General features: G+C 36.1%; 104 protein-coding genes and 8 tRNA genes (2 of these 112 only partly in view). 47 read left to right on the top strand and 65 right to left on the bottom strand.

Annotated features, from left to right (window positions below):
• Together AC3FI7_RS22315 and AC3FI7_RS22310 are read right to left on the bottom strand one after the other, a co-directional pair.
• Positions 1-863, bottom strand: partial view of a DUF5458 family protein gene (locus tag AC3FI7_RS22315; RefSeq protein ID WP_142724625.1) — the 5' portion only. It extends 499 nt beyond the left edge of the window; 863 of the gene's 1,362 nt are visible here — the first part of the coding sequence; its start codon is at positions 861-863; its stop codon lies beyond the left edge, outside the window.
• Positions 864-883: 20 nt separating this feature from the next.
• Positions 884-1,330, bottom strand: a complete 447-nt coding sequence (locus AC3FI7_RS22310; protein ID WP_228451261.1) for a type VI secretion system contractile sheath small subunit — start codon at positions 1,328-1,330, stop codon at positions 884-886.
• 354 nt (positions 1,331-1,684) lie between these two features.
• On the opposite strand from AC3FI7_RS22310, the gene AC3FI7_RS22305 reads away from it, so the two are divergent.
• Positions 1,685-2,731, top strand: coding sequence for a hypothetical protein (locus AC3FI7_RS22305; RefSeq protein WP_142724627.1), 1,047 nt, complete (start codon positions 1,685-1,687; stop codon positions 2,729-2,731).
• Positions 2,732-2,795: 64 nt separating this feature from the next.
• On the opposite strand, the gene AC3FI7_RS22300 is transcribed toward AC3FI7_RS22305, so the two are convergent.
• The 4 genes from AC3FI7_RS22300 to AC3FI7_RS22285 all read right to left on the bottom strand — a co-directional run bounded on the left by AC3FI7_RS22300 (position 2,796) and on the right by AC3FI7_RS22285 (position 12,230).
• Positions 2,796-4,892 (bottom strand): M13 family metallopeptidase, encoded by a 2,097-nt coding sequence (locus tag AC3FI7_RS22300; RefSeq protein WP_491460943.1) that lies wholly within the window; start codon positions 4,890-4,892, stop codon positions 2,796-2,798.
• A gap of 380 nt (positions 4,893-5,272) precedes the next feature.
• On the bottom strand, positions 5,273-7,330 hold the full coding sequence (locus AC3FI7_RS22295; protein WP_142724629.1) for a M13 family metallopeptidase: 2,058 nt from the start codon (positions 7,328-7,330) through the stop codon (positions 5,273-5,275).
• A gap of 161 nt (positions 7,331-7,491) precedes the next feature.
• Entirely contained in the window at positions 7,492-10,890 is a 3,399-nt protein-coding gene (locus tag AC3FI7_RS22290; RefSeq protein WP_491460942.1) for a trifunctional glycoside hydrolase family 18/polysaccharide deacetylase/glycosyltransferase family 2 protein, read from the bottom strand.
• A gap of 89 nt (positions 10,891-10,979) precedes the next feature.
• A complete protein-coding gene (locus AC3FI7_RS22285; protein WP_491460941.1) occupies positions 10,980-12,230 on the bottom strand; it encodes a CinA family nicotinamide mononucleotide deamidase-related protein in 1,251 nt (416 codons plus the stop codon).
• A gap of 113 nt (positions 12,231-12,343) precedes the next feature.
• On the opposite strand from AC3FI7_RS22285, the gene AC3FI7_RS22280 reads away from it, so the two are divergent.
• The gene (locus tag AC3FI7_RS22280) at positions 12,344-12,817 is read left to right on the top strand and encodes a DUF7832 domain-containing protein (protein WP_491460940.1); all 474 of its coding nucleotides are present in this window, start codon (positions 12,344-12,346) and stop codon (positions 12,815-12,817) included.
• A gap of 83 nt (positions 12,818-12,900) precedes the next feature.
• Here the strand turns inward: AC3FI7_RS22280 and AC3FI7_RS22275 are convergent, their stop codons facing one another.
• Together AC3FI7_RS22275 and AC3FI7_RS22270 are read right to left on the bottom strand one after the other, a co-directional pair.
• A complete protein-coding gene (locus AC3FI7_RS22275) occupies positions 12,901-13,443 on the bottom strand; it encodes a lipocalin family protein (RefSeq protein WP_142724633.1) in 543 nt (180 codons plus the stop codon).
• Positions 13,444-13,515: 72 nt separating this feature from the next.
• The gene (locus AC3FI7_RS22270; RefSeq protein WP_491460939.1) at positions 13,516-14,250 is read right to left on the bottom strand and encodes a LytR/AlgR family response regulator transcription factor; all 735 of its coding nucleotides are present in this window, start codon (positions 14,248-14,250) and stop codon (positions 13,516-13,518) included.
• Between the two features lie 189 nt (positions 14,251-14,439).
• Here AC3FI7_RS22270 and AC3FI7_RS22265 point away from each other — a divergent pair, with 189 nt between their 5' ends.
• The 6 genes from AC3FI7_RS22265 to AC3FI7_RS22240 all read left to right on the top strand — a co-directional run bounded on the left by AC3FI7_RS22265 (position 14,440) and on the right by AC3FI7_RS22240 (position 19,925).
• Entirely contained in the window at positions 14,440-14,688 is a 249-nt protein-coding gene (locus tag AC3FI7_RS22265; protein ID WP_491460938.1) for a hypothetical protein, read from the top strand.
• 88 nt (positions 14,689-14,776) lie between these two features.
• Positions 14,777-15,028, top strand: a complete 252-nt coding sequence (locus AC3FI7_RS22260) for a hypothetical protein (RefSeq protein ID WP_291903899.1) — start codon at positions 14,777-14,779, stop codon at positions 15,026-15,028.
• Between the two features lie 211 nt (positions 15,029-15,239).
• Entirely contained in the window at positions 15,240-16,547 is a 1,308-nt protein-coding gene (locus AC3FI7_RS22255) for a radical SAM protein (RefSeq protein WP_491460937.1), read from the top strand.
• On the top strand, positions 16,537-18,723 hold the full coding sequence (locus tag AC3FI7_RS22250) for a peptidase domain-containing ABC transporter (protein WP_491460936.1): 2,187 nt from the start codon (positions 16,537-16,539) through the stop codon (positions 18,721-18,723). The genes AC3FI7_RS22255 and AC3FI7_RS22250 overlap by 11 nt, the downstream gene beginning before the upstream one ends.
• 12 nt (positions 18,724-18,735) lie before the next feature.
• On the top strand, positions 18,736-19,089 hold the full coding sequence (locus AC3FI7_RS22245; protein WP_491460935.1) for a WG repeat-containing protein: 354 nt from the start codon (positions 18,736-18,738) through the stop codon (positions 19,087-19,089).
• A gap of 8 nt (positions 19,090-19,097) precedes the next feature.
• The gene (locus AC3FI7_RS22240) at positions 19,098-19,925 is read left to right on the top strand and encodes a GLPGLI family protein (protein WP_491460934.1); all 828 of its coding nucleotides are present in this window, start codon (positions 19,098-19,100) and stop codon (positions 19,923-19,925) included.
• 6 nt (positions 19,926-19,931) lie between these two features.
• Here AC3FI7_RS22240 and AC3FI7_RS22235 read toward each other — a convergent pair whose 3' ends face one another.
• A complete protein-coding gene (locus AC3FI7_RS22235; RefSeq protein ID WP_491460933.1) occupies positions 19,932-21,725 on the bottom strand; it encodes a tetratricopeptide repeat-containing sensor histidine kinase in 1,794 nt (597 codons plus the stop codon).
• A gap of 133 nt (positions 21,726-21,858) precedes the next feature.
• Here AC3FI7_RS22235 and AC3FI7_RS22230 point away from each other — a divergent pair, with 133 nt between their 5' ends.
• The 3 genes from AC3FI7_RS22230 (at position 21,859) to AC3FI7_RS22220 (ending at position 24,956) form a co-directional block, all read left to right on the top strand.
• Positions 21,859-22,776, top strand: a complete 918-nt coding sequence (locus AC3FI7_RS22230; protein WP_491460932.1) for an SIMPL domain-containing protein — start codon at positions 21,859-21,861, stop codon at positions 22,774-22,776.
• Between the two features lie 111 nt (positions 22,777-22,887).
• On the top strand, positions 22,888-23,562 hold the full coding sequence (locus AC3FI7_RS22225) for an SIMPL domain-containing protein (protein WP_291903927.1): 675 nt from the start codon (positions 22,888-22,890) through the stop codon (positions 23,560-23,562).
• A gap of 203 nt (positions 23,563-23,765) precedes the next feature.
• Positions 23,766-24,956 carry a VWA domain-containing protein gene (locus AC3FI7_RS22220; protein ID WP_491460931.1) on the top strand — a complete coding sequence of 397 codons (1,191 nt, stop codon included), beginning with the start codon at positions 23,766-23,768 and terminating at the stop codon, positions 24,954-24,956.
• 67 nt (positions 24,957-25,023) lie between these two features.
• On the opposite strand, the gene AC3FI7_RS22215 is transcribed toward AC3FI7_RS22220, so the two are convergent.
• Positions 25,024-26,229, bottom strand: a complete 1,206-nt coding sequence (locus AC3FI7_RS22215) for an NAD(P)/FAD-dependent oxidoreductase (protein WP_491460930.1) — start codon at positions 26,227-26,229, stop codon at positions 25,024-25,026.
• 114 nt (positions 26,230-26,343) lie between these two features.
• Between AC3FI7_RS22215 and AC3FI7_RS22210 the strand changes: the two genes are divergently transcribed.
• Positions 26,344-26,724, top strand: a complete 381-nt coding sequence (locus AC3FI7_RS22210; protein WP_142724641.1) for a SpoIIAA family protein — start codon at positions 26,344-26,346, stop codon at positions 26,722-26,724.
• 78 nt (positions 26,725-26,802) lie between these two features.
• Here the strand turns inward: AC3FI7_RS22210 and AC3FI7_RS22205 are convergent, their stop codons facing one another.
• The gene (locus AC3FI7_RS22205; RefSeq protein ID WP_142724642.1) at positions 26,803-28,008 is read right to left on the bottom strand and encodes an MFS transporter; all 1,206 of its coding nucleotides are present in this window, start codon (positions 28,006-28,008) and stop codon (positions 26,803-26,805) included.
• Between the two features lie 172 nt (positions 28,009-28,180).
• On the opposite strand from AC3FI7_RS22205, the gene AC3FI7_RS22200 reads away from it, so the two are divergent.
• Positions 28,181-29,080, top strand: a complete 900-nt coding sequence (locus AC3FI7_RS22200) for an AraC family transcriptional regulator (RefSeq protein WP_491460929.1) — start codon at positions 28,181-28,183, stop codon at positions 29,078-29,080.
• A 224-nt stretch (positions 29,081-29,304) separates the two neighbouring features.
• Here AC3FI7_RS22200 and lipA read toward each other — a convergent pair whose 3' ends face one another.
• The gene (gene lipA / locus AC3FI7_RS22195) at positions 29,305-30,171 is read right to left on the bottom strand and encodes a lipoyl synthase (RefSeq protein WP_002981042.1); all 867 of its coding nucleotides are present in this window, start codon (positions 30,169-30,171) and stop codon (positions 29,305-29,307) included.
• A gap of 115 nt (positions 30,172-30,286) precedes the next feature.
• Between lipA and AC3FI7_RS22190 the strand changes: the two genes are divergently transcribed.
• Positions 30,287-30,919: a hypothetical protein gene (locus AC3FI7_RS22190; protein ID WP_491460928.1), complete on the top strand. Its 633-nt coding sequence runs from the start codon at positions 30,287-30,289 to the stop codon at positions 30,917-30,919.
• A gap of 58 nt (positions 30,920-30,977) precedes the next feature.
• Here AC3FI7_RS22190 and AC3FI7_RS22185 read toward each other — a convergent pair whose 3' ends face one another.
• A complete protein-coding gene (locus AC3FI7_RS22185; protein ID WP_491460927.1) occupies positions 30,978-31,538 on the bottom strand; it encodes an RNA polymerase sigma factor in 561 nt (186 codons plus the stop codon).
• Positions 31,539-31,804: 266 nt separating this feature from the next.
• On the opposite strand from AC3FI7_RS22185, the gene tyrS reads away from it, so the two are divergent.
• On the top strand, positions 31,805-33,100 hold the full coding sequence (gene tyrS, locus AC3FI7_RS22180; RefSeq protein ID WP_343660748.1) for a tyrosine--tRNA ligase: 1,296 nt from the start codon (positions 31,805-31,807) through the stop codon (positions 33,098-33,100).
• A 199-nt stretch (positions 33,101-33,299) separates the two neighbouring features.
• Here tyrS and AC3FI7_RS22175 read toward each other — a convergent pair whose 3' ends face one another.
• Positions 33,300-33,806 (bottom strand): outer membrane protein, encoded by a 507-nt coding sequence (locus AC3FI7_RS22175; RefSeq protein ID WP_142724647.1) that lies wholly within the window; start codon positions 33,804-33,806, stop codon positions 33,300-33,302.
• 184 nt (positions 33,807-33,990) lie between these two features.
• Here AC3FI7_RS22175 and AC3FI7_RS22170 point away from each other — a divergent pair, with 184 nt between their 5' ends.
• Both AC3FI7_RS22170 and AC3FI7_RS22165 read left to right on the top strand, forming a co-directional pair.
• A complete protein-coding gene (locus AC3FI7_RS22170) occupies positions 33,991-35,985 on the top strand; it encodes a sensor histidine kinase (protein WP_491460926.1) in 1,995 nt (664 codons plus the stop codon).
• Positions 35,975-36,613, top strand: coding sequence for a response regulator (locus AC3FI7_RS22165; protein ID WP_142724649.1), 639 nt, complete (start codon positions 35,975-35,977; stop codon positions 36,611-36,613). Before AC3FI7_RS22170 ends, AC3FI7_RS22165 begins: the two co-directional genes overlap by 11 nt.
• 46 nt (positions 36,614-36,659) lie before the next feature.
• On the opposite strand, the gene AC3FI7_RS22160 is transcribed toward AC3FI7_RS22165, so the two are convergent.
• Positions 36,660-37,091 (bottom strand): hypothetical protein, encoded by a 432-nt coding sequence (locus AC3FI7_RS22160; protein WP_228451263.1) that lies wholly within the window; start codon positions 37,089-37,091, stop codon positions 36,660-36,662.
• A 246-nt stretch (positions 37,092-37,337) separates the two neighbouring features.
• Between AC3FI7_RS22160 and AC3FI7_RS22155 the strand changes: the two genes are divergently transcribed.
• The 3 genes from AC3FI7_RS22155 (at position 37,338) to AC3FI7_RS22145 (ending at position 39,940) form a co-directional block, all read left to right on the top strand.
• On the top strand, positions 37,338-37,976 hold the full coding sequence (locus tag AC3FI7_RS22155; RefSeq protein ID WP_491460925.1) for an alpha/beta hydrolase: 639 nt from the start codon (positions 37,338-37,340) through the stop codon (positions 37,974-37,976).
• A 112-nt stretch (positions 37,977-38,088) separates the two neighbouring features.
• Positions 38,089-39,408: a PDZ domain-containing protein gene (locus AC3FI7_RS22150; RefSeq protein ID WP_491460924.1), complete on the top strand. Its 1,320-nt coding sequence runs from the start codon at positions 38,089-38,091 to the stop codon at positions 39,406-39,408.
• A gap of 4 nt (positions 39,409-39,412) precedes the next feature.
• Positions 39,413-39,940 (top strand): hypothetical protein, encoded by a 528-nt coding sequence (locus AC3FI7_RS22145; protein WP_491460923.1) that lies wholly within the window; start codon positions 39,413-39,415, stop codon positions 39,938-39,940.
• Here the strand turns inward: AC3FI7_RS22145 and AC3FI7_RS22140 are convergent.
• Positions 39,933-40,961 carry a L,D-transpeptidase gene (locus AC3FI7_RS22140; RefSeq protein WP_491460922.1) on the bottom strand — a complete coding sequence of 343 codons (1,029 nt, stop codon included), beginning with the start codon at positions 40,959-40,961 and terminating at the stop codon, positions 39,933-39,935. The two genes, AC3FI7_RS22145 and AC3FI7_RS22140, sit on opposite strands and share 8 nt — an antisense overlap.
• Before the next feature lie 301 nt (positions 40,962-41,262).
• On the opposite strand from AC3FI7_RS22140, the gene AC3FI7_RS22135 reads away from it, so the two are divergent.
• The 3 genes from AC3FI7_RS22135 to AC3FI7_RS22125 all read left to right on the top strand — a co-directional run bounded on the left by AC3FI7_RS22135 (position 41,263) and on the right by AC3FI7_RS22125 (position 46,495).
• Complete coding sequence (locus AC3FI7_RS22135) at positions 41,263-42,312, top strand: helix-turn-helix transcriptional regulator (protein ID WP_491460921.1); 1,050 nt, start codon at positions 41,263-41,265, stop codon at positions 42,310-42,312.
• A 135-nt stretch (positions 42,313-42,447) separates the two neighbouring features.
• Positions 42,448-45,294, top strand: a complete 2,847-nt coding sequence (locus AC3FI7_RS22130) for a TonB-dependent receptor (protein WP_491460920.1) — start codon at positions 42,448-42,450, stop codon at positions 45,292-45,294.
• 19 nt (positions 45,295-45,313) lie between these two features.
• A complete protein-coding gene (locus AC3FI7_RS22125) occupies positions 45,314-46,495 on the top strand; it encodes a phosphatidylinositol-specific phospholipase C domain-containing protein (RefSeq protein WP_491460919.1) in 1,182 nt (393 codons plus the stop codon).
• Positions 46,496-46,575: 80 nt separating this feature from the next.
• Here the strand turns inward: AC3FI7_RS22125 and AC3FI7_RS22120 are convergent.
• From AC3FI7_RS22120 to AC3FI7_RS21940, 37 genes are all read right to left on the bottom strand, one after another.
• Positions 46,576-46,649, bottom strand: a tRNA-Asp gene (locus AC3FI7_RS22120).
• Positions 46,650-46,934: 285 nt separating this feature from the next.
• A complete protein-coding gene (locus AC3FI7_RS22115; RefSeq protein WP_142724658.1) occupies positions 46,935-48,095 on the bottom strand; it encodes a DegT/DnrJ/EryC1/StrS family aminotransferase in 1,161 nt (386 codons plus the stop codon).
• A gap of 12 nt (positions 48,096-48,107) precedes the next feature.
• The gene (locus AC3FI7_RS22110) at positions 48,108-48,710 is read right to left on the bottom strand and encodes an acetyltransferase (RefSeq protein WP_142724659.1); all 603 of its coding nucleotides are present in this window, start codon (positions 48,708-48,710) and stop codon (positions 48,108-48,110) included.
• Positions 48,711-48,729: 19 nt separating this feature from the next.
• Positions 48,730-49,335 (bottom strand): sugar transferase, encoded by a 606-nt coding sequence (locus AC3FI7_RS22105; RefSeq protein WP_142724660.1) that lies wholly within the window; start codon positions 49,333-49,335, stop codon positions 48,730-48,732.
• Positions 49,328-50,425 (bottom strand): glycosyltransferase family 4 protein, encoded by a 1,098-nt coding sequence (locus AC3FI7_RS22100; protein ID WP_491462106.1) that lies wholly within the window; start codon positions 50,423-50,425, stop codon positions 49,328-49,330. Before AC3FI7_RS22100 ends, AC3FI7_RS22105 begins: the two co-directional genes overlap by 8 nt.
• A gap of 704 nt (positions 50,426-51,129) precedes the next feature.
• Positions 51,130-52,254 carry a hypothetical protein gene (locus AC3FI7_RS22095; protein WP_491460918.1) on the bottom strand — a complete coding sequence of 375 codons (1,125 nt, stop codon included), beginning with the start codon at positions 52,252-52,254 and terminating at the stop codon, positions 51,130-51,132.
• A complete protein-coding gene (locus tag AC3FI7_RS22090; RefSeq protein ID WP_491460917.1) occupies positions 52,251-53,333 on the bottom strand; it encodes a glycosyltransferase family 4 protein in 1,083 nt (360 codons plus the stop codon). The genes AC3FI7_RS22095 and AC3FI7_RS22090 overlap by 4 nt, the downstream gene beginning before the upstream one ends.
• Positions 53,308-54,573 (bottom strand): hypothetical protein, encoded by a 1,266-nt coding sequence (locus AC3FI7_RS22085; RefSeq protein WP_491460916.1) that lies wholly within the window; start codon positions 54,571-54,573, stop codon positions 53,308-53,310. Before AC3FI7_RS22085 ends, AC3FI7_RS22090 begins: the two co-directional genes overlap by 26 nt.
• Positions 54,554-55,570: a glycosyltransferase family 2 protein gene (locus tag AC3FI7_RS22080; protein ID WP_491460915.1), complete on the bottom strand. Its 1,017-nt coding sequence runs from the start codon at positions 55,568-55,570 to the stop codon at positions 54,554-54,556. Before AC3FI7_RS22080 ends, AC3FI7_RS22085 begins: the two co-directional genes overlap by 20 nt.
• On the bottom strand, positions 55,560-56,555 hold the full coding sequence (locus AC3FI7_RS22075; RefSeq protein WP_491460914.1) for a polysaccharide pyruvyl transferase family protein: 996 nt from the start codon (positions 56,553-56,555) through the stop codon (positions 55,560-55,562). Before AC3FI7_RS22075 ends, AC3FI7_RS22080 begins: the two co-directional genes overlap by 11 nt.
• 10 nt (positions 56,556-56,565) lie before the next feature.
• A complete protein-coding gene (locus tag AC3FI7_RS22070) occupies positions 56,566-57,966 on the bottom strand; it encodes a lipopolysaccharide biosynthesis protein (protein ID WP_491460913.1) in 1,401 nt (466 codons plus the stop codon).
• 38 nt (positions 57,967-58,004) lie between these two features.
• Complete coding sequence (locus tag AC3FI7_RS22065; RefSeq protein ID WP_491460912.1) at positions 58,005-59,297, bottom strand: nucleotide sugar dehydrogenase; 1,293 nt, start codon at positions 59,295-59,297, stop codon at positions 58,005-58,007.
• A 24-nt stretch (positions 59,298-59,321) separates the two neighbouring features.
• Positions 59,322-60,290, bottom strand: a complete 969-nt coding sequence (locus AC3FI7_RS22060; protein ID WP_491460911.1) for an SDR family oxidoreductase — start codon at positions 60,288-60,290, stop codon at positions 59,322-59,324.
• A 2-nt stretch (positions 60,291-60,292) separates the two neighbouring features.
• Positions 60,293-62,629 (bottom strand): GumC family protein, encoded by a 2,337-nt coding sequence (locus AC3FI7_RS22055; protein WP_491460910.1) that lies wholly within the window; start codon positions 62,627-62,629, stop codon positions 60,293-60,295.
• Between the two features lie 3 nt (positions 62,630-62,632).
• On the bottom strand, positions 62,633-63,343 hold the full coding sequence (locus AC3FI7_RS22050) for a polysaccharide biosynthesis/export family protein (protein WP_491460909.1): 711 nt from the start codon (positions 63,341-63,343) through the stop codon (positions 62,633-62,635).
• Positions 63,344-64,461: 1,118 nt separating this feature from the next.
• Positions 64,462-64,535, bottom strand: a tRNA-Asp gene (locus AC3FI7_RS22045).
• A gap of 32 nt (positions 64,536-64,567) precedes the next feature.
• Positions 64,568-64,641 (bottom strand) — tRNA-Asp (locus AC3FI7_RS22040).
• A 32-nt stretch (positions 64,642-64,673) separates the two neighbouring features.
• A tRNA-Asp gene (locus AC3FI7_RS22035) sits at positions 64,674-64,747 on the bottom strand.
• A 32-nt stretch (positions 64,748-64,779) separates the two neighbouring features.
• Positions 64,780-64,853: transfer RNA gene (locus AC3FI7_RS22030), tRNA-Asp, on the bottom strand.
• Positions 64,854-64,982: 129 nt separating this feature from the next.
• Positions 64,983-65,300 carry a thioredoxin gene (trxA, locus tag AC3FI7_RS22025; RefSeq protein ID WP_027374941.1) on the bottom strand — a complete coding sequence of 106 codons (318 nt, stop codon included), beginning with the start codon at positions 65,298-65,300 and terminating at the stop codon, positions 64,983-64,985.
• 82 nt (positions 65,301-65,382) lie between these two features.
• Positions 65,383-66,558 carry a cysteine desulfurase family protein gene (locus AC3FI7_RS22020; RefSeq protein ID WP_142724672.1) on the bottom strand — a complete coding sequence of 392 codons (1,176 nt, stop codon included), beginning with the start codon at positions 66,556-66,558 and terminating at the stop codon, positions 65,383-65,385.
• A 2-nt stretch (positions 66,559-66,560) separates the two neighbouring features.
• Complete coding sequence (locus AC3FI7_RS22015) at positions 66,561-67,031, bottom strand: hypothetical protein (RefSeq protein WP_343661584.1); 471 nt, start codon at positions 67,029-67,031, stop codon at positions 66,561-66,563.
• A 24-nt stretch (positions 67,032-67,055) separates the two neighbouring features.
• Positions 67,056-67,643 (bottom strand): HAD-IB family hydrolase, encoded by a 588-nt coding sequence (locus AC3FI7_RS22010; protein WP_142724674.1) that lies wholly within the window; start codon positions 67,641-67,643, stop codon positions 67,056-67,058.
• A 4-nt stretch (positions 67,644-67,647) separates the two neighbouring features.
• A complete protein-coding gene (locus tag AC3FI7_RS22005; protein WP_142724675.1) occupies positions 67,648-68,373 on the bottom strand; it encodes an SDR family NAD(P)-dependent oxidoreductase in 726 nt (241 codons plus the stop codon).
• A complete protein-coding gene (locus tag AC3FI7_RS22000) occupies positions 68,373-69,692 on the bottom strand; it encodes an FAD-binding oxidoreductase (protein ID WP_491460908.1) in 1,320 nt (439 codons plus the stop codon). The genes AC3FI7_RS22005 and AC3FI7_RS22000 overlap by 1 nt, the downstream gene beginning before the upstream one ends.
• The gene (locus AC3FI7_RS21995; RefSeq protein ID WP_142724677.1) at positions 69,689-70,576 is read right to left on the bottom strand and encodes a decaprenyl-phosphate phosphoribosyltransferase; all 888 of its coding nucleotides are present in this window, start codon (positions 70,574-70,576) and stop codon (positions 69,689-69,691) included. Before AC3FI7_RS21995 ends, AC3FI7_RS22000 begins: the two co-directional genes overlap by 4 nt.
• Before the next feature lie 107 nt (positions 70,577-70,683).
• Complete coding sequence (locus tag AC3FI7_RS21990; protein ID WP_142724678.1) at positions 70,684-71,373, bottom strand: YiaD family glycine zipper/OmpA-like lipoprotein; 690 nt, start codon at positions 71,371-71,373, stop codon at positions 70,684-70,686.
• A gap of 26 nt (positions 71,374-71,399) precedes the next feature.
• Positions 71,400-71,891, bottom strand: a complete 492-nt coding sequence (locus tag AC3FI7_RS21985; protein WP_142724679.1) for a lipocalin family protein — start codon at positions 71,889-71,891, stop codon at positions 71,400-71,402.
• Between the two features lie 125 nt (positions 71,892-72,016).
• Positions 72,017-73,699 (bottom strand): S8 family serine peptidase, encoded by a 1,683-nt coding sequence (locus AC3FI7_RS21980; protein WP_343661580.1) that lies wholly within the window; start codon positions 73,697-73,699, stop codon positions 72,017-72,019.
• An 85-nt stretch (positions 73,700-73,784) separates the two neighbouring features.
• Positions 73,785-74,408: a WbqC family protein gene (locus tag AC3FI7_RS21975; protein WP_172617081.1), complete on the bottom strand. Its 624-nt coding sequence runs from the start codon at positions 74,406-74,408 to the stop codon at positions 73,785-73,787.
• Between the two features lie 60 nt (positions 74,409-74,468).
• Positions 74,469-76,115, bottom strand: a complete 1,647-nt coding sequence (gene lepB / locus AC3FI7_RS21970) for a signal peptidase I (RefSeq protein ID WP_491460907.1) — start codon at positions 76,113-76,115, stop codon at positions 74,469-74,471.
• A 135-nt stretch (positions 76,116-76,250) separates the two neighbouring features.
• A complete protein-coding gene (gene dapB, locus AC3FI7_RS21965; protein ID WP_142724683.1) occupies positions 76,251-76,952 on the bottom strand; it encodes a 4-hydroxy-tetrahydrodipicolinate reductase in 702 nt (233 codons plus the stop codon).
• A gap of 62 nt (positions 76,953-77,014) precedes the next feature.
• Complete coding sequence (locus AC3FI7_RS21960; protein ID WP_142724684.1) at positions 77,015-77,653, bottom strand: DUF5683 domain-containing protein; 639 nt, start codon at positions 77,651-77,653, stop codon at positions 77,015-77,017.
• Positions 77,654-78,544, bottom strand: a complete 891-nt coding sequence (locus tag AC3FI7_RS21955) for a ParB/RepB/Spo0J family partition protein (RefSeq protein ID WP_002981266.1) — start codon at positions 78,542-78,544, stop codon at positions 77,654-77,656.
• A 70-nt stretch (positions 78,545-78,614) separates the two neighbouring features.
• The gene (locus tag AC3FI7_RS21950) at positions 78,615-79,388 is read right to left on the bottom strand and encodes a ParA family protein (protein ID WP_002981269.1); all 774 of its coding nucleotides are present in this window, start codon (positions 79,386-79,388) and stop codon (positions 78,615-78,617) included.
• A gap of 164 nt (positions 79,389-79,552) precedes the next feature.
• Positions 79,553-80,404, bottom strand: a complete 852-nt coding sequence (locus AC3FI7_RS21945) for an energy transducer TonB (protein ID WP_491460906.1) — start codon at positions 80,402-80,404, stop codon at positions 79,553-79,555.
• Between the two features lie 731 nt (positions 80,405-81,135).
• On the bottom strand, positions 81,136-82,422 hold the full coding sequence (locus AC3FI7_RS21940; protein WP_002981272.1) for an adenylosuccinate synthase: 1,287 nt from the start codon (positions 82,420-82,422) through the stop codon (positions 81,136-81,138).
• A 212-nt stretch (positions 82,423-82,634) separates the two neighbouring features.
• On the opposite strand from AC3FI7_RS21940, the gene AC3FI7_RS21935 reads away from it, so the two are divergent.
• From AC3FI7_RS21935 to AC3FI7_RS21920, 4 genes are all read left to right on the top strand, one after another.
• Positions 82,635-83,423, top strand: a complete 789-nt coding sequence (locus AC3FI7_RS21935) for a hypothetical protein (protein ID WP_491460905.1) — start codon at positions 82,635-82,637, stop codon at positions 83,421-83,423.
• Between the two features lie 14 nt (positions 83,424-83,437).
• Positions 83,438-83,887, top strand: coding sequence for a hypothetical protein (locus tag AC3FI7_RS21930; RefSeq protein WP_491460904.1), 450 nt, complete (start codon positions 83,438-83,440; stop codon positions 83,885-83,887).
• A 120-nt stretch (positions 83,888-84,007) separates the two neighbouring features.
• Complete coding sequence (locus AC3FI7_RS21925) at positions 84,008-84,937, top strand: alpha/beta fold hydrolase (RefSeq protein ID WP_491460903.1); 930 nt, start codon at positions 84,008-84,010, stop codon at positions 84,935-84,937.
• On the top strand, positions 84,934-85,485 hold the full coding sequence (locus tag AC3FI7_RS21920; RefSeq protein WP_142724689.1) for an AAA family ATPase: 552 nt from the start codon (positions 84,934-84,936) through the stop codon (positions 85,483-85,485). Before AC3FI7_RS21925 ends, AC3FI7_RS21920 begins: the two co-directional genes overlap by 4 nt.
• A 138-nt stretch (positions 85,486-85,623) precedes the next feature.
• Here AC3FI7_RS21920 and AC3FI7_RS21915 read toward each other — a convergent pair whose 3' ends face one another.
• The gene (locus tag AC3FI7_RS21915; RefSeq protein ID WP_491460902.1) at positions 85,624-87,213 is read right to left on the bottom strand and encodes an ABC-F family ATP-binding cassette domain-containing protein; all 1,590 of its coding nucleotides are present in this window, start codon (positions 87,211-87,213) and stop codon (positions 85,624-85,626) included.
• Between the two features lie 195 nt (positions 87,214-87,408).
• Here AC3FI7_RS21915 and hpt point away from each other — a divergent pair, with 195 nt between their 5' ends.
• The 6 genes from hpt to AC3FI7_RS21885 all read left to right on the top strand — a co-directional run bounded on the left by hpt (position 87,409) and on the right by AC3FI7_RS21885 (position 92,609).
• A complete protein-coding gene (gene hpt, locus AC3FI7_RS21910; RefSeq protein WP_142724774.1) occupies positions 87,409-87,963 on the top strand; it encodes a hypoxanthine phosphoribosyltransferase in 555 nt (184 codons plus the stop codon).
• Between the two features lie 117 nt (positions 87,964-88,080).
• Positions 88,081-88,659 (top strand): adenylate kinase, encoded by a 579-nt coding sequence (locus AC3FI7_RS21905; protein WP_142724691.1) that lies wholly within the window; start codon positions 88,081-88,083, stop codon positions 88,657-88,659.
• A gap of 55 nt (positions 88,660-88,714) precedes the next feature.
• Positions 88,715-89,698, top strand: coding sequence for a GTPase ObgE (gene obgE / locus AC3FI7_RS21900; protein ID WP_002981284.1), 984 nt, complete (start codon positions 88,715-88,717; stop codon positions 89,696-89,698).
• Positions 89,699-89,897: 199 nt separating this feature from the next.
• Positions 89,898-90,389, top strand: coding sequence for a DUF6438 domain-containing protein (locus tag AC3FI7_RS21895; protein ID WP_002981286.1), 492 nt, complete (start codon positions 89,898-89,900; stop codon positions 90,387-90,389).
• Positions 90,390-90,483: 94 nt separating this feature from the next.
• Complete coding sequence (locus tag AC3FI7_RS21890; protein ID WP_491460901.1) at positions 90,484-91,113, top strand: porin family protein; 630 nt, start codon at positions 90,484-90,486, stop codon at positions 91,111-91,113.
• Positions 91,114-91,301: 188 nt separating this feature from the next.
• The gene (locus tag AC3FI7_RS21885; protein ID WP_142724695.1) at positions 91,302-92,609 is read left to right on the top strand and encodes a DEAD/DEAH box helicase; all 1,308 of its coding nucleotides are present in this window, start codon (positions 91,302-91,304) and stop codon (positions 92,607-92,609) included.
• 59 nt (positions 92,610-92,668) lie between these two features.
• Here AC3FI7_RS21885 and AC3FI7_RS21880 read toward each other — a convergent pair whose 3' ends face one another.
• The 7 genes from AC3FI7_RS21880 to AC3FI7_RS21850 all read right to left on the bottom strand — a co-directional run bounded on the left by AC3FI7_RS21880 (position 92,669) and on the right by AC3FI7_RS21850 (position 99,700).
• Positions 92,669-93,430 (bottom strand): TatD family hydrolase, encoded by a 762-nt coding sequence (locus AC3FI7_RS21880; protein WP_491460900.1) that lies wholly within the window; start codon positions 93,428-93,430, stop codon positions 92,669-92,671.
• Position 93,431: 1 nt separating this feature from the next.
• Complete coding sequence (locus tag AC3FI7_RS21875; protein WP_491460899.1) at positions 93,432-93,962, bottom strand: DUF4269 domain-containing protein; 531 nt, start codon at positions 93,960-93,962, stop codon at positions 93,432-93,434.
• Positions 93,963-94,913, bottom strand: a complete 951-nt coding sequence (locus AC3FI7_RS21870) for a GSCFA domain-containing protein (RefSeq protein ID WP_491460898.1) — start codon at positions 94,911-94,913, stop codon at positions 93,963-93,965.
• 76 nt (positions 94,914-94,989) lie between these two features.
• Positions 94,990-95,961: a polyprenyl synthetase family protein gene (locus AC3FI7_RS21865; protein WP_142724699.1), complete on the bottom strand. Its 972-nt coding sequence runs from the start codon at positions 95,959-95,961 to the stop codon at positions 94,990-94,992.
• Between the two features lie 101 nt (positions 95,962-96,062).
• Positions 96,063-97,205, bottom strand: a complete 1,143-nt coding sequence (locus AC3FI7_RS21860) for an inorganic phosphate transporter (RefSeq protein WP_291904055.1) — start codon at positions 97,203-97,205, stop codon at positions 96,063-96,065.
• Positions 97,206-97,218: 13 nt separating this feature from the next.
• Positions 97,219-97,857 (bottom strand): DUF47 domain-containing protein, encoded by a 639-nt coding sequence (locus AC3FI7_RS21855; RefSeq protein WP_002981301.1) that lies wholly within the window; start codon positions 97,855-97,857, stop codon positions 97,219-97,221.
• A gap of 151 nt (positions 97,858-98,008) precedes the next feature.
• Positions 98,009-99,700, bottom strand: coding sequence for a DEAD/DEAH box helicase (locus AC3FI7_RS21850; RefSeq protein WP_142724701.1), 1,692 nt, complete (start codon positions 99,698-99,700; stop codon positions 98,009-98,011).
• A gap of 227 nt (positions 99,701-99,927) precedes the next feature.
• Between AC3FI7_RS21850 and AC3FI7_RS21845 the strand changes: the two genes are divergently transcribed.
• From AC3FI7_RS21845 to AC3FI7_RS21810, 8 genes are all read left to right on the top strand, one after another.
• The gene (locus tag AC3FI7_RS21845; RefSeq protein WP_491460897.1) at positions 99,928-101,238 is read left to right on the top strand and encodes a TolC family protein; all 1,311 of its coding nucleotides are present in this window, start codon (positions 99,928-99,930) and stop codon (positions 101,236-101,238) included.
• A 3-nt stretch (positions 101,239-101,241) separates the two neighbouring features.
• Complete coding sequence (locus tag AC3FI7_RS21840; protein ID WP_491460896.1) at positions 101,242-102,519, top strand: efflux RND transporter periplasmic adaptor subunit; 1,278 nt, start codon at positions 101,242-101,244, stop codon at positions 102,517-102,519.
• 56 nt (positions 102,520-102,575) lie between these two features.
• Positions 102,576-103,325 (top strand): ABC transporter ATP-binding protein, encoded by a 750-nt coding sequence (locus tag AC3FI7_RS21835; RefSeq protein ID WP_142724704.1) that lies wholly within the window; start codon positions 102,576-102,578, stop codon positions 103,323-103,325.
• A gap of 23 nt (positions 103,326-103,348) precedes the next feature.
• Complete coding sequence (locus tag AC3FI7_RS21830) at positions 103,349-104,578, top strand: ABC transporter permease (RefSeq protein WP_343661560.1); 1,230 nt, start codon at positions 103,349-103,351, stop codon at positions 104,576-104,578.
• Positions 104,579-104,703: 125 nt separating this feature from the next.
• Positions 104,704-105,369 (top strand): DUF2461 domain-containing protein, encoded by a 666-nt coding sequence (locus AC3FI7_RS21825; protein WP_142724706.1) that lies wholly within the window; start codon positions 104,704-104,706, stop codon positions 105,367-105,369.
• A 268-nt stretch (positions 105,370-105,637) separates the two neighbouring features.
• Complete coding sequence (locus tag AC3FI7_RS21820) at positions 105,638-106,432, top strand: FkbM family methyltransferase (RefSeq protein ID WP_491460895.1); 795 nt, start codon at positions 105,638-105,640, stop codon at positions 106,430-106,432.
• A 9-nt stretch (positions 106,433-106,441) separates the two neighbouring features.
• Positions 106,442-107,941 carry a lipopolysaccharide biosynthesis protein gene (locus tag AC3FI7_RS21815; RefSeq protein ID WP_491460894.1) on the top strand — a complete coding sequence of 500 codons (1,500 nt, stop codon included), beginning with the start codon at positions 106,442-106,444 and terminating at the stop codon, positions 107,939-107,941.
• Between the two features lie 73 nt (positions 107,942-108,014).
• Complete coding sequence (locus AC3FI7_RS21810) at positions 108,015-108,698, top strand: TMEM175 family protein (protein WP_172617082.1); 684 nt, start codon at positions 108,015-108,017, stop codon at positions 108,696-108,698.
• A gap of 3 nt (positions 108,699-108,701) precedes the next feature.
• On the opposite strand, the gene AC3FI7_RS21805 is transcribed toward AC3FI7_RS21810, so the two are convergent.
• From AC3FI7_RS21805 to AC3FI7_RS21790, 4 genes are all read right to left on the bottom strand, one after another.
• Complete coding sequence (locus AC3FI7_RS21805; protein WP_491460893.1) at positions 108,702-109,745, bottom strand: hypothetical protein; 1,044 nt, start codon at positions 109,743-109,745, stop codon at positions 108,702-108,704.
• A 138-nt stretch (positions 109,746-109,883) separates the two neighbouring features.
• On the bottom strand, positions 109,884-110,738 hold the full coding sequence (locus AC3FI7_RS21800) for a glycosyltransferase family 2 protein (protein ID WP_491460892.1): 855 nt from the start codon (positions 110,736-110,738) through the stop codon (positions 109,884-109,886).
• Between the two features lie 89 nt (positions 110,739-110,827).
• The gene (aspA, locus tag AC3FI7_RS21795) at positions 110,828-112,228 is read right to left on the bottom strand and encodes an aspartate ammonia-lyase (protein WP_291904076.1); all 1,401 of its coding nucleotides are present in this window, start codon (positions 112,226-112,228) and stop codon (positions 110,828-110,830) included.
• A gap of 72 nt (positions 112,229-112,300) precedes the next feature.
• The gene (locus AC3FI7_RS21790) at positions 112,301-113,326 is read right to left on the bottom strand and encodes an N-acetylmuramoyl-L-alanine amidase (RefSeq protein ID WP_343661555.1); all 1,026 of its coding nucleotides are present in this window, start codon (positions 113,324-113,326) and stop codon (positions 112,301-112,303) included.
• 135 nt (positions 113,327-113,461) lie between these two features.
• Between AC3FI7_RS21790 and AC3FI7_RS21785 the strand changes: the two genes are divergently transcribed.
• From AC3FI7_RS21785 to AC3FI7_RS21760, 6 genes are all read left to right on the top strand, one after another.
• Positions 113,462-113,546, top strand: a tRNA-Ser gene (locus tag AC3FI7_RS21785).
• 14 nt (positions 113,547-113,560) lie between these two features.
• Positions 113,561-113,635 (top strand) — tRNA-Pro (locus AC3FI7_RS21780).
• Between the two features lie 42 nt (positions 113,636-113,677).
• Positions 113,678-113,751 (top strand) — tRNA-Arg (locus AC3FI7_RS21775).
• Between the two features lie 51 nt (positions 113,752-113,802).
• The gene (locus tag AC3FI7_RS21770; protein ID WP_142724715.1) at positions 113,803-114,072 is read left to right on the top strand and encodes a GIY-YIG nuclease family protein; all 270 of its coding nucleotides are present in this window, start codon (positions 113,803-113,805) and stop codon (positions 114,070-114,072) included.
• 259 nt (positions 114,073-114,331) lie between these two features.
• A complete protein-coding gene (locus AC3FI7_RS21765) occupies positions 114,332-114,916 on the top strand; it encodes a Crp/Fnr family transcriptional regulator (protein WP_142724716.1) in 585 nt (194 codons plus the stop codon).
• Between the two features lie 55 nt (positions 114,917-114,971).
• Positions 114,972-115,343, top strand: partial view of an MBL fold metallo-hydrolase gene (locus AC3FI7_RS21760; RefSeq protein WP_142724717.1) — the 5' portion only. It continues 312 nt past the right edge of the window; the window shows 372 of its 684 coding nt (coding positions 1-372); it begins with the start codon at positions 114,972-114,974; its stop codon lies beyond the right edge, outside the window.

Genomic DNA, 115,343 nt, shown 5'->3' with positions numbered 1-115,343 from the left:
GCAGCTACCTGAGACATCAGAGTTTTGTGGATTTTTCCGGCTAACGAAGTGGAAGGTGGAAGTTCTACATTTTCTTCTTCTCCTACTTCTTCTGCTTTACCACGTCCTACCAGCCAGTTACATGTCATAATAACATTACTTCTGTGGAGTTCTCCTCCTGTAAGGTTTGCAGAGTGAAATAAATCTACCACATCATCCGGTTTGTCAAGGTTGGCGAAGTCTGTAACCATCATTACTTTGTTTTCGTTACAGATCTTTGCCCATTTCTCAATGACCTTATTGGATCCTAAATATCCCGGTATTGCCAGGATTGAATAGTTGTCTCTAAGGTCAAGACGGTCGTAGTAGTTTTTAAATTCTTCAGAAATGGCATCGATGAACAGGGGATTATCCAGATCGGAAACCTGCTCAAGGCTGGCATTTACGATACTTACGTTATCCACTTTATCCAATTCTGTATTTTTGTAGAATTGCGCTACTGTTCTGTAGTTGGTTTCCAGCATACGAACAGCATCCAGTGTGCTTTTTAAGTTTTTCTTCAGATTCTGATCGGCCTGCTGTGCTTTGTTTTTGCACGTTTCTGCCATTTTATCAGCTGATTCTTTACCCTCTAAAAGGCTTACCCAAAGATTGATCTTCTGAAGAAGCTCTTTTCTTTCGTCTGCTTTATTGCTATCGTTCAGGAAGATTTCTTTTCTTGCCTTTCTTGTTGGGTTCATATTGGCAATACCGTCTACGACGGATTCAACAAAGCCAAATCCTCCCATTTTATTGAGCTCTGCAAGCGGGTTGCCTTTCGGCTGTCCTGCATGTTGCTGCTGCCCCTGCTGCTGGCTTTCCTGTGCCTGTAATTTGCTATCCATGATTCAATGTAAGTCTTTAATTATTTTTCAAGTTCTTGTGCCACTTCTTTCAATACTTCTATGAACGCTGCTCTGGTCTGATCGTTCTCCAGCATGTTTCGTAGAATTTTGTTAGTTTTCAGCTGACGTACAATTTTATTGTACTGCTCCTGTTCCATGCTCAGCTGCTGCAGATAATCTGACTTCTGAGTAAGGCTTTTAGGGGTAAAGTCTCCAAGATTTTGAAAACGGAATTCCTCTTCTACTATTCCCCCATCTTCTGTCTCGTGCTGTACCGATACTGAAGGCTGGAAATGTTTGAAAACATCTTCCACTGTTTTTAATCCTGTTATGACTTCAGGGGTATAAGACTCTTCTGTTGTAAGCTGGCTTACTATCAGTGATTTATTTTCCTGGATTTCCTGGATAGCTTCATTAGCGTCTACTTTTACCTCGTTTCCGCCAACACCATAATTAAACATTGCCATATTATTGTTATTTTGAGATTTACTATTTTGGTTTGGATCTGTCTTTGAATAATTTACATACGAATCAAATAAATTACCAATCCAATGTTTAAATTTAAAAAAAAACTGTAACATACAAAATTTTACTAAGATTTTTCTTGAGTCATCAAAATTTACTACCATTTATCTGACATAAAATCATCACATTACGATGTCACTAAGCTATGAAAAAATAAATAAAATCTTCCAAGAAAAAATAAAATAAAAATTTTGTTTCCTTCGCTTTTATACAAAAGTATCAAATGAACTTTAAAATAAGAATTCCTCAGACGTTACAAAAAATATTCATTATATTTAAACAAAGCGAACAGCGTCATGAAAGATGTAAAAATAGCATTCAGAAAACCCATATTTCCAGTTTCAGAAGCATTACATCAATATCTGGAAAAATATAACAGAACGACCAAGATCAGGTTCCTGTATGAAGACCTCCTGAGGTTCAGCGACAGTGTGAGTATCCTGGATAAAGATGGCAAGGATACTTTGTGGCTTGGGGTATTATATTCTGAATATGAGTTTAAAGAAATAGAAGCTAATCTCAATAAAATTTATACTCTCCTTCATTCTGATGGAGATATTGCTACCTTACCATATCTGAAAGTGGATACCATTGATTTCTGTACCTTCGGAAACTCTAAACCGTTTCGGATCCGGGTGAGAAATATACTTAATGATAATTATACGTATTTTTATATTAAACAGGCGGATGCCTCCCGGATATTCGGACTGGAGCTTGAAGATCTGCTTTCTCCCAACAGAATCAACTTTCTGGTGTATAAAAATACATTGATTGAAGAGCATATTTTAGGAATTCCCGGAGATGTTTTTATTCAAAAGCACCTGCCCAATTGTACGGAACTGGAAAAAGCACAGATTTCCAAGGAATTTGTAAAGTTCAATGAGCGCTGTCTCATTGGGCTCCTGGGTGACATGCGCTCTTACAATTATGTTGTTATTCCAATACATGATTTTGACCAGGTGATTTACAGAATTCGCCCCATTGATTTTGATCAGCAGACTTATGAAGGAAATCTGAAAGTCTACCTTCCTCAGTATTTCAAAGAAAACAATCAAATGGTCAATATGGTTCTGGAAAAACTGAAACCCAGCTCTATAGAACAATACCGTAAGGAAGTCCGTTCACAGATCGTAAAAAGAGTAACCAGCAGTAAAAACAGATTTGATGAACTGATTTCTATTATGAAAAAAGACAATATTGCACCGGAAACCAATGTTATAGAATTAAGAACGGCCTTGCAGAAACTTACTTATGATGTCAATTTCAAATACTGTAAAACCATGGGTGACATTATGGAAACCGGAATAAAATTTGTACTAAGGAATTACAAGAGAGAATATTAAGAAAAGAAAATCCATCTCAAACAATAAGAGATGGATTTTTCTTTTCTAACAATTTCAGGTAAAATTACCAGATTTTTATTCTGTCCTGAGGAGCTTTATACATTTTGTCTCCCGGTTTGATATCAAATGCTTTGATGAATGAGTCCTGATTTACCAAAGGACCGAAAGCTCTGAACATTCCCGGAGAGTGTGGATCTGTTTTCACCTGGTTGATCATATACTGATCAGTCGCTTTAGTTCTCCAAACGGTTGCCCAGCTCATAAAGAATCTCTGATCCTGAGTGAAGCCACTGATTTTTCCAGGATTTCCTTTATCTTTTAAATACATCTGAAGTGCATCATAAGCTACTGCTACCCCTCCTAAGTCACCGATGTTTTCACCACTTGTAAATTTACCGTTCACGAAGCTGCCCTTTACGGGTTCATAAGCACTGTACTGCGCTGCCAGCTGCCCCACTTTTGCATCAAAGTTCTTACGGTCAGCATCTGTCCACCAGTTATTCAGGTTACCATCCCCATCGAAACGGGAACCACTGTCATCAAATCCATGAGAAATCTCGTGACCGATAACAGCTCCGATACCACCAAAGTTCACGGCTGCATCTGCTTTAGGGTTATAGAAAGGTGGCTGAAGAATAGCTGCCGGGAATACAATTTCATTGTTTGATCCGCTATAGTAAGCGTTTACAGTTTGTGGAGACATTCCCCATTCTGTTTTGTCAACCGGTTTTCCTACTTTATCCAGACTTCTCTGATACTGCCATGCTGCTACATTCTGAAGGTTAGAATAAAGCGTAGCACCATCTTTTGGAGATTCCACCTTCAGTTGGGTATAATCTTTCCATTTATCAGGATATGCGATTTTCACAGTAAACTTGGATAATTTTTCCTGAGCTTTTACCTTAGTTTCAGGAGACATCCAGTCTATATTCGCAATATGTGTTTTGAATGATTTTAAAAGATAATCAATATACGTTTCCATCTGCTTTTTGGCCTCAGGAGTAAAGTATTTGTCTACATACAGTTTTCCGAAAGCTTCACCAAGAACACCATTCACAAGAGTAAGCCCTCTTTTGTTCATTGGACGCTGTTCTTTTTGTCCCTGTAAATATTTAGCATAGAAATCGAATCTGATCTGCTCTAAGCTGTCATTCAGATTGCTCGCATTTCCATTAATAATATGATATTTCAGATAGTCTTTCAGCAAAGGAAGGTTTTTCTGTGTAATAAACTGATCCATATTCTGGTAGTACTTCAGCTCTCCGATGATCACCCTATCTGTATTTACGCCTGCATCTTTCAGGTATTTTGCCAGATCTACATTTTTAACCACACCTGATAACTCTGATACGTTTTTAGGATTATATCTTAAATTGGCATCTCTGTTCTGCTCAAGCGTCAGCAAATAATTCGCAAGCTGTTTTTCAAAGTCCACTACATTCTGCGCCGCCTGGGTATTATTTTTGTATCCCAATACTCCGAATAGCTTCCCGACATACATCTGATATTCTGCCAGTGTTTTAGTATTGGCATCATTTACTTTCTGATAGTAATCTCTTCCCAGGCCCAAATCCGGACCACCAAGATACACCGCATTCATATTGGAATTCTTCATATCAGCGCCTACCCTCCATCCGTAGAAGGAATTATCTCCTAACCTCGTAGCCTCTAAAAGGTATTTCTGAAGATCATTAAGATTTTTAATGGCATCTACTTTGGCAAGATCCGCTTTGATAGGTGTAAGACCTTCTGTATTTCTCTTATTGGTATCCATAAAAGAAGCATACAGATTCTGAATTTTCTGCCCTTCTGATCCGGCTGGATAGGTTTCTGTAAGAATTTTATTCAGGATATCCAATGAAGCATCATCCACATTTTCTCTCAAAGCATTGAAAGATCCCCAGTTTGCTTTATCGGAAGGAATCTGAGTCGTTTTCACCCAGTTTCCATTCACATAGCTAAAAAAGTCATCCTGCGGACGGACACTTGTATCCATGTATGACAAATTAATCCCCTCCTCTTTTGCTTCTTCTTTTACCGGCTCAGCTATGGTCACTGTAGCTTCGGTTTTATTCTCTGTCTTTGCAGTCTTTGCTGCACCACACGAATTAAGAAATACAATGCCTGAAAGGGCAAGTATTCCAATATTTAGCTTTTTCATTAAAGATAATTTTTGATTTTACACAAACTTCTCAAATATACAAACTTTAATGATATGTAATGAATGATATTTATATATGGGTGAAAATTGGAGATTTAGATTTAGATTAAAAGTTTAAGGTTTAAAGTTCATAGTTTAATGTTTGGTGCTATTGGGTGGACCACCCCGTCAAAAAATTCTTTGAATTTTTGCCACCCCTCCAAGGGAGGGGAATGATGGAAGACGTTATTATAACTATTATCCCTTCGATTCGTCTCACAATCCCTATTACTTTTTACTTATTACCTATTTTCCCTAATCCCTAAAATCTGCTACCTATCATCTATCACCTGCTACCTCTAAAAAAAACAAAACCGCCCATTGCTGAGCGGTTATTATTGTTACCAGATTTTGATTCTGTCTTCAGGAGCTTTGTATAATTTATCTCCTTTTTTCACGTCGAAAGCTTTGTAGAAGGCATCAACGTTGATCAGCGGACCAAAACTTCTGAAATATCCCGGAGAGTGCGGGTCAGTTTTCACCTGGTTGATCATATATTTCTCACTTGATAATGTTCTCCAGACTGTTGCCCAGCTCAGGAAGAATCTCTGATCCTGGGTAAATCCACTGATTTTACCTGGATTTCCCTTATCTTTTAAATACATCTGAAGGGCATCGTAAGCGATATTTACCCCTCCTAAGTCAGCGATATTTTCACCGTTTGTGAAAGTACCATTCACAAAAGTTCCTTTTACCGGCTCATATTTATCATATTGAGAAGCAAGCGCTTTTGTTGCTTTTTCAAAATTAGCCTTATCTTCCGGAGTCCACCAGTCTACAAGATTACCGTCTGCATCGAACTGTGCTCCTGAATCATCAAATCCGTGGCTCATTTCGTGTCCGATAACCGCACCGATACCTCCAAAGTTCACTGCAGCATCAGCTTTAGGATTGAAAAATGGCGGCTGAAGAATAGCTGCAGGGAATACAATCTCGTTGTTCACCGGGTTGTAATAAGCATTAACAGTTTGTGGTGTCATTCCCCATTCTGTTTTATCAACCGGCTTACCTATCTTAGCCAGATCTTTGTTATACTGCCATTCAGCAATATTCTGAAGATTCTTGTAAAGGCTTCCTCCTTTAGCTTCAGAAATGATATTTAATTTTGAATAATCTTTCCATTTATCAGGATAAGCAACTTTTACGGTAAACTTGTTCAGCTTCTGCATTGCTTTTTCTTTAGTAGTAGAAGACATCCATGCTAAGTTATTGATATGAACGGCAAAGCTTTTCTTCAGATAGTCGATCAATTCTACCATCTGAGCTTTTGCTTCAGCAGGGAAATATTTCTCAACATATAATTTACCGAAAGCCTCTCCTAAAGAACCGTTGATCAGCTCATAGCCTCTTTTGTTAAGAGCTCTTTGTTCCTGCTGCCCTCTAAGGTATTTACCATAGAAAGCAAATCTCATATTTCCTAAGTTTTCACTTAAGTAAGCAGCACTTCCGTTGATCATGTGGAATTTCAGATAATCTTTTATAACAGAAAGATTCTGAGCATTTACCAGTTTATCAAAGTTTTTGTAGTATCCTAATTCACCGATGATTACTCTGTCTGTATTTACACCAACTTTTTTAAGATACCCCGGGATATCTACACCTTTAACAAGACTGGAAAGTTCAGCCATTGTCTGAGGGTTGTACTGAAGGGTATTATCTCGGCTCTGTTCGTTTGTAAGGTAAGTATTGGCAATGCTTTTTTCGTAATTAACGATACTTTTTGCTGCTTCATCAGCATTTTTATATCCTAATTCTTTTAACATTGAAGCTACATATTTCTGATATTCAGCAATAGCTTCTGTATTTTTCTCATTTACTTTCTGATAGTAATCTCTTCCCAGACCCAATGAAGCATTTCCTAAGTAAACAGCATTCATTTTAGAATCTTTAAGATCCGCATCAACACCCCATCCGTACAAAACATTCTCTCCGTCTTTTGTTACAGATACCAGGTAGTTCTGAAGGTCAGCCATATTTTTAATGGCATCAATTTTATTCAGGTTTTCCTGGATAGGTTTGATTCCATCTGCATTTCTCTTCTGCATGTTCATATAAGTAGCATAAAGATCCTGGATCTTTTTACCTTCACTTCCATCTGCAAATTTATCTTTCAGAAGGGAGTTCAGGATGGTCATGGAATTGTTATCCGTATCCTCAGCCAGTTTGTTAAAGCTTCCCCACGTTGGTTTATCCGATGGAATTTTGGCTGTTTTCATCCATGTTCCACTCACATAGTTGTAAAAGTCATCCTGAGGACGTACTGAAGTGTCCATCAGGCTAAGGTCTAAACCTTTGTCTGTGTTGTTCACTGCTACTTTAGCAGTTTTAGCTTGTGCGCTCATCGTAGTCTGAGTACAGATCCCTGCTATTAAAAACAAAGAAAGCGTTATTTTTTTCATTATGATAACAATTTATAGAATATGTATTATTTATTTCGAATTTGTTACTTTTCGGAAAAACAAATTTAAATAAATAAGTTGGAAGCTGGAAGTTATGAAAATCATAAGGAATGGTAATACCATCTCTACAATAACGTCCAGCTTCCATCCTCCAGCTTTATCTAAGAAGTCACGATCTCTTTTACATTCCCGGTTCTTTTCAGGAATCCCCAGGACTGCATTTCTCCTTTCAGGGCTTTTCTTAAACTCTTAAACAGCACAATATACATCAGCCATCTGTATCCGAACCTCTGAGGAATAATATACAGGAGATTGATTAACTTTTCCCGCTGTATAATGAATGCAATCAAAGCTAAAGAAGCATCCACCAAAAGGAAGATCAAATAATAACTGAATATTTTGTCTCCGTTTCCGGACAGAATTCCAAAGAACATAATCACATCTGCCAGTGGCGAAAAAAACGGTATAATGTACTGGAATAATAAAATATTCGGCATTGCCCAAAGTCCCAATCCTTTATATTTAGAATTCAGGAAAGTCTGTCTTTGTTTCCAGAACATCTGCATGATACCATAGGTCCAGCGGAAGCGTTGTTTTAAAAACTGTTTTACAGTTTCCGGAGCTTCAGTCACTGCAATGGCTCTGTTTTCGTTTGCCACCGTATATCCTGCTTTCAGTATTTTCACCGTAATATCACAGTCCTCTGCCAGGGTATCAGATGAATAGCCTCCTGCTTCAATAATTACAGATCTTTTAAATGCACCGATGGCCCCCGGAATTACGGTAATGGCATTAATGTGAGCATACGCCAGTCTGTCAAAGTTCTGACTCGTAGTATATTCTATAGACTGCCATTTCGTAAGCCAGTTTACAGCGTTTCCTACTTTCACATTTCCTGCAACAGCGGCAATTTTTTCTTCAGGATTTGAATTTAAAAACCTTGCAATAAGATATTTTACGGCATCCTGCTGCAGTTTGGTATCTGCATCAATACACACTACATATTCTGCATCCGTCTGCGAAATTCCGAAGTTCAGGGCAGTAGCTTTCCCGCCGTTTCCTTTGGTAAGGATTTTCAGTTTCGGATGATCAGGAAATGCTGCTTTTGCTTTTTCATAAGTAGAATCTTTACTTCCGTCATCTACCATAATGATATTAAAATTCGGGTACGTCTGCTTCAACAAATTTTGCAGAGACGAAACAATATTGACTTCCTCATTATAGGCAGGTACGATAATGGAAACTTTCGGATAGGATTCAAGAACCGGAAATCCACCTAATTTTTTTTCTTTTTTTCTTTCTTTAAAAGCCCAATATGCCATGAGTAATAATCTGATCAGTCCCAGCACAATAAAAATGGTAAATAATGCTACCAGAAAATGGCTTATTCCATAGATCACAGTAGCCAGCACAAGATTGAGCTGCATAATGTAATATGATTTTGTTTTAGGAACTTCAGGCATCAGTTCATTTCTGCTTTTATGCAGAATACTGGTAAGATTGGTAAAATGATATCCTTGCTTCTGAAGGGTCGGAATCAGAATTTTTAAAGCTTTTACTGTTTCTTCTCTGGTATCCCCGCCTGCATCGTGAAGAAGAATGATATTCCCTCTTTCCTGTTTGATACCTGCCATGACACGTTTTACAATTTCATCTGCCTTTATTCCCGGCTGCCAGTCTTCAGGGTCTATGTTTTCCCCAATATCCAGATAGTTTTGCTGTCTGGCCAAAGCCACCGGAATGATCTCCTCGGAAGTGGTGGGTTCAGAGTCTGCATTGTATGGGGCTCTGAACAAAATTGTACTGTGCCCTGTCACACACTCTATCAGCAGACGGGTAAGTTTCATTTCAAGCAACGCCCTTTCCGGGCTTACTTTTGCCACGTTTTCATGGGTAAATGTATGGTTTCCGATCTCGTGGCCTTCACGGTAAATTCTTTTAACCAGAGGAAGATTCTTTTCTGCATTTAATCCTACCAGGAAGAATGCTGCCGGAACATGATATTTGGACAATACATCCAATACCTGTGGTGTATATGTTTCATCCGGGCCGTCATCAAAAGTAAGAACAAGCTCTTTCTGAGGAGCACTTCCATATTTTTTTACTTCGTAAGAGCTTGGATAGGTAATATAATTTTCGTCTGTGATAATTTTCTCTTTCGGATCAATTTCAAGTGCAATTTTTCCGTCGTGAGGGGTATTCAGAACATCCAGTACTTCTCCATCTCCTATATAATCCACCATGGTTTGTCCCTTTACATTTTCCAGCGTTTTCAAATTCAGTCTGGAAAGTCCGGCAAACGTAAGATCCTTATCATAGAAATTCCATACTCTGCTGTCCTCACTTCCCAGCCTCCACAGCGCAGTTCCTGCCAACGGATATTCTGAGGAGAAACGCATAGTATTGAAAATAGAAGCTGCATCGTTGAAAAATACAGTGTGGGTTAAATTTTTAGAATCTGTGTAAGAATAATTTAAATTGAATGTATTGTCATTAAAGTCAATAACCGCTTTACTGGCACTGGCCTTTGTAATGGCCTGCATATAGGTTACAGAGGTATTGTCATCCGTATTGGAACTCCAGTCATAACCATAAGCCCCCAATCCCAGGATGATTTTTTGCGGAGCGGTTTGTTTTACAATTTTACCGGTCTGTTCTTCGATCCATTTTTGGGAAGATACCGGACCGGCGTCACTTCCTGCAGAATATTCATCATAAGCCATCAGAACAAAATAATCTACATAAGGATTCAGTCTTGGGATGCTGTAATCATCATTATCTGTCATGATATCCATTGTCACCAGCAGCTGATTCTTTTTGAAGGTTTCTGAAAGCTCTTTCATAAAAGCGATCAGATTTTCATCAGAATTCAGGTTCATATCCTCAAAGTCAATATTGATTCCTTTGAAATGGTATTTTTTACACTGCTGGGTAATCTTTTGAATCAGTTGTGTTCTTTTGTGCGGATCATTAAGAACTTTTACCAGTCCTTCTGAACGGAATTCTCTGTCGAAGTTGTTACTGAGCATCGGCATAGCAGCCACTCCTGTTCTTTTGATCACTTTGTAGCCTTCCGGGTCTACATTGGTTTTCAGATCACCTGTTTTGGGGTCAATGAAAAACCATTCCGGAAAAACAAGATTGACGTGTCTGATATTTCGTTTCAGGGACATAAGAGACTGAGGATCCCATGCCACATAAAATGCAGACCTGATTCCTCCCGGAAACTGAGTCCAGTTCCGGTTCTGATTCTTATATCTTTCTGCTCTTGCCTTCTCAATTTTATCAAGATTGGTATGAATGTTTTTTTCAGAAATAAAGTTTCTGAAACCTTTATATTCTTTGGAGATTTTATTCTCCTGAAGGTAAGGTTTATTGGCTGTAATAACAGCTTTATAATCCTCTTTAAAAGGGATTTTAGGACTTCTGTCCAGGGTCATCATCAGTCCCAAAGCAAGCAGAAGCAGTATTCCTACAAAGATAAAAATACGGCTTCCCCACTGTACACTTTTCCAGCGTTTTTTGCTGTTGGTCTGAAAAATCTGTTTGGAATTTTCCACGATTTTAAAATTTTAATGAATGGTTTTCAAAAAGTGTGAAAAACTATATTAAAATTAATTAAAAAAAAATTAAAAAGAAGGATGTTCATTTAACCGTTTACAAGTAGGCTCACCAGATCCTGAATCACTTTTTGGGAAACAAAATTCATAAAGTCCACTCTTTCCAGATGAGGCATATACAGTTTGGATGTTACCTCATGATCTTTGACCCTTATGGTGTAATACACTGTTCCTATATCTTTTCCGTCTTCTCCTTTTCCCGGTCCGGCAACGCCGGTTGTGGAAAGAGAAATATGGGTTTGAAACAATTCCTGACAGCCTTTTGCCATTTCCCTGGCTACCTGCTCGCTGACCACTGTAAATTGGTCTACTGTTTCTCTGGAAACATTTAAAATTTTTATCTTTTTTTCTGTAGCATAAGCTATCATCCCACCCAGGAAATATTTTGAACTGCCGGATACTGAAGCGATCATTTTGGCAAGCTCTCCTCCTGTACAGCTTTCTGCAGTAGAAATTGTCAGATTTCTTTCCGTGAGCATCTCTGCCAGAATATTTTCAATTTTATCCTCAGACACCGCAATGACATGTCCTTCTACCAAAGGAAGCAATTTCTGGATTTCTTCTTCTGTCTGTTGTTTCAGCAATTCTTCATTCTCCCCGGAAGCTGTAAGACGAAGCTTTACACGGGTTCCTACGGGGAGATAAGACAGTGCTATATTTTCAGGTAGCGCCAGTTCCCAGTCTTCAATGGTATCGGCGAGAATGCTCTCAGGAATTCCAACCACGGAAACAATCCTTGTATGAATATAATGAAGCCTGAATCTTTTCTGCAGATAAGGAATGATCTGATCCTTTATAAGCGGCTTTACCTCGTAAGGAACCCCCGGAAGGCTGTAGCACAGTTTTCCGTCCTGTTCCATCATCATGCATGGCGCGGTTCCGTAATGGTTTTGAAAAACGATGGATTTGGTAGGAACAAAAGCCTGCTCCCTGTTTCTTTCGAGAATTTCTGACCGTCCCCTTCTTTCCATATAGTTTTTAAGGTGGTTGAACGTCACCTCATCCAGCGCAATTTCATCATCGAAATATTCAGCCAAAGCCTTTTTGGTCTTGTCATCTCTGGTTGGTCCAAGCCCTCCTGTCGTAATGACTAAATCGCCAGTTTCAAAGGCAGTTTTCAATGCATCTTTAATGGTTTCAATTTCGTCTGAGATCGTAAGAATCTGAATAACTTTTATTCCTATATTTTTAAGTTCCGTGGCAATAAAATTAGAATTGGTATCTACCGTGTTTCCGGAAAGGATTTCATCACCAATAGTAATCAGAACAGCTTTTTCCATATATTTTCTGTTGAAAAAAATTCTATGCAAATGACGGAAAATTATATGTCAGCAGCAATATAAATTGATTTTTTCTATTTTTGACGGAATTATCTAAAACTACAATAATAATTATGTCTAAATATGATGATGCTTCATGGCATTATGGCGGTGATTTTCCTGAAGGGCTTCCTCAGAAAAACGGAGCTACACACACAGGAATGTTTCTGAACTGGTGTATTCATAACGATCTGGTTTCTGATGAACTGAAAGAAGACGCATCAGAGGAAATAGAAAAGGTAAAAAGAAGAGAAATCACAGGGGCAGAATTCATCATGGATTCCTGTGACGGGAAATTTTCTGAATATGACCTGAATGAGCTGGGAAATCTTTTTGCAAAGGATTATTATGCTGATGACACTGATTTTGGAAACAGATACAGCTCATTTGCTGACGATTACGTGAATCTTTTTGATGCCAAAGCAGAAGAAAACGATTATGAATATGAAACATTCTATCATATCGAAGATACCTACGAAAACTATGATCTGATGAAACAGGTTATTGACCATCGTTTTGAAGAATGGAAAGAATATATTAACAGCTAAAAAGCAAAAGGGCAAAACCGTAAAACAAAATACTTTATCTGCCTTTTTACGATTTTGCCCTTCTGTAATTTGCTTACTACTCCCTATTGATTATGCTTCACCCAGATCAGTTTATCTGTATCATAGCCGATTTTCTTGGCTTTCTGAAGGAAACGCTGGCGGATGCTTTCAGGGATATTGGTTGTACGGGAAAGAATCCATAAATATTTTAAACTGCTTCCTGCTACCAGGGCATATTGATAGTCTTCATCAATATCTATAACATTGTAACCGGCCCAGATCGGTTTAAAAAATGAAACTTTCAACCGGGCTTCTGTTGGGTCTTTTACAAATTTTGCTTCTCCAATGGATTCATTCCATACTTTTTTAATGTAATCATAGCCTTTGTTTCTTACCTGAACGGTTCCATCCGGATTCTCTGTATATTCTGCGGTCACATTATCCATATTTTTTTCGAACCTGTAATCAAAACGGGCAATCTCATACCACCTGCCAAGATATTTTTTAAGATCAAAATTCTTTACAGCAGATGCCCCCCTGGGAATTCTTACTGAATATGAATTGAATACGATAAGTCCCAGAGCTCCCAATGAAACGGGAAGAATAATTTTATGAATGGTTTTCATGACAGGAATATTTTGGTGGTTACTATAAAACGTCAAAAATAATGCCTTTGGTCTGTTAAAGACCCACAAATTCTATGAAAATACTTTCAGGAAATTATCTTTAAAGCTTCCCGAAACCTCTATTTCAGTATCATCAGACAACATTACTGTCCCGCTTTTATGATATGATTTTACAAATCCTGTGTTAATAATATGGGAACGATGTACCCTCACAAACGGACTTTCCAGAAGGTCATCAAAATGTTTCAAAAACCGGCACACCATCTTCTTTGAGCCATCTGTAAGATATACCTGGGTAAAATTGCCATCTGCCTGAAGCCTGACGATATCTTCTGTCTTTACAACATCAAATCCCTGCAGGGTTGGCAGGATCAGCTGCTGTTTTTCAGGTTTTAATTTAAGATTTTCAAGAAGGATCTTGTTTCGGTTAAGTTCTTCTTTTTTCTCCAGACTTTCAGCTACTTTATTGACTGCCAGAATCAATTCCTGAATATCAATAGGTTTTAAAATATAATAACTTGCCGATTTGTTCAAAGCCTGTAATGAATATTGTGAAAATGCGGTAATGAAAATGGTTTCATAAGACAATTCTTTAGTTGCTTCCAGAACATCAAAGGCATTTCCAAAAGGCATTTCTACATCCAGAAATACCAATTGGGGGTGTTTTTCGGTGATTAACGGGACAGCTTCTTTAATATTTTCAGCTTCGCCAAGGATTTCCACCTGCGGACAGTATTTGGTAAGATAGCTACTTAAAACGTCTCTTGCTATAATTTCATCGTCAACAATGACAGCTTTTATTTTCATTTGAACAGATATTAGGTGGAAGGTAACAGATTGCAGATGCAAATTAGGAATATTTAATTAATCATACAATCTGGTATTATTTGTTATTTAAAATCATTATAAATTAATACTCTGATAAGTGATTAATATTTTTTTTATTAATTTAGTTCATAAGAATTACTATAATACTAACATTCAAAAACAATTACTATGAAAAAGACAAAATTTTTAAACTTTATCGAGAAACTAGAAAACAATATGGTAAACAACAATGAGGAATCATTAATTTTAACAAATTTTTCTGAACAACAGTACGGAGGCCTTATCGGTGTTAATGACAGCAGATGCGTAAACGGAAGTTCTGCATGTAATGGATCCATTAATGATTCAAGATGTTCCAATGGTAGCTGTGATAATTCTATTAATGGAAGAAAGTGTACAGTAATATCCCCATCATAATCAATCTATTTTAAATAACTTTTAAACTTAAATATTTATTATAGTAATTCTTATTTTCTAATACTAATACCGAAAAATCAAATTTAACATGGAAAAATCTAAATTTCTCAAAATGATTGAGAAAAAGATGATTTCGGAAAATAACGAATCTCTTTTTTTATCCAAAGTCAGTGAGGATCACATGGCCGGTGAAATAGTCATTAATGGTGATCAATGTGTCAATGGAAGTTCTGCATGCCAGGGATCTCTCAACAACTCCCGATGTTCCAACGGAAACTGTGACAATTCCAGTAATGGAAGAAAATGTACAGTACTCTCTCCATCTATAGGAATTTTCTAACATTAAAAAATAATATGCCAGATAAAAACGAATATTCCGTTTTAATAGATATTGACGTGGATTTTGAACAATGAAGACATCATTTTAAGAAAGAATTATAATCAAATCATTTATAATTCTCCCTGATAGTACACATACTTTCCCATAGTATATTAACGCATTTAATACCCAAAAAAATGCATCATATTAACTCAACAATAATATAAAAATTATGTATAAGTTCAGTAAATACAACTCAATCATACCATTAAGTGATAATATTTCAGCATTATATAACTCAAAAGAGGATAAATGTATTGTCATTAAAAGAAATTTAGAAGAATACTTTAAGCTTACTCCTGTGGATTTGGAAAAAAACCACCCTTCCATATATCAGAATCTGCTTGATATTAATGCCATTGTCGATCAAAATTTAGATGAGCTTCAGGAAGTCATTAAAAGAAGCAAAGAAGTGGATTACTCTGACAAGACTTATCGTCTCATTATTAATCCAACGATGAACTGCAATTTCAAATGCTGGTACTGCTATGAATCTCACATTGTAGGTTCAAAGATGAGCAATGAAGGCGTCAACAGGATTATGAAATTTATAGATAAAACTCTTGAAAATAATAAAAATCTCAACTCATTTGATCTTTCATTTTTTGGTGGAGAACCTCTGATGTATTATAGCAAAGTAACAGAACCTATAATTAATCACTACAGGACCCAATATGAGAATTATCCGAATATCAATTTCACAATTTCTTTTACCACCAATGCCTATCTCCTGAATGACAAAATGGTAAACCATCTTACTTATGAGAATGATAATAAATTTTTCCAGATCACTCTTGATGGTGGAAGGGAGGAACATAATAAGGTAAGAGTTGCTCAAAAAGAAGAAGGTTCTTATGATAAAATTATTTCTTCTATAAAAACACTAATCAAAGAAAAGATAAGTGTCCTTATAAGGATTAATTATACTGCCGAAAATATTGACTCAACAAAATTGATAGTAGATGATCTCATTGATATCAGTGAAGAAGACAGACAATATCTAAGCATCAGTTTCCATCAGGTTTGGCAGGATATTGAAGTGAATAATATTGATGAAAAAGTAAAGGAAGTAATGGAGCTTTATCAGAAACATAATCTAATACCTGCAGGTGAAGAAACAGAACTCTTAGAGGGTCTTGCTAACCCTTGTTATGCCGACAAAAAAAACGAAGCTGTTATCAACTATAATGGCGATGTATACAAGTGTACGGCCAGAGACTTTACAAAAGAAAACAAATACGGAGAACTGAATGAGGAAGGAGAAATTGAATGGAATGAGAAAATCCTTACATGGGAAACTTTAAAAATACAATCTAAAGCATGTCAAAACTGTAGAATACTTCCTTTATGCGGAGGAGGATGCCATCAAATAAATTTAGAAGCAAAAGGGCTTGATAAATGTCAGATGGGCTATGATAATGATAAAAAAGACGAAGTAATCATGAATCGTCTGGAAAAACTGTTTTTTCATGAAGCGTAAAATCAAATTTGTACATCAACTTGAAGCTAATGACTGCGGCCCTGCATGTCTTCAGATGATTTGTGCATTTTACGGAAAAAAATATACTTTAAGAGAAATTAAAAAAAATCTGACGGTTTCAAAACTTGGCATATCAATCAAAGATCTGAGACTGTTTTTAAAAAAAAACGGATTTAACTGTGCGACCGTAAACATTACTTTAGATGATATTTATGAAATGCCTCTGCCTTCTATTTTATATTTGAAGCATGGGCATTTCATTATTCTTGAAAATATAGGAAAAAAAAATATTGATATTATAGATCCCGGCTTCGGAAAAGTAAGCCTTTCTTTAGACTCTTTCAGAGAAAAATGGCTGAACGGCTCATCTGGTATTGCTGTTGTTTTTGAACCTTCGGAAGATTTTAAAAGTATAGAATTAGTTACCGATAAAGAAGAAAAACAAAAAAGCCCAATTATAGCTAACGTAAAAAAGATACTTAAAAAAAACAGGAAAAAATTTTATTTTTCAGTTCTCCTGACATTGATCACTTTAGTTGCCAATTGGGCAATGCCAATCTTATTGAAAGAAAATATTGACAAAGGAATATTATCAAAAGATATGCATATTGTATTAAAGTTATTGTTACTTCAGTTCATATTTGCAGTCAGTTTTTTGCTGTCCCAAAGTCTTTCAGAAGTAATCAACACAAAAATAAGCCTCGAACTGAATATTGATTTCAATAAACTTTACTTTTTAAAGATCCTGAAGCTCCCGATAAGTTATCATGATTCAAAGTTCAAATCTGACCTGATAGAAGGATTGAGTGATCAGCACAAAATAAATTATTTCATCACTTACAGTTTGATAGGAGTAGCTACCAGTATTCTGAATATAATTGTATTTTCATGTTTACTGATCTATCAGAATTATAAAATATTCCTGGTATTTGTACTGTTCAGTATTATTTCTTTTTCTTATATACTTCTTTTCTTTAAAAAGAAAAAGCAGATTGATTACTCCCTGTTTGCTCTGGAATCAGCCAATCGGAATACGATTTATGAGTTGATTATGGGGATCACTGATATAAAGATTAACAGTGCAGAAAAATCCAGACTTTCCAATTGGATGAATTCTGAAAACAAACTAAAAACATTGAAAACAAGACTGGCATATATTAATTTTTACATGAATGACGGGCATCTATTCATATCAAAAATAAGAGATATTACCCTTATAGGCTATACTTCCTATCTTGTTATTGAATCACAGATAACATTAGGTCTGATGATGATGATCAGTTATGTACTGGGACAGCTTTCTGCTCCTCTTCAGCAGCTTACAGATTATACTCAGAACTTTCAAAATACTAAGCTGGCTCATGACAGGCTCACCGATATTTACAACAAAGAAAATGAGACAAAGGAGACCGGGAAATATAGTAATATAGAATCTGTCAATCAAATTACATTAAAAGAGGTAAACTTTAAATATGACATAAATGCAGACCAGGAAGTACTTAAAAACATCAATCTTGTCATTAAAAAAAATACGACTACAGCTATTGTAGGAGAAAGCGGAAGCGGAAAATCAACTCTGCTTAAATTATTATTAGGTTTCTATTATCCAACAGATGGAAGAATCTATATTGGAAATAACAGCATACAGGAGATTAATATTAAAGACTGGAGACAAATGTGCGGGGCAATCCTTCAGGAAGGATATATATTCAGTGGCTCAATTCTTGAAAATATAGCAATGTCTTCAGAAAACCCTGATATGGAAAAACTTAGTCTCGCCCTTAAAATAGCGGAATTATATGAGAAAGTAGAGAGTTTGCCAATGAAGCATTACACTAAAATAGGTGAAATCGGAGTTGCCCTGAGCGGAGGTGAAAAGCAAAGGCTCCTGATTGCCAGAGCAATTTATAAAGACCCTGATTTTATATTTTTTGATGAGGCTACTTCTTCTCTGGATTCCATTAATGAAAAGAAAATTATTTGCAATCTGAATACCTATCTTAAAGACAGAACTTCAGTGATTATAGCGCACAGACTCAGCACCATCAAAAGTGCAGATCAGATCATTGTACTGAAAAATGGTGAAATTGTAGAAACAGGAACTCACGAAGAACTATTGTACAAACAGTCTGAATACTCAAAACTTGTATCCAATCAATTACAATTATCTACTTAAAAAAGAAATAATATGAAGCTAAAACTTTTTATCCCGATCTGTATTATGATATCCTGTCTTACTTTTTCGCAGGTAAAACTATCCAAAAGAGAAGATCTCAGTAGAATAAATAAAAACTGGAGACTTACTAAAACTATTTCCGGAACCTATGGTATCATAGACAAAAGCGGAAATATTATTGTTCAGCCTGTTTATTCAAAAATTAATAAATTCGGAGAGTATTCCAATGATCTCGCAATGGTAAAAAATATATCCGGAAGTTATGGTTTTATCAACCTATCAGGAACTGAAGCAATTCCTGCTCGCTACGAATTGAAATACATTCAAAATAATTTTTCTTCTTTGTATAAAAAATATATCAAGTAAACTGAAATATGAAAATCTTATCTATAATATTTATCTTAACGGCTATTTTAACAAATTCTCAGACTCACAGATACATTTATGAATTAAAATATAGACCTGAAGCAGGTGCTGCAAATTACAAAAAGCAATTAATGGTTCTGGATGTGAATCCTGATGATATAAAATACTATGATTATAAATTTTTGGAAAAAGATTCCTTAAATCAACTGCATAAATCGCAGGATAGGACCTGGACTTCACAAATACCTGTTAGCAGAAAAAAAGATTCTGATAAAAATATAAATTATGTATTGATTGGAGATAATATTTATTCCTATCCCACAGAAGATAAAATGCAGTGGAGCCTGGAAAAAGAAACTAAACAACAGGACGGTCTGAGTTTACAAAAGGCAGTAACAAAATATGGTGGACGTCACTGGGTGGCGTGGTTTACAAAAGATATTCCTTTCAATCAAGGTCCTTATAAATTTCAGGGGCTTCCGGGGCTGATCATGGAAATTAACGATACTGAAGACAATTTTATCTTTAAGCTGGTAAAAAGTACAAATCTTCCGGCGACCTACGACACCTCCAATATTCTGGAAGTAAGGTATGGAGATAAACCCATCCCTACAAACGAAAAAACCGTTATAAAAAAAGCTATCGAATATTTTAATAATCCTTTAAATGATATCAGACAAGAATTTATTAATAATAAAATATCTTCCTTTGAATATAACGGAGTAAAATACAAACCTGAAGAATTAACTGGTCTCATTAAAGAAGAGCAGGAATATATTCTTAAAAATTATAATCCTATCGAATTAGATAAATCATTTCCATATAAAAAACCCTAATTCTCACTAAAACAGATTAAACTTTATAATAACCAAAACACCATTATTATTTTCCTTATCTTTTACAGAGCAGGTGATACTTTTTTTATATAAATCATTCAGAAGCTGGATTCTTTCCAGCGTGTTTTTCATTCCTCTGCCCTCCCTGGTTTTCTGATGCTGGGTTTTCTGCTTTTTACTTTCTTCGATGCCTATTCCGTTGTCTTCGATAAGGATTTTCAGATATGAGTCACTTTTCTCAAAGTTTAATTTTAAAAAACCTTTATCCATTCTGTAGCGGAGGCCGTGCCAGACCGCATTCTCAAGAAAAGGCTGTATCAACATTCCCGGAATCTGAAGGTTTTGCATATTCAGACTTTCATCTACTTCAATTTCATAATCGAATTTATCTGTAAAGCGGGTTTTTTCCAAGGTAAGATAATTCTGAAGAAGATCCAGTTCTTGTTGAAAAGGAATAAAATCTTCTGTTGAATTTTCCATCACACCCCGCATCAGTTTAGAAAATTTTGTCAGATACTGATTGGCTTCCAGTTCATTATTGGTTGCGATAAAGTGATTGACACTATTTAAACTGTTAAAGATAAAATGTGGATTCATCTCTCTGCGGAGCGACTGAAGGGCAATTTTTTTATTTTTCGTCTGAACCTTTTTCAGTGTTCTGAAAATAAAAATAATCAATCCCGTCAACAGAATAAGAGTTCCAATCAGACTGTAGTTAAAGACATTTTTCTTTCTGATCAGTTCATCTTTAAGCTCTTTTTCTTTTTCCAGCTGTGAGATGCGCTGTTCTGTATCTTCAAGAACTTTATTGTCAACCAGACTTCGGTCTTTGGAAACGAGATTCGGAAGTTTCCCCAAAAAGTCTCTATACAGCTGAACTGAAGCATCCACATTTCCTGAGATTGCATAAAGGCTGTCCAGTTTTTTTACACTTCTCTGCGCTTCCAGCGTATGACCTTTATCCAGAGCAATCACATACGCATTTTTCAGAAGACCTACTGCTTCCTTCGGATCATTTTTCTTAATATAGATATCTGCCAGTTCCTGGATCTGATTGACTTTTTCCTGTGAATTTTCTTTTACAAAATCTTCTTTCAGTACTTTCTTTTTGGCTTCAATAGCCTTTTCAAAGTTTTTGTTTTCTACATAGAGATCGGCCAGCTTCTGGTTGATGGCCAATGCCTGCTGGGGTGCTTCTCTCTTCGAAATTTTATATGCGGTATTAAGGTTTTCTTCGGCACTGGAAACATCTTTCTGCTTCAGGTTGACATCGGCTAACTGACTGTAGCTTTCCGCAAGATAACCCTGTTCATTTTCTTTTTTACTCAGATTGATGTTATTCTGAATGGCTTCTGTTTTCAGTTCGGGTGTAGGCGAAGAAAGTCTTGCCACATCATTAGAATTGACGGCCTTACTTCTTTCACTGTAGCTTACCTGTGCTGCCATGCTGTAATTGCTTATGGCTGGTGTTATTTTATTCTGTTTTTCCTGTGACTGGGCTAATCTTCTGGTTGCTTTTTCAATATTGGGTTTATCATTGAGCTTTTCATATAGCTTTTTGGCTTTGGTGTAGTACTCTTCGCTTTTCGGGAAGTTTCCGCTGTTAAAAAATGTTTCACCAATATTATAATAAGAATCTGCCTGGGCAGGTTCATTTTTAGTATCCATTGCTTTTTTAAGCTTCTTCGTTTCTACCTGTACCTCTTCCACAGCCGTACTGCTGTTATTGGTGGTTTGGGAGAAAAGTGTATTTCCCCAAAGTAACAGTAAAAAGAGCGTAAAGAGTGTAAGCATTTTCATAAAACAAAGATATAGATATATATAGTCTGCTCAAAAACTATTCACCAAGTGAAGTTTACCTTTCACCAAGTTTAGTATTTGATAACGTGACGGTAACGCTAAGTTTGGAACAAAATAATTCAAATTTAAAATCATGAAAAAGCTAACATTTACATTTTTTCTCATTATGACTTCTTTTTTAAGTCTTTCAAAAGCACAGGTCGGAGGCAACCAAATCTACAGAGACAAAAATAACTACGACAATTCCCTATCCAAAACCCTCCCTGAGTTCAACAATACCAATAGTTATTTCGCTACCGATTCTACTCTGGTTGTGAATGTGAAAGTATTAATGAACAAAACTGCCGACCGGTATAAACTGACCTTAGGACTGAATGAGGAAGCTGAAACCCCAAAAATTGCCATTGAAAATATCAACAGGAGAATCAACGGTTTTATCAAAAGGCTATCCTCAATGGGAGTCAAAAGCGATGATATTTTTGTGGATTTTATTTCACAGACCAAAATCTATGATTACAATATCAATAAAGACTCACAGACAGTTGTCCAGAAAATGGAGGGATTTGAAACAAAGAAAAATGTCATTATTACAGTAAACAAACATTCCATGATAGAAAAACTGATCTCTGAGGCTTCGGACTTCCAGATTTATGATGTTATTAAAGTAGATTATATCAACAGTGATATTGATCACATCCAGGAAGATCTCCTCAAAGAGGCTTATAAAGTTTTCGAGAAAAAGAAAGAAAACTATTTTAACCTGTTTAAAAAAGAAATCATCGGAAGCCCCACAGCTACATCAGGTTTTACTTATATTTTTCCCAAAAGCCAGTATCAGAATTATACCGCTTATGAAAGTGCCTATGTTACCTATCAATCTGACAGCAGGTATATAAAAAAAGAAGAAAGGAAATCAAAGACCTTCTATTATGACGGAACAGATTATACAGGTTTTGATGAGGTAATCCATAATGCTGATCCTGAAGTGGGAATACAGTACATAATGAACCTTAATGTAAAGTATGACCTGAAAAAAAATAAAGAGAAGTAATCATTTTTGAAAGCCCACCAAGTGAAAGCTCTATTTCACCAAGTCTCCCGGTTTCCGGTTTCTCATCTGTGTAATTTTACATCAGAATTAAAAATTTAAAAACAGGAAATTATGAAATTGAAACATTTTTTATTAATCGGAATTTTAACCCTTGGAAGCTTTGTAAATGCTCAGGAAGTAAAGAAAAATGCAATTGAAGTAACAGGCGTTGCCGAAATGGAAGTAGAACCGGATGAAATCATCTTCAGTATCGGAATAAAAGCAGATAACAAAAATGATCTGGCAGATAACGAAAAAAAGTTATTTGATATCTTAAAAAATGCAGGCGTGAAGAACGAGGATATCAAGTTCAAATCAATGTATCAGAATATCTATTCTAAAACAGCTAAGTTTTCTAAGAACTATCAGTTTAAAGCCAGCACAAAATCAAATCTCAGCAAAATCTTTGAAGACCTGAATCAGAAATGGGTAAGCAGCCTGAATATCGCTGAAGTGAAGAATACCAAAATTGCAGATTTCAGAAAAGCAGTAAAAATCAATGCATTAAAAGCAGCTAAAGAGAAAGCAGACTATTTACTGGAAAGCATGGGTAAAAAGACAGGGAATGCTATTGAAATTGTAGAGATAGAAGATTACACCAGCGATATGATCATGCCTGTGGCTTATAAAGCAAGAACAAGCAATATCCAAATGGAAATGGCTGATGCTCCGATAGATTTCTCCTTTGAGAATATTGAAAATATCAAGCTGAAATACAGCATCAAAACAAAATACGAAATCCTTTAAAATAACAAATTAAAAAAGACAGTTCCTTCGGGAGCTGTTTTTATTTTCTGCCTGCCACAAACTCACCAAGTCAAACCGCCACTTCACCAAGTTTCCCCGTTTTCATCGTTAAACAGGAATAATTTTACTTCAGGAATTCAAAATAACAGACCCAAAAACGCTATTTCCTAATTACAATAAATAACCCATAAAAAAATAACAATATGACAACTTTAAAAATCTTAGCACTTGCAGCAGGTACCGCTTTTTTAAGCTCCGGTAATATTCAGAACAACCGCTCTGTAAATAGTAATACTGATAATAGTTTATTGGCACAAAAAAATTCATTGATTCCGGTAAACACAGCTGTAAAAGATAATAAAATTCAGGTCGCACTTTTACTGGATACTTCCAACAGTATGGACGGACTGATTGATCAGGCAAAATCCAGACTTTGGAATATTGTGAATACGCTGACCACTCTGAAGTATAACGGTAATGCGCCCCAGATTGAAATTGCCCTGTACGAATATGGCAACGACGGAATCCGTGATGAAAACTATATCCGTCAGGTAGCTCCTCTTACCCAGGATCTTGATCTTATTTCTGAAAAATTATTTGCTTTAAGAACCAATGGTGGCAGTGAATATTGCGGTGCGGTGATCCGAGACGCCTCTGCCAACCTGAACTGGGACAGCAATGAGAAAAGTATGAAACTGATTTATATTGCGGGAAATGAAGCATTTGATCAGGGAAAAATAAATTATAAAGATGTGGTTTCAAAAGCAAAGGGCAAAAATATTTATACCAACACCATTTTCTGCGGAAGCCGGGAAGAAGGGATCCAGACTTTCTGGCAAAACGGAGCGTCGTTGGGAGGTGGAAAATATTTCAATATCGACAGCGACAGAAAAGTGATGTATATTGAAACGCCTTATGATATCAGAATTTCTGAATGCAATGCCAAACTGAATGACACTTATATCTATTATGGAAATCATGGCTCAGAGTACAGACTTAAGCAGATTACGCAGGATAAAAATGCAGAAATGCAGTCAGCATCCAACCTGGTGGAAAGAGCAGTTGCCAAATCAAAAAAGAACGCTTATAAAAATGATCACTGGGATCTGGTAGATAAAGCTGAAAAAGATGCCGGCTTTATTGCCAGTGTTAAAGAGAGTGAACTTCCTGCTGAACTGAAAGGAAAAAGCAAGGAGGAAATTCAAAAAGCAATCACGGCAAAGGCAGCAGCGCGGGAAAAAATACAGAAAGAAATTGAGGACCTTTCACAAAAACGTCAGAGTTACATTGACGGAGAAATGAAAAAAAGGGGAACAGATGATTCTGATGATCTTGGAAAAGCCATTGAGAATTCCATTCTTGAGCTGGCAAAAAAGAATGGGTATAGTTTGTAGTTGAACGGGCAGTCTCAAAAAGGCTGCCTGTTTTTTTAAACTTTTGCACGCTTTTATGGTAAAAACATCATCTTCCAAATTTAAAATACCTTGATAATGGATGCTTTTTATTTTTCATAAATAAAGAAGCCATCTCCATGCCCGTTACTGAAAAAGTAATTCCGTTTCCCCCGAAGCCCAGGACAAAATAAGAGTTTTTGAATTTTTCATGTTCGCTGATATAAGGTAAGCCGTCTTTCGTTTCTCCGAAAGTCCCAGCCCACACAAAATCAGGATAAAACTGATAATCAGGCTTTATTCTCTTTAAGTTCTTTATAATCCTTTTCTCTTTTTTATCCAAAATTGCATCGCGTTTCTCAGCATTATAAAAATCTTCGTCTTCCCCACCCATCAGAAGTCTTCCGTCATCTGTAGTCCGCATATAGAGATAAGGATCATCAGTATTCCACACTAATGTACTGTCAATATTTTTAAATTTATCTTTATCAATTTCAGAAACAACAGCATAAGTGCTTTTCAGGTTAACAAAATTTTCCTGAATAAGATTCTTACTTTCATAGCCTATACAGTAAATGATCTTTTTTGCTTTGATCTGAAATCCGCTTTCTACGGTAACAAGATTAAAACCTTTATGATATTCTACCGCTGCCATTTCAGTTTTATCGAAGATTTTTAATCCTTTCTTTACATTATGTATAAAAAGTTCATGGGCAAACCGAAAAGCATCAATACTAGCACCCTGTTTTGATAGGATCCCTCCGAACGTATTTTCAAATCCAAATTGTTCCAGCACCTTATCTGCAGATAACCACTTTACATCAAACCCTGCATTTTTCCTGGCTTCAAATTCTTTTTTCAGCCATTCTGCATCTTTCTTTTTTGAAGCATAATACAACGATTTTTTACGTTTAAATCCTGCATCAGAACGTATCAGTTTTGTTAATTTTTCTATTGAATCAATTGCATCACTGCAGGCTTTATAACTTAAGGCAGCACCTTTTTCCCCTATTTTTTCTATGAGCTCATACAGTGGAACATCTATTTCATACTGGAGCATTGAGGTAGTAGCAGAAGTGCTTCCGTTGCAAAGTTCACGTTTATCAATAACAATTGTATTATAGCCGTCTTTCATCATCTGGTGGGCAATCAGGCTACCCGTAATACCGCCCCCCACAATAAGCACATCGCATGATTCATTTGATTTTAAAGAAGGATAAGATGCTAGCAACCCGTTTTTTAAAAGCCAAAAAGGTTCATTTGATTTGAGATTCATATTAATATTTTACACTGAAAGTAACAATATTTATACCTTTTTTAACAAATTTTCATTAAATTATGGTGTAATTATTGTTGTTCTTTTAAACTCAAACACCATAAAATATTTATTATGATAACAATTATTCCAGAAGCCCCGGAGAATGTTGCAGCATTCAATGCTACGGGAGAAGTAACAAAAGAGGATTTTGAAAAACTGGTAATTCCGCGCGTAAAAGAAAAGGTAGAGCAGTTCGGTGAGCTGAATTATTTATTGTATTTGGATACCGATCTGGATAATTTTACCATGGGTGCATGGCTTGAAGATCTGCTATTGGGATTAAAAAATCTCACCAACTGGAATCGTTCAGCCATTGTTACTGATAAAGAAGGTATACGTGATTTTACCAGTATTTTCAGTGTTCTGATGCCGGGAGAGTTTAAATCTTTCCCCAAAGAAAATTTATATAATGCCCTCTACTGGTGTAAAAACGGAGATGAGGTAGAGGCATAAAAAACTTATTTATACAAAAGAACCTGTTTCTCTCTGAAACAGGTTCTTTTTTTGATTTCACCAATAAAAATTATATCCTTATTTATCACATGTTACACAATCTGCAACAACTTCTTCCTCATCACTTTGAGTCTGTGATCCGTACAGATACATATATCTTACGCTGATAGCCAATCCTATAAAAGTCATCCCCACTCCTACCAACGATGGATAATTGAATGAATAACCATATTCTAAAGGAATTCCGCCAAAAAAAGCTCCCATTGCATTAGCAATATTAAAACCAGCCTGCATAAAAGCAGCAGCCATCATTTCACTTTTTGGAGCAGCTTTCATCATCATAATATTGATAGGTGGTGCAATAGACATTGATAAGGCGCCACACATAAATGTCAGTACCAAAGCAATATTTTTATATTCTGCCAGGAAGAAAACTCCTCCAAGAGAAATCATCATCAGGAAGATCAGAAGTGCGCACGTCTTTTCAGGGCCCAATTTATCTGAAACTACACCTCCAACCAGATTTCCTACCACCATACCAGCGCCGGCAAGAACCATGACATAGGCCATCTGGCTGCTTTTTATGCCTGCAACAACGGTCATCAAAGGAGTAATATAACTTAACCATGTGAAAAGCCCCCCAAATCCGATCGCTGTAATGGCAAGAACCAGCCACGACTGCTTATTTTTAAGGAATTTCAGTTCTTCCATGAAATGGGTATTCTGATTGGATTCCAGATTCGGAAGCCATAGTTTCAAAAAGAAAATAGCAAAAAGGCCAATGACTGCCACAATAGCAAAGTACAGTCTCCAGTGGAAGGTGTGCCCGATATAGGTAACCAGAGGAACCATTGCCAGATTGGCGACCGTAAGCCCTGTAAACATCATGGATATATAAAAAGCTTCTTTTCCTTTTCCTGCCATTCTAGAAGCTACTACGGTTCCTACTCCGAAGAATGCCCCGTGAGGAAGCCCGGACAGAAATCGTATAACCAACATGCTGTTGTATCCCGGAGCTATCGCAGAAAGAGCATTAAACAGTGTGAAAAGGATCATAAAAGCCATCAGGACCTTTTTAGGTGGAAATTTTACAGAATACCCAATCAGAATAGGCGCTCCTATAACCACCCCCATGGCATAGGCAGAAATTAGATGCCCCGCCTGCGGGATCGTAATCTGCAGTGTTTTTGCAATATCCGGCAACAATCCCATGACGGTAAATTCCGTAGTTCCTATCCCTAAACCTCCGATTGCCAGAGGTATTATTCTTTTATCAATCTTCATTGTATCTAATCTTTTTCTGAATTATTTTTTGTAATCACCTGATCGTGTCTGTTTTGAAAGTGCAAAATTCGACAGAAAGTTTCAATTTAACTTCTCTTTGAATGATAAAAATTTGCTCCATATTAACCTTTTTATTTAATTTTAAATCCAGAAACAATCAAATCAGGACAATATGAAAATACAGAAAGAAATTATTGAATTTGAAAAAGGAAAATCATTCAAAGTATTTGCTCCTTCTTTGAAAAACTGTTTTTTCTGGCATTATCATCCTGAAATTGAGCTGGTGTATGTAGAAGCAGTAAACGGAATCCGGCATGTTGGAAAAAATATTTCCGGCTTTGCAGACAGTGACCTTCTGCTGATTGGCTCCAATGTTCCTCATCTCAATTTTGATTATGGTATTCAGACTGAATGTAAACAGCTCGTTTTGCAGCTGCGGGAGAGTTTTCTTCAGGATATCATCCTTCCTGTACCTGAATTTGAAAATATTAAAACCCTTTTAGAACGTTCTTATCTTGGATTATCATTTTCCGGAAACACTAAAAATATTGTAGTTGAAAAGCTACAGATCATTAAAGACAAAAGCTCTTTCGAATCCCTGGTTGGACTGATTGAAATTTTACAGATCCTTGCCACTTCTACCGAAGTAAAAGAGCTCAATAAGGAAGACACCAGAATCAAATGGTTCCTGAACGATAAAATCAGAATGGGAACCATCTATGATTATATCCATGAAAACTACGACAGAAAACCTAATGTCAATGAGATTGCACAAATAGTGAGTCTCAGCACTCCTGCTTTCTGCCGTTATTTTAAAAAGCAGACCAACATGACATTCACTGATTTTGTCAACAACTACAGGATCAATCAGGCTAAAATATTCCTGCTGAAAGATCAGTCTGTAACAGAAGTCTGTTTTCAGGTAGGTTTTGAAAGCCTTTCTTATTTTAATAAACTGTTCAAACAGCATACCGGGGAAACTCCTTCTGAATTCAAGAAGAAACATTTCAGACCTATTGAAATCAATGGAAAGATTGCTCCTATTACGAGGGAAAACGTGTGCAATAAGTAGGTTCAGGCTAAAGCTGATTGATTATATAATGTTTAAAGCAAACTGAAATCTGATCCTGTTGAGATGTGCTTAATGAGATGCTATATTTTAACCAGCCCGGCGGAAAATATTTGGAAGTTTTACCCCATAAAAAGATTAGCCCTTCAATCCGTACCCCTTATCCATACCATCTGCTACCTAATCCCTAAAAACAAAAAACCGTTCATTGCTGAACGGCCTGTATTTTAATGAATATGTTTTTCTGCGTGGTAAGAACTTCTTACAAGAGGAGAACTTTCAACGTGTCTGAAACCTAAGCTTCTAGCAAAATCTCCAAATTCATCAAACTCTTCCGGTGTAATAAATTTCTTTACAGGAAGGTGTTTTTTAGTAGGCTGCAGATATTGACCAAGTGTAATAACGTCTACATTGGCATTTCTGATGTCTTCAATTGTCTGGAATACCTCATCTTTGGTTTCACCTAATCCAAGCATTACTCCTGTTTTCGTTCTTCTTTGTCCGGCTTCTTTCAGGTATCTTAATACTTCAAGGCTTCTTTCATACTTTGCCTGAATTCTCACTTCTCGGGTAAGCCGTTTTACCGTTTCCATATTGTGGGAAATCACTTCGGGAGCAACTTCTACCAGTCTGTCAAGGTGTTTTGTGATCCCCTGGAAGTCGGGAATCAATGTTTCCATTGTCGTTCCCGGAGAAATTCTTCTTACAGCATTCACTGTTTCTCCCCAAAGAATAGATCCCATATCTTTCAGATCATCACGGTCTACAGAAGTAAGAACAGCATGTTTAATCTTCATCAGTTTGATGGATCTTGCCACTTTTTCTGGTTCATCCCAGTTGACATCAAGTGGTTTTCCTGTTTTTACACCACAGAATCCGCAGCTTCTTGTACAGATATTTCCTAAAATCATGAAAGTAGCTGTACCTTCTCCCCAGCATTCTCCCATGTTCGGGCAGCTTCCGCTTTGGCAAATGGTATTTAATTTATATTTATCAACCAAAGTTCTCAGCTCTCTGTAATTCTTTCCGGTAGGAAGTTTTACGCGGATCCATTTTGGTTTTTGAACGGTAGTGTCTTGAACTGAATTTTCCATTTCTAAAATTGAAGTTCAAAGTTAAGGAATTTTTAATGGAAACCATCAACCGGAGATATTGATGAAACTGATCATTCAAATTTCATTTGTATATTTACGGCTTCAAAATATTCTTATGAGAAAAATATTCTTTCTTTTATTCGTGGCATGCGGAGTATTCTGTTTTGCTCAGGAACAGCTACAGCCGGCAGGCTCCACGGTTCTTGAGACGGTAGACGGAGATCTTGATGGTGACAAAATTCCTGAAAAAGTAATTGTTTATAATACAAAGGATACTACGGATATGGGAAACATCCGTGAAATTCAGATTCTGAAAAAAGTAAACGGAAAATGGACTATTCTTGAAAAATCCAGAAATGCTGTTATGGAAAGCAGAGCCGGAGGTATGATGGGAGATCCTTATGGAGAAACCAAAATTGAAAAAGGAATCCTGATCATTTCCCAAAATGGAGGAAGCAGCTGGAAATGGGATGTAACAGATAAATACCGATTTCAGAACGGACATTTCGAATTAATAGGAACATCCTCTACCTCAGGAAGACCCGGTGATTATTGGAAAGATGTGGATTTTAACCTTTCTACAGGACAGCTGAACTATTCGAAGGAAGTGGAAAACAAGGATGAATATGGTAAATCTTTAAAGGAGACCTATATTAAAAAAGGACTCAAGCTTAATCTTCAAAACAGAAATCAGGAAAAACAGCAAAAAATAATTCTTCCGAAAACGAAAGAGGAAGTTTATTTTTAAATTAAAGCGGTGAAAATGGATGCTTCAATAAAGCACTTTCCTATTGAACAATATTCTTTTAATGATCATCAAATTCGTTATTTTTCAACAGTTCGGCTAGGACTTTTTTAGCACGCATTACCCTTACTTTGGTATTGGCAACGGAAATCCCCAATTCTTCAGCAATTTCTTTGATGCTTTTTTCTTCAAAAAACCTCAGCTTAATAATATCCTGATAGTTGGCATCCAGGGACTCTATAGTTTTGATGATTTTCTTCTGTTCTTCTTCGGAAATCAGAAGTTCTTCCGGAGATTTTGCATATTGATTTTTAACCTCATCAAGGTTTTCAACAGCATCTTCAGTGTCACGGTTCTTTTTTCTCCAGAAATCAATTACGGTATTCTGGGCAATAGTCAGCACCCAGGTTTTAAACTGAAAATGAGGATCAAACATATCCAGTTTCGAAAGTACTTTTGAAAAAACATTGACAGTAATTTCATCGGCATCATTTTCGTCTTTCACCTTCTTCATCACAAATGAGAAAACGTCCACCCAAAAAATATTAATGAGTTTAGTCTGGGCCTTCTGGTCTTTATCTTTGGCCTTCTGGATGAGCAGGAATAGCTGTTCGTCGTTCATTACTAACAAATATAGAGTATTTGGGGTGAAAAACAAAGGATGGGAAGGGTAAAGTGGTAAAAAGGCTAAAAGGCAAAACAGCAAAATAGCAGATTAATCACTTATTGTATAATATTTGCATTGTTCCAATGTAACTACAAAAAATCGCTTCACAATTTTACCATTAATCTTTTTTGCATTTTTGCCCTTTTGCTGTTTTGCTTTTTTCCCCTTAATACTTCTGAATTTATTATCTTTGCATCTTAAAATTTTAAAGTTAAAAATCAATGAATTCCTTTATAGAAGAACTGAAATGGCGTGGTCTTTTTGCCGATATGATGCCTGGAACCGATGAACAACTGAATAAAGAGGTAACTACTGCATATATTGGTTTTGATCCTACTGCCGATTCTTTACATATCGGAAGTCTTATCCAGATAAAAATCTTAGCTCACTTCCAGCAGCATGGCCATAAGCCTATTGCTTTGGTAGGAGGTGCTACAGGAATGATCGGAGATCCGTCAGGAAAATCAGCAGAGCGAAATCTTCTGGATGAGGAAACCCTTTTACATTATGTTGACTGTTTAAAGAACCAGCTTTCAAAATTCTTAAATTTTGAAGGAAACGAGCCAAACAAAGCAGAGCTGGTTAACAACTACGACTGGATGAAGAATATTTCTTTCCTTGATTTTGCTAAAAATATCGGGAAGAATATCACTGTCAATTATATGATGGCTAAAGATTCTGTAAAGAAAAGATTCTCAGGAGAAGGCGGTGCAGACGGAATGAGTTTTACAGAATTCACTTACCAGCTCATCCAGGGGTATGATTTCCTTCATCTATACCAGAACAATAATGTAAAACTGCAGATGGGAGGTTCTGATCAGTGGGGAAATATCACAACAGGAACAGAACTGATCCGTAGAAAAGCTCAGGGTGAAGCATTTGCATTAACGGTTCCTTTGATCACAAAAGCTGATGGCTCCAAATTCGGAAAGTCTGAAAGTGGGGAAAATTACTGGCTGGATAAAAAGAAGACCTCTCCTTATAAATTCTACCAGTTCTGGCTGAATGCTACTGATGAAGATGCTGAAAGATTCATTAAATTCTACACATTCTTAGGAAAAGAGGAAATTGAAGCTTTAATTGAAGAACACAGAACTGCTGCCCATGAAAGAAAACTGCAGAAAAAACTTGCAGAAGAAGTAACGGTTTGGGTACATGGAAGAGAAGAGTATGAAAAAGCACTGAAAGCTTCAGAAATTCTTTTCGGGCGTTCTACGGCTGAAGATCTGGTAAGCCTTGATGAGGAAACTTTCCTTGAAGTTTTTGACGGGGTTCCACAGAAAGAAATTGCAAAAGCAGATGTTTTAGGAGTAAGTATTGTTGATCTTCTTTCTGAAAAATCAGGTTTCTTGAAATCAAAAAGTGAAGCTCAAAGAGAGATTAAAGGAAATGCGATCTCTGTAAACAAACAAAAAGTAAATGATACATTTACAGCCAATGCAACTGACCTTATCGACGGTAAATTTTTATTGTTGCAAAAAGGTAAAAAAAGCTACTTTATTGTAAAAGCTCAATAGATACATCTCTCATTATTTATAAAAAAAGACTGTTTTTACACAGTCTTTTTTGTTTAACAGCTTATACAAAAGCCGCGAAAAAATTTCACGGCTCAGTTGAGAAAGTTACCATTTTTAAAAACTTACTGCCATTTCTGACATTGTATAAGAGCTATGAAAAAACTGATTGATATTGAAAATAATTGTATTGTCCGGTTTATTAAAATTTATAGGTAAGTCCTGCCTTTCCTCCTGAAGCGACTGTTCCTCCACCCAATTCCACATGCACTGCAAGGTTTTGAGTAAAAAAATACCTGCCCCCGATCTGACCTGCAAAGCCTACTCCTGAAGATTTGCCATCAAAATAATCGAAATCTGATCCGTTATATTTATAAGAAAATGAATTGTAGGCTAAAGTAGCTCCGGCATATACGTCCCATTTGTTCGGAATCTTAAGTAAGGTATTAAAATGATAATTCCCGTTGGCTCCTATGCCCAACCAGCTTCCTTTAATATCCCCTGAATATTTTTCGGAGGCATAACTCCCCTCTATTCCCACTGTAATATCATTATGTATTGCGTAATCTACCCCCACAGAAACAGGCAGCCCCCATCCGTTGGCTACTCCTATATCCACATTGATCTGTGCTTCTCCTTTCTGTATTCTCTGAGCATGTATACTCCCGAAAAGGAAGATTATTCCCAGTATTATGATTCTCTTTTTCATTCTTAATAGTTTATTTTTTTGTTATTGTCTGCCTGCAAAACTATTGGTCAGCATAACAGGATACAACCCTTAAAAAAAAGTATTTTTTTCTACTGATTTTTAGGTATTTTTCTGTCGTAAATTTTTAATTATCTTCACGTTTAATAAAAAATTGACCTGCAAACTAACACTGAAAATCAAAACAATGAAGAGATCATTATGTCTTCTCTATATTCTAATCCAGGTTACATTACAGGCCCAGGGACTATTTCCGCTCAATGAAAAGAAATATATTGACAGCCTGAAGCTTTCTGTGAATAATGATCCCAACAATATAACTAAAGCTAATGCTTATTTTCTGCTGTCGAGCTATTATAAAAGCATAGATACCATTGCAAGCAAAAAATACCTGGAAAATGGTAAAAAGTTTGGAGGGACAGATCTCTTCACAGAAGCCGTCTATTATTATTACGAAGGACAATATGAACAGGATCTGAACAAAGAAAAGGCCTCGATATCATTTCAGAAAGCCATTAGTGCACTATCTAAGCTTAAAGGTCAAAAAGCAGCTCTCTATCTCGCTTTATGCTGGTATAGTTATGGAATTTTACAGAAAAATAAAGAAGGATATCCTTTTCTGATCAAAACCATGCTTGAAAAAAGTATTCCTACTGCTGAAAAGTATGGTGAAGGCAAGGTATTAGGATTCCTGTATGCTCAGCTCGCTCTGATGTTTACGTATAACGCTGAGTTTGAAAAAGCAGGCAGATATAATGAAAAAGCCCTTCAGATTCTTGAAAGAAAAGAGCCTAACTCTACTGAACTATTCTATGCCTATCTTAATACAAGCAGTAATTATTGTTACCAGGCAAAATGCAGTATGGGAAAACAATTTCTGGATAAGGCAGGAAATATGGTACGTCCTTATCCAGACTCTTCTTCCAATACTTTTTATTATTATAACAGAGCATTATATTTCATTGGCGTTCAACAACATGAAGCAGCCCTGCAGACTATTGAAAAAGGGTTATTTTATGCTAAAAAATTTCATCAGAAACTGCAGATGCAGATGTTTTACTTTCATAAATATGACATTTTTAAAAAGCTGAAAAGATATGCTGAAGCCAAGAACCTTCTGGAAGAAATTCTGGCAGAAAAAACACTTGCCCAGGATCTGAACAACCGGAAAACCATTTATAGTCACCTTTCAAGTATCAATGAGATTATGGGAAATCTTGACGATGCCTTATCATGGGAGAAAAAATATTCAAAATTAAATGACAGCCTGAATGCTGAAAATATAAAACTGGAGATCAATAAACTTGAAACCAGGTTCAACACCTCTGAAAAAGAGAAAAGAATAGCTTTCCTGAACGCTGAGAGGAATCAGAAACAGATGGAAGTCAACCAAAAAAACTCTTATCTGTGGGTTCTTAGCCTGATTCTGCTTCTGTTTTTGAGCCTTTTAATCTTCTTATTCGTCATTTACAGAAAGAATAAAACGTTGTCTGAACAGAAAGAGATCAATCTTCAGCAGAGAATAGAAGATATTAAACAAAAGGAAGAACTATCGCTTACAAAGGCCATTCTTGAGGGTGAGGAAAGAGAAAGAGAGCGTGTTGCCAGAGACCTTCATGATGGCCTTGGCGGAATGCTTGCAGGAGTGAAGATCAACTTTTCTACATGGTCTTCCAATCATCTGAACCCCGAAAAAGATCAGGAATTTTATAAGATTCTGGGCCAGCTGGACAACTCTGTAAGTGAACTCCGGCATGTAGCCAGAAACCTTATGCCGGAATCACTGCTTAATTTTGGCTTGGAAACCGCATTGCATGACTTATGTGAATTTTACAGCAGAAAAAACCTTGAGATTGATTTTCAGGCTATCAGCATTGATAAAACATTACCTTTGAATATCCAGCTTAATATTTACAGGATTATACAGGAACTGTTGGCCAATGCTGTAAAACATGCAGAGGCAACCAATATTTTACTACAATGCTCCCAATCCGGAGAAAACATTCTGATCACTATTGAAGATAACGGAAAAGGGTTCGATAAAAACATAGAAAATACCTCCCAAAGTATGGGACTCCGCAACCTGAAGAACAGGGTCAATTACCTGAAAGGAAAAATGGAGATCAATTCTGATCATCAGGGAACAACAATTAATATAGAACTCAACACCAATGGAGAATGAAAAAATAAATATTGTCATCGTAGACGATCATCCCATCGTCATTGAAGGACTGAGAATGATGCTGAACAGCCAGTCTTTTTTTAATGTAGCAGGAAGTTTTGCATCCGGCGCAGAAACCCTCAGCTTTATCCGTTCACAAATGACAGATATTGTTCTTCTGGATATCACTTTACCGGATGCGAACGGAACAGAACTGTGTAGAGATATAAAAAAAATATCCCCTCATACTTCAGTCATTATGTTCAGTAACCGGTCTGAGCGAAGCATTATCATGCAGTCTATACAAAACGGTGCCAGCGGTTATCTTCTTAAGAACACTTCTATTGACGAGCTTGTGGTATGCATAAGAGGAGCTCTTTCCGGTGATATTGTTTTTTGTAATGAGACCAAGCAGATTATCAGCCGCCCATCTCAAAATGATCTTCCTATTCCAAGACTGACAAAAAGGGAAAAGCAGATCCTGCAGATGGTAGCTCAGGGAAAAACGAGCAGTGTAATTGCTGAAGAGCTGTTTTTAAGCCCTCTCACTGTAGATACCCACCGAAAGAATCTTCTTCAGAAATTTCAGGCAAAGAATTCAACTGAACTTATCAACAGAGCTATTCAGCAGCGCATGATTGAAGAATAAAAAAACCGCTTCAAAAGCGGTTTTTATATATAAACATTAAAATAATTTATGGTTCCAGAAAGCTGTAATCAATAGAAGCAACCAATACTCCCTTCCCTTTCTTCTTTACGGTTCTTACAACCTCTCCATCAATATAAAGATTGATTGTCAATTCAGAATTATCATCCGGCATTGAAGCATTAGCATCAAGGTTCAGCTGTGCCTGACTGGAGTTCACAAAGAATTCTCCACTTGTCCATGGTGAAGTTATAGGTGACTGCGGAGTATTGTATATCGTATTCTGAGTGGTACCTACCTGGGTAACAACACTAATGATGCTCCCACCTGAGGTTGTCTTCACTTCAAATTGAACTACGTGATCCTGAAATTCCTCATCGTCATCTTTTTTACAAGAACTGACAACAGTAATCACAGAAAATAATAAAACGAATAAAAAAGAAAGTCTAAGTAAACTTTTTGAATTGTAAAATTGCTTCATTTCTCCAAATAGATTTTTTAATGTTTCAAATATAAGTTTTTTATTAATATAAAAATAACTTTTATGAAAATTTTCCAATAAAGATTTCCAAATAATATCAAATCAATAAAAAATACAAAACCATTTTAAAATTCAAAAATACAGCCCAAAGAATCAATCTTTACACATCAGTCATCATACGGCTGAAGTTCATTGTACGAGTAATAAAAGTTAAGATTCTGAGTGTAATTTAATTATATTTGCTGTATGAATTTAGATTATCTAGTAAGAGAGCCGGAAAATATTACCCCTAATACCCCTATTCTTTTTATGCTTCATGGCTACGGCAGCAATGAGCAGGATCTTTTCAGCTTCAGGGAAACCCTTCCCAATGACTGGATCATTGTCAGCTTCAGAGCTCCACGTGATACTCAGTTTGAAGGATATTCATGGTATGATATTAACTTCAATGATCCTGAAAATTTTATTAATGTTTCACAGGCAAAAGAATCTCTCAATGCCGTTTTGGAAAATATATTAAAGATCATCAACCACTATGGTCTGATGGAAAGCAAAGCTCATCTGTGCGGATTCAGCCAGGGAGGAATATTGTGCTATGCTTTAGCCTTAAAACATCCGGAGCTTTTCAATCGTGTTGCCTGCCTTAGCAGTTATCCTGAGGATAAAATTCTTGACGGGATTGTAAAGGATAAAAAGAAATTGGAAGGACTTCATTTCTTCATTTCACATGGAACTGATGATGCAGTAATTCCACTTGAATGGGGGAGAAAAGCCGCAGATCTCCTTTATGACCTCAGCTGCTATTTTTCTTTCAGGGAATATATGAGTGGACATGGTGTCAATCAGAAGAATTATATGGATCTGATGGAATTTTTCTCCAAGTAAACAGATTTATCCAAAAAAACATTTTACACTGCTTTATTGCAATAGATATGAACATTCCAGCTTTTGGGATGTTTTTTTATTATTATATTGATAATTTCACTAAATTCAGTAAATGAAATTTAAATTGCTTTTACTGGTATTATTTCTAAGCATTTTTATAAATGCCCAGAACTCTTTTGAATTGATTAATACTAAAAAAGCAGTTATTCCTTTTAAGTTCATCAATAACCTGATCTTTATCCCCATTAATGTGAATGGTGCCGAGCTTACCTTTCTGCTGGACACAGGGGTTTCTGAAACTATTCTTTTCAGCCTGGAAAACAAGGAAATTAAGCTGAGTAACGTTGAGAAAATGAAATTCTCAGGGCTTGGAGGCAGCGTAAGTATTGACGGTTTAAAGTCTGAACGTAATACAGGTAAAATAGGAGAAGAAATTATTAATACTTCTATGTCTATCTATATTATTCTTGATGAGGAATTCAATATTTCATCCCATGTAGGAATTCCTGTAAACGGTGTCATTGGATATCATTTTTTTAAAGATCATCCCGTCTCTATAGATTACTCATCAAAAAAAATAACAATCTATGAAAATGCTGATCTTCTGAAAAAGAAGACCAAAAGATTTGAAGAATTTGCTATCACTATTGAAAAAGATAAGCCCTATCTGCATGCAGATGTAGAAATGACCAATGAAAAGAAAGACTCAAAACTAATGATTGATCTTGGCAACAGTGATGCGATATGGCTCTTTCCTACCCTGATTAAAAATTTTGTTTATAACAGACCCAATATTGATGACTTTCTGGGACGTGGATTCAATGGAGATATTTATGGAAAAAGAAGCCGAATTCACAATTTTTATCTTGGAAATTTTAAATTTGAGAAACCTCTTACCGCTATGCCGGATGAATTTTCCATTCAGCATGTTAATCTAGTAGAAAACAGAAAAGGATCTGTAGGAAATGAAATTATGCGTCGGTTTACAGTTATTTTTGATTATACCAATCAAAAGTTATACCTCAGAAAAAACAGATTTTTTGATGATCCTTTTCATTTCAATATGAGTGGGCTTGATTTCAGACAGGATGGACTGGAATGGCAGGAAGACAGGGTAAAAATTGAAACCCAAAAATCTGCTATGGTATCTGCTGAGGTTTACAAAGATTCGTTTCAGTATAAATTCAGCTTAAAACCTATATTTTCTATTTCCGGGGTAAGAAAAGATTCCCCTGCTTATGAAGCAGGCCTGAAAAAGGATGATAAAGTACTCAGCATCAACGGAGAAAAAACGTCTGATATGACCTTGGAAAAGATCGTAGAATTAATGAAATCCAATGAAGGTCGAAATATTACCATGGTCATTAGAAGAAAAAATGAAGAACTGACATTTCGCTTCGCCCTTGAAGACCCGATCCCTTATCAAGAATAATATTATGAAAACTGAAGAAACAACCTTAGACAGAATAAGAACCCGCCCGAGATTTAAAATGTTTACTCATCTTACCAAAGAAGAGTATGCTGAAAATCTGAAAAAATATATGTCAGAACATAAAGATGAATTTTCAGGCAATATCAATAAAGAAGTTGCTACCATCTGGGTCGCAACGGAAGAAGATAATTACTGGAAACCCCGTCTTGCATTACGGGTAGAAATTGAAGATGAAGATACGGTAATACGGGGAATATTCGGACCAAGTTCTGCGGTGTGGACATTCTTCATGTTTCTTTATTTTACCTTTTCTATTCTCTGGATGACCTTCTTTACCATGTATTATGTGGAAAAACAAATAAAAAGCGCTGAATACCCCTGGGCACTGAGCGCTTCTTTTGCTATGTTATTTTTTATACTTCTTACTTATATCGCTGCAAGATTCGGGCAGCACAAAGGAAAAGCAGAAATGCTTAAGCTGAGAAAGTTTGCTGAAGAATCTACTTTACAGTTTGAAAAGAAAATCAATTAGACTGCGGTTCCAAAGGTTTCTCATTCTGTACAGGAGCAGTCATTGCTTTTGCCGTTTTGATAGAGTCGGCTACTTTTTCTCTATTGCTTTGTTCCTTCAGCATTTTCGGAACCTCAGGCTCCAAAAGTTTTGTCAGTTCTTCAACAGATATATTGTTGGCATTAGGATCATCCAGAAGCTTTCTCCATGGTTTTCTTCCTCCCCAGTTATAATCTCCAAATACCATTACTGCAGTACCCCTTGCTTTGGTAGTAGCCCCACCAGGATTCAGAATCCATGTATCTGCATAAGAATACAGCCACTGGGCATCTTTCCTCAGCAAACGCAGACAGGAATGTGAAGCAGGATATCCCGGCAGAGTATATTCATGCCATCCGATTCCTCCTATATTGTGAATATTAAAATTATAAGGAAGTTTCCATTCACTACTCACAGTGGATATTGCCAGTTTCTTTTTCCAGTTGGCAAACGTAAGCCCTCTTGTTGTCTGAGCTGCTTTTTTCCCCATACTTGTAGGTCCCCATCTCACGAGACTTCCGTCGGAATATACAGCAAAAGCCTGTATAGGGTATGAAAAGATGACAAACTTTTTCACTCCATTCAATACATCCAGCTGCATTGGAAATGGTGAGTATGACATCAATGTTGTATCTATTTTGGCAGGAACCACCAATGTATCGGAATTCCACTTACTTTTAGAGTCCAGTCTGTTTAAAGCTAAAATAGCTGTACGCTCCTCAACGCTATACTTTTTACTGAATGCTGCATAAACAGAATCCCGCATTTTTTTATCTTTCGGAAGAACAAAAGCATTATAAAAACCATTCTCCTGCATTACAGGCGGAACAGATTCTTTCTTGACTACAGGAACAGAATCTTTCTTTAGAGAATCTTTTTCTGCTTCCTGAGCTTCAGAAGCAGATACAGTATCTTTAAAAGTATCGCTTATTTTTTCTATTTCTTTTTTACAGGAAACAAGGAAAACAGCGCACAAACATGCATAAAGAAAGGATTTTTTCACAGATATGTTTTTCATAAATAAATCGGCCATTTAGTTTGGCTACCCAGTACAAATATCAGACCTAAAATTGAATCATAAAAGAGATTGTTAAAAATATCGTAAAAAAACGGAGGCTTTCTCTCTGTAAATGAGGATTATTAGCTAAAATAAGAATAACCAATCAATATACAAAACCGGAAATCTCTAAAAAACTGATCAGAATTTACTCCTTGATCGCCTACACATTTTAAGCCAATATTTAATAATTTGTTAAAGATGCTGTGCCCATATTATCAATAATTTTGACAAAATATCAGTTCTCATGTTATACATTATCATGGTAGTTGTACTACAGGCACTTATTACTCTTACTCTGCTCATTTCTCTTATCAAAAACAGGGAGTCTGTATTGAATATGCTGTTATTGTATATTGGAATTGTCACCCTGGATATGGGATATGAATATTTCATTATTCAAAAATTCGGTTATGAATCTGTTCTGTATGAAATTCCGGGAAGCCTTCGTGTTTTCAAAGGTCTTATTTTTCTGTACATCACTACCTATTTAATTCATGCAAAATGGAGCGATAAGCTTAAATACCTGATTCTTCCTCTGACACTGGTGGTTATTCATCATGCTATTGCTATTACAGCCAAAATGCTTGATCTTTCATGGGCAGACCTTGCCATCAGTTCATATAAATCTTATTTTGTTTATTACAGTTACTACTGGCTTGCCTGTCTTCTTTTATGTATTTATTTACTGACAAAATACCGAAAAAATATTACTCATCCTGCTGCCGGTAATTTCCGTTACCTGGTTTACTATGTATTATCGGGAGTTTTAGCTTTCTGGATGGTTTACCAGTTGGGATGGGATACGTTGATTTATCAGAAAATCTACAGCCTTCTGTTTCTTTTCCAGTTTGGGTGGATTTTGTACGTTTATATTTTAACATACCAACATAAGCTCCAGGAACAGCAAAACACATCACATCTATCCGTACCTAAAGAAACCTATCAGTATAAAGACCTTTCAAAAATAGACTTTGATGCTGTACAAACTGCTATCATATCCTTCTATAAGGAGAGTCATGAATATCTGGATGAGGAATTTACGCTAGACCAGCTTGCCAGCCATTTGAGGATAAGCAAAGCGGATTTAAGCATCACTTTTAATAAACATCTTCGTTCCAATTTCCATGAATACACCAATAGAAGCCGTATTCAGCATTTCAAGCAGATTCTGCTTGAAGATCCTTCAGCCAGTGTAACAGATCTTGCATTTCAATGTGGCTTTAAATCAAAATCTACTTTTTATAAATATTTTAAAAAGGAATTTGACTGTCTTCCTTCTCAGCTTGTTCATTAGTTACAATTATTTAATATTAGCAACTTACTGATTTACAATTCAGTTCATCTCGAACTCAAGAGAAACAGTTGGATAAAATTTAAATGAACCAAAACTTTTGCAGGAGCCGACATCTTTGCATCAAACTTTATAAGGATGTCACGAGAAAGACTTTTTCTAACAAAAGCAGCATTTTTTCTTCTTGGGCCTTTGGCCTTTGCACAAACTACCGTTCACGGAACAGTAGTAGACAGCCAGGGAAATCTTCCCAATGCCCTGGTTTATATTGAAAACAGCGGACAGAAGGTAACTTCCGATACTGATGGTTCCTTTGTTCTTAATAATGTTTATGACGGCAGTTATAAACTTGTTGTGGAATATAAAGGGTATGACAGTGTTTATATTCCTTTCACTGTAACAGATAAAAAGGAAGTGAATCTCGGATTGATTAAATTCGGAGCTAAATTTAAGGAAAACAATCTTCAGGAGGTAGTGGTTACCAGTGTATACAAGGCATCACAGGCAAGGGCAATTACCATGAAAAAAAATTCCAACACCATTACAGAGGTACTTTCTACCGATGCCATCGGGAAACTGCCAGACCGTAATGCTGCTGATGCCGTACAGCGAATGCAGGGAGTATCTATTGAAAGAGACATGGGTGAAGGCCGTTTTGTAGCAGTAAGGGGGACACCTATACAATGGACAGCTTCTACTCTTAATGGAAACAGAATGCCAAGTGCCAGCGGTGATAATGCCAACCGCGGCGTACAGATGGATATCTTTCCTTCGGAACTTATTCAGAATGTACGCTTGTCTAAAGCTCTCACACCCGATCTTGATGGAGACGCCATTGGCGGAAATGTGGATTTTATCACAAAAACCTCCCCCAATAAAGAGACTTTGGCAATAAGTATGGCCTCAGGCTACGTCAACATGTCTAAGTCACCAACTTATAATACTTCTGTCGTTTATGGAAATAAAATTACAGATAAACTGAAGTTCATTACCTCGGCAGTAATCTGGGAACGTTCTACAGCTATAGACCAGATGAGAAATATTTATAACTATGGACTGAAAGATAAAACAGCTTCTTATTCTATCAACCAGCTTCAGCTTCGGGATTATCTGGCAAACCGGAGAACATTGGGATTCAATTTAGGATTGGATTATGAGATCGACAGCCGGAATAAATTATACGGGAAAGCTCTCTACAGCCAATATAAAGACGGTCAGTCTGTAAGGGAAACCTATTTTAACTTTGATAATAAAAATGTACTGCTTCAGGCCCGCCACGCGGATTATCTTACTGATCTATATTCTATGCAGCTGGGTGGTAATCACCAGATAGGACAACGTATGCAGGTAGATTGGTCGATGTCAAAAGCACGTTCTGAATTTAAATTCAACTCGCCGGATAATCTTGATCCCTCTGAAAGAGGTTACCCTATGGTTAATTTTGTACAGCCAATGACTTATGGAAATCTGTCTTCCGACGGAAGGAAGTATATGGCGATGGATGCTCCTGACGGTACTGGTGATATGGGGAGATATACCTTGCCCTACAACCAGCAGCAGATTACAGCAGATAAACTCAAACTGAATCAGATTATTCTGAGTCAGAACCGTAACAGTGAGACAGATCTCAGAGGGCAAATTGATATTAAATATAAACCTGCAGATAATTTTGAGCTAAAATTCGGAACAAAGTACAATAATAAAAACAAAGTTGTAAACAGCTCCCTGCTTGTTTGGATGCCTAAATCAGCATTAGGAATTCCCGGAGCTCCGGTTACTTACCTGAATCAGCTTGAGCGTGAGAATTTCCCATATAAAGGAGGTTTCATGAATCCTTTGGATCATCCCTATAATGCTGTAATCATTGATCAGATCACTAACGGACAAATCGATCAGATGTACAATCCTGCTACACAAAATAATTTAGGATTGATGCAGGTAAGCAGTAAAGACAGCAACTCCAATATTACCAGCTCCTACAGAGGTACTGAAAATGTATGGGCGGCTTACCTGATGGGAACATGGAAGATTTCAGAGCAGCTACAGGTATTGGGAGGATTCAGAAATGAATATAATGACGTTACTTTCTGGGGTAAAAAAGTAGTCTCTGATAAAAACAATAAAACGGAAGATATTAAAGACACAAAAACGTACAATGTAGTCCTGCCTATGGTCAATATGAAATGGAATATCAGCAGTGACCGCATCCTGAGACTGGCTTATACCCGCTCTTTTGCAAGACCTGATTTCAATGACCTCAACCCAGGAACCATTGTCAACGACATTAGCAATACCATCACCCAGGGAAACACTAAACTTGATCCTACATTTTCAAATAATTTTGATCTTATGTTTGAGAACTACTTCGGAAAGCTGGATCTGATAACTGCAGGAGTATTTTATAAAGATATTACCAATCTTATCTACAAAGACCAATCTGTGGTAGATCTTGCAGGAAGAACCTATACATTCACAGCTCCTAAAAACCTGGAAGGAGCAAAGCTTTTTGGTTTTGAGTTCGGGATATCCAAGCGTTTTGAAAACCTACCTGGCTTTTTGAAAAACATTGGCTTTGAAGGAAACTATACGTATATCTCCTCCAAAATGAATATGCCGGTCTATGAAAACGGCCAGCAGACAGGAACCATGTCTACAACGATTCCCAATCAGGCCAAACATATTTTCAATACCATCCTCTTCTATGAAACGAGTAAGCTAATGATCCGTTTAGCCGGAAATTATAAAGGAAACTATGTAAGCGAAATCAGAGCTGCTGCGGGTGCAGACCATTATCAGTATTTTGATAAAAACTTTACTGTAGACCTTTCCACTTCTTACAGCCTTACCAGGAAAGTACGACTGTTTATAGAACTGAACAATATTTTTAATGAACCCAACCGCTATTATATGGGTACAAAAGACCGTGTAGAAAATATTTCTTACTCAGGAATACGCGGACAGCTGGGATTCAACTTTAATTTTTAATCAAAAAAATTTTATTCATATGACAAAGTATATTTATGGAGCTGCATTTTGTATGACAGCACTGGTACAGGCACAGGATAAATGCCAGAATGTAAGAATCAACCAGTTGCAGGTTGTAGGAACCCATAATTCTTATGCCCAGCCGGCAGACCCCAGAGTACTGGATCTGGTAACCCCAATCATCAATGGGATGATGCAGAAATACAGCAGCAGTATGTCGGAAGAGCAAAAAGCTAAATTTAAAGAATATCACCCTTATGGAATGGATCTGAAAGAAGGTCTGAATTACAACCATCCTGATTTTACAGAACAGCTCAACGCTAACCTGAGAGGGTTGGAAATAGATGTCTATTATGATCCGGAAGGCAACAGATTCAGCCGCCCGGCAACATATGAGATTTTAAAGGCTAAAGGAGTTACTGACCTCGCTCCTTTTAATACAAAAGGACTTGATCAGCCAGGTTTTAAAGTACTCCATATTGCAGATATTGACTTCAGAACCCATTATCCTACTTTAAAAGATGCCCTTACAGCTCTGAAAACATGGTCTGACCAACATCCCGGACACACGCCGGTTTTTATGATGATCGAAGCCAAAGACTCCGGTTTCCCATTTTTTGAAAACAGTACAAAAGTTCTTCCTTTTGATAAAAAAGCTTATGATGAACTGGATGGAGAGATTGTAAAATATCTGGGAAAAGATAAAATTATCACTCCAAAAGAAGTTCAGGGCAAATACAAAACCCTGAAAGAAGCTGTTACCCACAACAACTGGCCAAAGCTTAATGACAGTAAAGGAAAATTTATTTTTATGCTGCTTCCCGGTAGTGCAGGCACTTTGTCTTCTAAAAATAATCCTTATCTGATTGATGGTTCTTTAAAGGAAAGAGTGATGTTTCTGAACAGTGAACCTGATGATTCTTTCGCAGGCTTTATATTAAGAGATAATGCTATAGTAAGGCAAAAAGAGATACAGGATCTGGTAAAGCAAGGCTACATGGTAAGAACCAGATCAGATATTGAAACCTATGAAGCAAAAACCAATGATTTCACCAGATCTGAAGCAGCATTCAGCAGTGGTTCCCAGATCATCTCCACCGATTTTTTCCGTCCCGGAAACACGTATGGAACACCTTACTTCATACAGCCTCCTCAAGGGAAAGATTATCTTAATAATCCTTTAAATTTTTCATGCAGATAATATCATGTTGATTAACTGTCAAGTTATTTAAGGACGGGACAATGGACACAAAAAGTCTTCTATTTTCAGAAGGCTTTTTGCGATCCGGACGGGACTCGAACCCGCGACCTCCGCCGTGACAGGGCGGCATTCTAACCAACTGAACTACCGGATCAATTAAAAGTATTGTTTTTAATTGGCAAAATATAGTTTTTTATTTTTTTCAAAAAATACATTGCCTTTTTAAGCTATTGTAACATACATATTTTCAAATATAAAATTAGATAAAATTACTTTTAATACCTTTTTCAATAAAAGAAAGTTAACTTATAAAAACACACACAAAATCAACATTCCTGTTACTTTAAAAGTATTTATTTTAATCTAATTTTAAGATGATGAATTTCCATACCAATTATTACAGATAATCACTTTTATTATTATCTATACTAAGATAAAATTATCCTAAAACCGGATGTTCTTTCTTACTGGGAAATACCTCTATCATAACTTTTTCAATTCTGTCTCTCTCATCATCAGACAAATTAGATCCGGAAGGCAGGCATAAGCTATTTTCGAAAAGGGTTTCTGCTACTTTTCCACCATAGTATGGTGCATCTTCAAATACAGGCTGTAAATGCATAGGCTTCCAGATAGGTCTGGATTCGATATTGTCTTCTAAAAATGCCAGTCGCAAATCTTCACGGGATTTTGATGATTTTGTTCCGTCTATTGTAATAACAGATAACCAATGATTACTATAAAAATCAGAGTTTGGTTCTGAAAGTAACTCAACCCCCTCTATTTTTTTACAAATTTCAGAATAGAAATCGTGCATTTTTCTGCGGCCTTCTACTCTGTCTCTCAGAACTTCCATCTGTCCTCTACCAATACCGGCACTGATATTACTCATTCTGTAATTATATCCGATATGTGAATGCTGATAATGCGGAGCTTCATCTCTGGCCTGTGTAGAAAGAAATACAACTTTGTCTTTATCTATCTGGGAGTGGCATACCAAAGCTCCTCCTCCTGAGGTTGTAATTATTTTATTACCATTGAATGATAAAATACCAAAGCGTCCAAAAGTACCACACGCCCTTCCTTTATATTGAGAGCCTAATGATTCTGCAGCATCTTCAATTAAGGGAATGTTATATTCTCTGGCAATTGATAAAATTTCATCCATTTTTGCCGGCATTCCGTAGAGATTGACAACAATAATAGCTTTCGGTTTTTTACCTTTTGCAATTCTATCCTCTATTGCCTCCTGCAAAGCTACCGGACACATGTTCCAGGTATCTATTTCAGAATCTATAAACACGGGAGTAGCTCCCAGATAAACAATAGGATTGGCAGAAGCCGAAAACGTCATAGACTGACATATTACTTCATCACCATAACCTACATTGCATTCCACTAACGCCAAATGTAAAGCAGCAGTTCCTGACGAAAGTGCAGCTACCTTTACTTTTTCATTTAAGAATTTTTCCAGATCCTTTTCAAAACCGTCAACATTGGGGCCTAAAGGTGCTATCCAATTGGCGTCAAACGCTTCATTGATATACTTTAATTCATTTCCTCCCATATGGGGGGAGGACAACCATACTCTTGATTTCATATTCTTAATATTCTAAATTTTTAAACTTCTACTTTTTATTATTCTTCCGGGATTACCTACTACAGTGCAGCCATCCGGTATATCACTGATAATAACCGCTCCGGCACCAATAGTACACCATTTTCCGATTGTTATCCCCTGTATTACACTGGCTCCTATTCCTATATGGGTTCCTTCTCCCACATATACATTCCCTCCCAGCGCAGCATTTGGAGAGATATGTACAAAATCCTCAAGGGTACAATCATGATCAATGGAAGAATTTGTATTGATGATACTGTGTTTCCCTATTCTTACTAATGCATTAATAGTTGCTCCGGGCATCACAATAGTCCCTTCCCCTATCTTTACTCTTTTGGATATAATTGCCTTAGGATGGAAAAGTGTAACATAATTGAATTGTTCTTCCTGTTCCACTATTCTTTTCCTTACCCTGTTATTCCCTATAGAAATAATGACATCAATACCATGTGGCGGAATTTCGTTAAGAACAGGATAGTTTAATACCTTATCTTTCATCAAATTTTCATCAATAAAAGCCTCAATACTAAAACCATTCTCTTCAGCCACTTCAGCCACTACCTTACCATGACCACTTGCTCCGTATAAATACATGCTTTGTCTAGATTTTTAATTAATTATTTCCTTTAAAAGCTTCTACTGTAGCTTGCTCTACCTGGTTTATTCCTTCTCTTATTATTACTTTTTTTATCGTAAGAAGGACAACCTTACAATCTATTGCGAAAGACAGATTGTCTACATACCATACATCCAGTTCAAATTTCTTTGTCCAGGAAATTGCATTTCTTCCGTTCACCTGTGCCCAACCTGTAATCCCGGGGCGTATGGTATGCCTGCGTTTCTGAGTTTCGCTATATAAAGACAGGTACTGAGGCAAAAGGGGGCGTGGCCCTATAATTGCCATATCTCCTTTCAGTACATTGATCAATTGTGGAAGCTCATCCAAGGAAGTCCGGCGTATAAAACTTCCAACCGGAGTTAAGCGTTCCGAATCCGGCAGATAATTGCCCTGTGTGTCTTTTTTATCATTCATAGTCTTAAACTTGATGATATTGAATATCTTCTCATTCAATCCCGGTCTTGCCTGAACAAAAAAAGGTTTACCCTGATTGGCAAAGTACAATAAGACCATTACAATGATAAAAATGGGTGCCAGTATGATTAACGCGATTAACGCTATCAAAAAATCCAGAACCCGTTTCAAAAAAAACTTATACACGATATTCTCTCTCTTTAATCAATTTGTTGTATTCACTTAATATAGCATTCCAGATCACAGATTGCTCGAATCGGTTTTCAATCATTGGCCGGGAATTCATTTTTAATGATTCATAATAGTCTCTGTCTGATATCATTTTCTCCATTTCTTCTTTGAGCCTTTCACTATCTTTTACCGGAACAATTACTCCATTCTGATTTTCTACGATAATTTCATTGCATCCGTTGATATCAGAAACGATACTAGGCAGCTCCATTGCTCCGGCCTGCATCACTACATTGGGAAATCCTTCCCGGTAACTAGGAAAGACCAGTGCACCAGAAATCGCGAAATAAGGACGTACATCTTTTTGAAATCCTACAGAGATGATATCCGGATTAGTTTCAATTTCCTTTAATGTATCCGGAGATAGCGGATCCAGCTCCTGTTCCAGGGGACCCACCAGTAATAATTTTGAATGTTTACCTTCTTCTTTATTTAAAGCAGAAAAAGCTTTTATCAGTTCATTAATTCCTTTGTCCCCCACCAAGCGTCCCACAAAGACAAAGACAAAATCAGAGTCTTCTATTTTTAATTCTTTTTTCAGAAGAATTTTCTGATCTTCTGAAACTTGTTGGGGTGAAAAGAATGAAGTATCTATTCCGTTTGAAGAACCATTTCCGATTACTTTCAGCTTATACCTATCTGTATATTTATGCTTTATGATATAATCAGACAGTCCTTTTGAGTTGGGATATACTTTGGTAGCAGAAGCATATGTTAATTTTTCTACAAAGTCTAAAACCTGACGTTTTACACCTGTCACCTCCATTAGTGGTAAACCCGCTACAGTATGCAATCTATGAGGTACACCAGCCATTCTTGCAGCAAGCATCCCTACAATTCCAGCTTTAGGTGTATGAGTATGAACAATTTGTGGTTTTTCCTTTTTTAAAAGCTTATAAGTATTCCATAAAGATTTGATATCTTTAATAGGTGTAATCTTGCGGGACATATCAATCGCAACTACATCTATTTCTTCATCATTTTTAACCTCTTCCAGTTCTTTGCCAGGCGAAGAAACTCCTATCACATCAAAATGTTCTGACATAAACCGGTGCTGCCCCTTCAATAGAATTTTTAAGGAAAGTGGTACAGTCGTAATCCGTATTAATTTAGCTTTCAACTTCTGTTATATTTTATTGTTTATTTCTATTAACCTAGAACTAAATAATAATTTTTTTCCTAAATATTTTGTGTAGTGTTATTTTTTACTCATTCCACTTAAAATCACAAATTTGTGATTTTAAGTGAGATAAAGCAATATTTTGAACTAATGTTAACCTTTAAATTGTTCCAAGCAGAAATAATTATAGATTAACATAGTATCATTACTATTCTGGAAAATCATAAATTTTCCCGTTTTCTATTGTGTTTTTTGAATGTAATAGCTTTTTATGGCAATGGCAAATTGTTTATAACCATCGAACTTTTGCCAGCTATTTTTATATAGTATCTAAATAATTCTAATAATTGATGAAACTTAATTAACATCACAAGAGAAATAGAATTGTTATTTATTATAGACTATTTTTTTATTTTTCTAGTCTCATATTAATTGTATCACATTTTTAAATGATTGATAAAACATTGATAATTTCCATCTCACCTTTCGTGCATTTTTCTATGATATTTACTTTAGCAAAAACCTTTCCATAATCACATTTTGGGGAAAAATTAATATTATTTATGAAAATGCATTTTTATATTTTGCAGTTTTTATATTATAATTTGCTATTTATAAAATGGAAAGAATTATTGATTATATTTTATCTTTTGTCTAGAAAATTGTTGTAATTCTGTTACTATTCCCGCGTTATCTTTATTATCAGATTTAAAATCATTTATTTTTAAATTAATATTATCTAAGGATGAATTATTATATAAATATCTAAAAGGTTTCGCATTATATTTTAAATCAATATTATTAAGAATTATATTGCCATTTAATGATTTTTTTATTTGTGATTTTCTATTAGAATAAGATATTCCATTTGTAGAATATAGATCTTTATAATTATCAATCGAAATTTGGACATTATTAGCAACTTCGTTATCTTTAAAATTATCTAAATAAAAAGATAATCCATTCAACTTATTATTAAAAGTTGTTACTGATTTTAATGCAACATTCAGCTTTTTATTCTGCTGAGTATTAGGTTCAAGATCAATACCCGTCTGAGGATTGGCCCCATTTGAATTAGAAATCACTAAACTTTGTAACAGTATATTATCTCCTCCAATAACTGAAATTCCATTTCTCCTATTATTATCAATAAGGCCTCCAATAATAGATACATTACTTGAGAAATTCTTACCACCAACATAAATTCCATCCCCCCAACAATTCTTAACAACAGCATTGTATATTTTAACATCAACAGCATCATTTATGCTGATACCCATTCCCCATTCCCCATTTGTTCCTAAATGTTCATTTCTATCACCTACAATTTTTGCATTGTAAATGCTTACATTTTTTTTATTATTAATATTTATAATGGTATATCCTCCTTTATCAGTTGCTTTCAACTTAAGTTGAGAACTATTATCAAATAATAAAATTGAATTATTGTTCAGTTTTATTCCTTTATCGTTTACTAAAACAGGGAAATTGGGTAATAATACAATTTCATTCTCATCTATTGCCTTTTGAATATACACTGTGTAGTCCTCTGAAGCATCTTTCTTGTAATTTGCAGGAAGAATGTCAGTAACTTTAAATGCTTTATTTTTAAGAAGATTCATTGATGAGGACACATCCATTGTTTTCACAAAAGAATCTGGTACATCTCTATATGTAAACTTGTCCTGTGCACAGGATAAATTGATTGAAAATAGAAAGATTATGTAAAAAAATGATTTAATTGTTTTTATCATAATATATATATTTTTCTGTATTGATTTGCTATTTCTTTAATAGAAAAAATATCTGATCTTTCGTAACATTTTTCAGATATTTTTTTATAAAAAAAATCATTTTTATTCAATGTATTAATCACTTCTGCTAAATCATCCTCTTTTCCACTATCAAATAATATTCCATACTCTGCAACTACTTCTGAAAGACCTGGTACATTTGAGGCAACCACAGGTTTTTGACACGCCATACCTTCTACTGCTACAATACCAAAACCTTCATAATGAGAAGACACAACCACAACATCACTCATCTTTATGAGCTCTGCCACATTGGACTGGTTACCCAAAAAAAGTGTTCTACTTTCTAAGCCCTTTTTTTTAACGAGCTCTTTACAGTTTTCTAATTCTGGCCCATCTCCTACAAATATTGCTTTTACATGAGGAGGCAATAATGTGAGTGCTCTGATTAAAGTAGGCTGATCTTTAGCTGCTCTAAAACTCGCAACCTGTATTAATAAGAAATCTTCATCAGAAAAATTAAATTTGGTTCGGGAGTAGGTATCTGAGTTATAAAATCTACTAAGATTGACTCCATTATTTATCACCTTTGTCTTTGCTTTAAATCCTTTCCCTAAATGCTGAATAAGATTTTTTTTTGTGGATTCAGAAATACAAATAATAAAATTTAATTGGGAGTAAATAAACTTTTCTATATTTTTCAGATACCACTTAGATCTTCTGTTATTTTCAGTACTGTGCTCAGTAAAAATTATTTTTTGTTTTCTGAAAAATAAAAGTTTATTGAATATTCCCCAATATAATGTAGGAAATAAATGCAAATGAATAATATCTGCATCTGCAGTTACCTTATTTATAAAAAATGGGATCCGAATGTCGTATAGACTTTTTGAAGGAATTACTTCAATTTTTATTTTACCATTATCTTCTACTTCTTTTTTTAAAGATGTATCAATATCATCTAATAATAACAAATGTATTTCGTCTAAACCTATCTCAGCTAATTCGGTACATAAGTCGACTACCAAGCGTTCAGCACCGCCAAATCTTAAACTATTTATTATATGATAAATTTTCATTTTCTATTTTAATTTTATACAATGCCAACCAATAAAAAATAAATATTATCCAATTGATATCTAAAAGGCCTTTGAAATTTCCAATTATTAATAAAACAGTTAATGCCCATAGCAAAAGTTTAAAACTTTTATCATTTTTAAATCTCTTTAAATTATACCTTAGAATATAAAAATGTAATGAAAAATAAATCATTATACCAAAAATCCCATAATAGTAAACAAGTCTTGAATAACCTATATCTGTATGCATATAAAAAGATCCATTCTCATAATAAAACTGTCCATCCCCTATCAATATACTTTTAAGTTCAGAAGGAAAGATCAACATAGCTTTTACTCCTTCAGTAGAGTTTGTTTTTAATTCTCCAGATGAAAATAGGTTTATAAATACTTCAAAAGAGTGACGAAAAGAATTTGAAGCCATCAAAGTATCTAAATTTGTCAATAAATAGGTAAAAGCAATTATCCCAAATACAGTTGAATAAATAAAAATCTTAGGTAAATTACTATAATTCTTTTTTAAAATATAGCTAACAACCAGATATGCCAAAGATAAAAGGATTCCCAAAAAAGCTACTCTTGCAATATAAATACCAGTAATACAAATAAAAATGTATAGTAATATCCACACCAATTTACCTTTTTTTAAAGAATCAATTATATATGCTCCAGTTAGCATTCCAATGGACGAAATAATACCTCCTGAAAAAAATGTTCCAGCACCTATCCCAATAAATCTGGTACCAAATTTCACTGCATTTCCTAACGCATATTCAAATTTATCTCCAGTAGATTGTATAGAAGTAATAATCTCTAACAAGCTAGGATTTAGAAACATCAATAGAGCTAAAAAATTATGCAAAAAAATTGCTAAAACAATCAATTTTAATGCATACATTCTATTTATGTTCACACGGATTACCAAGTAATATGCACCAAATAAATAAAGAATATTTTGTATCGTATTTCCAATAAAACGTGGATCAAAGTAACTATTAATGACTGTTGTAAGCACTATCAGTAATATTGATGCGAAGCATAAAAGTATTATGTGGCTAAAAGATTTAGGGATTGCTAATTTGGTTTGGCTCATAAAAAAAGCAAGCCCAAGAAGCCCAAGAAGCACTCTGGTTCTAAGGATAGATGGCAAAAAAACAAACGATATATTATAGACAAAAAGGATATATATAAACACGTTCATTCCATGTCTAAGAATATTATTAGCTTCTAATCTTCTCATTTATCAATTCATATATTCCAAAAAAAACCAATTTACTAAATGTCAACTTCACTAAATAAGTAAATGGCAACCTTTTTAAGTTAAATAATAAAATTTTAAGATATCTTTTACCTAAAACACAATTAACATTGAATTTATTATCTGGATAATTTATTTTTAATTTTAAACGCAGCTTTTTAAAAAAAGAATGAATAAAATCTACTGAAAAATCTTCAAAATTGACGCTTCTGATCTTATCTGACAAAGATAAAATATAAATAAAATCTAATTCTTTTTGATCTAAAATAATATTCTGCTGCTGTAAAGCAAGTTGCTGAATATTAGATATCGTTTTTTTTCTCTGTTCTATCTGACCAGCTCCAATATTGGTTTGGCTATTGGGTGTATCTCTATAATACAACAATGGCATCTTAAAATTATACCCTTTACCATATTGCAGTATTTTGATCCACAATTGGTAATCTTCAGCATACTTATAATCCTTTTCAAAAAAAATGTTATTTTCTTTAACAATGCCTGACCTGAACATTACTGCCGGGTGGGTAAAAGGAGTGCTAAAAATTGAATGTATTCTAATTGATATATCATCAACAGGAAGTACACTAAGATGATAATGAGAAACAGAGTGAACAAATTCCTTTCTGGATGAACTGCATATAATATATTCCGGATTCTTTTCCATAAAATCTATTTGGATCTGAAAACGGGATAAATGGCATATATCATCTGCATCCATCCTGGCAATATATTCACCTTGTGATAATAAGATTCCTTTATTCAAAGTATCTATTAATCCTAAATTCTTTTCATTTTCAATGTATCTTATCCTTTTATCATTATAGCTTAATATGATTTCTTTTGTAGAATCTGTAGAGCCATCATTGATAACCAACAATTCAAAGTCTTTAAAACTTTGTTCAAGTATACTGTCTACTGCTGTTCTAAGATACTGTTCAGCATTATATGCAGGTAAAATTACCGAAATTTTAGGACTCATTCTTTACATAAAGTTTAACATTATTAAAATTTTTTAGCCATGCATCATAGAAGTTTTTACTTTTTCCATAAACATTATCTAAGATGACAACCTCTTTATCTAATAAGATACTAAGTATTAAACCATGTAAACGAGTTGTATAAACTTTATGATATTGATTTATAAACTCTTTGCCGCGATTGATGTGCAAATCCATTCCATTCTTCTTTTTAAATCCATAGGCATTATCAATTATTAAAGAAGATGCAGGTAAATACTTTATGACTTTTGAAAGTTTTCCGTCTAAAGCTTCTACATAATTGGTAATAGTATTCATTCTTTTCGACGAAGAGTTATAAGTAGGCCAGTCTTTTATATCATATTCACCTTCAATAACATTTTGAAAAGAACCTTTACTTGCTTCTGCATCAGTTCTGTTCAAATACAGATTTTTTCTGGTTTCGAGAGAACTCATTCTTATATCAGAGTCAAAGTCTAAAAAGAAAGCCATATCAGGAGCCAATTTTAACTTTTCTTCATTAAAATTAGTTTTTAAAATATTATAAGAAACTTGATCTCTTACAAAAACATATAGATCATGATGCTTATTGAAAATAGCAAAATCTCTTTTCAAATTAGCTTCATTATTGTAATGTACTGTTTGAGGCAAAACAATAATCCTGTTATTTGGAAAGTTTTCAATGATATATCTTTTAAAACTTTGGCTCGATTCGTAAATATCGCCGAAATTCCCTCCTCCGTGTAGTAGAATAATTATTTTCTCAGATTTAATATCCCTTTTTTTGAAAGTATATCTGTTATACTGCCCAATACATTTATACTTTAATGTTTTAAAAAATTCTACTTCTCCTTTCCAAATTAAAGAATCTCCAATATTTCTGTGATTAGGTATATCCAATAGAATAAAATCACTGTTAATGAGTGGAATAAGCTGATCAGATATTATATTTTTTAATTGTCTTATATTTTCTTTATTGGAATTCATATTTATTTTTTTAAGAATTTAATTTATTAAAGATCTTTATTAAAATATCTTTATTAAAATAACCGAAAAGGAATAGAGATAATACTGTTAATGATATTGAAATTAAGTGGCTGCTATTGATATATAGTAACATAATTACACTAAAAACCAGTAATAATTGTATAATGAAGGACTTAACATTCATATTCAATTTCAAAATCTCAGCAGTCTGTCTGTATCTTATAACAAACATTACAAAGAAGCTGACGAATGTACCTAAAGCAGGCGCATAAAGACCTATATATTTAATAAAAGATATGGAAATAAATACATTTACCAATGCCCCTATTATACTTGTAATAAAAATCCCCTTCGTTGATTTGGTTTTCAAATAAATAGCACCTAAAAAACCCGAAATCGACGAAAAACAGGAGCCAATATACAGAACAGTAGCATATTTCCAGGATTCATAAAATTTCACATCAAATAAGACTTCCGTGATTAATGGAGTAGCTGCTATTAAAATGGTTGATAAACCAATATTTATAGAAATATATTTATTAAATAGCTTTGAAAAAAATGGATTATTAGGATCGTTTCCAGAAATTGCCATATCCTGCCAGGCTAGCATAAAGACTGTATTAAAAATAGTCAGAATAGCAGGCAACCTAGCAGAAACTGCATAAATGCCATTATCTTCTATTGTTAAAAACTTTAAAATAATATATCTATCTGATGCATTGATAACCCACCAGCTTATTGAATTTAATATTAATGGAAGAGAATAAAATAAAATCTGTTTTTGTAATGAATAGTTGATCTTTATACTCACATATTTATTAAACAGAAAGCTTACTTTAAATAACATTAATAAAATTGCAATAAAATTACTGACAAAAAGCGCATAAAAAATACCTTGCACTTTATCATGAAATATGTTCGTCAGTAAGAAAAGTAAACTAAAAGAAAATATAAACAGACTATTAATAATTCCTATAAATGAATAGTATCTCGTTAATCCTAATCCTCTTAATATCTGTTGAAAAAAAGGCAATAAACATGAACTTATAATTAGTAATGATAATTCTTTCTGGTAAGGAATATGATAGAAAATCCCAGCCAAATAGAGCAGTAATTCAAAGCTGATAAAAGAAATCAGTAATAAGATACTACATTGCTTAAATACATTATTAATATAATTTTCCTTTTCATTTTCTTTATCCAGAAACCAACGATAAATTGCCTCATTCATCTGCAAAGACACGAAAGGCACCAATAAATTGACACTTGTTAGCACTAAATCATACTCCCCCAATTCTTTTCTGGAAAGATAGTAGGAATAAATAGGAATTAATAGAAAAGATAAAATCTTAGATCCAAAATTACCAATTGTATATATTAAAGTACTCTTTATTAAAATCTTACTATTCATTATTATATAAATAAATATTTATTTTAGTTCATATTTATTTATAATCTTGAATCACTTTCTTCTAAGATCCCTTTTACGTCATAAATGATTCCGCCTTCTTTTAAAATATTTTTCAAATCAAGATCAAGGAATTGTTTATGCGCAACAGTAAGGATAATTGCATCAAATTTTTCTTGTGGAATCTCATTCACAACCTCTAACTCATATTCATGTTTTACTTCTTCAGGCTTTGCCCAAGGATCAAAGGTAGTCACATGTAAAGAATAATCTTCAAGCGCCTGAATAACATCTACCGCTTTGGTATTACGAACATCCGGACAATTCTCTTTGAACGTTATTCCCAGGTTCAATATTCTGGCACCATTAATTGAAATCTTCTTCTTGATCATCGTTTTTACTAACTGGGAGGCCACATACTGTCCCATGGAATCATTAAGACGACGCCCAGCCAGGATGATTTCAGGATGATAGCCATTTTCCTGGGCTTTCTGAGCCAGATAATATGGATCTACTCCAATACAGTGTCCGCCAACCAAGCCTGGTTTGAATGGTAAAAAATTCCATTTAGTTCCTGCTGCTTCCAATACAGCATGTGTATCAATTTCTAAAAGGTTGAAAATTTTTGCCAGCTCATTGACAAAAGCAATATTGATATCTCTCTGTGAGTTTTCAATGACTTTAGCCGCTTCTGCAATTTTGATCGTTGGAGCCAGATGCGTTCCAGCTACAATTACAGATTTATATAAAGTATCCACCACTTTCCCAATTTCCGGTGTAGAACCTGATGTAACTTTCAGAATTTTTTCTACTGTGTGCTCCTTATCACCTGGATTGATTCTTTCCGGTGAGTATCCCGCATAGAAATCCCGATTGAATTTGAGTCCTGAAACTTTTTCCAGAACAGGAATACATTCTTCTTCTGTAGCTCCCGGATATACCGTAGATTCATAGATGACAATATCCCCTTCCGATAATACTTTACCTACAGTTTCTGAAGATTTATATAATGGAGTCAGATCGGGACGGTTATGCTTGTCAACAGGAGTGGGAACTGTCACGATATAGATGTTTGCCTCCTTGATATCATTCATGTCTGCTGAGCAGTACAATCCATTTTCAGCAGGCTGATTAAAAGGACTCTGGTGTTTTAAGACTGCTTTTAGCACATCGTTTTCCACTTCCAGGGTACTATCAGTCCCCGTATTTAATTCTTCAATCCTTTTCTGATTGATATCGAAACCTACAACCGGATATTGAGTTGCAAATAATCGTGCTAAAGGCAGACCCACATAGCCTAATCCTATTACAGCAATTTTATATTGTTTTTCCACAAGAATCGATTTAAACTTGTTTTTTTATTTTAAATTTTCCCAATACCAGCTGATAGCTTCTTTTAATCCTTTTTCTATCGTATGGCTTGGCTGGTAGCCTAATAATTTTTTTGCTTTTTCAACGGAGGCCAATGAATGAGGAATATCTCCTACACGATTCGGACCATATATAATATCCACATCAGCAATTCTTTCATCGAATTCACTTAAATACTTTTTAAGATATCCTACCAGATCATTCAGCGTTGTACGGTCTCCTACTGCTGTATTATAAACAGTATTCACTGCTTCAGGAGTTTCAGTAAGCATAGCCAGCTCATTCATCTGGATAACATTGTCGATGTATGTAAAATCACGTGAATAATCTCCCGTTCCGTTTATTGTAGGAGATTCGTGATTGATTAACTGCTTTACAAACAAAGGAATTACTGCGGCATAAGCTCCGTTCGGATCCTGTCTGCGCCCAAATACATTGAAGTATCTCAGGCCGATACATTTCATTCCATAAGTTTTCCCAAACACATCAGCATATAATTCATTTACATATTTGGTAATGGCATAAGGTGATAATGGTTTTCCGATCACCTCCTCTACTTTAGGTAGTGACTCAGAGTCTCCGTAAGTAGAAGATGAAGCAGCATATACAAAACGTTTTACGTTAGCATCACGGGCTGCAACCAGCATATTCAGAAATCCTGATACATTCACATCGTTACTTGTAATAGGATCCTTAATAGATCTTGGTACAGATCCGAGTGCAGCCTGATGTAGAATATAATCTACATTCTCTACTGCCTTCTGACAAACTTCCAAATCACGGACATCTCCTTCAATGAGCTTATAGTTTGGATTTTCAAGGAAAGGTTCGATATTATGTCGGTGCCCGGTTGCAAAATTGTCCAAGCATACTACATAATAGCCTTTATTTAAAAAATACTCTGTTAAGTTAGAGCCGATAAAACCCGCTCCACCTGTAATTAAAATTTTATTCATTATTATGATTTGAAAATTTTACTCCACCAACTTTTCTTTTCTTTAGTCTGGCCGTAACCATACCCATAGCTATAGTTGTATCCATATCCACCTGCACGTCTTGAAACATCATTTATCACAAAGGATACGTTGGAAAGTTTTGAATCTTTCACCAGATCGTTGGCGAAATCTATCAGTATATTTTTTGATACTCCAGACCTTACCACATATAATGTTGCATCTGCTGTATCTGCAATACTTAACGTATCGGAAACCAGCATCAATGGTGCAGAATCAATAATAATATAAGTATACCGGGATGACATCTGCTCAATAAGCTGTTGATAACGTCCGTTGGAAAGAAGTTCCTGAGGATTTGGAGGAATAGCTCCGGCATAGATAACGTCGCATGAATGGTTGGTTGTTGAAGTATGAACAAGTTCTTCTACTTTTATCGATTCATCATATAAAAACTCTGTAAGACCTTTTCTTTTCACAGGCTCACTGTCATATCTCTGAATCTGTGGATTACGGATATCTGATCCAATCAAAAGAGCCCTCGCATTTTTATTGGCAATCGTAAGAGCGAGATTCACAGATACTAGAGTTTTTCCTTCTCCTTTTATAGAAGAAGTTACCATAATAACTTTGGCTGAGTTTTTAGCCGGTAATACAAATTTCAAATTGGAAACCAATACTCTGAAGGCTTCTGCCAACTCCGAAAAGTCGTTTTTCTGAATCAAATGATTTTCATTATCATTAAGTGATGGTATGTCTACCAAGATACCCAAATCTGAGCGTTCTTTAATATTATCTCTTGTGTAAATCTTATCATCCAGCATGAAAACAAAATAAAAAACAGCAAAAGGAAATAATACACCAATCAATAAAGCCCCCAAAAAGATAATATCTTTTTTAGGAGATACAGGTATATCCTCTGTAAATGCTGGGTTTACAATTTTTGCTTTAGGTACATTGACTGATAGATTTATTGCATTTTCTTCCCTTTTTTGAAGCAGAAATAAAAATAACTGTTCTTTAAGGTTTTGTTGACGTTCAATTCCCCTATAAACTTTAGACTGTCCAGGAACTTTTTCAATCATACTATTGTTAGTATTGATCTGGTTCTGCAACTGAGAAATACTTGTCTGTACAGTTTGTTTCTGCTCACGAATATTATCACGGATAACTTCCTTTAAAGAAGCTATTTCCTTATTCATTTCTATAACAGCAGGATTTTCGTTAGTAGCCTGTTTAAGCGTTTTATTTCTACTAATAATCAATGAATTATACTGAGAAATTGTTTGTTCCAGTGAAGGATTCAGTCCAAGATTGGATGGCATAAGCTGGTTATTGCTTTTTGAAGCCTCTCCCGAAAGAGAATTTAAAAGATCCAATTGAGCTTGCTGTTGAAGAAGGACTTTAGTGTTATCACTTGTATTTTGGAGAGCTAGCTCAGCCTGTGCCTGAAGATCTACAATGCGATTACGGTTCTGGAAATCTTCTTTTTGATTTTCCACCCCCGAAAGATCTTTAGTGATCACTTCCAATCTTTTATCAATGAACTCCTGGGTATTCTGAGCCTGTAAATTCTTATCTCTCTGACCATCCAGATTATATTGTCTGGTCACTTCATTAAGAATAGCCTCTGATTTTTCAGGAAGAGATCCTATCAGATTGATCTCCATTAGCATGGATTTTTCATCCGATAAATTTACCTCTATCTTTTTTTCTAATTTTTTTACTTTCTCAATAGGATTCCAAAAAATAATTTTATACTCTGATTTAAAAAGAATATCAGGATTTCGCTGAAATACTACGGTTCCAAAATCCAAATTTAGAGGAGTATTAAACCTCCCTTTAATGATCTCTTTTTTTTCACCCTGAAGCACAAATTGATCTCCTTTTAAATCTTTCATTGTATACTGAGAAGATTTAAAATTTTCTTTATTATAAGACAATACTTTTGCAACAACAGGAATTTTGTTGAAGAGTTGTGAATCTTTTATTTCTCCTGTATTAAAATATTCTACATTGAGATTAAGATTCTTTACAACTTCCATCAGTATAGGTCGTGAGGTAACAACGGCTCCTTCGCTTTTCAGTTCATCAGAATTACCTAAACCCATACCAAGATTTTCTAGATCAGAGAGAGCAGTGGCAAGATTACTTTGTTTTTTATCAAATTTAAGGACAGTTGTTGATTCGTATTGGGGTACACTATATCTCAAATAAATGTAAGCTGCTATCACAAAAACTAAAACAGAAGTAATAAACCATGGCCATTTATATAGGTATTGAGAGATAACTTTTCTTAGATTCAAACTTTCCTCCTTGTCTTGAAATTCTATCTTCTGCATATTTTATTTTCGAGTTAAAGCAATAATAAGTGTACCTGCTGTTAATAATGCACCAATAATCTGGAATGTAAGAGCCCTGTTCGGATTCGAGTTGGCCTGGACTTGTTTATTTTTATCCGGCTGTACATATAATATGTCATTCTGTTTCATATAATAGTATGGCGAACTTACAATATCAGATCTGGTAAGGTCGACATTAACAATCTGATCAGTCCCATCATCTCCTGTACGGATAAGTTTCACATTGGTACGGTCTCCAAAATCTGTCATATCACCAGCAAGACCTAATGCCTGAAAGATGTTAATTTTCTGGGAAACACTTTCTTTCTGCCCTGGGCTTTTTACTTCACCTAAAATGCTTACATTGAAATTTTTCAGAGTAATGGTTACTAACGGATCTGTAAGATATCTCTTAAGACGGGATTCAAGTTCCTGTTTTAGCTGCACCTGCGTCATTCCTTTCGTATACACATTTCCTAAAACCGGAAAAGAAATATATCCTTCTTCATTCACCAGATATTCACTTGGTTGTACATACTGATTGATTCCTGTACCGCTTTCACTTCCTACCTTATTTACAGTATTAAGGTTGAAAGGTTTTACAGCAATTTCATCAAGGGCAGATACAAGAATCAGAAGAACATCTCCTTCCTGAATGTGTAAACCCTGAAACTTTGCCTTTGCAACCTCCTCTTCCATATTATGTTTTGACATATATACCATATTCTGTTTCGGCCTGCACGATAATAGAGTAGCCGATAACAGTACTATATATGCAATAATAGTTTTATTCATATGTATTATTCTTATCTACTTGTGATGTGTTATTTGTCTTAAATCCTTTATGTGGCTCCAATATTATAAGGAAATTTAATTAACCCTATTTTTCCATATCTATCAGAAAATTTATTTATGTGAAGCGTATTTTAATTCCCCATGTTAAGATCAATTCTTTCTCTAGCAATTTTCATTCCGTTTAAAAACAAAACGGCAAAATTATTATTTTAATATTATATTTTTTTATTTATTTCATTCTTTAATTTTAATTATATACTTCATTTTCAGATATTCTATAATTGCTTATAAATTTAATACTATAATTAAATATTTTTTACAATTTGAAAACTTCAACTCCATCAATCAATCCATAATCTTGTCATTTCCTCACAATGGATTATTCTCTCGGATTTCTTCTTAAAAAAAATTGTCTGGTTGCCATTCTGAAAAGAACATCAGAAAAACAAAGAAAAGAACAAGGTGTAAATAAACAGTATCCAATGCAAACCCTTATAAAATCTAATGCCATAAAAGCAATACCTGAAAAATATCTGATTTAAAAAATCAAAACAAGCAAAGTATTTTATAGTTTCTATTTCTGTTTTGAACCGGAATATAAACATAGCAGGAACAACTATCCCCGAAAATATTTTCCCATTTTGATTCCCAATACAATTAAATTCACACTATTCAGGAAAAAGCATAAAATTAAAACAGAAAAAAACAACTGAAATATCAACAAGAAGACCCCACCAGCTGAACATATTTCTCAACTTCTTGATTTTACAATTTTCCCTATATACAACAATCTTAAAAATATCATTTTCATTAATTCAATAATTGGTGGTTTTATTAAACTAAGGTAGTAATTATTATTAATATTTTTAATACGACCTATTAATTTTCATTCAAAATACCAAGTTCCAATGTCAGGTTATTTTGAAAACAAAATTTGAAAAACAAAATATCGAGCCACCTCAGGAAATACTTTTCATCCACCTTCTCTTCAGTCCATATAAAACAAAAAAAATCTTCTATTTCTAGAAGACTTTTTGCGATCCGGACGGGACTCGAACCCGCGACCTCCGCCGTGACAGGGCGGCATTCTAACCAGCTGAACTACCGGATCAATTTTTTAAAAAGAAATTGAGAAAACTTCTGCGATCCGGACGGGACTCGAACCCGCGACCTCCGCCGTGACAGGGCGGCATTCTAACCAGCTGAACTACCGGATCAATTTTTTAAAAAGAAATTGAGAAAACTTCTGCGATCCGGACGGGACTCGAACCCGCGACCTCCGCCGTGACAGGGCGGCATTCTAACCAGCTGAACTACCGGATCAATTTTTTAAAAAGAAATTGAGAAAACTTCTGCGATCCGGACGGGACTCGAACCCGCGACCTCCGCCGTGACAGGGCGGCATTCTAACCAACTGAACTACCGGATCAAATTTTGTTAAAGAACTTCGTTTCTTTTTCGTGGTTGCAAAATTACATCTTTTTTCATTCCCTGCAAATTATTTTCAAAAAAAATGTCTCCCAATCATGGAAGACATTCATTATCAAACTTATTTTTTTTATAAGTGTGCGCTTAATTTCTCAGCGATTACCTCTTTTGGGGCCACACCTACTAATTTGTCCACTACCTCTCCATTCTTAAAGATAAGAACTGTAGGAATATTTCTGATACCATACTGCATAGAGATTTCCTGATTGTTGTCTACATCCACTTTTCCAACTACTGCTTTTCCTTCAAAATCTGATGCTACTTCTTCGATGATCGGACCTAAAGTTCTACAAGGTCCACACCATACTGCCCAGAAGTCTACTAATACCGGTTTGTCTGATTTTAAAACCGTATCCTGAAATGAGCTGTCTGTAATTTCTAAAGCCATTTTTGTTTCTTTTATTTTAATTAATATTATTTTCTTTTTAATCCTTTTGGATATTCAAAATTACGATTTTTAAAGCACAAGCCTATCTATGCTCAACATTAGTTTTTTCTATAGTATAATCGCTTGAAATTTCTTTCAGGGCATTTACCAATGCATCGATCTCTGATTTGGTCGTCATATGGCTGAAAGAAATACGTAATGGCGTACAGTGATCCATTTCGTCTTCAGAAAGCACCATCATCATTACCATTGAAGGTTTTGAAGCTCCAGATGAGCATGCACTTCCCTGGGAAATTGCAATCCCTTTCATATCCAGCTGAAGTCCTATTAATGGATTTTTATAAGGTAATAGTGCACTTAATACCGTATAAAGACTATTTTCCTTTTCAGCACTTCTTCCGTTAAATTTAATCCCTTCTATTTCTGCAGAAAGTCTTTCAATTGCATAATCTTTGATATCCTGCATATGGTTGGTATACTCCTCCATATGATTGAGAGAAAGCTCTAATGCTTTGCCAAGCCCTACAATACCGCAAACATTTTCTGTACCGGCTCTGAGACTTCTCTCCTGAGGTCCTCCGGTGATAATTCCTTTAAGACCTGTTGCTTTTCTGATAAACGCAAACCCTGCCCCTTTCGGTCCATGAAACTTATGGGCACTACAGGATGCAAAATCCACTGGAATATCAGAGAAATCAAGATTCATATGAGCCATTGTCTGCACGGTATCCGAATGGAAAAGAACCTGATACTCTTTGCACAGCAGGGCAACTTTCTTAAGGTTAAGAATGTTTCCTATTTCATTATTGGCGTGCATTAAGCTTACCAGTGTTTTTTTATCTGAAGCTTTTAAAAGCTCTTCTAATTTATTCAGATCGATATCTCCTTTTTCGTTCGGGCGGATATAGTTTACTTCCACTCCTTTTCTGTTTTTCATATCCAGAATACTTTCAGAAACACACTTATGTTCCAGAGGAGAGCTAATGATCCTTTCTACTCCAAGATGTTCTACCGAAGACTTGATGATCATATTGTTAGATTCGGTTCCACAGGAAGTGAAAATGATTTCAGCTGGAGTTACATGAAGATAGTCTGCAACCTGTCTTCTTACATTTTCAATAAGGATTTTTGCTTCCTGTCCAAAGCTGTGCGTTGAAGACGGATTTCCGAAATTCATCTTCATAGTACCAACCATTGCATCTATAACTTCTTCTGCAAGCGGAGTGGTTGCGGCATTATCTAAATATACTTTATTCATTATTATTTTGAATATTTTAATTCTACGGAGGTAAACTGGTAATCTGCGGGAACAGTAAAAATAAACCATGGATTGGAGATCACCTGAATTTCCATTCCACCGGAAGGTTCTCCAGCTGGAACTTCTACATATAAAATATTATTTTTCAATGATATGCTTTTGATCTCTTCAATTTGATGGCTTCCTGATCTGAAGGTTCCCAGGTTGTACAAAACGACTTTTTTATTTTTAGGAAATTGCGGGTATTTGATATAAGACTCATCTCCTCCCGGACCTATAATGCCAAAGCTGCCTTTAATTGTATTGCGAAAATCTGTTTCTTCTTTAATAATCCTAAAACCAGCCTGTTCTGTACCTCCCTGTGACTGGGAAACAATAAGTTCTGCACCCTGCTGGCTGTCAGCAGTCTTCTGAGGCAATGTGCTTGCACAGCTCATAAAGGTTAGTGCAGATGCAATTAACAAGCTTTTCATTTTCTACAATTTTATCTCCCAAAATTAATGAAAAAATTGGTAATGTCCCTCATTTGCCCATTTCAACATTGGCCGATCTCCGGAAGTATCTCCAAATGCAATAATTTTATCGTACTTAGAATCATTGATTTCTTCTTTTATTCTTATCAGTTTTTCTTTTCCATTACAGTTTTTGCCTACAAAATTTCCTGTGAAAATCCCGTTCTTAAACTCTGCCCGTGTAGAAACAAGCTCCATTTTCAGTTCTTCGGCAAAAGGTTTCACCCAGATATCCAATGAAGCGGTGACCAATAAACTCTGTGTATTATTCCTATCGATATTTTTTATAAAGTCTAATGCATTTTCCCTCACAATTTTAGGATAATGTAATTCAAAGAACTGTCTGGACTTCAGTTCGATCTTCTCCTGTGTCTGTCCTTTCAAAATAGAACCGATAAAACTTTTTTTCACCTTTTCAGTTTCAGCAAGTTTCAGCTTCAATAAAATAAACAGAGGTACATGTTTTAAAAATTGTATACGGTATTTTGTAGAATCGTAAAATTTGAGATACATAAACATCGTATCTTTATAGGTAAGGGTCCCATCAAAATCAAAACAATACAATTTTTTCATTTTCTTAAAGCTTTAATTTTTTGAATATAAACTCAGGCACATTTCTGATAATCAACATAATAAAACTCCAAACCGGCAAAACATATGCCACATTACGCTCTTTTTTGAAAGCTTTATAAATACAGGCTGCTGCCTGTTTGGGGGTTGCAGTCAGCTTGGGGTTCAGAGGCAGGCCTTCAGTCATTTTGGTAGCCATAAATCCCGGCTTTATAGTCAGGACATGCACTTTTTTATCAAAAAGATAGTTTCTAAGACCACTCAGATAAGCTGTAAAAGCAGCCTTCGCGCTTCCATAGATAAAATTACTCTGTCTTCCTCTGTCTCCTGCTACGGAGGAAAGACCGATGATTATTCCTGACCTCCTGTTTTCAAACTTATGGGCAAAATAATTCATTACAGGAACCAGTTTTGAATAATTAATATCGATGATACGCTCCGTATTCCTGTTATCATACAATCCCTCTTCTGTTCCTTCTCCTAAATATCCAACGGCACAAAATAATACATTTGAATTGATATTATCAAATCTATTATAATCTATTTCTTTCGTCAGGTCCAGCTCAATTACTTCTGCCTGCTGCAGAAACTTTACATCAATGTGCCTTGCAAAACGCTCCGTAGTTTCTTTATTTGAGGTAAAAAGATAGATTTTTTCAAACTTTTCTCCTTCCTGAAGTGCTTTTTCCACAAAAGCCTGTGCTACTTCAGATGTGCTTCCCAGGACTATCATTATGAGTTATTGTTTATAATTCTTTTGTGCTGTAAAGACACAAATTTAGGGTTTTGAATATTTTTCAGGTAATTGGTAAGCGATGACCTGCTCATGCTGTCTTTGGTAAGGTAAATTCTTCCTCCGAATTCCTGAACAATGGCATCAAGCTGATCTATCAGTTTTTTAAGCTTTGAATTCACTTTAAAATCCAGAGCCAGCGTGTATCCTTCCATCGGGAATGAGTTATAGGCCTGGGGATTGTTTTTTCCAAAAAGTTTTAAAACTGCTAAAAATGACCCGTTTCCACTTTTGGATATTGCCTCGAGTATTCTTTTCATTCCTTCTTTTCCTTCTTCTTTAGGAATCACCATCTGATACTGTACAAAGCCGGATTTTCCATAGATCTTATTCCAATCATTAATCGCATCCAAAGGATAGAAAAATGTCTCATAATCGATAAAATTTTTCACCTCCTTTTTAGATTGCTTTTTATAGTACAACCAGTTGAATATTTTTACCGTAAGGGCGTTCAGCACGAATCCCGGAAAATAAAAAGGAACACCGGGACGCAGTTTTTTCTTCAACCTTAAAGGTGTTTTCAAAAAGCTTTGGGGAAGTTCATGGTGGAAAGCATGTTCTCCCCTCATGAGAATACTTCTTCCTATATTTTTCCCTTTCTGAAGACAGTCGATCCAGGCAACAGTATAAGTCCAGTTTTCACTTTCATCAAAAAGTTTAAATATTTCGTCAAGATTTTCAGCTTTAATACTTTCCTGGCGGATGTATGCAGATTCTATATTCTTAAGCTTGAATCTGGCCGTCAGAATAATTCCTGTAAGCCCCATTCCTCCAATCGTAGCCCAAAACTTCTCCTCATTTTCCTCTCGGGAACAGGTGATAATTTCTCCATTCTCAGTCATCAGCTTAAACTCAATCACATATTCTGAAAAGCATCCTTCTGTATGATGATTTTTTCCATGAACATCAGAAGCTATAGCACCTCCTACTGACACAAATTTTGTCCCGGGAGTAACATAAAGAAAGTACCCCTGTGGTACAGCTATTTCCAGAACATCTGAAAGCAGCACACCGGATTCACATTCTATGATTCCGTTTAAACGGTCAAAACTGATGAATTTATTTAATTTTTTTGTTGAAAAAATAGACTCTCCCAAGGAAGCATCTCCATAGCAGCGTCCATTTCCTCTGGCAATAACTTCGTTGTGACTGAGTACAAATTCCTTTATCTTTTTGAAACTGTCCTCAGATCTCATTTCTTTTTCCACTACCGGGAAATTTCCCCAGTTGGTAACTTTCTGTGTGAAATTCGGCTTCATTTCTTAAAATAAATTTGAATTAAAAATGCAGCAACCCAAAGCAGTAATGTAACCTGTATATAACGGTCTCTGTAAACAATTTTTGTAGGGGATTCTGTTCTGTTGTAGACCAGTGTCTGCTGAAGATATCTCAACAAAGCAAATACTACAAAAATAACCGTATAGAAAACCCGTTCATGGAATCTTTCCTGGACTTCGGGAGATAGTGTAAACATCAGATAGCATACAATTGCCAGCGTAATAGAAATGGATAATGCGATATCAGCAAACTGAACATTATATCCGTCCAGCGCCCTTCTTGTCTTTCCTGAAACTTGTGCATTGATAAGCTCTCCCCTTCTTTTCCCGATCGCAAGTACCAGTGCCAGCACAAATGTTAACAGAATAGCCCATTGTGAAATACTGATCCCGGTAATATAACCACCAGCCAGCACCCGCAATACAAATCCTATGGCAATAATGAAAATATCAATAATAGGCACATGCTTGAGCCTGAATGTATAGGCTAAATTCATTATTACGTAAAAACCTATAATAGTTGCAAACTTCCAGAGCGGTTCATGAAAATAAATTTGTGTAAAAAAGACAAGACTGATATCAGTAATGGCAAGACCAATAAGAATTCCTATAGCTTTTGATTTTGAAATAGCTCCGCTGGCCAGCGGTCTTCTTCTTTTTTCGGGGTGCTTTCTGTCTGCTTCAATATCATTATAATCATTCAGGATATACACAACACTTGCCGCAAGGGAAAATATCAAAAATGCGAAAATGCTCTTAACAAGCAGATCTACGTTGGTAATATTACCTGAGAAAAACAGAGGGACAAATACAAAAAGGTTTTTCACCCATTGCTCCACACGGAGCAGCTTTAAATATTTCTTCATTTATGTTATTTCAAATACAAAAATAATAAATTCAAAATTGCTAGCATAAAAATACAAAAAAAACCGCCGGAGCGGTCTTTTACGAAAATATTTATATATTAAATTAACTATTGCCCTTGTTTGGCATCATTAATCATTTTTTCATTGGCAGTAATAGCAAACTCTACTCTTCTGTTTTTAGCTCTTCCTTCATCTGTATCATTGCTTGCAACCGGCATATTTTTACCTTCTCCTTTAGTAAACATTCTGTTACCAGCAATTCCACTTTTCACTAAATAGGCTTTCACGGCATCAGCTCTTCTTTGAGAAAGGGCCAAGTTATAAGCATCTTTACCTACGCTATCTGTATACCCATAGATATTGATATTTGTATCCGGATTATCACTTAATACTTTAGCTAATTTATCAAGGTTCCCCTGTGCCACAGAAGTAAGGTTTGAGGAGTCAAACGCAAAGTTAACAATGCTTTCATTCATGGTTACTTTAATACCATCTCCTACTCTTTCTACCTGAGCACCTGGCAAAGTTTCTTTAATATCTCTTGCCTGTTTATCCATTTTGTTCCCGATAACGTTACCTGCAACACCACCGATAATACCGCCTAATACAGCTCCGATAGCACCGTTTCCACCTTTACCTACATTATTACCAAGGATACCACCAAGCACTGCTCCTGAAGCTACACCTACTGCTGTACCTCTCTGCTGATGGTTTGAATTCTGAACGGCTTCACAGCTTGTCAATAATAATGCTGATGACAAGAAAAGAGCTCCTACGTATGTTTTTGTAAATTTCATTTTTTTTGATCTTTTATGTTGATAAATTATTTCATTCCTGCTCTCTGGAAGTTGTAAACTACTTTTACATTACCCCCTTCAAACGGAACATCCTGCTCAAGCGAAAACTGATCTGTTGTCTGATTGATCAGGGTAAGGCTGTACCCTACTGTATTTTGTTTTGCTTTTGTACCTTCAGCAATTTTTTTAAACATAAACGTATTACCGTCTTTTACTTCAAATTTGATAGGTTGTGTAATTGCCGGGCAATTTCCACCTCCATTTAAAGTATACGCTCCTGTCCAGTTATTAGGAATCAGTCTCCAGTGACTTCCTACGAAGCACTGCGCATCTGCACCTTCATCAAAAGGCTTAATTTTATAACCTTTATCATAATCTATGCTTACAATCTGCCAGTCTCCTTTCATTTTCAGGAAATCTGCTCTTTGATTTTGAGATGTAGCTGCCTTATTAACAGAGGAACACGAAACTGCAAAAAGTGATGTTCCCAACATCCCTGCAAGTAGTAACTTTTTCATTTTGTTGTTTATTATTTTGTTACTATAAAGTTACAAAAAACCGTGCCAAAATTTAAAATAAAAAATAAAAAGTCCGAAAAAAATTCGGACTTTTTATGGTTTCTTCTTAAACAGAGGAAGATAAATTATTTTTTAACAGCCTTTTTTATGGATTTCGAAGGCTTTACTGTACCTGCCGGCTTACCTTTATAGAAATTGTTATAGGCATATTCTGCAGCTTTTTTCAGGTCGATAACTCCTCCAGCCTGTGATTGATCTGCAAATCCGTTGGCAGTACTTGGATTGCTACTTTTCACGAGAGCCTCAATGATCTGGTAAGGCTTCAGTTCCGGCATATAAGCCAATAGAACGGCTGCTGCTCCAGCGACCACCGGAGAGGCCATGGAAGTCCCCTGAAGGTATTTGTATTCATTTTTAGGAACAGTAGAATAAATTTCTTCTCCCGGAGCGAAAACATTCACCATCTTTTTATTATAGTTGGAGAAATCTGCTCTCAAAGCACTGTTTTTATTGGTGCTTGCCCCTACCACAAGAACATTGCTTACAAATGGTTTTTCGTCATTAACATTTTTGAAGTTGGTAGGATATGCAAGGTGTTCTGCCACATCTTCATTTTCGTTACCTGCGGCTTTTACCAGAAGAACGCCTTTATCTTCGGCATATTTAAAAGCATCCCACACCACATTCTTGCCTGGTGAAACAGGTTTACCGAAGCTCATATTCAGTACTTTTGCTCCGTTATCAACAGCATACCTGATGGCATTGGCAACATCTTTATCTCTTTCATCTCCATTCGGAACTGTTCGTACGGACATGATCTTGGCTACTCTGGAAGCCACTCCATACTGAACTTCTTTTCCTTGCGGAAGACCTGCTATGATTCCTGCTACATGGGTTCCGTGCTCTGCATCCGGTCCTTCATAATGATTATTACCATAAATCCTTTCAGAATAGTCGTCATAGTTGTCTCCTACTATTTCTTTTCTTGGATCATAGGATAGATCGTACTGTTTTGCTGCGGGAGCAAAATGATCAATTGCTTCTTTCATTTCCTCCTTCATCTTTTTTTCAAATTCAGCGGCTGATTTTCCCTTGAATTCAGGACTTTGTGAAATCTGACCTAAGAAATCCAATGCTATGGCATCTCTCTGATCAGTCGGCGCTTTAATAGCTGCAATCGTTTCAGCAGTTACCGGCTTACCTCCCAACAATTTTACCATATTAGGAATCAGCTCATTAAGCATAGAATAGGTTCTGAAGTTCTGTTGAGCCTCAATACTTTTTTTATTGAACATATCCTTAGCCTTCATGTACATGTCAAACTCATCCTTCATTTTGGCCTGATTGGCTTTATTCTTTGTGGAATCATCTCCTTCAAAAATGGGTTTGTATTTGGCCACAACTCTTGTCACCTCCATATTATCGATATCAATATCACCATTTTTACCTCCTATGAAGTTCCAACCATGTACATCATCGATATATCCGTTTCCATCATCATCTTTGCCATTTCCAGGAATTTCATTGGGGTTAGACCACAGGTTTTTTACCAACCCGGGGTGATCTACCTGTACACCACTGTCTAACACTCCCACTACTACAGTTTTAGGCTTCAATCCTTTGGATTCTAAATATTTATAAGCGTTTGCCGTATTTATTCCATATACTTTTGAAGTTGCAAAATCTTTATGATACCAGGTCATCAGATCTTTGTCTTCATTTGGATCAATGCTTTTCGATTTAGATTCCTGTGCAAAAGAGAAACTAAAACCTGCTAAAAAAACTGCAGCTAATAATACCTTTTTCATATGTTGATATTTAATTTTTAAGATATACGCCAACCGCCGCCTTCATCTGTGCTATACTGAAAATGTCATCAACAGCGATTGTATGCTAATATTGTTGTTTTATATTTTTTATATATACCAGCGATTCCGGGCCTTTATTACAAATAAGGTCAAGAACCGACAGGTCTTTCAAAAATCCGAATTTATCCGAAAAGGTCTGATAATATTCTTCCATTTCAAATTCTGAGGGAAGCTTTGCCGAGAACTTTTCCCTAAAGTTGATATTTTCAGGATTTTTGATATATTCTTCATTCAAAGAGTGTGCCTTTTCCGTTTTCAGTATCTGTTGGATCACTTCTATCCCTTTAAGGTTAAAATCGAGAAGAAATTTTTCTTTAAGATCAAATATTTTCCTGAACTTATCCTCATAATATTCAAAATAAGGAGAACTCTGGTAAGCCGTTTTTATTGATTTCCAGTGAAGGGTTCTCCAGTCTTCACGGTAAGAAATTTCAATATCTTTAAATTCTCTTTTTCCGTTATGATGGATAGGAATTATTAATGACAATTTTCCGTTGGCACCATAGATATTGGCTCTGTTTCTGTAAGTCTGCTTCGGGAAATTTTCAAACTGTTCAAATACAATTTCATTCTCAGGGTTTAAAAACACTGAGAACCATGAGATTGGGGGCATATAAAATGCCGGCAATAATACATTCGTCATATTCATAATGCAAAAATGAAGTATTTTTTCAAATACTTCATTCTATTTTAAGTTTAATTTTTTCTATTAGTCGTCTTCAGTTTTTTTCTTTCTGAATAATTTCACAAAATACTCCCATCCGAAGAACAGGATCAGAATCATTGCTGCAATCCACCAGTATGAAGTTTTATTGGCTTCTCCTGTATTGGTTGCTTTGAACATTCTTTCCCAACGGATTTTGAATGGTGCCTGATAGGTAGAACTGTTGTCTGCAAATGCTCCCTGTAAGCTCATCCATGTAAACATGGGTTTTCCAACAATATTTTCTTCCGGAACGAAACCAAAGAATCTGGCATCTAACGAAGCATCCCTGTTATCCCCGATCATCATATAATAATCCTGTTGAATCGTATATTGATTCGCTTCTTTGCCGTTGATGAAGATTTTTCCGTTCTTTTTCTCCAGACTGTTGTGCTCATATTCAGAGATAATCCACTGGTACATTGGAAGGGTTTCCTGGTTAATAGCTACAACATCTCCCTTTTTAGGAATTCTAACCGGACCATACCAATCCTGATTCCAAGGTTTGTTGATCGGGAAGATAGACTGGGTTGTATCAATTTTAGTTTTAGCCTCATCTCTGTAATATACTGCTGCTTCTCCTTTTGGCGAAATTTCCTCCTTCATATCAATCACATGAGGAAGTTCTTTGATTTCTTTAGCCGTTTTATCCGTTAAGCCCTGAAACCCATAAAGGTAACCTCCGCTGTTCTGCTGTACTTCCTGAACCGGCAAAAATCCATAGGCTTTATATAAGGTAGGGATATCTAATTGCGCATCTGTAGTTACGATATATCTGTGCTGTACTTCCTGGTCACCCAAAACCGTTTCAGGCTTTCCGTTAACGAAAAGTCTTCCGGCTCTCATTTCGAAAGTGTCTCCTGCAGTAGCCACACATCTTTTTACGTATGGATCTTTTCTGTCAATGGCGGTATGTACAGAATCCTGAGGATAATTGAAAACCACCACATCATTTTTCTGCGGTTTATTGAATTGTAAAATTCTTGTATAAGGAAGCTTTACAGCATCTACATAAGATTTCGGATCATCTTTCGGATTCCCTTTCTGTCCTGTATCCATAATGGTTCCCTGCAGGAAAGGAATTGCTACCGGGCGCATTGGAAGTCTGTATCCGTAGCTCCATTTATTAACAAAAAGGAAGTCCCCCACCAATAATGTTCTCTCCATAGACCCTGTAGGAATACCGAATGGCTGGGTTACAAAAACGTGAATGATCGTTGCAAAAACTACTGCAAAGGTAATTGAACCGACGAATGTATCTTTCTTTTTATCATTTTTTTCCTCATCAGTAAGGAAAAGATTATCTGCATTTTCATCTTCTAACTCTACATCTTTAGAATAGTTGATCACTGCCATATAAATAAACGGCAGGATCACCGTAAGAATCTGGTCCTTGAAAAGTGTCTTCCCAAATTTTTTCACCAAGTAAAGGTGAAAAACAGACATCATGATGGGTCCTACAATCGGAAGATATGATAGAATTGCCCACCATTTCGGATGCTTTGTTTCCTTCAGAATAATGAAATAATTGTAGAAAGGGATAAAAGCGAATAAAGGGTTATACCCCATTTTCTTGAACAGTTTCCAAGATGAAATCCCCATCAATACGGATAGTATGAGGACATATACTGTATAAGTTAAAAAATAATTCATAAATTTTTGTGCCTATTCTTATGATATAAATGATAAAATGATGAGTAATAAATGATAAAAGCAGGACGCTGTTTACAATTCACTATTCATCATTTTCTGTATTATTGGTCTGCAATTTACAGAATTTGTTACAAATTAAAGTCCCAAAACATCTTTCATTCCGAAGTTTCCTTTTTTATCTTTAATCCACTCAGCAGCCACTACAGCTCCCAGTGCAAAACCGTTCCTGTTAAAAGCAGTATGTTTGATCTCAATTTCATCAACTTCGCTTCTGTAATACACACTGTGGGTTCCCGGAACCTCATCTTCACGTACTGCAAAAATTCCAAGCTGTTTGCCTTCTGTTTCTTCCAGTTTCCAGGCGTCGAATTTCGGATTGTTCTGGATAATTCCTTCTGCGATGGAGATTGCTGTTCCACTTGGTGCATCTTTTTTATGGATGTGGTGAATTTCTTCCAGCTGGCAGGAGTATTCATCTACGTTTTTCATCAGATCCGCAAGCTTTTCGTTCAGAGCAAAAAATAAATTCACTCCTAAACTGAAGTTGGAGCCATATAAAAATGCGGTATCATTTTCGACAGCCAGTTTTTCTATTTCAGCTTTTTTCTCAAGCCAACCCGTCGTTCCGCAGATTACAGGTATTTTGTTTTCAAGACAAGCTTTGATATTTTCAAACGCCACTTCCGGCAATGAGAACTCAATAACGACATCCGGATTATTAAGATTTTCAGCAGTTGGAGTTTCCTTCAGACGGGCTACTACTTCATGACCTCTCTTCTGTGCAATCTCATCAATGATCTTACCCATTTTACCGTAACCAACTAATGCTATTTTCATATAATCTTTTTAATTTTTAATCCTGCATTCAAAATATGATTTTCCTGCAGATATATTGTATTTTAAAATCTATAACTTAAACTGAATCCTGTTTTCGGAGCACTATAACCATACTGATCCTGAATAACCGATGGCTTAAAAACCAAATCCGGATCATGGCGGCTTTCGTAAAGGTGTGCATCTACTACAGCGTCTACAATATTCAGAATATAGATCAATCCTGTAATGGCGATAGCATAATCCCTTTGTCTTTTGGCTCTGTCCTGTGCATTTCCCAAAGCTCTTTTGTCTAACCACGGATGGCTGTCTACAAATTCATTGGGAGTACCGTTCAGTTTAGCCACATAATATTCACGGTATTTTTTGTACTGATTATCATTCCATACGGCAATACCTACTCCTGCTCCTACAGCTCCCCAAACAATAGGAATTTTCCAGTATTTTTTATTATAAAACTGTCCCAATCCAGGTAAAACAGCAGAATACAATCCTGCTCTGGTAGGATTCAGCTTTATGGTTTTTGCGGTAGGTCCATTAGCTTTTTCAAGATCTTCAATGATTTTTGCTTCTGTTTTGCCTGGCTTTACCACACGTGGCTCCTCTTTCGGAGGAGTCTGCATCCGAACCGTATCGATAGGTTTTACTTGTGAATAAGCCAGTGCAGCGATACACAAGAAAAATGTGAAAAATATTTTCTTCATTTATTTAATATGGGATAAAATATATTCCAGCTCTTCTTCATTTTTGAAGTCCAGAACAATTTTACCTTTTTTACCATTTCCAGAAGCTTTGATCTCTACTTTTACATCTAAGATATCAGCAATGGTCTTCTGGGCTTTTTTATAATTATTGGAAAGCTCCACTTTTGCTTTTTTAGCAGCAGGAGACTTCGGGTTCTTCAATGCAGCAGCTGCCTGCTCTGCCTGACGAACATTTAATTTTTCTTTGATAATAAGATCAAACAGAACCTGCTGATCTTCTTCACTTTCAAGACTGATAATAGCTCTTCCGTGTCCTGCAGAAATTTCACCGCTTCTGATCGCATTCTGGATATCCGGATTCAGTCTTAATAATCTGATAGAGTTGGTAATGGTACTTCTATCCTTTCCTACTCTCTGGCTCAGCGTTTCCTGAGTAAGACCGATCTCTTCAAGAAGCCTGTGATAAGTCAGGGCGATTTCGATAGCATCCAGGTCTTCTCTCTGAATGTTTTCAACAAGAGCCATCTCAAGAAGTTCCTGATCGTTGACTAAACGGATATAGGCAGGAATAGTCGTTAACCCGGCAATTTTAGTTGCTCTGTAACGTCTTTCCCCGGAAATGATTTCAAACTTTTCACCGTCTTTTCTCAGGGTAATCGGCTGGATCACTCCTAAATTTTTAATAGACTGTGCAAGTTCATTTAATGCTTTTTCATCAAAATAAGTTCTCGGCTGCGTCGGGTTCGGATAGATATCTTCAAGCGCAACTTCTACAATATTTCCCACAAACTTATCTGCTCCTTCATCAGTAGCTGAATTGATCGTTGCTTTGGATTCTGCACTTAAAATGGCACCCAGGCCGCGTCCCATAGCTCTTTTTTTGTCCTTCATAGATATAATTGATAAATGATGTTTGAGAAGTGAATGACCGGCATTCACTTATTGCCCATTTATTATTAATTTAATTCTTTATTAAGTTTTCATTCTTTAAAAGAACCTCTTCAGCTAACTGAATATACTGAACAGCTCCCTTACTTTCTGCATCATAATTCAGGATACTTTCCCCGAAACTTGGTGCTTCACTCAATCTTACATTTCTGCTGATAATGGTTTCAAAAACCATCTCCGGGAAGTGTAAATTTACTTCTTCCACTACCTGATTGGATAATCTAAGACGGCTGTCATACATGGTAAGAAGAAGACCTTCTATTCCAAGATCTTTATTATGGATCTTCTGAACGTTTTTAACGGTATTCAAAAGCTTTCCAAGCCCCTCTAATGCAAAGTATTCGCATTGGATCGGAATAATTACAGAATCTGCCGCAGTAAGGGCGTTTACTGTAATAAGACCTAAACTCGGTGCACAGTCGATAATGATATAGTCATAATCATCTCTCACACTGGCCAATGCTTTTTTCAGCATATACTCACGGTCTTCCTTGTCTACCAATTCGATTTCTGCAGCTACCAGGTCGATGTGTGACGGAATAATATCCAGATTCGGAGTCGCTGTCCTTTTGATACAAACCCTCGTATCCGCACTGTGCTCCAGTAGATTATATGTAGAATACTGAACATCTTCAACACCCAGACCGGATGTTGCATTCGCCTGAGGGTCAGCATCAATGATTAATATTCTTTTTTCCAATACTCCTAATGCTGCTGCCAAATTTACAGCGGTGGTAGTTTTACCAACACCTCCTTTTTGATTAGCAATACCTATGATTTTTGCCATTATTAGAACTTTAAGATTCAAAAATACACTTTTTTCTTTGCTCTCGGTGAGTGGAGAAAATCAAAATTGAGTTAAAATATTGTTAATAAGCAATTTAACGATAAAAAAAATTATCCACAAAAAAAAATCTTTGTGGATAACTATTTGAAATTTACTTTTCCGTATTAATTATCAAATTTCATTGAGATTGGAAATTTGAAATAACTTCTTACGTATTCTCCTTTTTTGTTTTTGGCGGGAATCCATTTTCCTTTACTGGAAATTGTTTTAATAGTTCTCATTGCCTCATTGTTAAAATCGGCGTTGGTTCCGTTAGCTTTTACCCCTGAGATGGTTCCGTCCATTTCTACAATAAAGGTAACTGTCGTTTTTACCACATCTTCTGATTCAAATCCTGAACCGTCGAAGCTGTTCATTACTTTATTTCTGAAGGAGTCTATTCCTCCCGGATAACTGGCTTCTACGCCAAGTTCTCCTGCTTCAGCAATTTTTGTTTTATCCACCGGATCAGCAATCACAGGTGGAGGTGTCGTGATTACAGGCCCTGTTCCTACTGTTACTGTTGGAACATTAGGTGTATTAGGCACCACAGGTTCTCCTTTAAAATTGTCTTTAAAACCTGCTACCGCATCATCAGGAATCGGATCATTTTTCACATTATCCTGAGCTGTACTTGATGGCGTAGGCACCGTACTGTCAAACGTCTTTGTATTGGGAGCTGTTTCAGGCTTTACCGGAGTAATTTTTACCGGAGGAGCAACCGGATCGTCTGGTGTAATTGGGGTAAACTCAATCTCTACTCCATCTGTTAACACTTGTTTCCCTTCCGTTTTAAATGCTGAAATCACAAGCGGTGTTAAAGACACAGCTGCTAATAAACTTATCCCTACAAAAAGCGCTTTGGTTAATATTCTATCTGATTCGTTTCTTAATACATAGGCACCATAGTCTTTATTGCGGTGCTCGAACAGGACTTCGTTAAACCGAAATTCCTGGTTTTGGTTATGTTGTTTCATCACTACTACTATTTAAACTGTTAAAAATTTTGATTATTAGTTTTATTGTTCTTATCGATAAGTACTGTTTCAATATCAAAACATCTGCCAAAATTTTATCAAAACAACATAATATTAGAAAATTTTATGATAAAGTTTAAATTTTAACATTTATAAATAGAAAGTTTATCAAGAAAAGCACTACCATTTTTCATACAAATAAAGAAACACAAATAACAGAGTACAAGCTTAGTAAAGAAATTATAAAAGCAGTAGAATAAGAGTAAACGGTACTAATAATCCCAGCGCATTAATAACAATGAGAATAACTGAACTGATCTTTGTTTTCAAAAAGCTTTTTGCAGCAAAATAGATTCCGCCCGTACTAAAAAGCAAACTGCAGACAATAAAAAGGATCAGTAAAAAATTTGAACTTAGACGGAATGGTAGCCCTAAATATACTATAAATAAAACAGCATAAGCAATGGTAAGATACAAACTGATCACAATATTATCCAGAAAACGCTGGGGTATTTTATTCTCTTCCATAATTTCTCTTTTGTACACTTTGTCTTAAAGCAAAAGTATGCAAAAATTCAAAATTGGGATTATTGCTTGAATAAAGGGCTGCCTATCCTTGTCAAGGTTTTGAACCTTGATAAGGATTGATTAAAAATTGAAAAAGTTTTTTTTAAAACAAAAAAAGAGACCATCCCATGATGATCTCTCTGTTATTTTTATCTTTACGAATATTAGAATAATTCTTTTCTGATGATGTTCTGACTTCTTTCAGGACCTACAGAAACTAAATAAACATTGATTCCTAAGTATTTTTCAATAAACTCGATGTATTTCTGAGCAGTGTCAGGAAGTTCATCATAGCTTCTTGCTTTAGTAATATCTTCGCTCCAACCTGGTAAATCCTGGTAAATTGGTTCGTAGTTGTATAGTTTTTCTGTTGAAGAAGTAAAATAATCGATGATTTTTCCGTCTTCAGTTTTGTAATGGGTTACTACTTTCAGATTCTCAATTCCTGTAAGAACGTCAAGCTTAGTGATCACAAGATTATTGATACCGTTGATCATACAGGCATGCTTTAAAGAAACAAGGTCTAACCAGCCTGTTCTCCTTGGTCTTCCTGTCGTTGCTCCGAATTCACCACCGATCTGTCTGATTTTTTCACCCAGTTCGTTATCCAGTTCAGAAGGGAAAGGTCCGTTTCCAACTCTTGTGCAGTATGCTTTTGCTACACCGATCAGGTTTTGAAGTGACGTTGGCGGAACTCCTGCTCCTGAACAAACACCACCTGTAGATGGAGATGATGAAGTTACATACGGATAAGTTCCGAAGTCGATATCAAGCATTAAAGCCTGTGCTCCTTCGAATAAAACGTTTTTGCCGTCTCTGATTGCTTCGTTCAGTTCTAATTCAGTATCAACGATTCTGTCCTGAAGCTGCTTTCCGATAGCTAAATATTCGTTGTAGATTTCTTCAACATCTAAAGCCGGTTTTCCGTAATATTTTTCAAAAAGAGAATTCTTTACTTTTAAGTTTTTCTCGATTTTATCTCTTAAAATTTCTGGATTTAAAAGATCCACCATTCTGATCCCGACTCTTGCAATTTTATCTTCATAACAAGGTCCGATTCCTTTTTTGGTAGTTCCGATCTGAGTTCCTCCGTGCTCCTCTTCACGGTAAGTATCCAAAAGGATGTGGTAAGGCATGATCACATGCGCTCTTCTGCTGATAAAGATATGATCTGTCCTCAAGCCCTTGCTCTCGATCTGACCTACTTCTTTAATGAAAGACTTAGGGTTTACCACTACTCCGTTCGCAATGATACATTTCCCTTTGCATTGAAGAACTCCTGAAGGAAGAAGGTGTAGAACGAATTTCTCATCACCCACATAAACCGTGTGACCAGCGTTGTCTCCACCCTGGAAACGTACTACATAGTCCGATTTTGCTGATAAAACATCCGTGATTTTTCCTTTGCCTTCATCTCCGTACTGAAGACCTACAACTACATAAGTTGACATATTTTACTTTTGTTTTTAGATTCGTGCAAAATTACTTTTAAAAAATTGGGTGAGCAAATTTGTGATGGATTTTATTTTTGGGAGATAAAAAGTTTATAACCATTTTTAAATAAATTAGATAAATTTAAAAGATTATTTGTAAGTTAGAATTTAGATATAATCTGAATAACCTGATAACCCTAACATTTTAAAACTATAATATCAATTAAACTATGAAATTAATATTTTGGAATACAAAAAAAATAAATAATTTCAGAATAATTACGAGCATTTTAAATGATGAATCTCCAGACTTCTTATTTCTCGCAGAATTCAATTATAATGAACTAAATCCTTACATTTCTGAATTAAATTTAACTAATTATGAACATTTTTTAAATCCTGGCTGTGATAAAATTTTAATTATTAAAAAAAAAGAAATAGTAGATATTGATTTATCATTACAACATACTGATTATTCAGCAATTTATATCAAATCAATAGATATACATATTATATCTGTCCACATGCCTTCACAGCTTAACTATGGTTTAGATGCACTAAAACATAATTTATCGGAATTTAAGTTTCAATTTGAAAATCATATTGGAAATTCAGAACAAAAAAGTATATTACTTATCGGTGATTTTAATGTTAATCCATTTGAATCTCCAATCGTAAATTACGATGGCCTTTCTGCTACTAATACGACTAATTTTAGTGCCATTAAAGTATTTAGAGGCCAAGAAAATCATATATATTACAATCCTACATGGAAATTATATACAAATATCAATTTTCCTGGGACATTTAGAAAAACGAGACCATCTAATACTGTTTTTGATGTAATTGATCATCATTATTTAGATCAAGTTATTATTAGCCATAAATTACTCAAAAGAATAAATAATGAACAAATAAATACAGTTTTACAAACAACAGAATTTAATATTTTTGACCTAACATTAAACAAAATCATACATTCTGATCATCTTCCTATAAAATATGAATTTCAATTATAAAAAATATATAAAAAATGGAATGGAAAAACTTTAGTTTAGAAACTAAAAAGACACCAATAGAGGTGGTAGATGAAACTATTCAAGGCTTTAATAAAGCTACTGGTGGATTACTAAATTTATCTCTATTTGAAAAGTCTAGTGTTGAAAAAATGAGAAATCAAGATCCTTATAGTTTTCAATATGATTTAATTCTTCACAGTAAATTTATGAAAAGTTACAAATTTGACGTATTTGAATTATCATTTGATGCAACATTATACCCTTGTTCATTACTATTAGAGAGAGGGATAGCCCTAGAATTGAAAGCAAAATTTTATGAACCTATCATTCTTGACACTGAAAGCAAGTTAAAGACAATACTTGAAAAAGTATTTACAACTAAAAGATTTGAAGAAATTGTTGAAGGACTAATGAAAATTTCTAGTTTGTCAAAAAAAAATGAGGAAGATAGTTTACCATTCTAAATAATATATAAAACTTTTCTCATAGCTCATCCAAGAACTGATCATTCAAGATCATCAAAGTTTGATAAAGATAATTTTTTACTTATTTCATATCTTTGATCAACACCTAAACAAGTTCCTATGCCATTATTCCAAACATCAGCCTGCATCCCATCAAAAATAAACAGTAACTCCCAGCTTTTCTACACTCTTTTTTCCCCGGAAACAACCAAAGCCACTCTACTCATTGTTCACGGCATGCAGGAACACAGCGGAAGATATGCAGAGATTGCAGAATATTTTGCTGCTCATGGAATTGCCGTATTGACTTATGATCATCTGGGACATGGAAAATCTGTAAAAGAGAAAAAAGACATTGGCTTCTTTCAGCTTGAAAAACCGGATGAAAGGCTTGTTGCCGATACCGAAATGATGGCTGATCACCTTGCAGAACAGTTTCCAAACATTCCCCATTTTATTCTGGGACATTCTATGGGATCTTTTATAACACGATGTCTTCTTCAAAAAGCAAGCAGTAAATTTTCCGGAGCTATCATTACAGGAACCGGCGGACCTTTACTGGGAATCGATATATTGAGAGGTTATTTGTCATTAGCCACAGCTATCGCTCCTCGTCACCGTACTTTTTTGAATTCTGTTTTTACGAGTGTCAATAACAAACATTTTAAAAAGGACAAAGATTTCAGTGATACCAGCTGGTTAAGTGTAAATCGCAACAACAGAAAAGCTTTTGAACAGGATGAACTCTGTGGAATTCCGTTCACCCATAATGCTTTTTATACCTTGTTTACCATCTATAAAAAAGCTACCGCCAGAAACTGGGCATCTTCCATTCCGAAATCATTTCCATTTTTATTGGTAAGCGGGCAGAATGACCCGATCGGTGATTTTGGAAAAGGCGTAATGCATACGGCCAACAACTTAAAAGCTGATGGTTTTCAGCATGTAGATGTAAAGATCTATCCGGAAATGCGCCATGAGATTCTGAATGAGGAAATACGGGAAGAGGTACTGAACGGGATTTATAACTGGATTATAACAAAATCATGAGGCTCCATATTTTCGGAGCTTCAGGTTCCGGCGTTACCACTCTAGGAAAAGCATTGTCTGAAAAACTCAATATAGAATACTTCGACAGTGATGATTTTTTCTGGCTTAAAACTGAAATTCCTTTTACAGAAAAACAGAATCCTGAAATAAGGAACACCTTTGTTTCGGATAAACTTCATACCACTGAAAACTGGATTTTCGGAGGTTCAATCATTCATTGGGGTGAAAATGTATTTCCGGTATTTGATCTGATTGTATTTCTCTATCTTCCTCCTGAAATACGAATGGAAAGATTGAAAAAAAGGGAATATGAAAGATATGGTGATGAAATTTTCACTCATCCGGAAAAAGCTCAAAAATATCAGGAATTCATAGATTGGGCTAAAGATTATGATTACAATACCGGGATTGCCACCAGGACTTTAAAGGCTCATCTGGAATGGCTGTCTGAGATGAATATTCCTTTCATTGAAATTTCAGGGGATTATGAACTACAACAAAAGATGGATATGGTTCTGGATGCAATCAACAGGAAAAGAGAAAAATAAAAAGCAAAATCCCGGTTATAGTCAGCCGGGATTTTTATGATAAGTTTTGGCTAAAGCCGAAGGATTTCTAATCTATTGATAGACAGCTAAAGCCCGCCTCTATTGATATTAATTCTGTACAAATTGTAAATACAATCATTAGTTAAGCGATAATTCCCTGTCTATACCAATCTCTTCCAGAAAGACTTCATCATGTGAAATCACTAATAAAGTTCCATGGTAGTCTTTAATGGAATTGGTAAGAATTTCTACATTCTGAAGATCGAGGTTATTGGTGGGTTCATCAAGAATGATCATATCCGGAGCTTTATTGCTGATAGACAGCCCACAGAGAAGTAATCTTAAACGCTCTCCCCCGCTCAGCATACCGCATTTCTTATCCCAGGTATCTTTTCCAAATAAAAATCTGGAGAGTAATGTTTTCACTTCAGACTCCTGCATGGCGTTGTCATTGAAATTCTGGACAAAATCATACAGCATTGAATCATTATGAATCAAAGAGTATTCCTGATCAATATAAATACTGTTGAATTCCGCTCTGCTTATTTTTCCTTCAGAAGGTTCAATTTTTCCCAGCAGAAGTTTTATCAGTGTGGTTTTTCCTGATCCATTGTCTCCTTTAATCGAGATTCTGTCTCCACTCCGGATCTCAAGATTAAGGCTTTCTTTCCAGAGCTCTTCCTTTTGGTAGCTGAAATTTATACTTTCAGCGATAACAAGGATCTTTCCTGAATGAAGGTTAGAATCATTAAAATTAACTTTCATCTGATCGGCATTTCTTACTGATGAACGAAGTCCTCTTAATTCGTCTGAAATGCCGCTGATTTTCTCAGCATGGACAGATTTTAATTTGGAAGAATTTTTCTCAGCATTATTCCGGAGCGTATTCATCATAATCCTCGCCACTCCGGATTTTTCCTGTTTCCCTTTCCCTCTGGCATCCAGCTTTTGTTTTCGCTCCAATGTTTCCCGCTCTTTTTCTTTTGCTTTTTTCAATGCTCGTTCTTTAGCATGGATATCATTATGTAAAGCTTCTTCCTCCACTTCTTTCTGCTCTGCGTAAAAGTCATAATTTCCTCCATAGGCTGCTATTCCCTGATTGCTTAATTCGAAAATGGTATCAACAAGATTGAGTAAGGTACGGTCGTGGCTTACGATAACGACGGTTGCATCTGTTTTGTCAATAAGATCATACAACAGCTTTCTTCCATCATGATCCAGGTGATTGGTGGGTTCATCCAGAATGATCATATCAGGCTGATTGATCTGGATTCCGGCGAGAAAGACTTTGGTTTTCTGCCCACCGCTCAGGCCCTCCAGCTTTTGTGTTAGTTCAAAATGATCGAGTTGCCAATATTCCAGAGCATGCTGACACCGTTCTTCAATATCCCAGTCATCATTGAGTATTTCAAAATAAATTTCATCCACCTCTCCGCCGGTGATTTTTTCAAGAGCATACAGCTTCTGATCTATTTTCAGACATTCAGCAATGGTGAGATGATTGAAATTCCCGAACATCTGGGGCACATAAAAAATATCACCCTGAATGTTAATATGCCCATCCAAAGGTTGAATTTCGCCCGCCATCATTTTCAGCAGGGTTGATTTTCCCATACCGTTACTCCCTACCAGGGCAGATTTGGTATGAGACTGTATTGTTAAATTGATATGATTGAATAGAAGATTTCCTCCCGGAAACCCAAAGGATATATTTTGCAGTAAAATCATGATTTCTTTCTTAATAATAGTTAAACACCAATAACATAATAGTTATCGTCTGATCAAATCGGAAAGAAATTATATCCTACATCTCTGTATTTTTGGGTTTTGAAAGAACAAAGATAGCACAAATACCGGATTAAACACAAAAAGATTTTATTGAAAAATCTAAAATCCGTAACTTTGCCTCCTACTAAAAATTTTATGGAAAGCATTAAAGTTCACGACAAAACTTTCGTTCCTTATTTAAAGGATGCCGAAATTCAGGAGATTGTAAAAGAGACAGCGTTAAGAATTTATGAAGATTACAAGGATGAAGTTCCTGTTTTCATTGGTGTTTTAAATGGGGTAATTATGTTCTTCTCAGATCTTTTGAAATATTACCCGGGGGAATGCGAGATTGCCTTCATTCAAATGAGTTCTTATGTAGGAACTGAGTCTACAGGGATTGTTTATCAGAAAATGGAACTGACTAAAGATGTGAAAGACCGTCACATCATTCTTGTAGAAGACATCGTTGATACAGGAAATACGGTTGAAAGTCTTTTCAAATATTTTAAAGAAACACAACGCCCTAAATCTGTAAAACTGGCAAGTTTCCTACTGAAGCCCGAAGTTTATAAAAAAGATTTCAAACTGGATTATATCGGGAAAGAAATTCCAAACAAATTTGTACTTGGATACGGACTTGATTATGATGAATTAGGAAGAAACCTGCCGAATCTGTATCAGCTGGAAGAAGGACAAATCAACCATTAAAGTGCTGTTGGCTATTAGCTGGTAGCTTTTAGCTTAAAATTATATAAAGAAATAAATTTAATAATAACTTAAAAAAGCTGAAAGCAAAATGCCAATTGCCGGAAGCGAATCAACATTATGATAAACATTGTTCTGTTCGGCCCTCCAGGAAGTGGAAAAGGAACGCAAGCCCAGAATCTGATCGAAAAATTCAATTTAAAACAGGTTTCAACAGGTGATCTTTTCAGATACAACATGAAAAACGACACTGAACTTGGAAAACTGGCTAAATCATACATCGATAAGGGTGAATTGGTTCCGGATCAGGTAACAACAGATATGCTGATCGATGAGATCAAAAAACCTACGGATACCAATGGTTTTATCTTTGACGGATACCCAAGAACAACTGCTCAGACAGAAGCTTTGGAAAAAATCGTTAAAGAAGTACTGAATGACAAGATTGACATCTGCCTTTCATTGGTCGTAGAGGACAAAATTTTGGTGGAAAGACTTCTGAAAAGAGGAGAAACCAGCGGAAGATCAGACGACAGCAATGTAGAGATCATCGAAAACAGAATTAAAGAATATTATACCAAAACAGCAGAAGTTGCCGAGCTTTATAAGCAGCAGGGTAAATATGTAGAGGTAAACGGTGTTGGTGAAATTGATGAGATTTCCCAAAAACTTTTCGCTGAGGTAGAAAAAATTAAATAATCGGGAATGAGTACGGGATTCGAATTTTCATCCCGCAACCCGCAACACAAACTATATGTCTAACTTTGTAGATTACGTAAAGATCCATTGTAAAAGCGGACACGGAGGTGCTGGTTCTGCCCACCTTCGCCGTGAAAAGTATATTCCTAAAGGTGGTCCTGACGGTGGCGACGGAGGTCGTGGAGGTCACATCATCATGAAAGGAAATGCCAACGAATGGACTTTGCTTCCCCTTCGATACACCCGTCACGTAAAAGCTGAACGTGGTGAAAACGGAGGAAAAAACCAGCTTACGGGAGCTTTCGGAGCTGATGTTTATATTGAAGTTCCGGTAGGAACTATTGCCAAAAATGAAGAAGGCGAAATTATCGGTGAAATTTTAGAAGACGGACAGGAAATCATTCTGATGCATGGTGGTAAAGGAGGTTTGGGAAATGAGCACTTCAAATCTTCAACCAATCAGACCCCGAGATATGCACAGCCAGGTCTTCCGGGAGAAGAAGGTTATATCGTTTTCGAGCTTAAAATTTTGGCTGACGTAGGGCTGGTTGGATTTCCGAATGCCGGAAAATCTACACTTCTGGCATCTGTTTCTGCGGCAAAACCCAAAATTGCCAACTACGCTTTTACCACATTGACTCCTAACCTTGGAATTGTAGATTACAGAAATTACAAATCATTTGTAATGGCTGATATTCCGGGGATTATTGAAGGAGCAGCTGAAGGAAAAGGCTTGGGACACAGATTCCTGAGACATATTGAAAGAAACTCTATCCTATTGTTCTTAATTCCGGCTGATTCCGAAAATCATTTCCAAGAGTTTAAAATTCTTGAGAATGAATTAAAAGAATACAATCCTGAATTACTTGATAAAGATTTCATCATTTCTGTTTCAAAATCCGATCTTCTGGATGATGAACTGAAAAAAGAAATTGCAGCAGAATTTCCTGAGAACAGACAGCCTTTGTTCTTCTCGGGAGTTACCGGTGAAGGTCTTATGGAACTGAAAGATGCCATCTGGAAACAATTGCACGGATAAAATTGTACATTGAATTACTTTTATAGTAACTGCATCATAAAAAAACAGCCTCAGATTTCTCTGAGGCTGTTTTTATTTATAAAATTGCTCTTATTGAAATCAACTTAACAGATTTATCCCTTTATATTTAACATAAAAACAAAAAAACATTTTATCTTTTGGAACAATTATTGACGTGACCCTTTGAAATTGAAAAGCTATGAAATATTTACTAGGCCTTTGTGCATTGATCTTTTTATTTTCCTGTAACACTTCTCAGAAAGTAAATTCCAAATATTCTACCATTGAATATGAAGCGACTCCATGTTTTGGATTCTGCCCTGTTTTTAAAATGACAATTAATCCGGACAGAACTGCTGTTTTTGAGGCAGAACATTTTAATTTTAATGACAAGCCTTCAAAGGATGAATTTTCCAAGCCACGTGAAGGCACTTTTAAAGGAACCATCAAAGAAGAAGATTATAATCAATTAATCAGTTTGCTGGATGGGCTTAATGTAAAAGGTTTAAATGATAAATACGGAGAACACAATATTACGGATCTTCCAACCTCTTATTTAAGAATCAAATTTGCTGACGGAACTTCAAAAAATGTAGAAGATTATGGAAAACGCGGAAGTGAGAAGCTTTCGGAAGTCTATAAGTTTTTTGAGAATCTAAGAAAAAACCAGCAATGGACTAAGGTGAAATAAGCCTTATAAAAATATTTAAACTATCTTTGTCATAATAATTCCTTCTTCTGGGAGGAATTATTATTTTACAGAACTATTAACCATTCAAAAAAACATGAAAAAGAACATTTTTTTAGCTCTGGCATTTGTTTTATCAACAATAAGTAATGCACAAAAAACTTCCGAATCGATGAGTTTTGGAGTAAAAGGAGGATATACCTTATCCAGCATGAAATTCTTTAACACACAGCTCGATTCAAAATCTTATTTCTACGCTGGTATTCTGGCCGAGCAGCCTTTGTCCTCTAAGTTTGGCTTACAGGCTGAAGTATTATACACACAACTGGGTGGTAAGGAGATCTATCCCGGAGTTCAGTTGATAGGCAACGAAATTGTCAACATGGGAGATATGAAATTTGAATATAAACTCAATCAGATACAGGTTCCCATTTCACTGAAGTATTATTTAATTCCAAATCTTTCTGCTTCTGTAGGAATGAATATAGGAATTAATATATCATCCAAGATAAAAACAGACACTATTTTTAACGGTGAGGTCACTACCAACTCTGAAGGCTCTAAAACATTGAACTTTTTCCCTTTTCTGGGTACGGAATATAAGATTAATGAGAAATTTTTTGTGGATGCCCGGTACCACTTCAACTTCTTTGAAACCAACAAAGAAAATACCGTTCCCACAAAAATCGGATTTTTACAGGCTGGTGTAGGATATAGATTCAAATAAATTCCAGATTTTTATCTCAATAAAACGGCTGCCCAGGTATGAGCAGCCATTTAAATTTTACAGGTCAGTTATATTTTCACTAAAGACATAAAACACTTAAATATATCTTAATTTTTTTTAAACTACCTTTGCAGAATGTAATTCTTTCAGACTGAAGGAATTTTTATTTAAATTTTAAAATAATTCATTTGAATTTTACAGACTTAAACTTAATAGAACCTATTGCAAAAGCAATCCAGGAGCAGGGTTACACTACTCCAACCCCTATTCAGGAAAGATCTATTCCTGATATCTTAGATGGCAGAGACTTTTTAGGCTGCGCACAGACAGGAACTGGTAAAACAGCTGCTTTTTCTATTCCTATCTTACAGAATTTATCCAAAAATAAAATCCCCAATAAACATATAAAAGCATTAATCCTTACTCCCACCAGAGAACTGGCTATTCAGATCGAGGAAAACATTAATGCCTATGGTAAATACCTTCCATTAAAACAACTGGTTATTTTCGGAGGTGTAAAACAAGGAAACCAGGAAGCTGCTCTTAAAAAGGGCGTTGATATTCTGGTTGCCACACCAGGAAGACTTCTTGACTTCATTGCGCAGGGAATCATCAGTCTGAAAAATCTTGAGATCTTTGTTCTGGACGAAGCAGACAGAATGCTGGATATGGGTTTTGTACATGATGTAAAAAGAATCATTAAGCTTTTACCTCAAAAGAGACAGACTTTATTCTTTTCGGCAACGATGCCCGGTGAGATTCAAAAGCTGGCCAATTCCATCCTGAATAATCCTGTAAAAGTAGAAGTAACTCCGGTATCTTCTACGGCAGACACCATCAAACAGTCGGTGTATTTTGTTGAAAAGGAAAATAAACTGAACTTATTGACCCACATTCTTGAAAATGATATTTCAGACTCGGTACTGGTATTTTCACGAACAAAACACGGGGCGGATAAAATTGCAAGAAAGCTTCAGAAAGATAACATTTCTGCAGAGGCCATTCATGGTAATAAATCTCAGAATGCAAGACAAAATGCTTTAAACAACTTTAAATCCGGAAAAACAAGAATTCTTGTTGCCACAGATATTGCAGCAAGAGGAATTGACATTGACGAATTGAAATTTGTGATCAATTTTGAGCTTTCCGATGTTTCGGAAACCTATGTACACCGTATCGGAAGAACAGGAAGAGCCGGAGCCGAAGGAACCTCTATTTCTTTTGTCGACGGGCTTGATCTTCTAAACTTAAAGAACACAGAAAAGCTGATCGGGAAGAAAATTCCTGTGATCAAAGACCATCCTTTCCATACGGATGATCTGGTTGCTCAAAAAAGAGATTCGAATAACAAACCTATGCCTGCCGGTGGTGAAAAACCTAAAGCAGGAAACAGCAATACTAATTCAAGGTCAAATAAAAATCGTAAAAAGCCTTCACCAACGGCTTCAGTAGGATTTAAAAAACCTAAAAATAAAAATTTCACCAGAAAGAAATAAAAGCAAACCCCTTTTCAATGTTGGAAAGGGGTTTCATTTATCTTGTAATTAAAATTGTACTACTTAAAAAGCTTCTTTGCATTCTCTGTGGTAATGCGGTCTATTTCCGAAAAGTCTTTTCCATAGATATTCACCAGTTTTCCGGCTACCAGATCAAGATAAGAACTTTCGTTTCTTTTCCCCCTGTGCGGAACCGGAGCCAGATAAGGAGAATCTGTTTCCAGAACAATCTTGTCCAGTGGAACATCGTTCAGAAACTGATCTATTTTTCCGTTTTTAAAAGTTACTACTCCACCGATGCCTAAAATGAAATTAAGATCAATAGCATGCTGTGCCTGTTCAACATTTCCTGAAAAACAGTGGAAGATCCCTCTCAGTCTTGGATGTTTTTTTCTTTCCAGCACTTCGAATGTCTCGTCAAAGCTTTCTCTTGTATGAATAACAATAGGAAGGTCTTTTTCTATTGCCCAGTCGATCTGCTGTTCAAAAGCTTTCACCTGAATATCCAAAGTTGTTTTATCCCAGTAGAGATCAATTCCAATTTCTCCTATTGCAGGAAAATGTCTCTGATCAAGATAGTTTTTCACAATTTCAAGTTCTTTCTCCCAAGATTCCGGTTTTACATAACAAGGATGCAGACCCATCATTGAAAAAATCTGTCCCGGATATTCCGTTTCCAGCTGCAACATTTTTTCATGGGATTCAGAGTCAATGGCAGGAAGGTAAAATTCTGTAATTCCTTTATCTAAAGCTCTCTGGATAGCTCCTTTTCGGTCTTCATCGAATTCTTCTGCGTATAGATGTGTATGTGTATCAATCATTTTATTTAAATTTCAACAGATCTTCATAAGGATTTTCAAGTCCCAGCAACATTCCGAAAGCCGGTTCTGTTTTTATACCCTGTTTTTTCAATTCTATTATTTTTTGTTTGAATTCTTCTCCCTTTTCCTGTAATATTTTGTGTTCAGCAATCATATGAAGGTATGCATTCTGCTCAGTTGTCGGTTTATTCTGTCCGAAAATCTCTATGGGAAATTCATCCAGCATGAAATTTAATGTAATGCATTTTTCACCGTTTATGATAGGATATTCAACTTTCGTTTCCACGTCGTGAGGAATAAATCTGCTGAACATCAAATCATCCAGAAAGTCTTCTTCAAATCTTAGATCTACCTCAAAAATAATATCCAGATCACTTCCTTCTATGTCTATTTCAATAGGAACAGTTCCTGCTAAAATGGGCGAATAAGCTTTTAATTTTTCAAAAAAATGATGCTTTGTAAGAATTTCATAAGCTTTTCGCTGCCTTTCATTTCCGTCTTTAAGATAGTCAATTTGGGTAAAGTCAGGCATCTAGAATATTTTATGTTTTACTTTTTTACGTTGATTTTCTATTCTCTGATCCAGTTTTTCTCTGAATTCTATAAATTTTGGGTCTTTCTTATCACAGGTTTTATGTTCCAGCGCCTTGACAATCTTAAAGTTTTCTTTGATAAAATTCTGAGTTTCTTCTGAAAAATAAGATTTTCCGAACTTCTCAAAAATATAATTGACGGCCTGTGTACTGGGATGAATCATATCTTCTTTGTAAAAACGGTAGTCACGGAGATCATCCATTAAGATTTCATAGACCGGCAGATAATGGCAGTCTTCGAACATCGAAATCGATTCGTGAATTGCTGTAATCAGTTTGGACTTGCTCAACTGGTTTTCTACCATCCCATCTTTTGTATGTCTTACGGGTGAAACGGTAAACAGAATCTGAACCCCTTCTTTACAAATATCTTTAAGATCCAGAATCGTCTGATAAATAGAGTTTGTCAGTTCCTGATGGCTAAGGAGTCTTTTCTCAAAAAACTTTTGGGGAATTTTGTGACAGTTGGCCACCAGTTTATTTTTGGGCAGGAACTCATAAATAAATGAAGAACCATAAGTGATAATAATCCAGTCGGCTTCCTGCAGAAAGGCATTTCCTTCTTCAATAGCCTTATTAATTTTATCTAAAGTCTGATGAATATACCGGGTATCAAAACTGGTGTGATGATCCAGAGAAATATATTCGTCATTGTAAGTAATCAATTCCTCTTCTTCATAAAATGCAGAATCATGTAGTCTGTTAACTGCATTATTGATAGAAAAAGGATTGAAAATGGTTCCAAAAGGATTATTGAGTGTCTGAAGCTGCCCGTCTTGCAATAAATCTGTCATCTCAGAGGCAAAACATGAACCTATCGAAAATATTTTATCTTCAATCTCAATCTTTTTATCTGATTCGGTGATATCAACTTCTGTCCTGAATTTCATTGTATAGGGGTTAGGTTGCAGGAAATAGGTTGCAGGTAAATTGCTGCTACCTGCCACCTATCCTCTGCTACCTATATTAACTTTCTCTTCTCAACAAATAATTTGCCAGTTCGATAAAAGGTTTTTTCTTTTCTTCCGGTACATCTATTTTCTGAAGATAGCTCTGTCCTATTTCATTATGCTTTTCGATCAGACGTAACGCTTTTTCATCTACTTTTGTTCTTCTGAAAATCTTCTCAACTCCATAGACCTTATCTACATTTTCAGTTTTTTTAGAATACCAGTAATCCAGTTCTTTTCTTTCTTCATCTGTTGCATGTTCTCTTGCTAACAGGTATAAAACGGTTTTCTTGTTTTCGTAAATATCTCCGGCATGTTTTTTTCCAAACTGTGCCTGATCTCCGAATACATCAAGATAATCATCCATAATCTGGAATGCAATCCCGATATGTTTTCCAAAGTTGAAAATTGCTTTGGCGTCTTTAAAGTCAGCTTTTGCAATCAGGGCACCAATCTCAAATGAAGAAGCACTCAGAACCCCTGTTTTATAAGTAATCATTCTGATGTAATCATCGAAAGTCACATCTTCCTGAGTCTCAAAATTGATATCATACTGTTGTCCTTCACACAACAGAAGCCCTGTATGAGTAAATATTCTGATGCATGCTTTGAAAATTTCAGGTTCAAGATCTTCAAAGAACTTATATGCTTTAAGCATCAGTCCATCTCCGGAAAGGATTCCTACATTAAGACCATGCAGGGTATGAATGGTAGGTTTATTTCTTCTTAAAGGAGCTTCATCCATAATATCATCATGGATCAGCGTGAAATTATGGAAAAACTCGATGGCCAATGCAGGTTTGATTGCCTGTTTAAGATCACCGCCGAACATATCACATGCCATAAGCACCATAATCGGGCGAAGACGTTTTCCACCATGGGAAATAATGTAGTTCATCGGTTCATATAACTCCGCAGGCTTGTCTTTAAAAGTATATTTCGCGATGGCGTCTGCAACAATCTGCTGGTATCTGTCTAAAAATTCCATAAAATCTTATAATTTGAACAAAAATACGATTTTTCGAGGCTTTATAAAACAAAAAACTTTGTCCAAATGGACAAAGTTTATATGTTGATATGAGTTATATATTAGGATAAGAAAGTTACCACTAGGTAGGTAATTCCTGCTACAATGGCAGAGATTGGAATTGTTAATACCCAAGCCCAAAGAAGGCTTACGGTGATTCCCCATCTTACTGCTGAAACTCTTTTTGTCAATCCTACCCCGATGATAGAACCTGTAATGGTATGGGTTGTAGATACAGGAATACCGAAGTGGTCTGTGATGAATAAGGTGATAGCACCTGCTGTTTCTGCACTTACTCCTTCTAATGAAGTCACTTTAGTGATTTTGGTACCCATTGTTTTAATGATCTTCCAACCACCACTCATTGTCCCTAAACCAATAGCAAGGAACGAAACCAGAGGAACCCAGATATAATGCTGAGCAAAATAGTCAAAACGTTCTGCAGAAGGAATATTCAGATACTGTACATCCTGAAGCATATTAACGTGATAATAAATCACTGCTGCCCCGATGATCCCCATTACTTTCTGAGCATCATTCAAACCGTGTCCTAAGCTGAATAAAGCTGAAGAAGCCAACTGCAGTCTTTTGAAAGACTGATCTGCTTTGTGTGGGTTTGATCTTTTATAAAGATGTATGATAATCAGTGTAATGATAACGGAGATGATCATCCCTATGATCGGTGCCATGAAAATGAACAGGAAGATAGGAATTACTTTATCAAATTTCACCACGCTCTGATGCGTTACCTGGTGAAAAGCTTCTTTTATTGTGCCCCATGTTCCAAGATCCGGCTGCGCTGCTGCCACAGCATGATAATCCATCATGAAAGCATGCATAAGAGCGGCTCCCAGGAAACCTCCGATCAGCGTATGTGACGACGACGAAGGAATTCCGAACCACCATGTCAGCAGGTTCCAGGCAATCGCTGCCACAAGACCGGAAAATATAACTTCAAGGGTGATAAAATTCTCGTTAACTGTTTTGGCAATTGTATTACCAATTTTGAATTCTCCAATAATATAAGCAGCAATGAAGAACGCTGCAAAGTTCCAAAGTGCCGCCCAAAGTACAGCCTGGAATGGAGTTAAAACTTTTGTAGAAACTATAGTTGCAATTGAGTTGGCCGCATCATGGAAACCATTGATATAATCGAAGATCAGGGCCAGCGCAATAATAACTATCAGTAAAATCGGAAATTCCATTTTTTGCTATGTATTAGGCGTATTTAATCATGATGTTCTCAATCGTATTGGCAACATCTTCTGCTTTATCCGTTACAACTTCAAGGTAGTTCAGTACTGATGAAACTTTAATAATGTTGATCGCATCATTGGTTTCAAATAATTCTACCATTGAATTGGATAGCAGATCGTCCGCAATATTCTCAATAGAGTTCACCTTAATACAAGCTTCTTTCACCTGTTCCATGTTTTTGAACCCTTTAAGGTTTTTCATAGCATTCTGAATTTCAAGACATGCTTTGTGGATCAATAGGGAGAAGTCTGAATAAGCCTTCATCTCAGGTGATTTGTAAAGGAAAATATATTTTGTGGAAGCGTAGATATAATCAGCAATATCATCCAATCCTGTTGCCAATGTGTGGATATCCTCACGGTCAAAAGGAGTAATGAAGTTTTTCCCTAATTCTACGAAAATTTCGTGAGTAAGTTCATCATTCTTGTGTTCGAAGTCACTCATTTTTTTCAACATTGAATCGTCATTAAGATCGAAATCCTTGATTCCTGTGTTGAATTCTTCTGACATTGCAACTAGATTTTCAGTTACTTTTTCGAAAAGTACAAAGAAGATTTTATCTTTTGGTTGAAAAGCGTGGAAAATATTACCAATTCCCATTTTTTAGTATTTATAATTCGTGTGCAAATTTCTTAAAAAAGGATTGTACCTGAAACTATCTAACATTAAGTTTTGTTAACATTCGCTTAACAACTGATTATCAAATAAAAAAACCGGCATTAATGCCGGTTTTGTATGGTTTGGAAAGAGATTAGTTTGCTACTTCAGCTCTCATATCTTTTCCTTTGAATTTCATCGATTGAATATTGCTCAACACATTGTCTTTGAACGATTTTTCAACTTCGAAGAAAGAGAATTTCTCTAAGATTTCAATATCACCGATTTCAGCTCTCTTCTTGCTTTTTCCGCCAGCAGTAGCTTTATTGATAATATCTAAAACGTCAAGTTTCTTCAGGTGGTCTTTTTTACCAAGGTTGAAGAAGAATCTTACCATGTTTTCATCTTTTCTTCTTGGCTTTCCACCACGGTCCCTGTCTCTTCCACGGTCTCTGTCACGACCCCTATCTCTGTCTCTGTCACGTCCGCGATCTCTTCTTGAGTAGTCATCATCTCTGCTGCTTAATTTCTGCTCAACAAGGTCATGCTTGTCTTTGTAGTATAAAGCAAGATCTTTCAGCTGGAACTGCAGAAGCTGGTGTACCAGTTCTTCTTTTGTAAAGTTGCTCAGATCCGGGATTAAACTGTCATCAAATTCGAAAAGATCTTCGTGTTCTGTCAACAATTTTTCGAATACACCTCCTACCTGAGCTTTGATAATATCATCACCTGTAGGAATAAATCTTTCGTGGATTTCAATTTTTGTTGAAGATTTGATCTGTTTCAGTTTTCTGCTTTCTTCAGGCTTAATTAAAGCCATAGAAATACCGTCTTTTCCGGCTCTACCTGTTCTTCCGCTTCTGTGAACGAATACTTCAGGATCATCCGGTAAAGAGAAGTGAATAACGTGAGTCAGAGAGTTTACATCCAATCCTCTTGCTGCCACGTCTGTCGCTACAAGAATATCAATGTTTTTCAATCTGAATTTCTTCATTACCGTATCTCTCTGCGCCTGAGAAAGATCACCATGAAGAGCATCAGCTGCATATCCGTTCTGCATTAAGAAATCAGCAACCTCCTGAGTTTCCATTCTCGTTCTGCAGAAGATAATAGAGTACTGGTTAGGGTTGGCATCAATTAATCTTTTCAATGCTTCTTTTTTCTGACGGTACCCTACCACATAGTATTCGTGAGTAATGTTCTTCTTCACTTCATTGATAGAACCTACAGAAATACGGTGAGGTTTTGTAAGGTAATTTTTGGAAATTCTTTCCACTTCTTTATTCATCGTTGCAGAGAATAAGAAAGTCTGTTTCGTTTCCGGAGTTTCGCTTAGAATGGTTTCCAATTCATCCTTGAATCCCATAGAAAGCATTTCATCAGCTTCGTCTAATACTAACCAATGAATAGCAGAAAAGTCTAACGCTTTTCTGTTGATAAGATCAATTACTCTTCCCGGAGTTCCCACAATAATTTGTGGCTTATCCTTCAAAGATCTCATCTGCTCTACAATACTACTTCCACCATAAACCGCAGTTGTCTTGATGTCTTTCATGTATTTAGAGTAATTCTTTATGTCTTTAGAAATCTGAAGACATAATTCCCGTGTCGGACAAAGCACCAATAATTGGATTTTGCGACTCGTATCGTCAATCATATCCAAAATCGGAAGCGAAAACGCTGCTGTTTTGCCTGTCCCTGTCTGCGCAAGTGCGATCAAATCGCGAATATCTGAAAGAATAAAAGGGATAGTCTGTTTTTGGATTTCTGTTGGGCTTTCGTAACCCAGTTCGCCAATTGCCTTAAGAATATCAGGACTTAAATTGGTTTCCGTAAATAAATTCATTAACTATTTTAAAATTTTTGCAAAGATACAATAAATATTTGATTTGTTTTTGAACAAAGTTTTAAATATACAAACTTAAATTCAGAATCTTTTAATATATTTTTAATTTTTGGAAAATTAAATCTAAAAAAACATGCCGTGGGTTAAAAAGTTGTTAAACATTATTTTTTTTTATTAAATTGGATTGATTTTTTCTGTGTTATTTATGAATTTTCAAAAACAAAGCCATGAAAAGCAAATTTTTCTTTTTGATATTCTCATGCATAGCCATTGAAATATTTGCCCAGACACCCCATTATCCGTCTGCCTGGACATTGGAAAACTGCATTGAATACGCAAAGGCAAATAATATTTCTATCAACTCTCTAAGGCTCTCAAAAAATTCAGCCCAACAGGATCTTCTTCAGGCAAAAGAAGCAAAATATCCCAACTTAAGCGGAGCTATTTCACAAGGGCTTTTTGCCCTCAACGGAAGTGACGGCCTTCATATGACCGGTGCGCAGGCTCAAAGCATAGGAGCCAATTCTTCAATGACCCTTTATCACGCCAACTATATCAAAAACAACGAAACTTCAAAAAATCTCCTGGTACAGATGGCTGACCTTTCGGTACAGGAAGCACAAAACAGCATTACTCTTACCATTGCCCAGGCTTACCTGAATATCCTGATGAACCAGGAAAATATTATTTCTCTTGAAAATGTCCTGAAAACGACACAAACTCAATTAAAACAGGGTGACCAGTTATACAAAGCAGGAAGTCTTTCTAAATTAAATTATCTGCAGATACAGTCACAGGTAGCCCAGGATCAATATAACCTCACCGCAGCCCAAAATAATCTTCGGACCAATACTGTTAATCTAAAACAAATCCTGCAGCTTCCTTCGGATTATGATTTTCAGATTGTAAAACCCGACAGCATTATGGTTGACGACCAGCTGAAGCCTCTGCAGGATGTACAGAACCTCGCACAAGATCAACGTCCTGAAGTAAAATATGGAGAACTGAACGTAGAAAATTCCAATACAAATCTGAAAATGGCCAGAGCCTCCATTCAGCCTACATTGAGTCTGACAGGAAATATTTCCACCAATTACTCTAACGGAAACGGAAATTATTTTAATCAGCTGGGAAACAATTTCTACATGCCTATCGGCTTAAGCCTTGGCATCCCGATTTACAACAACAGAATTTATAAAACACAGATTGAGAAATCAAAAATTGCCATCAAACAGGCCAATCTTGATTTACTGAATACCAAAACAGTTCTTAATCAGCAGATAGAGCAGTCTTATATCAATCTTCAGAATGCACTGTCTCAATATGACTCTGCCTTTAAGCAGATGGATATCAGTAAGCAAAGTTATGATATAGTCAACGCTCAGATGAAAATAGGAAGCATAGATTATGTACAGCTTCAACAGCAGAGACTGCTTTATATACAATCTGTTCAGAATTATCTGCAGGCCAAATACACTGCAGTCCTTAACCAACAGATCTACGATTTTTACGCAGGTAACCCTATAAATCTAAAGTAAGCTATGAACACAAAGAATAAAAAATGGTTGTACTGGGTTGTGGGCGGCATCATTGCAATAGGTGCAGTCTGGTTTTTCTTCATCAGAGAAAAAGAAATAAAGATCCAGCTTGAGACCGTAAAACCTGAAATGGGAAACATATCCAATTCCATTACTGCTACCGGAACAATTCAGCCTGTAGATACTGTTGCAGTAGGTACCCAGGTATCAGGGATCATCAAAAATATTTACGTGGATTTCAATTCTACGGTCAAAAAGGGACAATTACTGGCCACTTTAGATCCCGATCTGCTGCAGTTTCAGTCAGAACAGATCGAAGCTAACCTGCAAAATGCAAAAAGTAATCTTGCTTATAACGAAATCAATATCAACAGGCAGTCGCAGCTCTATAAAGTTGGAGCAATCAGCAAGGCGGACTATGATAATGCCACGAATCAGTACAATGCAGCAAAAGCACAGGTAGGCGCTGTAACCGCACAGCTTTCTACTGCCAATAAAAACCTGTCGCTGACTAATATCTATTCTCCGATCGACGGAACTGTTCTCAACAGAAATGTAAGTGAGGGACAGACCGTAGCTTCAAGCTTCAGCACTCCTACCCTGTTCAGTATTGCCAAGGATCTTACCAAAATGAGGGTACGGGCCTCTGTAGATGAAGCGGATATCGGGAATGTAAAGGTAGGTCAGAAAGCAACATTTACAGTGGATGCTTTTCCGGATGAAACTTTTGACGGTGAAGTTTCCGAAGTACGTCTCCATCCCACCGTTTCGTCAAATGTGGTGAATTATACCACCATCATCAATGCAGATAATTCCAGCTTAAAACTGAAGCCGGGAATGACAGCCAACATTACGATCTACACACAGGTTTTAGACAATGTGATGAAAATTCCAGTGGCTGCAACAAGCTTCAGGCCAGACAGTCTGATCATCCGGAAATACAAAGTAAATTCTCCATTTGCCAACGGTAAAAAACATGAGAAAGGACAATGGAAGAAACAGAATAATAACAAAGGTGGCGAAAAGAAAAATGAAGCCGCCGTCTGGATTATTGCCCAGGACAGCACCATTTCAAGAAAAAAAATAAAAACAGGGATGGATAATGATACCGAAATACAGGTGATATCAGGATTGAATAAAAATGACAATATCATTACCGGCTATAAAGTACTGTCAAAAAAATCCTCCGGCGGACAGACAAAAAGCCCGTTTATGCCTCAGAGAAGAGGTGGTGGAAATAATAACAGAAACAGCGGCGGCGGTGGCGGCGGACCTAGATAATAAAGTTCGGGGATTCCGCTCAAACCCAAACAACCGGCAAACCTAAAACAAAAGTCATGGCAGAAAAAATTCTGGAGATCACAGATCTGAAAAGAGAATTCAGGATGGGTGAAGAAATCGTTCATGCCCTTAAAGGTGTCACATTTACCGTAGAGAAAGGTGAATTTGTGACCATTATGGGAAGCAGTGGTTCCGGAAAATCTACTCTGCTTAATATTATCGGCTGTCTGGATAAGCCATCCGGCGGCGATTATATTCTGGATGGTGTTAATATTAAAAATCTTGACCGTGATGAGCTGGCTGTTCTCAGAAATCAGAAAATCGGTTTTGTCTTTCAGGCTTACAATCTCCTTCCAAGGACAACCGCAAAAGAAAATGTAGAACTGCCTCTTCTCTACAATTCCAAAATATCTACCGAAGAACGTCACAAAAGGGCTATACAGGCTTTAACAGCGGTAAAACTTGAAAGCAGGATTGACCACCTTCCCAATCAGATGTCCGGAGGTCAGCAGCAAAGAGTAGCAATCGCCAGAGCACTGGTTAATGAACCTGTAATGATTCTTGCGGATGAAGCCACCGGAAACCTGGACACCAGAACCTCTTATGAAATTATGGCTTTAATGCAGGATTTGCACAAGCAGGGACGAACCATTGTTTTTGTAACGCACGAACCCGATATTGCCACCTTTAGCAGCAGAACAGTGACCCTCCGTGATGGAAAAGTGATCAAGGATATTAAGAACGACAATATAAAATCTGCCAAAGAGGCTTTGGAAAACCTCCCGGTAAATGATGATTATAAATAATTTCAACCTGAAAATTTGTTGCCATGAACCTTTCAAACCTTTTCAGAATTGCATGGAAAGCCCTTTTACGGAATAAGCTTCGTGCTTTTTTAACCATGCTCGGCATTATTATAGGGGTGGCCTCAGTGATTGCCATGACCGCCATTGGGGAAGGTTCCAAAAAAAGCATCAGCGATCAGCTTTCTTCTATGGGATCCAATATGATCACCATCCGGCCCTCCAGTAATGTGAATGTTTCCGGAGGAGCCAGAATAGGAGCTTCAGGATTACAGACGCTGAGACCTCAGGATGCGGATGCCATTTCAAAAGGAGCTCCAGATGTTTCGTATGTCTCTCCTGCCGTACAGACCAACGGACAGTCTATCAATGGACCTAATAACTGGCCAACACAATTACAGGGAGTGAATGAAGAATATTTTAACATCCGGGACTGGGGTATTTCCGAGGGAAATCTTTTCACCAAGAAAGACGTCACCTCATCCAATAAAGTCTGCCTTTTAGGACAAACCGTTTACAGCAATTTATTTCCCAATGGTGAAGATGCTGTAGGAAGTATCATAAGATTTAACAAAGTTCCTATGAAAGTCATCGGAATCCTCGCTCCAAAAGGTTCTAATGCATTCGGACAGGATCAGGACGATGTGATCATAGCCCCCTTCAATACGGTCCAGAGAAGGTTTTTGGGAATCACCTATGTTCAGACCATTTATGCAGCCTCATCCAATGAAAATACTTCGCAGCAGGCTACAGACCAGGTATCTGAGATCCTGAGAAAACAGCATAAACTGCCTGTTGATGGGAGCAATGATGATTTCAGTGTAAGAACCCAGGCAGAGCTCATTTCTACCATGAGTTCTACCAGCCAGCTTCTGACTGTACTTTTGTCAGCGATTGCAGGGATTTCTCTTGTTGTGGGGGGAATCGGAATTATGAATATTATGTATGTATCAGTAACGGAAAGAACCAAAGAAATCGGGCTGCGAATGTCTATTGGAGCAAGAGGAAAAGATATTCTATACCAATTCCTTATTGAAGCAATATTGATCAGTATTACCGGCGGAATTCTTGGCGTACTTTTAGGGATACTGTCTTCGGAACTCGTTACATTTTTCCTGTCATGGCCCACATTTATTACTGAATCGTCCATTATAATTTCATTTATCGTCTGTGCCGTGACAGGAGTATTTTTCGGGTATTATCCTGCATTGAAAGCTTCAAAACTTGACCCTATTGAGGCTCTAAGATATGAATAGTTTTTGTACATTTGAGTTGTGAGATTCGAGCCTTTGAGATTTCGATTCGAGGTACGAAAATTCGGAATTCGGGGCTTAGAAGATGTTTTGAATCTCACTTAATAACGAAAAACACCTTACACAATATGTCTGCAAGCATTTCTTCCAAAACATTTGATTTTTTAAAAAAGTTAAATAAAAATAACAACCGCGAATGGTTTAACGAGAACAAAAACCTGTACACAGAATCCCAGCAGAATGTAGTTTCGTTTTTAGATGAACTGATTAAAGAAATGTCCGGTTTTGATGAAGATCTTGCTAAGATTGACAGTAAAAAAGCATTGTTCAGAATCTACAGGGATACCCGTTTCTCAAAAGACAAATCACCTTACAAAACCAATTTCGGAGCTTCTCTGGGAATGGGTAAAGGAAATCAGAAAGGAGGCTATTACCTTCATATGGAGCCCGGAAAATCCTTTCTGGCAGGAGGAATTTATATGCCTGAATCCTCTGTTCTGAAAGAGGTACGTAAAGAAATTTCGCTGTATGGAGACGATTTCCTTAAAATCCTCAACAATAAAGATTTCAAAAAACATTTTCCAGAGCTTGACCAGGAAGACAAACTGAAAAAAATCCCACAGGGTTTCGAAAAAGAAGATCCCATGGGTGAATATCTGAAGCTTAAGAATTTTATTGTGATATATTCTCTGAAAGACGAAGAGGTACTGGATAAAAATGCAGTGAAAAATATGACCCAAGTTTTCAAACTGATGAAACCCTTCAATGACTTTCTGAATACTCCTTTTCTTTAGACGGCTTTATTTTTTCATCGCAGATAATTCATTTTTTTACAGATCATTGAGTGCATTCCGGTTGAATTGTTTCTCTGTAAGAATATTTTAAAAAAGATATTCGAAGGATGCAGGTGCCTTTGCGACAAATCAAAAACCTATTAAAATCCAGCAGCTTATAAAAACAAATTTTAAAATTCCATCCTGAAAATCAAGCTATTATAATTAACATTTTTTAAGAAAAGTTTTACATTTTTGCTTATCTTTGCTGTTCGTCAAAAAGCTTACGATGTCTTTATACCAAAAAATCGCAGAGAAACTACAATATATAAGTCCGAATTTCTACAAAAAAAGATATTTTAAAACTTTAAATAATCTTAGTAAAAATAATTTTTCGGAGCGTAATGTAGAACCGGAACTGGTATGGATTAAAGAATATCTTTCTAAAAATGCAGTGATATTAGACATTGGTGCCAATGTGGGAACCTTCCTGTATCAGCTGGAAAACACACTGGATCATGAAAACATTTATGGTTTTGAGCCCAATAAGAAACTTTACCGAAGACTGAAAAGGCTGTTTCCGGCAATGCACATCCTTCCTCTGGCGCTTTCAGATGAAAACAGAATTGCAGAGTTCAAAGTACCTGTTATTAATGGAAAAACGATTGCTTCACGCGGTACTTTAAACACTTCTTATAAAGAAAAAGGGGAAGAGAAAAGCTATACGGAGAGAGTAAAGGTTATCAAGCTGGACGAATGGGCTGCACTGGAACATTTCAACAGACTTGATTTCATCAAAATAGACGTAGAAGGAAACGAAATAAAAACATTGTCCGGGGCGAGAGAAACCATCAGACGATTTCAGCCGACTTTAATGGTCGAAATGGAACAAAGACACCACGACACACCTATCTGGAATGAAATATCCGAAGTAATAAACTGGGGATACGAAGCCAAATACCTGAACAGAGACAGCTTTACGCTGGAAAATCTTACAGAAGATATTATAACACAAAATACAAACGACGAAAAAAATAAAACTCAGTACATCAACAATATTATTTTTATACCTAAAAACATTTAAAACAACTTTATGAGTGTAGTAGCGAGACAAGGCTTCAAATATTCCATTATCGGTTATATTGGTTTTTTGCTGGGCACCGTTTCCGCAATATTCATATTTCCGAATGATTTTGAATTTTATGGAAAACTGCGCTACATTCTTCCTACCGCAGAAATGCTGGTTCCCTTTGTTGTATTGGGTATCTCCTATTCGAATGTAAAGTTTTTTCACACCGTGGAAAGAGATGGCAAAAAGCAGAATATGCTGTCACTATCACTGCTTACTGTTTTTATCAATTTTCTTATTTTCACAGTGGTATTTTTCTTACTTCCTTATTTTTATCCGAAGTTCAGACATTCAGAGGCATGGAAAATCAAAGAAATGATTCTTCCGCTGATCTTAATCCTTTCATTTTGTGCTATTTTTAATAAATACACTTCCAATTATAAGAGAATTGTAGTTTCCAATATTTTCGATAATCTGTTTCCGAAAATAGCCAATCTTGGAGCATTCTGTCTGTTTTTCTTTGCTTTATCCCAGAATATCAATGCGGCAATATCACAAAAAATTGCGTTTGCTTTCTTTTTTGGAATTTTCTTTTTGATGCTTTTGGGTTACATTTATTACACCAATAAGCTTGAAAAGATTCAGCTGGATTTTAATACAGATTATTTTAAGAAGAATAATTTCTGGAAAGAGTTTTTCAATTACAGTTTCTTCGGATTTCTTGGGACTTTCGGAAATTACCTGGCCATCAACAGTTTTATGATCGGGGAATTTATGGGAATGGAAGAAGTAGGTATTTACTCTGTTTTATATGCACTGATCTCATTAATTTCTATTCCACAACTTGGATTATTCAATATTTCTGCACCTATCATTAATAAAACACTGGCAGATGGAGATATGGTGGAACTGGACAGATTCCATAAAAAAACATCTTTAACGCTGTACTTCCTCGGTGCTGTTTTATTCTCATGTATTATGGTGGGATTCCCGTATCTGACGCAATTTATGCCCAAGAACGGAACCATGCTCAGAGAATATGAACCAGTAGTTTGGATCTGGGGCTCTGCGGTATTGATCGATCTTGCCACCGGATTCAATGGAAACATTATTTCACTTTCAAAATATTACAGGTTCAACATCCTGGTCATGCTTTTACTGGCCGGACTTACGATCGGGCTGAACTATTATTTCATTAAAAATACAGACCTGAAACTGATTGGAATTGCTTTATCTACAGCCATTTCCCTTACCATCTACAATGTTGTGAAAATCATTTTCAATTATATTGTATTTAAGGTTTCGCCATTAAGCATTGAAATGATTTTTGTCTCTATCATCTGCACCCTGGCGATCACAGTCGCTATTGTTCTCCCGAACTTTAACAGCAATCTGCTTAATCTTGTTTACAAACCGGCAGTTGTATTACTGCTGATTTATATTGGAAATTACTTCACAAAAATATTTCCTGTTGAAGATTATCTGAATATCACGTTCATTAAAAGTATTTTTAAGATTAAATAAAAAAAATACTACATTAGCAGCAATTATGCACACAAATCAACCGATTGACTGTACATATTTGAAATACCATGCTATGACTGAGAAACTGCAAGAAAACACTGATCACAATAAGCACCCAAAACATGACTTCCAGGTAGAACGTCTGGCCTTTTTCAGCGATGCCATCTTTGCTATTGCCATCACCCTTCTTATCATAGAATTTAAAATCCCCCATGTGACTAAAGAAAGCTCTTTTGACAGTGTGTGGGAGCAGCTCGTGGAACTCAAATACAATCTGCTTGCCCTTCTATTGAGCTTTTTCCTGATTGTAACGTATTGGATGCGTCATCATTTCCTGTTCAAGCATATTCATAATTACAATAAACAAATTGTAATCGCCAATATGGCCATGATGCTGCCCATTATCTTCTTTCCTTTTACTACTGCTTTTTTTGCGGAAAGTGTGGATAATATCCATGTAGTCATCTTAGCATTCAGAATCTTTTTACTGAATCATATTCTTGCCGGTCTTACTATTTACATCCTCTATTGGCTTGCCACTGTAAAACATAAAGACTATTCTTTTGAAATGAGTATAACGGAAAGAAAAAAGTTCACCTCAGATCTGTTATTTACAACGATAACTTTTTCTGTTATATTTTCAGTAACCTTTCTAACGAGCAATATTCAGGCAATTTTATGGGTATTTCTTGCGTGTGGAATCTCAAAAAAAATATTTGACAGATTTTCGAAAAAAGCAGTATCAAAAACAGCATAACTGTCATTGAATAATTTTATTCAAAGTACTTTCCAGATTTTCCAAGACTCCTTTTTTACTGTAGTTTTTCTGAAAATCAAAACTGGTATTTTTAAGTGTTTCCAGCTCTTCAATAACATTTCCTTTTTCAGAAATGATAAAATCGAGTTTCGAAAGATAATCTGCGGGAAAAACGGCTAATTTTCCATATGTTATGGCATCACCCAGGTTTCCTGTCATTTTAGTTTTTCCATACGTTTCTTTGATACTGAAAAATTCTGTATTCTGCTGAATAGGACACCATAGAATATCTGCTTTCTGCATCCATCTTTCAAAATCTTCAGATAAAACCCTTTCAGAAAAATAGGTAATTTCAATGTTTCCAGGCAGTTTTTTGGACAGATATTCCAGTTGTTTTAATTCATGCCCGCTTGCTTTTCCAAGAAAAACAAACCTGCAAAGTTTATCTGTCTTCAGATTCTGAATAGTTTTGAAAATATAGTCATAATCCCTTCTTTTTTGAGAAACTCCGCCGGGAATAAGTACAATGAGATTTTCATTTTTTGTTTTGTCAAAATCCCTCGTATAAAATAGCGGTAGAAACTGATACTTTTCTGAGATTAAAGCTTCATCCAATACCAAAAGAGATCTGGAAGTGTGGTATACCTTGGTTTTGTAGAATAGCCCTTCTTTCAGCCACAGTTTTAATCTGAAAACAACGTCTCCTTTGAAAATGCTTTCTATCAGATCAAATTTTGATGCTTTGATAAAATTAAGGTTATGGGAAATGACTGCTGTATTATACTTTTTTGTTATCGCTAAAAATGTATTAAAATAACGGTGAACTGTTCCAATAACAACTAGATCATAATCTTTACCTTTTAACTGATCCAGAATCATAGAACTGTCCGATAAAAATACAGGCTCATCACTATGATTAATCTGATCTTTAATTCTTTTCGAAAAATAATAGTCTACTGAAAACTCCTGAGAGTATTTCATAATATCTATGAAAGCCTTGGCAATTTCTGCGTGGGTATCTATTTCTATGTAAGCTATTTTTTTCACGATGGGAGTTACATTCTTAAGTTTCGGCTAAAGCCGATGGATTTTTTATTTTTTTGATTAAACGGGCTAAAGCCCGTTCCTATTGAATTTTCCAATAATGATTCATGAAGCCTTCTACAATTTCTGGATTTATACTTCTTACATCTTCAGCCATTTCTTCTTCAGCATTTTCCAGCGTTGATCATTTACAGCTGTCTGTTCTTCTTTTGTAATTTTCAATTCCAGTTTCTCTGATCTGCAGCCTTCATAAGACTTAACAATGTCGAAGAAAAAACCGACAGACTTGCTTTTCATCGCTTCTTTTGAAGAGGCAATATATGCAAGAAATCTGTTCAGCCCCAGGAAATAAAAATATCTTCCGTAATAATCGGCAGGACGTATTGTGTAATCAGCTCCTTTTACTTTGATCAGCTTTACATGGAGTTCAGGTAAAACAACTTCCTTCCAGCCCAGATTTTCAAGCAATATGGAATCAATATTATCCCAGCCCAGTGTTTCCCTTAATCCTCCGATCTGCATAAAACATTCTTTACGATAAGCTTTCATGGGACCTCTTACATGATGCTTATTGGAATTCCCTTCATATACCCATTTTCCGTCTTTTTCAACGTACAGAAGTCCACCTGCCAAACCATATTCCGGATTATTGGCAAAAGCCGTTTCTATGGTTTCCAGATAATTTTCCGGTAAGATGATATCGGCGTCAAATTTACAGATAATATCAAAATCATCCATAGATTGGGACTGAAGACCTTTTTTAAAAGCATGAACCACTTTTGAGCCCGGCTGATGTTCTGATTTCTGAAGGGTAACGGTTTCAAAGCGTGAATCTGCCTCTATGTATTTCCTGATGACGTCAGGTGTTTTGTCTGTAGAACCATCATTTACCACCACTACCCTAAAATCTTTAATGCTTTGCTGTTGTAAAGAATCAAGAGTAAATGGGAGGTTCTCCTCTTCGTTATGGGCAGGAATTATGATTAAAAACCTCACGGGAATTATAAGTAATTAATGATTAATGATCAATGACAAGAAGCTTTTTAGCATATCACTTATCATTGATCATTCATTGTTTTTAGAATTTATTTGTTATGCGGTTTCAGCATATTTTTCGGATCCAGTATTTCGTCCAGTTTTTCCTGAGAAAGAATTCCTTTTTCAAGAACAAGGTTGTAAACACTCTTTCCGGTTTCCAATGCTTCTTTTGCAATCTGTGTAGACTGTTTGTACCCAATATAAGGGTTAAGTGCCGTTACGATACCAATGCTGTGTTTTACCATATTCAGGCAAACTTCTTTATTGGCTGTAATTCCAACCACACATTTCTCACGAAGGGTATCCAAAGCGTTGCAAAGGAAGTTGATATTTTCCATGATGGCATGAGAAAGTACCGGTTCCATTACATTCAGCTGTAATTGCCCTGCTTCAGCGGCAAAAGTCACAGTAAGATCGTTTCCGAATACTTTAAAGCAGACCTGATTGACCACTTCCGGAATAACTGGGTTTACTTTCCCCGGCATAATGGAAGATCCCGGCTGCATTGGAGGAAGGTTGATTTCAAAAAGACCGGCTCTCGGCCCTGATGAAAGTAATCTTAAATCATTACAGATTTTGGACAGTTTAACAGCCAGACGTTTCGTTGCTGAAGAATAGATCACATACGATCCTGTATCAGGAGTAGCTTCCACTAAATCCGGTGCTGAAACAATGGGAAATCCTGTAATCTGGGCTAAGTTTTTAGCACAAAGAGTAGCATACCCTACCGGAGCATTCAATCCTGTCCCGATAGCTGTTGCGCCCATGTTTACTTCCACAAAAAGACTGGCATTGTTATTCAGTTTGGAAATATCTTCTTCCAACGTGGCTGCATATGCTTCAAATTCCTGCCCCAGTGTCATTGGAACAGCATCCTGAAGTTGTGTACGTCCCATTTTGATCACGTCATGAAACTCCTGTCCTTTGGCCCGGAAAGCCTCTATGATTTTTTCAAGCTTCTCTACCAATCCTATGTTCATCTGCAGCAGTCCCATCTTAATAGCGGTAGGATAAGCATCATTGGTTGACTGGGAAAGGTTGATATGGTCATTCGGTGAACAGAATTCATATTCTCCTTTGCTTTTTCCTAATTTTTCCAACACGATATTGGCAATTACCTCATTGGCATTCATATTGATGGAAGTTCCTGCCCCACCCTGAATCATATCTACCGGAAACTGGTCATGATATTTCCCTTCTACAATTTCGTCACATGCTTCTGCTATCTTGAAATACAGGTTTTCGTCTAAAAGGCCTAATTCATAATTGGTTTTTGCCGCTGCTTTTTTTACAAAAGCCAACCCTTTGATGAACTCCGGATAAGAAGACAAAAGCTGTCCTGAAATTTTAAAATTGTTGATAGCTCTTTGTGTCTGAACCCCATAATAAGCATCTAAAGGCACATTCAGTTCGCCTAACAGATCACTTTCTTTTCTGAAATTTTCCATTACAGATATTTTACTGTTTTTGATGGTTTAAAGATAGCAAAAACGCATCTAACCGATGCGTTTTAGTTTGAATTATTTTACTGGATATTTTTGATTTAAAGCCTGCAGTATCGCCCATGTTTCGGCATCCATGATGCCGTCATAATTCTGAGGACGGAAATGGTACTGGAATGCTTCAATTGTTTTTTTGGTAGCATCATCCCATTTTCCGCTGAGATCCAATCCATATCCGAATTTCTGCAATGCTGTCTGAATCAGGAAAATAAAGCTTGAATCATTATATCTTGCCGTAATATCGGCCTGAGCCTGTTCAAGATAGGTTTGTTTAGCTGCTTCATCATACCACATTCCGACCTGGTATTCGTCATATAGCTTCTTCCACGGAAACATCGGCCCCGGATCCTGTTTTCTGGTAGGAGCAATATCTGCGTGAGCCAATACATTGGTAGGCTGAATCTGATATCGTGTCACAATATCTTTAACCAATGCGGCTACTTTTTTTACCTGATCATCACTGAAAGGAGCAAACGTTCTTTTGCCCGCAGCATCTGTAGTATACCCTGTATTTACAATTTCAATACCGATGGAGGTATCATTAAGGTTTTTGTCATTTCTCCAGGCGCTTACTCCCGCATGATACGCTCGTTTGTTTTCATCCACCAGCTGGTAAATCTCGTTATCTCCTGTATTGTTTACCAGGTAATGCGCGCTTACCGACTGCTGGGTAAGAACTGTAATCGATTTGTCGTCCGGAAGGGCTGTATAGTGTAATATTAAGTAACGCTGTCTGAAATTTTGGGCTACTGCCGGAAAATAAGTCTTTACTACTTTATATCCGATCGGTTTTGCAGAGACAATAGAGCCATAACTTGCCGTATTATCATTTTTGGTTGGGTCTGCTATATTGGTAGTAAAAAAGTCAACTCCATGATCAGATACCACTTTTGGTTTAGGAGGAACCGGAGGTGTCGTCTGAACTGTTGGTTTCGCTTGTGTTACCGGGCTTTTCGGCTTGTATGTATTTTTTTTCACATTTTGCTGTGAAGTACATGAAAAAACAAATGTGCTTAATCCGATGATATATAATGTTTTACGCATCAGTTTGGTTTTTGGATGATTTATTACCTCAAAAATACACAAAATTTTCTTGAATTTTATTTGGTAAATAAAGAAATCTGTTCTATATTTGCACTCGCAATAACGGAACAACGATCATTAAAAAATAAACAAAAAGGAGGGTTGCCGGAGTGGTTAACGGAGCAGTTTGCTAAACTGTCGACGCGAAAGTGTCGCAAGGGTTCGAATCCCTTACCCTCCGCTCTTCTATATATTCGGGGCGTAGCGTAGTCCGGTCATCGCGCCTGGTTTGGGACCAGGAGGTCGCAGGTTCGAATCCTGCCGCCCCGACTTTTTAATGTGCTTATTGACTAAGCGGGAATCAACTTTTAAGGGTGCGTAGCTCAGCTGGATAGAGCATCTGCCTTCTAAGCAGACGGTCAAAGGTTCGAATCCTTTCGCGCTCACAAAAAACCTCACAATTTTTATTGTGAGGTTTTTTGTTTATTTTAATTCTCATGTATTTTTGCTATATACTTTATTCTAAAACTTTAGATAAATTCTACGTCGGACATTCCTCGGAATCTTTACAAGAAAGATTAAGAAAACATTTATCGGATCATAAAGGTTTTACATCAAAAACAAAAGACTGGAAAGTGGTCTATTTTGAAACTTTAGTTTCCAAGTCTTCAGCATATAAAAGGGAAAGAGAAATTAAAGCATGGAAAAGCAAATCAAGAATTCAGAAACTCGTACATACAACAAAGATAGAGCATCCCGATTTGTAATCGGGACGGTCAAAGGTTCGAATCCTTTCGCGCTCACAAAAAACCTCACAATTTTTATTGTGAGGTTTTTTGTTTATTTTAGTTCTCATGTATTTTTGCTATATATTTTTACATTTCTGGGCTGGTCTCAAAAATGGAATCATCTTCCTTTTATGAATATACAATAACTGTTAGTTTGAATGTACAATAATTATTAGATTTGGATACTGAAATGGGTATATAATCCACAGAAAGAAAATAAGAACGAAAAGATTGTGAAATGACTGACGTATTTAAAAATTATCTATCCACAACAGGAGGACTATCAGCTGAGGAAATCAACTTTTCCGTGCAGTTCTTCAAACCAACCCACTTAAAAAAAGGTGATTTTTTTATTCGTGAGGATGAACCCTGTCGCCATATTGGATTTATTGCCAGCGGCGCTGTAAAAGCATATGGTCTTGACAAAGAAGGAAAGGAAAATATAACCTGCTTCAAGTTTGAAAATGAATTTGCCACCTCATTTCCAGAGTTTGTTGCCCAGGAAAAATCCAAAAGGAATATCAGAACTATAGAAAATAGCGTAATCTATAGAATCAGTCACCCGGACTATCTGCATCTGCTTGATCAGGTAACCGGCTGGAACAGAGTTATAAAATCTGTGATGGAACAGGAGTACAACCAAAAGGAACGTTATCTGCTGAATTACAACAACAGATCATCCGTAGATAAATATCTTCATATCCTGTCTAACGAACCGATACTCGTCAAGCGCATAACCACACAAGATCTGGCATCGTATCTGGGCATCACCCAGCGATCGCTTACACGCGCGAAAGGACAAATCCATAAACCCAACTTATAGGACAAATGTCCTTATGCAACTCTGATCAGTGAGGTAGATTTGCACAAAAAAAATTATGTTACGTCAAATTGCTCCCGAAGTCTTTCAGATTCCACTGATGCCACGAAACAGTATCAACTGTTATATTATCGAAGGTGTATTGGTAGACTCCGGAATTCGGAGCTCATATACCACGATAAAGAAAGCTATCGGAAAAGCTCCTGTTTACCAACACATACTGACCCATGCGCATGCCGACCATCAGGGCTGCAGCGATCAGATCTGTGCTGAATTCTCTATCCCATTACTCTGCCATCCCAACGAAGTTTTCAGGACCGAAACGGGGATGGTAACCAACGACTATCCAACTCCCCAACATTGGATTGCAAAACTTCAGCAAAAATACTGGGCAGGACAGGGACATAAAGTCGATCAGACAATCGTTGAA

Source organism: Chryseobacterium sp. TQ-BC-N36, assembly GCF_058382295.1.
The sequence above is the reverse complement of the archived record's forward strand: the minus strand, read 5'-3'. Positions and strand labels throughout refer to the sequence as shown.

Coding starts and splice junctions, on each gene's coding strand:
- AC3FI7_RS22310 (WP_228451261.1), bottom strand. CDS start 1,330: ATGGCAATGTTTAATTATGGTGTTGGCGGAAACGAGGTAAAAGTAGAC.
- AC3FI7_RS22305 (WP_142724627.1), top strand. CDS start 1,685: ATGAAAGATGTAAAAATAGCATTCAGAAAACCCATATTTCCAGTTTCA.
- AC3FI7_RS22300 (WP_491460943.1), bottom strand. CDS start 4,892: ATGAAAAAGCTAAATATTGGAATACTTGCCCTTTCAGGCATTGTATTT.
- AC3FI7_RS22295 (WP_142724629.1), bottom strand. CDS start 7,330: ATGAAAAAAATAACGCTTTCTTTGTTTTTAATAGCAGGGATCTGTACT.
- AC3FI7_RS22285 (WP_491460941.1), bottom strand. CDS start 12,230: ATGGAAAAAGCTGTTCTGATTACTATTGGTGATGAAATCCTTTCCGGA.
- AC3FI7_RS22280 (WP_491460940.1), top strand. CDS start 12,344: ATGTCTAAATATGATGATGCTTCATGGCATTATGGCGGTGATTTTCCT.
- AC3FI7_RS22275 (WP_142724633.1), bottom strand. CDS start 13,443: ATGAAAACCATTCATAAAATTATTCTTCCCGTTTCATTGGGAGCTCTG.
- AC3FI7_RS22270 (WP_491460939.1), bottom strand. CDS start 14,250: ATGAAAATAAAAGCTGTCATTGTTGACGATGAAATTATAGCAAGAGAC.
- AC3FI7_RS22265 (WP_491460938.1), top strand. CDS start 14,440: ATGAAAAAGACAAAATTTTTAAACTTTATCGAGAAACTAGAAAACAAT.
- AC3FI7_RS22260 (WP_291903899.1), top strand. CDS start 14,777: ATGGAAAAATCTAAATTTCTCAAAATGATTGAGAAAAAGATGATTTCG.
- AC3FI7_RS22255 (WP_491460937.1), top strand. CDS start 15,240: ATGTATAAGTTCAGTAAATACAACTCAATCATACCATTAAGTGATAAT.
- AC3FI7_RS22250 (WP_491460936.1), top strand. CDS start 16,537: ATGAAGCGTAAAATCAAATTTGTACATCAACTTGAAGCTAATGACTGC.
- AC3FI7_RS22245 (WP_491460935.1), top strand. CDS start 18,736: ATGAAGCTAAAACTTTTTATCCCGATCTGTATTATGATATCCTGTCTT.
- AC3FI7_RS22240 (WP_491460934.1), top strand. CDS start 19,098: ATGAAAATCTTATCTATAATATTTATCTTAACGGCTATTTTAACAAAT.
- AC3FI7_RS22235 (WP_491460933.1), bottom strand. CDS start 21,725: ATGAAAATGCTTACACTCTTTACGCTCTTTTTACTGTTACTTTGGGGA.
- AC3FI7_RS22230 (WP_491460932.1), top strand. CDS start 21,859: ATGAAAAAGCTAACATTTACATTTTTTCTCATTATGACTTCTTTTTTA.
- AC3FI7_RS22225 (WP_291903927.1), top strand. CDS start 22,888: ATGAAATTGAAACATTTTTTATTAATCGGAATTTTAACCCTTGGAAGC.
- AC3FI7_RS22220 (WP_491460931.1), top strand. CDS start 23,766: ATGACAACTTTAAAAATCTTAGCACTTGCAGCAGGTACCGCTTTTTTA.
- AC3FI7_RS22215 (WP_491460930.1), bottom strand. CDS start 26,229: ATGAATCTCAAATCAAATGAACCTTTTTGGCTTTTAAAAAACGGGTTG.
- AC3FI7_RS22210 (WP_142724641.1), top strand. CDS start 26,344: ATGATAACAATTATTCCAGAAGCCCCGGAGAATGTTGCAGCATTCAAT.
- AC3FI7_RS22205 (WP_142724642.1), bottom strand. CDS start 28,008: ATGAAGATTGATAAAAGAATAATACCTCTGGCAATCGGAGGTTTAGGG.
- AC3FI7_RS22200 (WP_491460929.1), top strand. CDS start 28,181: ATGAAAATACAGAAAGAAATTATTGAATTTGAAAAAGGAAAATCATTC.
- lipA (WP_002981042.1), bottom strand. CDS start 30,171: ATGGAAAATTCAGTTCAAGACACTACCGTTCAAAAACCAAAATGGATC.
- AC3FI7_RS22190 (WP_491460928.1), top strand. CDS start 30,287: ATGAGAAAAATATTCTTTCTTTTATTCGTGGCATGCGGAGTATTCTGT.
- AC3FI7_RS22185 (WP_491460927.1), bottom strand. CDS start 31,538: ATGAACGACGAACAGCTATTCCTGCTCATCCAGAAGGCCAAAGATAAA.
- tyrS (WP_343660748.1), top strand. CDS start 31,805: ATGAATTCCTTTATAGAAGAACTGAAATGGCGTGGTCTTTTTGCCGAT.
- AC3FI7_RS22175 (WP_142724647.1), bottom strand. CDS start 33,806: ATGAAAAAGAGAATCATAATACTGGGAATAATCTTCCTTTTCGGGAGT.
- AC3FI7_RS22170 (WP_491460926.1), top strand. CDS start 33,991: ATGAAGAGATCATTATGTCTTCTCTATATTCTAATCCAGGTTACATTA.
- AC3FI7_RS22165 (WP_142724649.1), top strand. CDS start 35,975: ATGGAGAATGAAAAAATAAATATTGTCATCGTAGACGATCATCCCATC.
- AC3FI7_RS22160 (WP_228451263.1), bottom strand. CDS start 37,091: ATGAAGCAATTTTACAATTCAAAAAGTTTACTTAGACTTTCTTTTTTA.
- AC3FI7_RS22155 (WP_491460925.1), top strand. CDS start 37,338: ATGAATTTAGATTATCTAGTAAGAGAGCCGGAAAATATTACCCCTAAT.
- AC3FI7_RS22150 (WP_491460924.1), top strand. CDS start 38,089: ATGAAATTTAAATTGCTTTTACTGGTATTATTTCTAAGCATTTTTATA.
- AC3FI7_RS22145 (WP_491460923.1), top strand. CDS start 39,413: ATGAAAACTGAAGAAACAACCTTAGACAGAATAAGAACCCGCCCGAGA.
- AC3FI7_RS22135 (WP_491460921.1), top strand. CDS start 41,263: ATGTTATACATTATCATGGTAGTTGTACTACAGGCACTTATTACTCTT.
- AC3FI7_RS22130 (WP_491460920.1), top strand. CDS start 42,448: ATGTCACGAGAAAGACTTTTTCTAACAAAAGCAGCATTTTTTCTTCTT.
- AC3FI7_RS22125 (WP_491460919.1), top strand. CDS start 45,314: ATGACAAAGTATATTTATGGAGCTGCATTTTGTATGACAGCACTGGTA.
- AC3FI7_RS22115 (WP_142724658.1), bottom strand. CDS start 48,095: ATGAAATCAAGAGTATGGTTGTCCTCCCCCCATATGGGAGGAAATGAA.
- AC3FI7_RS22110 (WP_142724659.1), bottom strand. CDS start 48,710: ATGTATTTATACGGAGCAAGTGGTCATGGTAAGGTAGTGGCTGAAGTG.
- AC3FI7_RS22100 (WP_491462106.1), bottom strand. CDS start 50,425: ATGTCAGAACATTTTGATGTGATAGGAGTTTCTTCGCCTGGCAAAGAA.
- AC3FI7_RS22095 (WP_491460918.1), bottom strand. CDS start 52,254: ATGATAAAAACAATTAAATCATTTTTTTACATAATCTTTCTATTTTCA.
- AC3FI7_RS22090 (WP_491460917.1), bottom strand. CDS start 53,333: ATGAAAATTTATCATATAATAAATAGTTTAAGATTTGGCGGTGCTGAA.
- AC3FI7_RS22085 (WP_491460916.1), bottom strand. CDS start 54,573: ATGAGAAGATTAGAAGCTAATAATATTCTTAGACATGGAATGAACGTG.
- AC3FI7_RS22080 (WP_491460915.1), bottom strand. CDS start 55,570: ATGAGTCCTAAAATTTCGGTAATTTTACCTGCATATAATGCTGAACAG.
- AC3FI7_RS22075 (WP_491460914.1), bottom strand. CDS start 56,555: ATGAATTCCAATAAAGAAAATATAAGACAATTAAAAAATATAATATCT.
- AC3FI7_RS22070 (WP_491460913.1), bottom strand. CDS start 57,966: ATGAATAGTAAGATTTTAATAAAGAGTACTTTAATATATACAATTGGT.
- AC3FI7_RS22060 (WP_491460911.1), bottom strand. CDS start 60,290: ATGAATAAAATTTTAATTACAGGTGGAGCGGGTTTTATCGGCTCTAAC.
- AC3FI7_RS22055 (WP_491460910.1), bottom strand. CDS start 62,629: ATGCAGAAGATAGAATTTCAAGACAAGGAGGAAAGTTTGAATCTAAGA.
- AC3FI7_RS22050 (WP_491460909.1), bottom strand. CDS start 63,343: ATGTCAAAACATAATATGGAAGAGGAGGTTGCAAAGGCAAAGTTTCAG.
- trxA (WP_027374941.1), bottom strand. CDS start 65,300: ATGGCTTTAGAAATTACAGACAGCTCATTTCAGGATACGGTTTTAAAA.
- AC3FI7_RS22020 (WP_142724672.1), bottom strand. CDS start 66,558: ATGAATAAAGTATATTTAGATAATGCCGCAACCACTCCGCTTGCAGAA.
- AC3FI7_RS22015 (WP_343661584.1), bottom strand. CDS start 67,031: ATGAAAAGCTTGTTAATTGCATCTGCACTAACCTTTATGAGCTGTGCA.
- AC3FI7_RS22010 (WP_142724674.1), bottom strand. CDS start 67,643: ATGAAAAAATTGTATTGTTTTGATTTTGATGGGACCCTTACCTATAAA.
- AC3FI7_RS22005 (WP_142724675.1), bottom strand. CDS start 68,373: ATGATAGTCCTGGGAAGCACATCTGAAGTAGCACAGGCTTTTGTGGAA.
- AC3FI7_RS22000 (WP_491460908.1), bottom strand. CDS start 69,692: ATGAAGCCGAATTTCACACAGAAAGTTACCAACTGGGGAAATTTCCCG.
- AC3FI7_RS21995 (WP_142724677.1), bottom strand. CDS start 70,576: ATGAAGAAATATTTAAAGCTGCTCCGTGTGGAGCAATGGGTGAAAAAC.
- AC3FI7_RS21990 (WP_142724678.1), bottom strand. CDS start 71,373: ATGAAATTTACAAAAACATACGTAGGAGCTCTTTTCTTGTCATCAGCA.
- AC3FI7_RS21985 (WP_142724679.1), bottom strand. CDS start 71,891: ATGAAAAAGTTACTACTTGCAGGGATGTTGGGAACATCACTTTTTGCA.
- AC3FI7_RS21980 (WP_343661580.1), bottom strand. CDS start 73,699: ATGAAAAAGGTATTATTAGCTGCAGTTTTTTTAGCAGGTTTTAGTTTC.
- AC3FI7_RS21975 (WP_172617081.1), bottom strand. CDS start 74,408: ATGAATATGACGAATGTATTATTGCCGGCATTTTATATGCCCCCAATC.
- lepB (WP_491460907.1), bottom strand. CDS start 76,115: ATGAATTATTTTTTAACTTATACAGTATATGTCCTCATACTATCCGTA.
- dapB (WP_142724683.1), bottom strand. CDS start 76,952: ATGAAAATAGCATTAGTTGGTTACGGTAAAATGGGTAAGATCATTGAT.
- AC3FI7_RS21960 (WP_142724684.1), bottom strand. CDS start 77,653: ATGAAGAAAATATTTTTCACATTTTTCTTGTGTATCGCTGCACTGGCT.
- AC3FI7_RS21955 (WP_002981266.1), bottom strand. CDS start 78,544: ATGAAGGACAAAAAAAGAGCTATGGGACGCGGCCTGGGTGCCATTTTA.
- AC3FI7_RS21950 (WP_002981269.1), bottom strand. CDS start 79,388: ATGGCAAAAATCATAGGTATTGCTAATCAAAAAGGAGGTGTTGGTAAA.
- AC3FI7_RS21945 (WP_491460906.1), bottom strand. CDS start 80,404: ATGAAACAACATAACCAAAACCAGGAATTTCGGTTTAACGAAGTCCTG.
- AC3FI7_RS21940 (WP_002981272.1), bottom strand. CDS start 82,422: ATGTCAACTTATGTAGTTGTAGGTCTTCAGTACGGAGATGAAGGCAAA.
- AC3FI7_RS21935 (WP_491460905.1), top strand. CDS start 82,635: ATGAAATTAATATTTTGGAATACAAAAAAAATAAATAATTTCAGAATA.
- AC3FI7_RS21930 (WP_491460904.1), top strand. CDS start 83,438: ATGGAATGGAAAAACTTTAGTTTAGAAACTAAAAAGACACCAATAGAG.
- AC3FI7_RS21925 (WP_491460903.1), top strand. CDS start 84,008: ATGCCATTATTCCAAACATCAGCCTGCATCCCATCAAAAATAAACAGT.
- AC3FI7_RS21920 (WP_142724689.1), top strand. CDS start 84,934: ATGAGGCTCCATATTTTCGGAGCTTCAGGTTCCGGCGTTACCACTCTA.
- AC3FI7_RS21915 (WP_491460902.1), bottom strand. CDS start 87,213: ATGATTTTACTGCAAAATATATCCTTTGGGTTTCCGGGAGGAAATCTT.
- hpt (WP_142724774.1), top strand. CDS start 87,409: ATGGAAAGCATTAAAGTTCACGACAAAACTTTCGTTCCTTATTTAAAG.
- AC3FI7_RS21905 (WP_142724691.1), top strand. CDS start 88,081: ATGATAAACATTGTTCTGTTCGGCCCTCCAGGAAGTGGAAAAGGAACG.
- obgE (WP_002981284.1), top strand. CDS start 88,715: ATGTCTAACTTTGTAGATTACGTAAAGATCCATTGTAAAAGCGGACAC.
- AC3FI7_RS21895 (WP_002981286.1), top strand. CDS start 89,898: ATGAAATATTTACTAGGCCTTTGTGCATTGATCTTTTTATTTTCCTGT.
- AC3FI7_RS21890 (WP_491460901.1), top strand. CDS start 90,484: ATGAAAAAGAACATTTTTTTAGCTCTGGCATTTGTTTTATCAACAATA.
- AC3FI7_RS21880 (WP_491460900.1), bottom strand. CDS start 93,430: ATGATTGATACACATACACATCTATACGCAGAAGAATTCGATGAAGAC.
- AC3FI7_RS21875 (WP_491460899.1), bottom strand. CDS start 93,962: ATGCCTGACTTTACCCAAATTGACTATCTTAAAGACGGAAATGAAAGG.
- AC3FI7_RS21870 (WP_491460898.1), bottom strand. CDS start 94,913: ATGAAATTCAGGACAGAAGTTGATATCACCGAATCAGATAAAAAGATT.
- AC3FI7_RS21865 (WP_142724699.1), bottom strand. CDS start 95,961: ATGGAATTTTTAGACAGATACCAGCAGATTGTTGCAGACGCCATCGCG.
- AC3FI7_RS21860 (WP_291904055.1), bottom strand. CDS start 97,205: ATGGAATTTCCGATTTTACTGATAGTTATTATTGCGCTGGCCCTGATC.
- AC3FI7_RS21855 (WP_002981301.1), bottom strand. CDS start 97,857: ATGGGAATTGGTAATATTTTCCACGCTTTTCAACCAAAAGATAAAATC.
- AC3FI7_RS21850 (WP_142724701.1), bottom strand. CDS start 99,700: ATGAATTTATTTACGGAAACCAATTTAAGTCCTGATATTCTTAAGGCA.
- AC3FI7_RS21845 (WP_491460897.1), top strand. CDS start 99,928: ATGAAAAGCAAATTTTTCTTTTTGATATTCTCATGCATAGCCATTGAA.
- AC3FI7_RS21840 (WP_491460896.1), top strand. CDS start 101,242: ATGAACACAAAGAATAAAAAATGGTTGTACTGGGTTGTGGGCGGCATC.
- AC3FI7_RS21835 (WP_142724704.1), top strand. CDS start 102,576: ATGGCAGAAAAAATTCTGGAGATCACAGATCTGAAAAGAGAATTCAGG.
- AC3FI7_RS21830 (WP_343661560.1), top strand. CDS start 103,349: ATGAACCTTTCAAACCTTTTCAGAATTGCATGGAAAGCCCTTTTACGG.
- AC3FI7_RS21825 (WP_142724706.1), top strand. CDS start 104,704: ATGTCTGCAAGCATTTCTTCCAAAACATTTGATTTTTTAAAAAAGTTA.
- AC3FI7_RS21820 (WP_491460895.1), top strand. CDS start 105,638: ATGTCTTTATACCAAAAAATCGCAGAGAAACTACAATATATAAGTCCG.
- AC3FI7_RS21815 (WP_491460894.1), top strand. CDS start 106,442: ATGAGTGTAGTAGCGAGACAAGGCTTCAAATATTCCATTATCGGTTAT.
- AC3FI7_RS21810 (WP_172617082.1), top strand. CDS start 108,015: ATGACTGAGAAACTGCAAGAAAACACTGATCACAATAAGCACCCAAAA.
- aspA (WP_291904076.1), bottom strand. CDS start 112,228: ATGGAAAATTTCAGAAAAGAAAGTGATCTGTTAGGCGAACTGAATGTG.
- AC3FI7_RS21790 (WP_343661555.1), bottom strand. CDS start 113,326: ATGCGTAAAACATTATATATCATCGGATTAAGCACATTTGTTTTTTCA.
- AC3FI7_RS21770 (WP_142724715.1), top strand. CDS start 113,803: ATGTATTTTTGCTATATACTTTATTCTAAAACTTTAGATAAATTCTAC.
- AC3FI7_RS21765 (WP_142724716.1), top strand. CDS start 114,332: ATGACTGACGTATTTAAAAATTATCTATCCACAACAGGAGGACTATCA.